Origin of the sequence: Microbacterium enclense (assembly GCA_038182865.1) — a bacterium.
Taxonomy (GTDB): Bacteria; Actinomycetota; Actinomycetes; order Actinomycetales; family Microbacteriaceae; genus Microbacterium; species Microbacterium enclense_B.
In genome coordinates this window covers 3536404-3651746 of the sequence record CP116226.1, presented here as the reverse complement: position 1 = coordinate 3651746, position 115343 = coordinate 3536404, and the positions used below count along the sequence as shown (strand labels likewise).

The following is a 115343-nucleotide window of genomic DNA, read 5'->3' as shown; positions in this document are numbered from 1 at the left end:
ACCGAGATCGCCGCCCCGTGGCGCCAGCGGTAGCGCTCGGCGTGCTCGATCGCGTGTCCGAGGGTGTGGCCGTAGTTGAGCACCTCGCGCAGGCCCGCCTCGCGGAGGTCTTCGCCCACGACCCGCGCCTTCATGTCGATCGCGAGCTCGATGCACCGACGGAACGCGTCGCCGCGGGGGTCCACGATCCCGGACGGGTCGGCCTCGATGAGATCGAGGATCTCCGGATGCCAGATGAAGCCGGCCTTGACCACTTCGGCGAAGCCGGCGGTCGCTTCGTTCTTCGACAGGGTGTCGAGCAGGTCGAGATCGCAGACCACGGCGACGGGCGGCCAGAAGGCGCCGACGAGGTTCTTCCCCTCGGCGGTGTTGATGCCGGTCTTTCCGCCCACGGCCGCGTCGACCATGCCGAGCACCGTGGTCGGCACCTGAACGAGCGCGACACCGCGCAGCCAGGTGGCGGCGACGAAGCCCGCCAGGTCGGTCACCGCTCCCCCGCCGAAGCCGACGACGACGTCGGTCCGCGTGAAGTCGGCCTGCCCCATCACCTGCCAGCAGAATGCGGCCACCTCGACGCGCTTGCCGGCCTCGGCGTCCGGGATCTCGGCGAGAAGCACCTGACGGTCGCCCATCAGCTGCGCGCGCAAGGCCTCGGCCTGCGCCGCGAGGGTCGGCGGGTGGACCACGAGCACCTTCTGCGCCCCGGCCGGCAGCACGTCGCTCAGCGAGGCGAGCAGGCCGCGGCCGATCGTGATGTCGTAGCCGGAGTCGCCGGCGACGCTGATGGTGGTGGTGTCGGTCATGCCGTCTCTCCGGCCGGCACACGGCGTGCCCAGGCCACGATGTCGTCGACGACCCGCACGAGGGGGCCCGACGAGGTGTCGAATGCGATGTCGGCGGTCTGCTCGTAGACGGGCCGCCGCTCTTCGAAGATGCGCTGCCACCGGGCCACGGGGTCTTCGCCGCCGAGGAGGGGCCGGTCGTTCCCATGGATCCGGGATGCCACCACGTGCGGTGCCACGGTCAGCAGCACGACGTGGTGCGCCCGGAGCCGGTCGCGCGTCACGGGGTCGAGTACCGCTCCCCCGCCGAGCGCGACGACACCCCCGCGTGCCAATGCCTCCGCGACGGCGTCTCGCTCCAGGGCACGGAAATGCGCCTCGCCGTGGGCGACGAACAGTGCCGGAATCGGGCCGTGATCGCGCACGACGAGCTTGTCGGTGTCGGTGAACGGCGTTCCGAGTGCGCGCGCCACACGACGGCCGACGCTGGTCTTCCCGGCCCCCATCGGTCCGATGAGAACGACGGCGGAGCCGACGGGATCGCCGGACGCGGGCGTTCCGGCATCCGGAGCCGACGCGTCTGCGGCCACCAGCTCAGGCGAGGTCATGCGCGAGCAGCGCGGCGTCGGAGGCGTCGGTCGTCCGCAGCGTCTCGGGCAGGTGCGCCACGTACGCCTCCAGGTTGCGACGCGTCTCGACGATGTTGTCGCCGCCGAACTTCTCCAGCAACGCGTCAGCGAGCGTCACGGCGACCATCGCCTCGGCGACCACCCCGGCGGCGGGCACGGCGCAGACGTCGGAGCGCTGGTGGTGAGCCGCGGCGGTGTCACCGGTGGCCACGTCGACCGTGCGCAGCGCCTTGGGGATCGTGGCGATCGGCTTCATGCCGGCGCGCACGCGCAGCACGGTTCCGGTCGACATGCCGCCCTCGGTGCCGCCCGCGCGATCGGAGGAGCGCGTGATGCCGTCGCCGGTGGCGAACAACTCGTCGTGCGCCTGGGAACCACGGCGGGTCGTGGTGAGGAACCCGTCGCCGACTTCCACGCCCTTGATCGCCTGGATGCTCATGAGCGCCTGAGCGAGCCTCGCGTCGAGTCGACGATCCCACTGCACGTGCGAACCGAGCCCCGGCGGCAGACCGTACGCGAGCACCTCGACGACGCCGCCGAGCGTGTCGCCGGTCTTCTTGGCGTCGTCGACCTCGGCGACCATCGCGGCGCTCGTCTCGGCGTGGAAACAGCGCAGCGGATCGGCGTCGAGACGATCGACATCGTCGGGGGTCGGGAGGCCGGCGTCGTCGGGAACGCGAACGGGGCCGATGGACAGGGTGTGGCTCACAAGACGGATGCCGAGTTCGCTGAGGAAGGAGCGCGCGATCGCGCCGAGGGCGACGCGGGCAGCCGTCTCGCGCGCGGAGGCGCGCTCGAGGATCGGACGGGCCTCGTCGAAGCCGTACTTCTGCATACCCACGAGATCCGCGTGGCCCGGACGCGGACGCGTGAGCGCGGCACCGCGACCGCGAGACTTGTCGGACAGCTCAACGGGCTCGGGACTCATGACCTCGGTCCACTTGGGCCACTCGGTGTTGCCGATGCGCAGGGCGATCGGGCTGCCGATCGTGAAACCGTGCACGATGCCTGTCGACAGCGTGAGTTCGTCTTCCTCGAACTTCATGCGCGAGCCGCGGCCGTACCCCAGGCGACGGCGCGCGAGCTCGGCGCGGATCTGCGCGGACGAGACGGGCACACCGGCCGGCATCCCCTCCATGAGGGCGATCAGTTCGGGGCCGTGGGACTCGCCGGCCGTGAGAACGCGAAGCATTCCTCTAGTCTCCCACGAGCGCGGTGCGCATTGCGGACAGCACCTCGTCCTCCCGATCCACGGCACGGTCCGGGTCGCCGTTCACGAAGACGCGCACCTGGAGCAGTGCCTGGTGCAGAAGCATCGGGAGGCCGCTGATCGCCGCGTTTCCGGCCGCGTCCCAGTGCGCAGCCAGGGCCGTCGGCCAGTTGCCGTAGACCACGTCGACGAGCAGACCACCGTTCTCGGCGAAGGGACGGATGCCGGGACCCGCATCGACCTTGCCCGGCAGGGCCCCGATCGTCACGTCGACCTCCGTCGGCGCACCCGGGTCGTCGAAGGACGACCGCACGACGTCGACCCCGACCGAGGCCCCCAGCTCGCGTAGCGGCGTGACCGCTTCCGGACGCCTGGCCACGACCTCGACACGGTCGGCGCCGAGCTCGGCGAGCGACAGCACCGCCGATGTCGCGGTTGCGCCCGCACCGAGGATCCGCGCCGTATCGGCGCGAACCACACCGGCCTCGCGGAGCGCACGCGCCAGCCCTCCGACGTCGGTGTTGAACCCGTGAGGACCGCCGGGGGTCAGCAGGTACGTGTTCACCGCCCCCGTGCGCCTCGCCGCGTCATCGAGCGACACCGCCGCCCGCGCAGCGGCGTTCTTCAGCGGCATCGTCAGGGACAGGCCGCGCCACGTGGCATCCAGATCCTGGATCCGCGAAATGAACGCGGCCTCGCTGACGCGCTCGCGCCCGTACTTCCAGTCGAGCCCGAGCACGTCGTAGGCCGCGGCGTGCAACCGGGGCGACCGCGAATGCTCGATCGGGTCGCCCCAGACGGCGAGGCGGGTGGTGCCGGTCAGCATCCGCCGTCGGGGTTCTCGCGGCACCATTGCTGGAACTGATCCACGGCCTTCAGCTGATCGGCGTAGGTGGTCGAGAACACGGTCTCGCCCGTCGCCAGGTTCACGGTCGTGAAGTAGTACCAGCTGCCTTCCGCAGGGTGCATCGCCGCGTCGATGGCGAGGTCGCCCGCGTTGGCGATCGGTCCGATCGGCAGTCCGGGATGGATGTAGGTGTTCCACGGATTGTCACTGGTCAGCGCGTTCTCGGACGATGACGACGATCCGGCACCGATCTCCCCGACGCCGTACTGCGCCGTCGAATCCATCTGGAGCAGGCCGTGCGTCTCATCGTTGTCGGGCTGGAGCCGGTTCTCGATGACGCGTGACACCTTGTAGAAGTCGTCGGACTCGCGCGCCTCGCGTTCGATGATCGACGCGATGATGAGGATTCGCTCGCGGTCGGCCTCAGGCACACCCGCCTGATCGAGCGACTGCACCGTGCGCTGCACCATCCGCGTGATGACGTCCTTCGCGGTCACCCCCTCGTCGAAGTCGTAGGTCGCGGGGAAGATCCAGCCCTCGAGGGAGGAAGCCGAGACGCCGTACTGCGAGGGGTCGGCGACCGCGGCGTCCAGGTCGGCGCGCGCGATGCCGGCCTGCTCCGAGATCGCGTCCAGAGACTGGGTGAGGGTCAGGCCCTCGCGCAGCTGCACCGAGTTGTCGAGGCGGTTCGCAGGGTCGCGGAGCGCCGCGATCACGGCTTCAGAGGTCATCTGCTTCTGCAGCTTGTACACCCCGGGCTGGAAGGTGAAGCCGACGGAGTTGTCGACCATGTACTTGTAGAGCGAGTTCGAGGCCTTCGTGACGCCCGCGTCGAACAGCTTCGGCGACACCGATTCACCCGTGTCGCCCGAGACGATCGTCACCCGCACTTCACCCGTGGCCATCCCGGCTTCGTAGTCGGTCGGCTCGCCGGTGCCCAAGAACGCCTGGACGCGTTCGCCGTAGGTGTTCCACAGGGCGAATCCTCCGCCCACGAGACCTCCGATGATCGCGAGCACGATGGCGAGAGCGATCCACCCGCCGACCCGGCGGCGTTTCTTCGGCGGACGGGGGGCGGGGGCACCGATCTGGTCGGTGTGTGCGCGTCCGGCGAAGAGGTCTTCGAGCGATCCCCCGGCGGCGGAACCCGACGACGGAACAGAGGATGCCGCGCCGCCGGCCGCACCGACGAGGGCGGGCTCGCGCTCAGGCGCGGTGGCGGGCATCGGGGCAGTGGGCGGCTGCGCGGCTGCCCGCGGTGCGTCGAGTGATCGCGAGGTCTGCCCGGGCTGGGACGGCTGCGCGGCGGACGGCCGCGCGGCCGTCGGCTGTGCCGCAGCCGGGCGTGTGACGGGCTGATCGGGCTGCTCTGCCGCCGGTCGCGCGTCGCCGAGGGCGGTCGGCCGGTCGGCGGCGGGCTCTGCGGCTGCCGCCGTCGGCATCTGCGAGCCGGGCGGCGCGGCGGTCGGACCTGTCTGCGCGCGTGCCGCACGGGCGGCACGGCGTGACGGCGGGACGTCGGTCGTCGCCGTGCTCGCTTCCTCAGCCGATGCGGGGCGGCGCGTCGGGCCGTTCGCGGCGGAACGGGGGTCGGGCAGACGTCCGTACAGCTCGGCGAAAGGATCGTCGGCGGTCGGGTCGTTGGTGTCGGGCATGTCAGGCGGGCTCCTGTCCCGGTGTGACGGCGGGTCCGGCCGGCTCGCCGGACTGTCGCTCCACGTCGAGCGCCTGCTGCAGCAGCACCACAGCGGCGACTTGGTCCACAATGCTACGAGAGTCACGCTGAGAACGTCCTGCCTGCCGCAGGACACCGTGCGCCGAGACCGTGCTGAGACGCTCGTCGACGAGGCGCACGGTGACGCTCAGCGCCGCCGCCACCTCCGCCGCGAACACCCGCGCATCGGTCGTCGAGGGGGTGTCCTCCCCGCGGAGGTTCAGCGGCAGACCGACGAGCACTTCGAACGCCTCGTACTCCTGCGCGAGGGCGACGATGCGGCGCACGGGCTCGCCCTTGCGCGGCACCGTCTCGACGGGGACCGCGAGGAGACCGTCCGGGTCCGAGCGGGCCACGCCCACGCGGGCGCGCCCGACATCGATCCCCAGACGGATGCCGCGCCGGAAATCCGTCACGCGGTGGTCGCCCGGACGTCAGCGACGATGCCCTCCAGCGCCTTCGGCAGGGCAGCGGCATCCGTTCCGCCGCCCTGAGCGACGTCCGGACGACCACCGCCGCCACCGCCGAGGATCCCCGCGGCGGCCTTCGCGAGCGCACCGGCAGTGAGACCCCGCTCGCGTGCGGCGTCGTTGGTGACGACGACCACCGTGGCACGGCCGCCGGCGACCGACGCGAGGGCGACGACCGCGGGGTCGGACCCGAGACGATCGCGCACCTGCAGCGCGAGCGAGCGCACGTCGTCGGCCGAGGCGCCCTCTCCGAGGCTTTCGGCGACGACGCGGACGGTGCCGACCGAGACAGCCGATTCCGCGAGCTGCGGAAGGCGACCGCTCAGCGCCTGCGCCTCGAACGCGGCGATCTTCTTCTCGGCGGCCTTCAGGCTCGCGGCGAGCTCGGCGATGCGGGTCGTGAGCTGCTCACGCGGTGTCTTGAGCGAGGTCGACAGCTGCGAGACGATCGCGCGCTCGGCGGCGAGGTCACGGAACGCGTCCAGACCCACCAGCGCCTCGACGCGGCGGTTCGAGGCGCCGACCGACTGCTCGCCGACGAGGTTGACCAGTCCGATCTCTGCGCTGCGGGCGACGTGCGTGCCACCGCAGAGTTCGCGCGACCAGGGACCGCCGATGTCGACCATGCGCACGGTGTCGCCGTACTTCTCGCCGAACAGTGCCATCGCGCCGGCGGCCTTCGCCTCATCGAGCGACATCACGCGAGTGGTGACCTCGAGGTTGTCGCGCACGGCGTTGTTGGCGATGTCTTCGATCTCGGTGCGGGTCTCGGGAGAGAGCGCCGAGCTCCAGCTGAAGTCGAACCGCATGTAGCCGGCGCGGTTCAGCGAGCCGGTCTGCGTCGCCGTCTTTCCGAGGGTGTCGCGGATCGCGGCGTGCACGAGGTGCGTGGCGGAGTGCGCCTGCTGCGCCGAATGACGGTTGAGGGCGTCGACGACGGTGGTCGCGGGGGCACCCACCGACACCTCGCCGGTGGTGACCTCGACGGTGTGGCTGATGAGACCGGGTACGGGGCGCTGGACGTCGAGCACCTCGAGCTCGTAGCCCGGACCGGCGATCGTCCCCTTGTCGGCGACCTGACCGCCCGACTCGGCGTACAGAGCCGTCTCGGCGGTGATGATCTCGGCGATCTGCCCCTCGGAGGCGCGGTCGGTTCCCTGACCACCGACCAGGATGCCGAGGACCCGGGACTCCGTCTGCAGCTCGGTGTAGCCGGTGAACACCGTCTCACCCAGCGCGCGGAACTCGCGGTACGCGCTCTGATCTGCGATGGCACCCTTTCGGGCGCGGGCATCGGCCTTCGCGCGCGAACGCTGCTCCTGCATGAGCTGGTCGAACGCGCCGCGGTCGACCGAGAGCCCCGCCTCTTCGGCGATCTCGAGGGTGAGGTCGATCGGGAAGCCGTACGTGTCGTGCAGCAGGAACGCCTCGGACCCTGACAGGGTTGTGCCGCCGCCGTTCTTGGCCTCGGCGACGGACTGGTCGAGGATGGCCGAGCCCGCCGCGAGCGTGCGCAGGAAGGTCTGCTCTTCCGCGATGGCGTACGCCGACAGGCGGGCGTAGTCGGTCTCGACCTCGGGGTAAGACTCCTTCATCGCGTCGCGCGAGGCGGCGAAGAGCTCGGGGAACGTGGCGCCCTCGACGCCCAGCAGGCGCATGGAGCGGATCGCGCGACGCATGATGCGGCGGAGGATGTAGCCGCGTCCCTCGTTCGACGGCGTCACGCCGTCGGCGAGCAGCATGAGCGACGACCGTACGTGGTCGGCGACGATGCGCAGGCGGACGTCGTCCTCGTGCGACTCGTTGCCGTACTGCTTGCCGGCGAGGGATGCCGCGAGGTCGAGCACCGGGCGGACCTGGTCGGTCTCGTACATGTTGTCGACGCCCTGCTTGATGAACGCGATACGCTCCAGGCCCATGCCGGTGTCGATGTTCTTGGCCGGGAGTTCGCCGACGATGTCGAAGTCGTACTTCGAGCGCACGTTCGTGATCTCGTACTGCATGAACACGAGGTTCCAGATCTCGACGTACCGGTCGTCGTCGGTCGCGGGACCGCCGTCGATGCCGTAGGCCGGGCCGCGGTCGAAGAAGATCTCCGAACACGGACCCGCGGGGCCGGGAAGCCCGGTCGACCAGTAGTTCGTGTCCTTGCCCAGGCGCTGGATGCGATCCTCGGGCAGGCTGCTGAGCTTCAGCCAGAGGTCGTGCGCCTCGTCGTCTTCTTCGTAGACGGTGACCCACAGGTCCTTCGGATCGAAGGCCAGACCGCCCTCCGACTCGGGGGCGGTGAGCAGCTCCCACGCGAAGCGGATCGCGTCTTCCTTGAAGTAGTCGCCGAACGACCAGTTGCCGAGCATCTGGAAGAACGTGCCGTGGCGGGGCGTCTTGCCCACTTCCTCGATGTCGTTGGTACGTATGCACTTCTGCACGTCGGCGGCACGAGGGTACGGGGGCGGGACGACGCCGCTCAGGTACGGGATGAAGGGCACCATGCCCGCCACGGTGAACAGCAGGGCCGGGTCGTCGGTGACGAGCGAGGCCGACGGGACGATCGTGTGGTTCTTCTTCTCGAAGAAGTCGAGGAAGCGCTGGGCGATCTCGGCGGTTTTCATGGCGGGTCTTTCCGTGCGCAGGCGGCAACCGCCCCGGGCGTCGGGGCAGCTGCCTGAGGAGGTCAGTCTGAGGAGGGTGCGGCGTTCTTGGCCGCGGCGGCGGCATCGTCGACGGCATCGGACGCGCGTTCGACCGCGGAAGCCGCGACGCCCTTCACGTCGTCGACGATCTCGGAGAGGCGGGTCTCCTGCGCGTGGTAGGCGTCGCTCATGCGGTCGGTGAACTCACCGATTCGGGAATCGAGCTGTGCGAACAGCTCCTGACCCCGCGGGTCCTTGTTGACCAGGTGGGCGGCGACGAATCCGCCGGCGATACCCAACGCGAACCAGACGAGGCTTCTCACGATCACCACTTCTTCCTCGATACGACGCCGCGGTCGCGGCATCCTTCATCGTAGGCGACGGCTCCTGCGGGCCGCATGCCGAGTCGGCATCCATCCGATCGATGACCGCCGGGAACGCCGAAGGGCGCCGGGAGAACCCGACGCCCTTCGGTGCTCGCTGGGATCAGCGGGCGGCGTAGTACTCGACGACGAGCTGCACGTCACACGTGACGGGCACCTCGGCGCGCTTGGGGCGACGGACGAGCTTCGCCTGCAGCGTCGAGAGGTCGACCTCGAGGTAGCCCGGAACGGGGGGCAGCACTTCGGCGTGTCCACCGGCGGCGGCGACCTGGAAGGGCTCGAGACCCTCGCTCTTGGGCTTGACGTGGATCTGCTGGCCCGGCTTCACACGGAACGACGGGCGGTCCACGAGCTGGCCGTCGACCAGGATGTGGCGGTGCACGACGAGCTGGCGAGCCTGCGCGGTGGTGCGGGCGAAGCCCGAACGCACGACGAGGGCGTCCAGACGCATCTCGAGCAGCTCGACCAGGTTCTCACCGGTCAGGCCGTCGGTGCGGCGGGCCTCGTTGAACGCGATACGCAGCTGCTTCTCGCGGATGCCGTACTGCTCGCGCAGACGCTGCTTCTCGCGGAGACGGACGGCGTAGTCGCTGTCGGCCTTGCGCTTGGTGCGGCCGTGCTCACCGGGAGCGTAGGGACGCTTCTCGAGGTAGCGGGCGGCCTTGGGGGTGAGTGCGACGCCGAGGGCGCGCGACAGACGCACCTTGCGGCGGTCCTGAGACTTCGTGGTCACGAAGTTCTCCTTCCGATGACGTGGCCGCGCCTTTCACGGCTCACGGACGTATCGCCCCCTTCCGCCCGAACCGATGTGCACGCCGGGGCACACCGAAAGGTGATCACAAGAAGGAGGGGATGCCCGAAAACCCTGTTTCGAGCCGATTCATGCTACCAGAGCTGCCTGCGCGTCCCGGTTGCCGGTCTCACGAGCCGTCGAGGATGCGTCGGATCTTCTCCAGACGCGCGGACACGTCGCGCTCGGCCCCGTGATTGGTGGGCTCGTAGTAGCGGCGTCCGCGGAGCTCGTCGGGCAGGTACTGCTGCGTCACGATGCCGATTTCGCTGTCGTGGGCGTACTTGTATCCCTTGCCGTGGCCTAGGCGCTTCGCCCCGGGGTAGTGCGCGTCCCGCAGGTGCATCGGAACGCGCCCCAACCCGCCGGCGCGGACGTCCGCGATCGCGGCGTTGATGGCGTTGTAGGCCGCGTTCGACTTCGCTGTCGTGGCGAGGTACACCGTGGCCTCGGCGAGAGGGATACGGCCCTCGGGCATACCGATGAACGCGACGGCGTCGGCGGCGGCGACGGCGATCTGCAGTGCCTGCGGGTCGGCCATGCCGATGTCTTCGGCCGCGGAGATCACGAGGCGTCGGGCGATGAACCGCGGGTCCTCCCCCGCCTCGATCATCCGTGCGAGGTAGTGGATGGCGGCATCCGGATCGGAGCCTCGCACCGACTTGATGAAGGCGCTGATGACGTCGTAGTGCTCGTCTCCCTGGCGGTCGTAGCGCAGCAGGGCGCGGTCGACGGCCTGGGCGATGTGGTCGGCCGTGATGACGGGCAGCTCGCGGGGCGCGTCGGCATCCGCCTCCTCCCCCGCATCGTCATGGTCATCGCCATCGTCGTCGTCGTCACCGGTGGATACGGCAGCACCGGCATCGTCGCCCGCTACCGACGCGGCCGCTTCCAAGGCCGTCAGCGCACGACGGGCGTCGCCCGAGGCCAGGCGCACGAGAGCGGCCCGCGCGTCGGCGTCGAGGACGACACGGCCAGCCAGTCCGCGCGGATCGCTGACTGCGCGATCGACGAGGGCGCCCAGGTCGTCGTCGCCGAGCGGCCGGAGGGTCAGCAGGAGAGACCGGGAGAGGAGCGGCGAGATGACCGAGAACGAGGGGTTCTCCGTCGTCGCCGCGATGAGCACGACCCATCCGTTCTCGACTCCCGGAAGCAACGCATCCTGCTGGGCCTTGGTGAAACGGTGGATCTCGTCGAGGAACAGAATGGTCGACTGCCCGTAGAGATCGCGCTGCGTCAGTGCCTCTTGCATCACCTCGCGGACGTCTTTGACTCCGGCGGTGATCGCCGACAACTCGACGAAGCGTCGTCCCGACGAGCGGGCGATCGCCTGGGCGAGGGTGGTCTTGCCGGTTCCGGGCGGTCCCCAGAGGATGACGGACACCGCGGATCCGGATGCCGACGAGTCGGTGGTGGCGAGAGTGACAAGCGGTGACCCCGGGCGCAGGAGGTGGCCCTGGCCCGCGACCTCGTCGAGACTCGCGGGCCGCATGCGCACGGCGAGCGGCGTCTGACCCTGGAAGAGAGCGGAGGAGGCGGACACCGAACCAGGCTAGCCGCGCCCACCGACACCGTCGTCGCTCTTTTGGGCGGCTCCCCCGCTGCTGCGTAGGATCGGGGACGGCCGGGATCGGCCGGAGGAGGTCGATGTGGCGACGGGCGGAAAAGACCGGCAGAGCCGCGAGCAGCGCGAACGCGCCCGGGTCTACCAGGCGCGGCAGGAACTGCACCGCCGTCAGGGGCAGCGCCGAACTCGCGACAACGTGCTCGGCGTCGTCATCGGACTCATCGTCATCGCCGGCGCCATCGGCGCGCAGACCCTGTACTTCGTGGCGGGCCCGGGTGCGCCTGCGCCGTCGCCGACCGTGACCGACACCCCCACGCCATCGCTCTCTCCCGACGCGCCGGTGCCCGAGCCGGAGTCGTCGGTCGCACCCACGCCCTGATCCCGTCACGCCGTCGCCGGTCGTACTAGGCTCGGAAGCGTCCTTCTCCCCCAGGCGGCGCTGCCGCGATGAGGTGCTACTTCCGTGACTTCCGCTTCCTCCCCCGACACCGACGGCCCGCGCGACTCCTCGAGCGACGCGGCCGACGAGCTGGTCCCCGCCACCGACGAGACGACGCTCTCGCATGACGAGTCCGCCGCGGCGACCGACCCGGCCGACGTGCCCGCTGAAGTCGACACCGCCGTGCCCGAGTCCGAGAACACTGTGGCCGAGGGCGAGCCTTCGGAACCGGATGCCGCCGAGCCCGCGCCGGCCGCCGCTCCCGCCCCGGCCGCTGCTCCCGCGCCGTCGCCGACGCTCGCCGCCCGGCCCGGACCCCGTCCGGGTGCGCGCGTCGCCGCCCCCACCGAGCCGTGGGGTCGTGTCGACGAGGAGGGCACCGTGTCGGTGCGCGAGGCCGATGGCTGGCGCGTCGTGGGTCAGTACCCCGACGGCACTCCCGACGAGGCGCTGGCCTACTTCCAGCGCAAGTTCGCCGATCTTGCCAGCGAGGTGACCCTCCTCGAAGTTCGTCACCGCCGCGGAGGCGCCTCCGCCTCCGACCTGCGCTCCACCGCGCTCACCGTGCGCGCGAAGCTCGAGGGTGCTGCCGCGGTCGGCGACCTCGCAGCCCTCGTCGCGCGCATCGACGCCCTCACCGCGGAGCTGGCGGAGGCGAGTGAGACCGAGGCCGCCGCGGCGAAAGAGGCCGTGGCCGACGCCGTGCGGGAGCGCACGGTCATCGTCGAGCAGGCCGAGGCGCTGGCCGCCCGCGACCCGCAGACCGTGCAGTGGAAGCAGAGCACGGCGGAGATGTCCGCGCTGTTCGACCGGTGGCAGGCCCACCAGCAGAACGGCCCCCGACTGCCGAAGTCCACGGCGCAGCAGCTGTGGCGTCGCTTCCGCGACGCCCGTGCGAGCTTCGACCGCCACCGCCGCGAGTTCTTCTCGTCGCTGGATGAGACCCACAAGGCCGCCCGCGACGTGAAGACGCGCCTCGTCGAGCGCGCCGAGGCGTTGGCCCCCCGCGGTGAAGACGGCATCGGCGCGTACCGCGACCTCCTCGGCGAGTGGAAGGCCTCTGGCCGAGCCGGTCGCAAGGTCGACGACGCGCTCTGGGCTCGGTTCAAGGCCGCGGGTGACGCGTTGTACGGTGCTCGCGTCGAGCGCGAGGCCGCCGACATCGAGGCCTCCCGCGAGAAGATCGAGCAGAAGCGCGCTCTCCTCGAGAAGGCGGCCCCGATCGTCGACGAGAAGAACCTCGCCACCGCCCGTCAGCGCCTCACGGCCATCCAGCGCGAGTGGGACGAGATCGGCCGGGTGTTCCCGCGCGACGTCGAGCGCGGTCTCGACGACGACCTGCGCAAGATCGAGCAGAGCGTGCGCACGCGTGAAGACGCCGACTGGAAGCGCAACGATCCCGAGCAGAAGGCGCGTGCGAACGATATGACGCGCCAGATCACCGACGCGATCGCCAAGCTCGAAAGCGAGCTCGCCGATGCCGAGGCCCGCGGCGATAAGCGTGCCGCCGCGCAGGCGGCCGAAGCGCTCGAGGCGCGCCGCGGCTGGCTGCGTGCGCTCGGCGGCTGACCCCCGTTTCTCCACAGATCCCCGCCTCGGCGGGAGAGGGCGACACCCTCACGTCAGACTGACGGGATGGTGTCGCCCTTCCTCTTCTTCCCCGGCGAGCGACTCTCCCTCGCCGAACTGACAGCAGCCTGCCTCGACGGCGTCCTCGTCGGCATCGGCGGAGGCTACATGCCGGCTGACGCGGCGGAGACGAGGTGGATGCGCGCGCGCAGTCTCGCTCCCCTGGTGGGCACGCGCTGGGCCGCGGTGCGTCTCAGCGCGGCGTGGATCCACGGTGGAGTCCTCCTCGAGCCGTCCACACATCACCTGCAGCGCGCCGACGCGCGGCGCGCGCGTATGTCGTACGACGGCCGGGTCGTCTACCATGACACCCGGCTCGCCCCCGCAGACGTCGTCGAGATCGCGGGGGTGTCGGTAGCCGCTCCAGACAGGACGCTCGCCGACCTCGCACGCCTCGGCCACGACACCGCTGCGCGCGACTGGGCGCGGAGCGATCCCGAGCTCGCGGAGCACGCGCGCGCGTGGGTCGGCCTCCATCCGCGCGTCCCGTACGGGCGTCGCGCGCTCGACGTGCTCGAGGCGGTGTCGCCTACGACGAGGTGACGCGATAGACGTCGTAGACCGCGTCGATGCGCCGGACGGCGTTGAGGACGCGGTCCAGATGCACCGTGTCGCCCATCTCGAAGACGAACTTGCTCAGGGCGAGACGGTCGTTCGACGTCGAGACCGTTGCCGAGAGGATGTTGACGTGATGTTCGCTCAGCACGCGCGTGACGTCGCTGAGCAGCCCCGACCGATCCAGCGCCTCGACCTGGATCTGGACGAGGAACAGGCTCTTCGTGGTGGGGGCCCACTCGACGTCGATGAGACGGTCGGGGTCTTCTTTGAGCGCTTTCACGTTCGTGCAGTCGCCGCGGTGCACCGAGACACCGCTCCCGCGCGTCACGAAGCCGACGATCTCATCGCCCGGCACCGGCGTGCAGCACTTCGCGAGCTTGACGAGGATGTCCGGCGCCCCGCGCACGAGCACACCCGAATCGCTGTTGCGGGGGGTGCGCCGGCGACCCACCTGCGGCAGATCGATCGGTCCGGTCGAGGTGTCCTCGGCGCTGACGAGGGCGGTGACCTTCTCGATGACCGACTGCGTCGAGACGTGTCCTTCGCCGACTGCGGCGTACAGGGCGGAGACGTCTTCGTAGTGGAACTGGCGGGCGACCTCGGTGAAGGAGTCCTGGCTCATCAACCGCTGCAACGGCAGGTTCTGGCGCCGCATCGCTCGCGCGATCGAGTCCTTCCCCTGTTCGATCGCCTCTTCGCGGCGTTCCTTCGTGAACCACCCGCGGATCTTGTTGCGGGCGCGGGTGCTCTTGACGAAGCCGAGCCAGTCCTGGCTGGGGCCGGCGTCGGGGTTCTTGGAGGTGAAGACCTCGACGACGTCACCGCTCTGCAGGGCCGTCTCGAGGGGAACGAGGCGTCCGTTGACCTTGGCGCCCATCGTGCGGTGACCGATCTCGGTGTGCACGGCGTACGCGAAGTCCACGGGCGTGGCGCCCGCCGGCAGGCCGATGACCCGCCCCTTCGGCGTGAAGACGTAGACCTCTTTCGCGCCGATCTCGAACCGCAACGAGTCCAGGAACTCACCGGGATCGGCGGTCTCGGCCTGCCAGTCCGAGATGTGCGCGATCCACGCCATGTCGGCGTCGACGGCCTTGGCATCCGCCTTCCCGCCCGCCATGCGCTCCTTGTACTTCCAGTGCGCGGCCACGCCGAACTCTGCCTGCTGGTGCATCTCGTGCGTGCGGATCTGGATCTCGACCGTCCGCCCGCCCGGTCCGATGACCGTGGTGTGCAGCGACTGGTAGAGGTTGAACTTCGGTGTGGCGATGTAGTCCTTGAATCGGCCGGGAAGCGGGGTCCATCGCGCGTGGATGGCACCCAGGACGGCGTAGCAGTCGCGCACGGTCCCCACGAGGATCCGGATGCCGATGAGGTCGTAGATGTCGTCGAACTCACGGCCGCGCACGACCATCTTCTGGTACACGGAGTACAGCTGCTTGGGGCGGCCCATGACGCGACCGCGGACGCGGAGCTCACGGAGATCGGCGTCGACCGCGTCGATGACGTTCTGCACGTACTGCTCGCGTTGCGGTGTGCGCTGTTTGACCAGGCTCTCGATCTCGGCGTACAGCTTGGGATGCATCACGGCGAACGAGAGGTCTTCGAGCTCGCTCTTGATGGCCTGGATGCCGAGACGGTGTGCGAGCGGCGCGTAGATCTCGAGGGTCTCGGTCGCCTTCTTGGCCGCCTTGTGCGGGGGCACGAACCCCCACGTGCGGGCGTTGTGCAAGCGGTCGGCGAGCTTGATGAGGAGCACCCGGATGTCTTTCGACATCGCGACGATCATCTTGCGGACGGTCTCCGCCTGCGCGCTGTCGCCGTACTTGACCTTGTCGAGTTTCGTGACCCCGTCGACGAGCATGGCGACCTCGTCGCCGAAGTCGGCGGCCAGTTCGTCGAGGGGGTATCCGGTGTCTTCGACCGTGTCATGCAGCAGGGCTGCGGCGATCGCCTTGGGCCCGAGACCGAGCTCCGCCAGGATCTGCGCCACCGCGAGCGGGTGCGTGATGTACGGCTCGCCACTCTGGCGTTTCTGGCCGTCGTGCGCCTTGTCGGCCACGGCGTACGCGCGCTCGATGATGCCGAGGTCGCCTTTGGGGTGATGCGTGCGGACGGTGCGCAGCAGCTTGTCGACGTCGTCGCGGCGAGCCGCGCGCGAGAAGATGCGTGGCACGAGCCGACGCAACGACGACGGTGCGGGTGCGGATGCCGCGGTCTCGGTCATCGGTGCCCTCCCCCGTCGTGACGTCCGTCGATCAATCCTACGCCCGGCGGGGCGGGCCCCCGCCGTCAGGCGGGGACACCCGCCTTCTCGCGCGCGGAGCGCACGCGGGCGTCGCGCTGGGCGACGGCCGGTTCCCGCTCACGCAGCAGCGCATAGAGCGGCACCGCGACGAACAGGGTCGAGTACGCCGCGACGAGCGTTCCGACGAAGATCGAGAGGGAGATGTCACTCAGCGTCCGGGCACCGAGCGGCACACCGATGAAGAGGATCGCCCCGATGGGCAGCACCGCGACGACGGTCGTGTTGATCGAGCGGATCAGCGTCTGGTTCGCGGCGAGGTTCACCGATTCGGCGAACGTGCGTCCGGAGATCTCCCCGTCTTCCCTCGTGTTCTCCCTCACCTTGTCGAAGACGACCGTGGTGTCGTACAAGGCGTAGGAGAGGATCGTCAGGAACCCGATCACCGCCGCCGGCGAGATCTCGAACCCGAAGAGCGCGTAGATGCCGACCGTGATGACGAGCACGTCGACGAGCCCGATGATCGCGGCGACCGACATCTTCCACGTGCGGAAGTACAGCGCGAGGATGATGAACGTCAGCGCCAGGAAGATCGCCAGCCCCCAGAGCGACTGACGTGTGACGTCTGCACCCCACGTCGCACCGATGAACGAGTTGGTGACCTCGGAGCTCGGCACCTGGTACGAACTGGCGAGAGCGGCGGAAACGGCCTGCGTCTCGTCGTTGCTCATCTGGTCGGTCTGCACGCGAACGGCCTGATCGCTGATCACGGTCACGCGCGTCGTGGCGCCGGGAACGACCGACGTCACCGCTTGCGTGGCGAGCGATTGGTCGAAGGTCGCCGGGTTGGAGACCGTGAACTGGGAGCCACCGGTGAACTCAATGGAGAACTGAATCGGGCGTACGAGCGGGACGAGGGCCGCACCGATCACGAGCAGGGCGGCGATCAGGAACCACACACGCCGACGCTGCACGAACGGGAACGAGGTCTTCCCCGAGTAGAGGTCGTTACCGAGCTGCGTCATGGAGCGCATCAGTCGTCTCCCCCCTTCGTGGAGCTGCTATCCCCGCGTGAGGCGGCGAGCTCGGCCTGTTTGCGTTCGGCGATCGTCTGGCGCCGCTGCGCCTCGGCGCGTGAGCGCTTCGTGCGCCCGGTGTCGGCGATCGGAGCCCGGAACTGCGCGCGCCCGCGATAGACGGCGCCGAGCGCCTCAGGGTCCATTCCCGACAGCGGGTGCCCCGATCCGAAGAATCGGGTGCGTGCCAGCAGCTGCATCACCGGGTGGGTGAAGAGGATGAAGATGAGGATGTCGATCGCTGTCGTCAGGCCCAGCGTGAAGGCGAAGCCCTTCACCGTGGCATCCGCAAGGATGTACAGCACGACGGCGGCCAGGATGTTGATCGACTTGGAGATGTAGATCGTGCGCTTGGCGCGGGACCAGCCGTCCTCGACGGCCGCGGTGATCGACTTACCGTCGCGCAACTCGTCGCGGATGCGCTCGAAATAGACGATGAACGAGTCGGCCGTGAACCCGATCGTGATGATGAGGCCCGCGACACCGGCGAGCGAGAGGCGGAAGCCCATGCGCCAGGCCAAGATGCACAGCATCACGTAGGTCAACACCGCCATCACGCCGAGCGAGGCGATGATCACCGTGCCCAGTGCGCGATAGACCACGAGCGAGTACACCGCCACCAGCGCGAGACCGATGAGGCCGGCGATGAAGCCGACTTGCAGCTGCTGGGAGCCGAGGGTGGCGGACACCGTGTCGGAGCTCACGACGTCGAAGCTGAGCGGCAGCGCGCCGTACTTCAGCTGGTCGGCGAGGGCCTTCGAGCTCTCCTGCGTGTAGTTGCCGGTGATGCTGGGGCGCCCGTCCAGGATGATCGCGTTCATCTGCGGCGCCGAAAGGACGCTTCCGTCGAGGACGAAGGCGAACTGATTCAGCGGCGCCTGAGCGCCGTAGAGGCGCTGACTGATCTTGCCGAAAACCTGCGTTCCCTCGTCGTTGAAGACGAGGTTCACGGCCCAGCGGCCCGTGTTCTGCTCCTGGCCGTTGGTGGCGTCGGTGATCGAGGTGCCGTCGAGTTCGACCGGGCCGAGGATGTACTTCACGCCGTCGTCGATGCCGCAGGTGATCAGGGGCTCGTTCGCCGGGGCCTTCGCCGCGTCGTTCGCCGGATTGGAGCAGTCGTAGGCGAGGAACTGCGCCTGCAGGGCAGGGGTGATCCACGCGGGGTCGCTCGCGTTGGTCGGCGAGGCGGTGGGCGTCGACGGAAGGCTCGGGTCCGGCGTCGGGTACGGCGTCGAGTTCCCGTCCTCTCCGACGAAGGTCGTCGCGGGCGAGCCGGTGAACAGCACCGGACGCAGCTGGAGCTGAGCGGAGCTCTGGATCCGCTCGCGCGTCGCTTCGTCGGCCTCTCCCGGGATCTGGACCACGATCTTGTCGCTGCCCTCGGTCGCGATGTCGGTCTCACCGACGCCCGAGGCGTCGACGCGCTGTCGGATGATCGAGACCGCCTGCTGAAGCTGCTCGGAGTCGGGCGCGGCGCCGTCCGTCGTCTGCGCCTGCAGGATGATCTGCGTCCCGCCCTGGAGGTCGAGAGCGAGATCGGGGGTCCAGGAGCTGGCCTGGAAGGCGTACACGCCCAGGGCGTTGATGCCGAACAGCACGGCCGTGAGGGCGAGCAGACCGGTCAGAACACGCCAGGCATGGCGCACAGGAGGAGAGGACGCCACGGAGTCGGCTTTCTATGCGGCGGAACGAGAGAAACGAACGGTCGAGGCGTCAGGCCTGCGGACGGTCCTTGTCGGTGCGGTCGGCCTCGGCCTCGGCGGCCTGACGGGCGCGGTGGTCGTCGCTGATGGAGGTGATGTCGCCGTCGGCGACGCCCGCGACGTACTCGGCCTCGGTCTCTTCGGCCTCGATGAACTCGTCTTCGGTGACGGTGCCGGAGGTCGGGTCGACGATGCGCAGCACGGCCTGGCTGTGGACCTTGATCACGACGCCGGGAGCGATCTCGACGTGCGCGGGCTTGTCGAGGTCTTCACCGTCGTACTCGACGATGGTGCCGTATAGGCCGCCCTGGAGGAGGACCTCGGCGCCGGGCACCGTCTGGCGGGCCTTCTCTTCGAGCTCGAGCTTCTGCTTCTGCATGCGGCGGCGCGAGCTCCAGAACATGAAGATCAGCAGGCCGATCAGCAGGATGATGAGGCCGTAGTTGGCGAAGAAGCTCGCGAAATCCATGGAGGCGGTGCACCTTTCAGGTCAGGCGCGCCATGCGGCACTGCCTAGCGGGGGTCGGGGAATCCCTCGCCGAGTATAGGTCATGACCCCTGGCTGAATCGGAGCAGGCCGTCGGGGTGGGGAGCGCCGAGGTGGTCGTAGGCCTCGGGGGTGGCGACCCGGCCGCGCGGCGTGCGGCCCATGAAGCCGATGCGCACGAGGTAGGGCTCGACCACCGACTCGATGGTCTCGGGTTCCTCCCCCACCGCCACGGCGAGCGTGCTGAGGCCCACGGGGCCGCCGCGGAAGCGGCGCACGAGTGCATCGAGAACGGCCCTGTCGAGGCGGTCGAGTCCGATGGCATCCACGTCGTAGAGGTCGAGGGCGGCGCCCACGGTGCGGACGTCGGCGTGACCGTCATCGGTGCCGGCGGACGGGCCGTGTACGACGAGGTAATCGCGCACCCGGCGCAGCAGGCGGTTCGCGATGCGGGGTGTGCCGCGCGAGCGGCGCGCGATCTCCGACCGCGCGGTGCCGGGCAGTCCGACATCGAGCATGGATGCCGACCGCGACACGACCCGCTCGAGTTCTTCGGGCTCGTAGTACTCGAGGTGCGCCGTGAAGCCGAACCGGTCGCGCAGCGGGTTGGGGAGCAGGCCCGCGCGCGTCGTCGCGCCCACGAGCGTGAACGGAGAAAGGTCGAGGGGGATGCTCGTCGCCCCCGCACCCTTGCCGACCATGATGTCGATGCGGAAATCTTCCATCGCGAGGTACAGCATCTCTTCCGCCGAGCGCGCCATGCGGTGGATCTCATCGATGAATAGGACCTCGCCCGGGGTGAGCGATGACAGCAGCGCGGCGAGGTCTCCCGCGTGCTGGATGGCCGGCCCGCTCGATAGGCGCAGGGGCCGACCGCTCTCGTGGGCCACGATCATGGCGAGCGTCGTCTTGCCGAGACCGGGAGGCCCCGAGAGCAGGATGTGATCGGGCGAGCGCTGTTGGATCCGCGCGGCATCGAGGAGCAGCTGGAGCTGCCCCCGGACCTTCTGCTGTCCGACGAACTCCGCAAGAGACGTGGGGCGGAGCGCCCCCTCGATCGCGAGCTCGGTCTCGTCGTCGGGGGCGCCGGCGTCGCGGACGTCAGCCACCCACGGTCTCCTTGCGCGCGGGCCCGAGGAGCGCGAGCGTGAGGCGCAGCAGCGCCTGGACCGAGGCGCGGTCGCTCTCGGAGGCGTTTTCGGCCACGGATGCCACCGCCTCGGCGGCGGTGCGTTCGGTCCAGCCCAGTCCGACCAGCGCTTGCGTGACCTGGAGGGGTACCTGACCGTGCGCTGCCACGGCCGCGGGCGCTGCGACCGGAACCACGGCGAGCTTGCCTGCGAGCTGCACGACGATGAGCTTCGCGGTCTTGGGGCCGATGCCCGAGACGCGGCGGAAGGGGGCGTCGTCGTCGTCTGCCACGGCCTGCGCGATCTGCGGCACCGTGAGCGAGGAGAGCACCCCGAGGGCGGACTTCGGGCCGACGCCCGTGACGCTGATGAGCTGCGTGAACACCGTGAGTTCTTCGCGGCTCTCGAAGCCGTAGAGCGAGAGGGCGTCTTCTCGCACGATGAGATTCGTGTGCAGGTGGATGTCGTCGCCGACGTGCACCGTCCGTGCGAACTGCGCGGTCACGGCGACGGAGAAACCGACACCGCCCACCACGATGACCAGCGAGTCGTCGGCGACGTGGGCCGCCGCCCCGTGCAGCGAAGAGATCATGCCCTCAGCTTACGCGTCGGTTCGTACATGTGTTCGAGCGACACGTGCCTGGGGAGAACGACGCTTCTCGGCGTCGCGCCACGCGCGTTGAGCCGGGGTGAGCGTCGCCTCGCCGGAGACGGCGGCCGCTCCCCCGCGCCAGGCGTGGCACAGCGCGATGGCCAGCGCGTCAGCGGCGTCCGCCGGTTGCGGCAGAGCATCGAGCCGGAGCACCCGCGCGACCATCGTCTGGACTTGGAGCTTGTCGGCCGACCCGTACCCGGTGATGGCAGCCTTGACCTCGCTCGGGGTGTGCGTGGCGGCGGGGATTCCGTGTTCGGCCGCCAACAGCAGGGCGATGCCGCTGGCCTGGGCGGTTCCCATCACGGAGTGGCGGTTGTTCTGCGCGAAGACCCGCTCGACCGCGACGACCTGCGGATCGTGCGCGGCCAGGACGGCGCGGATCCCGGCGGCGATCGCCGCCAGACGCTTCTCGATCGGGTCGGTGGTTGCCGACCGGACGACACCGACGTGCACGAGCGACGCCGTGCGGTTCGGTGAGACGTCGACGATTCCGACGCCGCAGCGCGTGAGGCCGGGGTCGATACCGAGGACGCGGAGGGAACGAGACACGGCCCCCACGCTAAGCGCAGGGGCCGTGGTCGAGTCGAGGGCGCGCCCTTACTCGTCGTTCTCGAGCTCGGCCTGCACCTCGGGGCTCAGGTCGAAGTTCGTGTAGACGTTCTGCACGTCGTCGCTGTCTTCGAGGGCGTCGATGAGGCGGAACACCTTGCGCGCGGTGTCGGCGTCGACCTCGATCTTCAGCGACGGGACGAACTCGACGTCGGCGGAGTCGTACTCGATCCCCGCCTCCTGCAGGGCCGAGCGGACGGTCACCAGATCGCTCGCGTCGGTGATGATGCCGAACCCGTCGCCGTGAGGCTCGATCTCCTCGGCGCCGGCCTCGAGGGTCGCGAGCATGACGTCGTCTTCCGTGGTGCCTTCGCTCGGCACGACGATGACGCCCTTACGGCTGAAGTTGTAGGCGACGCTGCCCGGGTCGGCGAGAGTACCGCCGTTGCGGCTGAGGGCGGTGCGCACCTCGGCCGCAGCGCGGTTCTTGTTGTCGGTCAGACACTCGATGAGGAATGCGACACCGTTGGGGCCGTAGCCCTCGTACATGATCGAGAGGTACTCGACCGCTTCGCCGCCGATGCCGGCACCGCGCTTGATCGCGCGATCGATGTTGTCTTTGGGGACCGAGGTCTTCTTGGCCTTGAGGACGGCGTCGAAGAGGGTCGGGTTGCCCTGGAGGTCGGCGCCGCCGAGCTTGGCCGCGACCTCGATGTTCTTGATGAGCTTGGCCCACGACTTCGCGCGGCGGGCGTCGACGACCGCCTTCTTGTGCTTGGTCGTGGCCCATTTGGAGTGTCCGGACATGGGTCAACGATATCGTGGGCACGAATGGCCTGCGGATACCAAGCCGCGGGCCTCTTGTGTTTTTGGGGCTGAGGCCCCGGGTTCGGCGTCGTCCTCTTACGCCGGGATGATCGTTCAGCGCGGGATCTGGCGCTGCCCGGCGGGTCGCTTCGGATCGACGATCACGCGGGCGATCAGCGGCGGGAGCGGCCGCACCGCGACGGCATGGACGTGACGGATCGGCCGAACCTATGGACGGCGTACCAACGCGAGCGTCGGATGGGATTTCAGGAGCGCGTCGAGAATCTTCGCGCCGAGGGTCTGATCTAGCTTCGCTGATTCGGCATCGCGCAGGCAGGTGTTCCTCCCGGAAGGCGATGCCGGTAGCGAGCAATGAAGAAGTACCCAACTCTGGCGAACCACGAGAACGGTGGAGTCACGAGAAGGTTCCCGAGGAATCTCAAGCCGAGCGAATCCTGCATGCGCAGGATTGCACCGAATGCGGCATGTCCCCGGAGTACCTCACCACCCCGGAAGAACCAGGCGGCGCTTCTCGCATCGCTGTCTGTGAGGCCGAACTGTTCCAGATCAAGCCATTGCCAGGGCTGCGCCTCGGGGAACACACCAAGGGTGTTCTTGAGCCGGGTCACCCATGTCGTGCAGAAGGCGCAGTCGCCGTCGTACACGAGCATCGCTTGGTGCTGCGTCACGCCGCTGATTGTAGCGGCGGCCCCAGTTTCGCGCTCAGGAACGATCATTCGAACGCAACTGCGCGGATTCGAGAGGTGCTGCGCCCTCAACTGTCAGACGAGCGGCTCGCGACCGCCAACGCGATAGTGCTCGCTGAGATTTTGGGCTACTCAGAGGAGGCCCGGTTCGAGGGGGCGAACTCGCGCCCCGGCCGTTGGTACGCAGAAGCGTGTGCGTTCGGCAACCGCCATAGCCGCTCGAAGAATGCTCTCCCCGGCCGCTGCGTCGGGTGATCCGTATCCCCCTTTATGCGGCGAATATGGACATGGGTTCCATGTCGAGAGCGCGGGCGCGTCGTCACGTGATTCCGTCGTGTCGGCGCCGGTGTGCCGGCTCACGGATCGTTGTTGCCCCGCCTCCCGAATGCGATCGTCGTGTCCCCCGAAGAGGGGACGCGATCTTGGTCGCGCGTTACGTAGATTCGACGCCGTGAAGCGAACGCGCTTCGCTTCATATCCCCTCGAGTCACAGGCGATTGGAGAGAGAGATGAAGAGAACACGGATGGCATCGGTCCTCGCCGTTCCCCTTGTCGTCAGCGGTCTGGTGCTGACGTCATCGGCGGCAGCGAACGCGTCTTCCGAGGCCGATTCGGATGCCGCGGTCGAGCAGACGCTCATCGCGAAAGCAAAGGAGGCAGACGCCAAGGGCTACGTGCTCCTGGACCGCTCCGAGGGAGAGAGGGTAGGTGACGCGGTCTTCTACCCGACGGGCCCCGTAAGCGACGAGACCGTCGTCGTTGTCAAAGACGCCGACGGATCTCTTCCGAACGGGTTGACGGAGGAGACTCTTGCCCGCGAAGTCGCGGCGATACGCGCGGGGGTCGGCTCGGCGTCGGTTCCCGCGGACGATCGCGGCGCGGCGTCCCCGCTGGCGGCGGACTCCTACGCGTGGGGGGCGACGAGTGCGGGTTACTCCGACCCGTTCCGTGGCGGGTCGGCGATCGGCTGGGACGACAGCGCAACCGTCAGCTATTCCTTCTTCACCAACCCCGGCTACAACCAGCGAGCGTCCGGCGAAGGCCTTGGCTTCTACCGCGGCTACAACGGAAGCGAATTCGGCACGTGGCAGAAGTACTACTACGTCGGCACGGGCGGCTCGACCGGTGCGGGAGGAAGCGTCCCGTGGGGGAACACCGCGGCGACGAAGTACTTCCGAGCCATCTGCACCCAGACCGTTGCGTGCGGCGGGTACTTCCAATGACGCGGACGCCCTGATCCGAACGCGCCCCGTGTGCTCGCCTCCGCGGAGCGCGCGGGGCGCGTTCATCGGGTGCGCGCTCCGACGGGCGGATCATCAGGGGCGGATGAGGAACGCAACACGCTCCGCCGTCCATGCCGCGGTCATCTGCGCAGGCGATCCTCCACACGTGAGAGGAAGCGCTCGTGGAAGCGCGTCTCCCCCGTCGATTCGGGGTGGAACGCCGTTCCGAGCAGCACCCCCTGTTCGATCGCGACCACCCGCCCATCGGGGAGGGATGCCAGGGGCTCGGCATCCGGACCCCACTCGACCACCGCGGGGGCGCGGATGAACACCGCGTGTATCGGCGGTGCGCCGAAAGCCGGGACGTCGAGGTCGGTCTCGAAGGACGCGGTCTGACTGCCGAAGACATTGCGCGCGACGCGGGCGTCGATCCCGCCGAACGTCTGCTGGTTGGCGATGGCACCGTCGATGCGGTCGGCGAGGAGGATCAGACCCGCGCAGGTGCCGTACATCGGCATCCCGCCGGCGATGGCGGCGCGGATCGGATCGAACAGGCCGAAGGCGCGAGCGAGTTTGTCGATGACACTCGATTCGCCGCCGGGGAGAACGAGCCCGTCCACGGCGGCGAGCTCCTCGGGCCGACGCACGGGACGAGCGTCGGCGCCGAGGACGGTCAGCGCCGCCAGGTGCTCGCGCACATCGCCCTGAAGGGCGAGGACGCCGACGCGGGGCGCGTTACCAGCCACGCTCGGCGAGGCGGTGCGGGGCGGGGAGGTCGGCGACATTGATGCCCACCATCGCCTCCCCGAGACCGCGCGAGGCTTCGGCGACGATCTTCGGGTCGTCGTGGAAGGTCGTCGCCTTCACGATCGCGGCGGCGCGCTGCGCGGGGTTGCCCGACTTGAAGATGCCCGAGCCCACGAAGACGCCGTCGGCGCCGAGCTGCATTATCATCGCGGCGTCGGCGGGCGTGGCCACTCCCCCGGCGGTGAAGAGGACGACGGGGAGCGTTCCGGTCTCGGCGATCTCGGCGACGAGGTCGTAGGGTGCCTGCAGGTCCTTGGCCGCGACGTACAGCTCGTCCTTCGTCTTGGCGCGCAGGGCGTTGATCTCGCCGCGGATCGTGCGGATGTGCTTGGTCGCCTCCGACACGTCGCCGGTGCCGGCCTCGCCCTTGGAGCGGATCATCGCCGCGCCCTCGGTGATGCGGCGCAGGGCCTCGCCGAGATTCGTGGCTCCGCAGACGAACGGGACGGTGAAGTTCCACTTGTCGATGTGGTTGACGTAGTCGGCGGGCGAGAGCACCTCCGACTCGTCGATGTAGTCGACGCCGAGCTCCTGCAGGATCTGCGCCTCGACGAAGTGCCCGATGCGGGCCTTCGCCATGACGGGGATCGACACCGACGCGATGATGTCATCGATCAGGTCGGGGTCGCTCATGCGGGCCACGCCGCCCTGGGCGCGGATGTCGGCGGGAACGCGCTCGAGTGCCATGACGGCGACGGCGCCGGCGTCCTCGGCGATGCGCGCCTGCTCGGCGGTGACGACGTCCATGATGACGCCGCCCTTGAGCATCTCGGCAAGACCGCGCTTGACGCGGGAGGTTCCGGTGTCGGTCATGGCTTCTCCGTTCCGCGCGGAAGGCGCGTGGTGGCGCGCTTCGGGGCGCGATGTATTGGCTTAGGCCAAACCGTAGCATGGCTCAGGACATATGCTGATCGGAACTCAGGGGGGCGTATGACCATCGACATCACCGGGCGATCGGCATCCGGAATCGCCGCAGACCTCCGCGAGCGCATCGAGCGTGGCGAGCTCGCCCCGGGCACGCTGTTACCACCCGTGCGCACCGTGGCCGCCGACCTCGGTGTCAACCGCAACACCGTCGTCGCCGCATACCGCCAGCTCGCCCAAGCGGGGCTCGTCGAGGCGCGAGGACGCGGTGGCACGCGTGTGGCAGACCGGACCGCGGTCGCACAGGAGGGCTATGCCCCCGACACCGTGCTGCGTGACGTCGGCACGGGCAACCCCGACCCGTCGCTGATCCCCGATCCCACCGCCGCCCTCGTCCGCTCCACGCGGCCGGTGCTCTACGGAGAACCGGTCATCGATCCCGGCCTCGAGGCTTGGGCCCGAGAGTGGATGGCCGATCAGCTCCCGCACGACGACCTGCGCATCACGGTGACCAGTGGCGCGAGCGACGCGATCGAGAGACTGCTGGCACAGGCGCTTCAGCGCGACGACGCGGTGGCGCTGGAAGATCCGTGCTTCCTCTCCGCGTTGCACACGGTGCGCACCGGCGGATACCGGGCGGTTCCCGTCGAGGTGGATGCCGAGGGGATGACGGTCGACGGGCTCCGTGCCGCGCTCGAGGCCGGCGTCCGCGCGGTCATCTGCACGCCGCGCGCCCACAACCCCACCGGGGCGAGCCTGAGCCCCGATCGGGCTGCGGGACTGCGGGCTCTTCTCGCCGAGTACCCGTACGTCCTCGTCATCGAGGACGACCACTTCTCTCTCCTGTCGCGGGTGCCGTTGCACTCGGTCATCGGCTCCGGGCAGCGCCGGTGGGTGCGGATCCGTTCGATGTCGAAGTTCCTCGGTCCCGACACGTGCCTGGCTGTCACGGCATCCGATCCCGACACCGCCGACGGTCTCGCCGTGCGGCTCACGCCCGGGACGACGTGGGTCAGCCACATTCTCCAGCGGATGACGCTCGCGCTCGTCACCGACGACGCGGTGCGCGCCGATATCGAGCGTGCCGCGACCCATTACGCCGAGCGGAACGCGGCGTTCGCCCGCGCGCTGACCGAGCGCGGACTCCCCGTCGCACCGGGGGACGGCCTCAATCTCTGGGTGCCCCTTCCGGTGCCCGCTGCGAGCGTCCGCGAGGACCTGATGCGGCGCGGCTGGCTCGTCCGCGAGGGGGACCCCTTCTTCCTCTCCACCGCTACCGGATCGTTCCTGCGCCTGACGGTGCACGATCTCGACGAGACGTCGGCGGCGACGCTTGCTGACGACCTCGCCGCGGCCGTGGGCACGCGGCGGGTCGCCCCGCGAGGTGGGAGGATCGAAGAATGAAGGTGCTCTCGATCCAGTCCGCCGTCGCGTACGGGCACGTCGGCAACTCCGCCGCTGTCTTCCCCCTCCAGCGCATCGGCGTCGAGGTTCTCCCCGTCTACACGGTCAACTTCTCCAACCACACCGGCTACGGCGCGTGGCGCGGACCGCTCATCTCCCCCGACGATGTCGCCGCGGTGATCACCGGGATCGAGGAACGCGGGATCTTTCCCGAGATCGACGTCGTGCTCTCGGGATACCAGGGCGGCGAGGGCATCGCCGACGTCATCATCGACACCGTCGCGCGGGTCAAGAAGGCGAATCCGGATGCCGTCTACGCCTGCGATCCCGTCATGGGCAACGCGAAGTCGGGCTGCTTCGTCGCTCCCGCGATCCCCGAGCTCCTGCGTGAGCGCGTGGTGCCGGTCGCCGACATCCTCACCCCGAACCAGTTCGAGCTCGGCTTCCTCACCGGCACGGAGCCCGGCAGTATCGATTCGACCCTGGAATCGGCCGACGCGCTGCGAGCTCGCGGTCCGCGGACCATTCTCGTCACCAGTGTCGAGCGGCCGGACCGCGAGGCCGACACGATCGAGATGATGGTCATCGACGACAACGGCGCGTGGATCGTGCAGACGCCGCTCATCCCGATGAAGGCGAACGGCTCCGGCGACGTGACCGCGGCCCTCTTCACCGCTCACTACCGCCGCAGCGGCGGGGACGCGGCGGACGCTCTGGCGCGCACCGCTTCGAGCGTGTTCGACCTGTTGACGAACACCTACGAGTCGGGTTCGCGCGAGCTGCGCCTCATCGAGTCGCAGGAGGCGTACGCGCACCCGCGCCTCCAATTCTCGGTACGCCAGGTGCGCTGAGACGCGGGTCACCCGGACAGGCGTACGCGGGCGCCGTGTGACGGACGCCGAGCGTCGTGGGCTGCTGGGGTGCGGAGACGCGGAGCGTTCCGCTGCGGTGCAAGGGCCGGCCTTGTGCGTCCAGCCACGAGCACGTGTCGCGTCAGAGATGCGTTTGCCGAACGTTGTCGGTGTGGCCCGGAGCTGGCGACCTTCTGAGGCAACCGAACGAGCGGGGCGTCATTTCGTTTGACCCAGATGGACGATGCGAGCTTTGAGACGCGACCATCCGGGGCAAGCGAATCCAGCGGGTGGCCGCCGCCATCCCGAACTCGTGCGTGTGGCGCAGGGTGAGGACGCGCTCAGCCGTCCCACGCGTCCGCGACCGCGCGCCGCACGTCACCCAGCAGCTGCGGGAGTGCCTTCGTCTTGGCGATGATGGGGAAGAAGTTCGCGTCGGAGGCCCAGCGCGGCACGATGTGCTGGTGCAGGTGCGCGTCGACACCGGCGCCGGCTATCGCCCCCTGGTTCATACCGAGGTTGAAGCCGTCGCAGTTCGACACCGCCCTCAGTACGCGCATCCCGCGCTGGGTGAGCGCACCGATCTCGGCGACTTCCTCGTCGGTCGCCTGATCGTAGGTGGCGATGTGACGGTACGGGCACACGAGCAGGTGCCCCGAGTTGTAGGGGAAGAGGTTCAGCAGCACGTACGCGGTCTTCCCGCGGGCGACGATCAGTCCGTCCTCGTCACTCTTGTCGGGCGCCGCGCAGAACGGGCAGTTCTTCTCCATCGGCTCGCGGCCCGCCGAGATGTAGGCCATGCGATGCGGTGTCCACAGGCGTTGGAATTCGTCGGGCACGCCCGGAAGTGTCGCGGCGTCGATGAGGGATGCCTCCCCCGCCGCGACGGCATCCGGATCCATCGTCACGCCAAGTCCTCGGCGGTGTTCACGAGCGTGCGGCCGGCGATCGCGCCGGTGATGCGAGCGATCGCCTCGTCGACCGGGATGCCGTTGAGCTGCGTGCCGTCGCGGAACCGGAACGAGACCGTGCCGTTCGAGCGGTCCTGCTCGCCGGCGATCAGCATAAGCGGCACCTTCTGCGTGGTGTGCGTGCGGATCTTCTTCTGCATGCGGTCGTCGCTGTGGTCGGCCTCGGCGCGGACGCCCTTGGTCTTGAGGTCGGCGACGATGCCCTGGAGGTAGTCGCCGTATTCCGCCGCGACGGGCACGGCCACGACCTGCACCGGCGCGAGCCACACCGGGAAGGCCCCGGCGTAGTGCTCGAGCAGGATCGCGAAGAAGCGCTCGACCGAGCCGAAGAGGGCGCGGTGGATCATGACGGGGCGATGCTTCTCGCCGTCGGGGCCGGTGTACTCGAGCTCGAAGCGCTCCGGCTGATTGAAGTCGAGCTGGATCGTCGACATCTGCCAGGTGCGGCCGATCGCGTCGCGTGCCTGCACCGAGATCTTCGGGCCGTAGAAGGCCGCGCCGCCCGGGTCGGGCACGAGCTCGAGTCCGGAAGCCTCGGCGACCTCGCGCAGCGTCTCGGTCGCCTCGGCCCAGAGGGCGTCGTCGCCGATGAACTTCGGGTTGCCGTCTTCCTTCGTCGACAGCTCGAGGTAGAAGTCGTTCAGGCCGTAGTCGCGCAGGGTCTGCAGCACGAAGTCGAGGCTGTGGGTCAGCTCGGCCTTGACCTGGTCGGCGGTGACGTAGATGTGCGTGTCGTCCTGGGTCATGCCGCGCACGCGCGTGAGGCCCGACAGCGTCCCGCTCTTCTCGTAGCGGTATACCGACCCGAACTCGCTCAGGCGCAGGGGCAGCTCGCGGTAGCTGCGTCCGCGCGAGCGGAAGATCAGGTTGTGGAACGGGCAGTTCATGGGCTTCAGGTAGTACTCCTGGCCCTCGCGCGACACGTGCCCGTCGGCATCCACCACCTCGTCGAGCACCATCGGGGGGTACATGCCGTCGGCGTACCACTGCAGGTGGCCGCTGGTCATGAACAGGTCGCCCTTGGTGATGTGCGGGGTGTTGACGACCTCGTAGCCGCTGGCGAGCAGGCGCTCGCGCATGTACCGCTCGATCTCGTAGCGGATGATGCCGCCCTTGGGGTGGAACACCGACAGGCCGGGACCGATCTCGTCGGGGAACGAGAACAGGTCGAGCTCTTTGCCGAGCTTGCGGTGGTCGCGCTTCGCGGCCTCTTCGAGGCGGTGCTGGTACGCGCGCAGCTCGTCCTTCGTGGGCCACGCGGTGCCGTAGATGCGCTGGAGCTGCGGGTTCTTCTCGCTACCGCGCCAGTAGGCACCGGCGATGCGGGTGAGATCCCACCCGTTGCCGATCAGACGGGTGCCCGGCACGTGCGGGCCGCGGCACAGGTCTTTCCAGGCGGTCTCGCCGTCACGGGTGATGTTGTCGTAGATCGTGAGCTCGCCGGCACCGACCTCGACGGAGGCGCCCTCGGCGGCCTCGGCCGATCCGCCCTTCAGCCCGATGAGCTCGAGCTTGAACGGCTCATCGGCGAGTTCGGCGCGTGCCTCGTCGTCCGTGACGACGCGACGCACGAACCGCTGGTTCTCGCGGACGATTCGCTCCATCTCCTTCTTGATGACCTTGAGGTCGTCGGGGGTGAAGGGTTCGTCGACCTGGAAGTCGTAGTAGAAGCCATCCGTGACGGGCGGTCCGATGCCGAGGTTCGCCTGGGGCTTGACACGCTGGACCGCCTGCGCGAGCACGTGCGCCGTCGAGTGGCGGAGGATCGACAGACCGTCCGCGCTGTCGATGGTGACCGGCTCGACCTGGTCGTCGGCCGTCACGGTCGTGGCCAGGTCTTTCAGCTCCCCGTTCACGCGCAAGGCGACGACCGAGCGGTCGGGGAAAAGAGCGAAGCCATCGGCGGGAAAATCAGTCACAGCACATCTCCTGAAAGGGTCGCTTCCAGGCTACCCGGCGGGCGTGGCCTCGACCGCACCGGACGTGCCCCATAGTGGAGCGGTGACTCTGGCCATCATCGGCGGCGTGCTCTGGATCCTCGGGATCATCGCGTTGCTCACCGGCGCCCTTCCCGCGAGCGACGCCCTCGCCGTCGCCGACCGCGTCTGGCCCATCCTGCTGTTCGTGGTCGCCGTCACGGTCGTGGCGGAGCTGGCGTCGAAGGCGGGGCTCTTCGACGTGGTCGCCGCGCGCTTGGCGCGTATCGCCCGAGGGCGCACGGTGTGGTTGTGGGTTCTCGTCGTGGCGTTGGCGACGGTGGCGACGGCGTTCCTCTCCCTCGACACCACCGCCGTGCTCCTCACGCCCGTGGTCATCTCCATGGCGGTCGCGCGCAAGCTCGATCCCCTGCCCTTCGCCTTCGTCACGGTCGTCTTGGCGAACACCGCGTCGCTCGTGCTGCCGGTGTCGAACCTCACCAACCTGTTGGCATCCGAGGCGCTCGGCGGCGGCCATGACCCCGTCGCGTTCCTGTCGCTGCTGGGGCCGTCGGCTCTCATCGCAATTGCGGTATCGGTCGTCGTGCTGACGCTGGTGTTCCTCCGACGCCTGCCGAGAACGTATCCGGACGCCGCTTCCCCCACCGTCTCCGACCCGGTGCTGCTGCGCGTCTCCGGGGTGGTCACGGTGGCGCTGCTCCCCCTCCTGGTGATCGGGCTCGAACCGTGGATGCCGGCTCTGGGTGCCGCCGTCGTCCTCGTGGCTGCATTCGCGTGGCGCGCACCGAGAGCTCTCGGTGTCCGTCTCGTGCCCTGGTCTCTGCTGGTGTTCGCGGGGGGACTCTTCCTGGCCGTGGGCGCGCTCGAAGCGCTGGGAATCGGACGCCTCACGTCGGTGCTCGCCGGGACCGGCGACGATCTCGTGTCGCTCTGGCAGCTCGCCGGCGTGGGTGCCCTCGCGGCGAACGGCATCAACAACCTGCCGGCCTACCTCGCCCTCGAATCGGTGGCGGGCTCGCCCGCCCGTCTCGCAGCGCTTCTCATCGGTGTGAACGCGGGACCGATCGTGACCCCCTGGGCATCGCTCGCGACCCTCCTGTGGCATGACCGCTTGGTGGCGGCAGGCGTCGAGGTGAAGTGGAGCCGCTTCATCGTGCTCGGGGCGGTGATCGCGCCGCTCATTCTGTTCCTCGGAGTGCTGCCGCTGGCGCTCTGAGCCTCAGTCCTCGTAGGTGCGGCCCCACGCCTTGCGCGGCTCGATGAACCACACCGCGAGGCCCTCGCGCATGCCGTACGGGCGACCCTCGTACAGGTGCGAGATGCGATCGACGTACGGCAGCGCGGCATCCCCCTCCATCCTTTCGACGGCTTCGCCGCGCACGAATGCCATCGCGTAGGGGTTGTCGGCTCCCGTGACCGAGATGGCCACGCGAGGGTCACGCCGGAGGTTCCGGTCCTTCAACGCGTCGACCTCGGTGAAGAACATCAGCCGTTCGCCGTCGACGCCGACCCACAGCGGAGTCGAATGCGGAGATCCATCTCGCATGAGAGTCGCGAGGTGCGCGACGGCGGTCGTTTCGAAGAAGGGCTTGGCCTCGGTCCAGTCGCTCATGAGGGCGACAACCTCGGCCGTCGGTGATGCTATTCCCGTTCAGGAACGCGAACCGACGGGCATCTGGTTGTTCGGAACCTCGCGGAACACCATCTCTGCGCGCTGTGCGCTCTCGCGCGGGGTGAACTCCTCGGGTTCGGGGATGACATAGAGTCCGCGCCCGGAATTGGCGTTGTAGGTCAGCGCGTGCAGCCACGGCGCGCTCAACTGGGGGGTCCGCCCGCCGTGATACTTGAACACCATCGACACGTGGGGGTGGATGTAGACCGTGGTGCGACCGCCCCCGGTGCTGATGTCGTCCTTCCACGTGAAGGGAAAACTCTCCCCGCGACGCACTTTCGCCATGATGACCGCCTGCAGGTGCGCGAGGAGTCGATCCTCGAACTCCATTTTCGTGTTGCCGTCGTAGATGAACCTGCCCATGCGATACCTCCGCGCCGGCGCCTCGTCACGCCGCGCATCTTCCGGCGAGGAGGAAGAAGGGGGACGCGGGTGCCGGGGGTGCCAGCCGCTCTCCTGCAACCCTTCGCGAAACAGGCCCGCGCGCCAACCCCCTTGCGCTCGATTGCGGTTCGGGTACACCCTGTCGCGCCTTCGGGCTACCGCGATATCGACCGGTCGGAGCCGCTTCTGCTCCCCGGGCGTGGGGCGGCTCAGGACGTTCGCGAGATGCGGAGGATGACGCGATCGCCGGGGCGCCGCTGGATTCTCCGAACGATCGCCTCGAAGCCGAGGATGGCGCGGCACTGCAGGCCGTACTTGCGACGGAGGGCCGCGTCCGCGCGCGGATCGTCGGTGGCGGGGCCTGCTACGCGTCCGTGTGTCTGGACGGTGATGGCATCCGGAGCGACGGCACCCATGCGGCTGCAAGGCCGCAGTGTCACGCGCGAATCGTTGCGCAGTCGCTTGACCTTTCCGGTGTTCCGCTCGCTCGTCACGACGAGTTCGTCACCGTCACGCGCGATCCAGACGGGGACGGAGACCTCGACGCCGTTGCGTCGAAAGGTGCCGAGGGAGACGAACGGAGACGCGGCGATCTCACGCCACTGCGTGTCGGGAACGGTCATGGGTCAACGGTAGGCGCCACGACAGCGGCGGACAGGGGGCTTGCGCAGAGAATCCGCCGCTCGATGTTCACATGATCGGAACACGGTGCGAACACGAGGAGCCCTCGGACTTGCCAGCCTTGTTCTCGGGAGGTTCGCATGTCACAGCATCACCTCGTCACGCACGCGTACGACTCGCATACCGGGTGGGTGCGTATCGCCCGTACGGAGATGACCCACGAGAGCGCCGAGGACCTGCGCGACCAGGGGTACACCATGGTTCGACTCCGGCGGGGGGTGTTCGGTTCGCGGGATGTCTCGCTCAGTCGATACACCGCCGAGGATGCGGCCCTCGACGTCGAGCACGCGGCGGTCGAGCCGGCGGAGATCACGCTGAGAACCGGCGACGATCAGAAGCGACCGGACGACGCCATGTCGGCGGAGGGTGCCCCCGTCGCGGCGATCCGCATCGCCGACCCGGGCCCGACGCCGCTCATTCCCGCGTCCCCGTCCTCGCGCTCGTCCTCGCCGTCCGCCGCCTGAGGGCGAGAAGCACCGGGGCGTTGAACACCGCCTCTACGTATGGGTCCCGCTCTGACGGTCCCACTCGAGCGACTTCCACTGCAGGAACGAGCAGAGGTTGCCGGCGACGACGAGCTCCGCGGCGAGCGACGCGATGTCGTGGATCGAGAGGGTCAGATCTTCGGGTCGACCCGTGAGGGTCGCCTCCCAGACGGGCTCGTCGTAGCCCCGCGGCTGCATGTAGATCGACGCCTCCGCGTTATGCAGGTTCATGACGACCAGCCCGGTGTCTTGCTGGTCGGCGTCTTCCTGCTGGGCGACCCGAATGGAGCCGCCGATGACGTGCCCCTGATTCTGGAATTCCTGCACCCACGCCTCGAGTTGCTCGCGTGATCGACGCGGGGGCGAATCCTGCAACTCATCCATAGAAACAAGGATGCCACGACCCACCGACATCGCCGCCGCACGGCCCGTGTGACGACGTGCACCCCGCTCGCACGCGCTTCGTGATCCGGCCTCCAACGGAAAAAACCCCCGGCAAGCCGGGGGTTTCCTTCGGTGCGCGATACTGGGATCGAACCAGTGACCTCTTCCGTGTCAGGGAAGCGCGCTACCGCTGCGCCAATCGCGCCTATACAGGCTGTTCAGTTGTGAAGCGAGGTGGCGACGGGATTCGAACCCGTGTAAACGGCTTTGCAGGCCGGTGCCTAGCCGCTCGGCCACGCCACCGTGTGTGGTTCGACCCACGTGTCGTGATCTCCCGTCGGTTTCCCAGACGGAGATCCCTTCACTCGAGCGGATGACGAGATTCGAACTCGCGACCCTCACCTTGGCAAGGTGATGCGCTACCACTGCGCTACATCCGCATTTCGTTCCCGGGGCTTGCCCCGAGCACTTGTAAGACATTACCCGATCCGCGCACGGGTGCAAAACCGGGCGCGACCCGGGAGTGTCCCACGCCGTGGTTCGAAGCACGGCGTCGCATCCGGTACGATCGTTGAGTCCCGTTCGGGATGCGGGCGATTGGCGCAGTTGGTAGCGCGCTTCCTTCACACGGAAGAGGTCATCAGTTCGAGTCTGGTATCGCCCACCGCAAGGCCCCCGGTTCGCCGGGGGCTTTCTCCGTTCGTGCGTCAGTCGGCGTGCTCGGGCGGCCAGACCACGTGAAAGCGCTCGAAGACGATCTCGTCGCCTTCCGACCACTCCCGCCCGAGGGCGGTCGAGATGCGCGTCCAGTACCGCCGGTGCTCCGTGCGCCAGCTGTCGAGGGAGCGGTCGTCCTCCCCCTCGTCATAGGCGAAACGCGCGTCTGCGCTCGCGAAGCCCCCGAGGCGCATCTCGATCGTGCGCAGAATCGCTCGGGGCGCCCCGCGTCCGTCGCAGGCGATCCAGTGCGATCCGATCCGCGGGAGGGGCTGGTGCTCGGCGATGTATTCGGCGACGAGGCCCGACGTTGCGCGCTTCTCGCCCTCGAGCACGCAAGTGAGGAGTTCGTCGGCCAGCCGCTCGGAATCGCCGAAGTGCTCGACGGTGTACTCGGGGCAGGCGGCGACGGCGTCGGGGTGTGCGGTGGTGTAGTCATGCCACATACGTTCGGCTGCGGCGGTATCGATCACGATGGGCGAGATGGTGCTCATCCCTTCATCCTCACGGTCGTCACCCCCGCTGCCAGCCGTAGCGCGCGGTCAACGCCGCCGCCACCGCGTCGAAGCGTCGACGGTCGAGGGCCGCGGCCTCCCGGCGCATGCCGGCATCGTGGACGAGATATAGCTGCTCGATGTCGACCCACGACGGCCGTCCCTGTGGGTCCCACTCTCCTGAACCCAGCGCAAGGTACTGGCGGTCACCGTCGTGCGGCTTGCTGGTCAGACGCACGACGTAGGAGTGGGTGGCATCCGCTCGCCCGATGACGAGGACCGGGCGGTCCTTCCCGCGTCCGTCGCGCTCCTCGTAGGGCACCCACGTCCAGACGATCTCTCCGGCGTCGGGCGCATTGTCGCGCTGAGGGGCATAGGACAGCGTCAGACGCCGTGGCGGGTCGATCTCGACCGTGCGGGCGTCGGCAGCGGCCGCGGAGGGCTGGGCCGGCCCTGAGCCGCGGCGAGGAGGTGCGGCGGGCGTCGACGACCGGAACATCCCGAGGAAGGCCGACACGAGACGAGAGGTGGTTCCCATTCCCCCACCCTAGGCACCCTGCCACCTGACCCCGCGCGCCGTGACCTCCGCCGAATGCCCGTGTGTTCGGCGCCCGCCACGGGCCAACGAGAGACGGGGCGCCACCGACGAATCGGTGACGCCCCGTCCGGGGTTGGAGCTGATCAGGCGCGGGCGTCGCTCAGGACGTAGCCCTCTTCGCCGTGCACGACGGTGTCGATACCGGCGATCTCGTCCTCGTTCTTGACGCGGAAGCCGATCGTCTTCTCGATCGCGAAGCCGATGACGAAGGCCAGCACGAAGGAGTAGATCAGGACCGCGAAGGCCGCGATCGCCTGAACCAGCAGCTGCGTCAGCGAGCCGCTGTAGATGAGGCCCGTGCCGTTGGCGAAGATGCCGAGGTACAGGGTTCCGAGCAGACCACCGACGAGGTGGATGCCGACCACGTCGAGCGAGTCGTCGAAGCCGAGCTTGAACTTCAGCTCGATCGCCAGGGCGCAGACCGCACCGGCGACGAGGCCGAGCACGATGGCCCAGATCGGCGTCAGCGACGCGCAGGCCGGGGTGATTGCGACGAGACCGGCGACGGCACCCGAGGCGGCACCGACCGACGTGGGCTTGCCGTCCTTGATCTTCTCGACGATCAGCCACGAGAGCAGAGCGGCAGCGGGGGCAGCGATCGTGTTGACGAAAGCGAGAGCGGCAGTGCCGTCAGCCGCGAGCTCCGAGCCTGCGTTGAAGCCGAACCAGCCGAACCACAGCAGGCCCGCGCCGAGGAGGACGAACGGCGGGTTGTGAGGGACGTGGGCGCCCTTCTGGAAGCCGACACGCTTGCCGAGCACCAGGGCCAGGGCGAGGGCGGCGGCACCGGCGTTGATGTGGACCGCGGTACCACCGGCGAAGTCGATCGCGCCGACGCCGAAGACGTCCTGCATACCGTGCGTGATCCAGCCGCCGTACGAGAACGAGCCGTCATCGGCGAGGCCGAAGTTGAAGACCCAGCTCGCAACGGGGAAGTAGACGACGGTCGCCCAGATGAACGCGAAGATCATCCAGGAGCCGAACTTGGCGCGGTCGGCGATGGCGCCCGAGACCAGGGCGACGGTGATGATGGCGAACGTGGCCTGGAAGGCGACGAAGGCGAGCGGCGGGTAGGCGGCGCCCTCGGGCGTCTCGAGAACGCCGGTGAGGCCGAGCTCGTTCCAGTCGATCATCCAGGGCAGCTGCGTGACCCCGGCGTCGGTCGCGGGGAAAGCGATCGCGTAGCCGTAGACGACCCAAAGGACCCCGATGAGGCCCATCGCGCCGAAGCTCATCATCATCATGCTGATGACGCTCTTGGCCTTGACGAGGCCGCCGTAGAAGAACGCGAGTCCTGGCGTCATGAGCAGCACGAGGGCGGCTGCTATCAGGATGAATGCGGTGTTGCCTTGATCCATCTCGGAGGAAACCTCTCTGCAGGGACGCAGGTGTAGCGTCGGGTCCCCCCAGTGTTCACAGCCTCGGTTTCCATCGGCGTTCGACTGGTGTTACGGGCGCGTTACAGCGCACGGCTCCAGGTAAACATCGCGTTTCGCGCGGCCGAGAGCCGCGGATGAAGTGGCTGGATCAGGAGTGTGTGAGAGCCACGAGGCGAGAGGTCGCCCGCAGGTACTTCTTCCGGTACCCGCCACCGAGCATCTCGTCGCTGAAGACGGTGTTCAGCGGCACCCCCGTCGCCCGGATCGGGATCTGCGCGTCGTACGCACGGTCGATGAAGGCGACCAGACGCAGAGCCGCCGACTGGTCGTGCAGCACGGTCACGTCCCTCAGTCCGATGACGTCGACGCCGTCGATCAGACGGATGAATCGCGAGGGGTGCACACGGGCCAGGTGAGCGACCAGGTCCGCGAACGCGTCATCGGATGCCACGGCGCCGGAGGCTGCGGCATCCATCGTCCGTCGATACTCGTCGTCGGTCAGGACCTTGGCCTCGCCGTCGATCGCGCGTTGGCGGAAGTCGGTGCCGTCGATGCGGATGGTGCGGAAGCTGTCCGACATCGACTGGATCTCCCGGAGGAAGTCCTGCGCGGCGAACCGCCCCTCGCCGAGGGCGTTGGGCGGGGTGTTCGAAGTCGCCGCCAGCCGGGTCCCGGATGCCACGAGCTCGCCCAGCAGGCGCGTCATCACCATCGTGTCGCCCGGGTCGTCGAGCTCGAACTCGTCGATGCAGAGGAGGTCGCTGCCGCGGAACAGCTCCACGGCCTTGGCGTAGCCGAGGACGCCGACCAGGGCGGTGTACTCGATGAACGACCCGAAGTACTTCCGGCGGGCGGGCATCGCGTGATAGATCGACGCCAACAGGTGGGTCTTGCCGACGCCGAACCCGCCGTCGAGGTAGACGCCCGGCTTGACCGGCGCCGCCTTCTCCGCGCGCCGGAAGAAGCCGCCCTTCTTCGCCGGCGCCGACTGCTTGCCGGCGAACGACTGGAGGAGCTCCTTCGCCTCCTGCTGGGAGGGATAGGCATCGTCCGCCCGGTACGACTCGAACGTCGCCCCGTCGAACTGCGGGGGCGGGACGAGGGCGTTCACCATCTCCGCGCCCGTGACGGCCGGATCGCGCTCGGTGAGGTGAATGAGGCCGGTCGTGGCGGGCGTCGAGGTCATGGCCGTCCTGTGTCCAAGTCTTACGGGAAGGGTGCGTGCCCCATGCCGCGGATCTAGGGTCGATGGTGCGGTGTCCACCCTATGCCGCACCATCCGCCGCCTTGACCGAGGAGTTTCTCGTGACCGTCGAGCTCGACACCACCTCCCCCAAATTCGCCGACTACGCCGAGCCCGGCCGGCTCGTGACGGGCGAGTGGCTCGAGCAGCGCCTCGGGCAGCCCGGTCTCGTCGTCGTCGAGTCCGACGAGGACGTCCTGCTGTACGAGACGGGTCACATCCCGGGGGCGGTGAAGGTCGACTGGCACACCGAGCTCAACGACCCCGTCGTCCGCGACTACGTCGACGGCGCCGGGTTCGCGAAGCTGCTGAGCAGCAAGGGGATCTCGCGCGACGACACCGTCGTCATCTACGGGGACAAGAACAACTGGTGGGCCGCCTACGCCCTGTGGGTGTTCTCTCTCTTCGGTCACGAAGACGTGCGCCTTCTCGACGGTGGCCGTGACAAGTGGATCGCGGAGGGACGCCCGGTGACGACCGACAAGACGGCCGTCGAGCCCACCGACTACCCGGTGGTCGAGCGCGACGACTCGCTGCTGCGCGCGTACAAGGACGACGTGCTCGCGCACCTGGGCAACCCCCTCATCGACGTGCGCTCCCCCGAGGAGTACTCCGGCGAGCGCACCACCGCTCCCGCCTACCCGGAAGAGGGTGCGCTGCGCGCCGGCCACATCCCGAGTGCCCAGAGCGTGCCGTGGGCCAAGGCCGTGGCCGAGGACGGCGGCTTCAAGTCGCGCGAGGAACTCGACGCGATCTACCGCGAGGGCGCGGGTCTGAAGGACGGCGACAAGATCGTGGCGTACTGCCGCATCGGTGAGCGCTCCAGCCACACGTGGTTCGTCCTGAAGCACCTTCTCGGCTTCGATGACGTTCGCAACTACGACGGGTCGTGGACCGAGTGGGGCAGCGCGGTGCGCGTGCCGATCGTCTCGGGGTCCGAGCCCGGCGAGGTTCCCTCCCGCTGAGCCCGGTCGACGCGGGCGTGGGAGGATGACGGAGATGTCCGAGAACACCCTCCCCGCCCGCCTGGCCGAGATCCGCGACGAGTTCCTCGAACTCGATGAGCCCGACCGGTTGCAGCTTCTCCTGGAGTTCTCGCAGGAGCTCCCCGCGGTCCCCGCGGAGTATGCGGACCACCCCGAGCTGCAGGAGCGCGTCGCGGAGTGCCAGTCGCCGGTCTACATCATCGTGACGGTCGACGCAGACGATCGTGTCGCGATGCACGCCACTGCCCCTGCGGAAGCGCCGACCACTCGTGGTTTCGCCAGCATCCTCGCCCAGGGACTGACGGGACTGACCGCGGATGAGGTGCTCGCCGTGCCCGACGATTTCCCGCAGAGCATCGGTCTCACGCGCGCTGTCAGTCCCCTGCGCATCGCGGGGATGACGGGGATGCTGATGCGGGCCAAGCGTCAAGTGCGGTCCAAGCGCGGCGCGTGAGTCGCGGCATCCGTCAGCTCCCGACGGCGAGGCCCCGCTCGCGCACCCAGTCCTCGATCGCTCGGGTGAAGCGAGCCTCGTCGTAGTTCCACAGCTTGGTGTGGCGCGCGACCTCGAACGTCTCCATGGTGACGAGGTCGGGCCGGGCAGCCGCGAGAGCGTGGGAGGCGTCGCTCGGCACGAAACCGTCGTCGTCGCTGTGCAGGATGAGCGTGGGATGCTGCAGCTCGCCCGCGTGAGCAACACGGTCGAGGCGGTCGAGAGGGATGGCCTCCGCGCCGCTCACGAGGCGGGCCCCCCATCGGGAGCCGAGAAGGCGCTCCGTGACGGCGAGCACGGGAGAAGGCAGGTGGAGCAGCCGGCTCTGGTAGCGCAGCACCGTGCGCCAGTCGACGACCGGAGACTCCAAGATCAGGGCGGCGATGACGTCGCGGTGCGCTGACAGCGCCTCCGCCTGCAGACACATCGCCCCACCCATCGACCAGCCCATCAGGATGACGCGCCGTGCTCCCTGGCCGATGGCGTAGGTGATCGCGGCATCGACGTCTTGCCACTCGGTCGCGCCGAGGGCGTAGGTGCCGCTCGTGCTCTGCGGAGCCTCTCCGTCGTTGCGGTACGACACCACGAGAGCGTTGATGCCGAGCGCATGGAAGAGGGGGACGGCCCTCAGCGTCTCGGCCCGTGTGGTCCCCCGGCCGTGCACCTGGATCACCCAGACGTCCGAGTCGATCGCGGCGGGGAACTCCCATGCCGGGCAGGCGCCGACGGGTGTCTCGATCTCTGCTGACCGCACCGACAGGCGCAGGTCTTCGGGTCGGTCGTAGTACCAGCCGCTGAAAGCAGCTTCGGCGGCCAGGCGCCCCTCGGCGGGAACGTGGGTGAGGAGCTTCCGGGTCACGGAGGTGCCGTCGTCCTGTACCACGGAACCCAGCCTCAGGTAGTCGAAGGTGCCCGTGGTGAAGAGCCCGTACCGACCGGGAAGCGCCGTGTCGGGAGTTCGCTGAAGGGTCACGGTCTGCGCCGAGGTGTCCAGAGACAGGATCCGCACATTCGGGACCCGCCCTGCGGGAGTGACGACGGTGCGCGCCATCCGGACGGAGACTGCGCTCAACGCTGTCAGGCTCGCGCCCAGCGCGAGGGAGAGGGCGCCGATTCCGACGCGGGCGATCGCGGAGGTCCGACTCGAGGGCCTGGGCCTCGCGGCGCGCCTGGGAGCGTTCATCGAGGCCTCACTCTAGTCTGTGGCCGTGACTGACCTGGGCTCACCCGAGGCGTCGACCCCTTTCGCCCGGGCGATGGAGGAGGTGCGCGCCGCCACGTTCCGTGAGGATTTCGTGGTGCGCGAGATCCCCTCCCCCGCCGGCCTCGCGCCGCACAGCCTGGCGCTGGCGGGCGATGTCCGTCCCGAGGAGCACGCCACCGACTCACCGTTCGGTACCGGCCGCTTCATCCTCCTCCACGATCCGGAGGAGCCCGACGCGTGGGAGGGAGCCTGGCGAATCGTGTGCTTCGCGCAGGCGCCCCTGGAGCCCGAGATCGGCATCGATCCCCTGCTCGCCCAGGTGGCGTGGTCGTGGCTCATCGACGCGCTGGATTCGCGCGGGGCCGAGCGCCACTCCGAATCGGGGACGGCCACCAAGACGCTCTCCACCGGGTTCGGGGCGCTCGCCTCGCAGGGTGAGGGGTCTCAGATCGAACTTCGCGCGTCATGGTCGCCGCGTGGTCCCATCCGCCCCCATCTCGACGCGTGGGCGGAACTCGTGTGCATGCTCGCCGGCCTCCCCCCGGGGTCGGAGGGCGTCGCCGTCTTCGGAGCCCGGAGGCCCACCCGTGGTTGAGTACATCGTCATCGAGAACGCCGACGGCTTGGCCTCGGCGTCCGACCGTCTGGCAGCGGGCACCGGGCCCGTCGCGGTCGACGTGGAGCGCGCGTCGGGTTTCCGCTACTCCCAGCGCGCCTACCTCATCCAGGTCTTCCGCCGTGAGGCGGGTGTCTTCCTCTTCGACCCCTCGACGATCGAAGACTTCTCCCCGCTGCAGGCCGCACTCGCCGATGCCGAGTGGGTGTTCCACGCCGCCAGCCAAGATCTCCCCTCGTTGCGCGAGCGGGGCCTCGAACCTCCCCGCATCTTCGACACCGAGCTGGGAGCGCGTCTGCTCGGGCACGAGCGTGTGGGCCTCGGCGCTGTCGTGGAGCAGACTCTCGGCATCACCCTGGCGAAGGCGCACTCGGCGGCGGATTGGTCGACTCGGCCTCTCCCCGCGTCGTGGCTGGAGTACGCCGCCCTCGACGTCGAGCACCTCATCGATGTGCGCGACGTGCTGGTCGCCGAACTCGACGAGCAGGGCAAGACCGAGTTCGCGCGCCAGGAGTTCCAGGCGGTCCTGGATCGTCTGCCCAAGCCGCCGCGCGAAGACCCGTGGCGGCGTATGAGCGGGCTGCACACCGTGCGCGGGCGCCGCGCACTCGCCATCGCACGTTCGCTCTGGCGTGCCCGCGAGGAGTACGCCCAGGAGCAGGACGTCGCCCCGGGCCGACTGCTGCCCGACCGGGCGCTCATCGCCGCGGTGCTCGCCGACCCGTCGAGCAAGCAGGCGCTGGCCGGGGTCAAGGAGTTCAACGGTCGGGCGAGCCGCACGCAGCTGGACCGTTGGTGGAACGCGATCGTCGCGGGCCGTGAGGACACCGAGCTTCCCCCCGACCGCGTTCCGAGCGACACCCTCCCCCCTCCTCGGGCGTGGGTCGATCGCAACCCCGAAGCGGATCGTCGACTCAAGGCGGCGCGCCCCGCCGTCGAGGCGCGAGCCGCAGAACTCCGGATGCCGACGGAAAATCTCCTCACTCCCGAGACGCTCCGCCGTGTGGCGTGGACTCCCCCTGCGGAGATCAGCGTCGAGACCATCGGTGCGGCCCTGTCCGAGCTCGGCGCCCGCCCGTGGCAGATTGACCAGACCGCACAGGTGATTGCGGATAGCTTTGTAGCTTCCGTCAATGCGGCCGACGAGGCTCCCGGCGCGGATTCGTAGGTTCGGACAACCGATTCCGTTCCGGGAATGGGCCTTCCTAGGCTGGGGTCATCCCAAACTTTGGAGGCAGAGTGGCCGAGATGACGGACGTCTTCTTCGTCGACGGAATGCGCACCCCTTTCGGGCGCGCCGGCGAGAAGGGTATGTACTGGAACACCCGCGCTGATGACCTGGTGGTCAAGGCGATCATCGGGTTGATGGAGCGTAACGGCGACGTACCGAAGGACCGGATCGACGACGTGGCGATCGCCGCGACGTCGCAGACCGGCGATCAGGGTCTGACCCTCGGGCGCACGGCGGCGATTTTGGCGGGTCTGCCGATGACCGTGCCGGGCCTCGCGATCGAGCGCATGTGCGCGGGCGCCATGACGAGCGTGACCACGATGGGCGCGTCGATCGGCGTCGGCATGTACGACCTCGCCCTCGCGGGCGGAGTCGAGCACATGGGACGCCACCCCATCGGAGGCAATGTCGACCCGAACCCCCGCTTCGTCGCCGAGAAGCTCGTCGACCCGGGCGCGCTCAACATGGGTGTGACGGCCGAGCGCATCCACGACCGCTTCCCGCACTTGACCAAGGAGCGGGCCGACCGCTTCGGCGCGGCTAGCCAGCACAAGGTGCAGGCTGCGTACGAGGCGGGGAAGATCCAGCCGGATCTCGTGCCCGTCGCCGTCAAGGACGCCGACGGCGCCTGGGGTCTTGCGACGGAAGACGAGGGGCGCCGCCCCGAGACGACTGTCGAGGGTCTCGCGACGCTGAAGACTCCGTTCCGCCCTCACGGCCGCGTCACGGCCGGAACCTCGTCGCCCCTCACCGACGGAGCGACGATCAGCCTGCTCGCCGGAGCTGACGCGGTGAAGGAACTCGGCCTGGCACCCAAGATGCGCATGGTCTCGTTCGCGTTCGCCGGGGTCGAGCCCGAGATCATGGGCATCGGGCCCATCCCCTCGACCGAGAAGGCCCTGAAGAAGGCCGGTCTCACGATCGACGACATCGGTCTGTTCGAGCTGAACGAGGCGTTCGCGATCCAGGTCATCTCGCTCCTCGACCACTTCGGCATCGCCGACGACGACCCGCGCGTGAACCCGTGGGGCGGCGCGATCGCCGTCGGTCACCCGCTCGCGGCATCCGGAGTCCGTCTCATGATCCAGCTGGCCGCGCAGTTCGCCGAGCGCCCGGACGTGCGCTACGGCCTCACCGCGATGTGCGTGGGCCTGGGCCAGGGCGGCTCGGTTATCTGGGAGAACCCGTTCTTCGACGGAAAGAAGAAGCGCAAGTGACCGACTACTCCGCGATCGACTTCAGCCCCCTCGACGCCCTGACCGGCGACGAGGTGGTCACCCACTCCCCCGTCCGCGACGTGCGCTTGCCCTCGGGCAATGTGCTCGCGCTGATCACGCTCGACAACGGTCGCGACCACACGCGGCCCAACACGCTCGGGCCCGCCACACTCGCCGAGCTGGGCGAGACGCTCGCGACGCTGAAGCGCCGCGCGGCGTCGGGCGAGATCCACGCCGTCGCGATCACCGGCAAGCAGTACATCCTCGCGGCCGGCGCCGATCTCTCCGACGTGGCGAAGCTGCCGTCGAAAGACGTGGCGCGGCTCATCGCTCAGCGTGGTCACCAGGTGATCGGCTCGCTGTCAGACCTGGGCGTGCCCTCGTTCGCGTTCGTCAACGGTCTCGCCCTCGGCGGCGGCCTCGAGATCGCCCTGAACTCGACCTACCGCACGGTCGACGCCTCGGCCGCGGCCATCGCGCTGCCGGAGGTGTTCCTCGGCATCATCCCCGGCTGGGGCGGCGCCTACCTGCTGCCGAACCTCATCGGTATCGAGAACACGCTCGAGGTCGTCATCTCGAACCCGCTCAAGCAGAACCGCATGCTCAAGCCGCAGCAGGCGTTCGACCTCGGGATCATGGATGCCATCTTCCCGGCGGCCAGCTACCTGGAGGACTCGCTGCGCTGGGCTGACGGCGTGCTCACCGGTCGGGTCCGCGTCGAGCGCAAGAACGAGCCCGGCAAACTCGAGCGTCTGACGAAGTGGCCCATCGCCATCAAGATGGCCCGCGGCATGCTCGAGTCGAAGATCGGCACTGTCCCCCGCTCCCCCTACGTCGCGCTCGACCTGCTCGACAAGGCGAAGAGCGGCACCAAGGCCGAGGGGTTCGCGCGTGAGGATGAGGCGCTGGCCGACCTCATCACGGGCGACCAGTTCGCGGCATCCATGTATGCGTTCGACCTCGTTCAGAAGCGCGCCAAGCGCCCCGTCGGGGCCCCCGACAAGGCGCTCGCGAAGAAGGTGACGAAAGTCGGCGTCATCGGTGCCGGCCTCATGGCCTCGCAGTTCGCGCTGCTGTTCGTGCGCAAGCTCCGGGTGCCCGTGATCATCACGGACCTCGATCAGGGCCGCGTCGACAAGGGCGTGGCATCCATTCGTGAGGAGATCGGCAAGCTCGAGGCGAAGGGGCGCCTGGACGGCGACACGGCGAACCAGCTGCGGGCCCTCGTGCACGGCACCACCGACCGCACGGAGTTCGCGGACTGCGACTTCGTGATCGAGGCCGTGTTCGAGGAGGTCGGCGTCAAGCAGGAGGTGTTCAGCGCGATCGAGAGAATCGTGGCCGACGACGCGATCCTCGCGACGAACACGTCGTCGCTCTCGGTTGCCGAGATCGGCTCGGTGCTGCAGAACCCCGAGCGACTCGTGGGCTTCCACTTCTTCAACCCCGTCGCGGTCATGCCGCTCATCGAGGTCGTCAAGACGCATGCCACCTCCGACGCCGCTCTGTCGACGGCGTTCGTCGTCGCCAAGGGGCTTGGCAAGAACGCGGTGCTCACCGCCGACGCGCCGGGCTTCGTCGTGAACCGCCTGCTGGCGAAGGTCATGGGCGAAGCCGCGCGTGCTGTGTACGAGGGCACTCCGATCACGGTGGTGGAGAAGGCGTTCGCGCCGCTGGGACTGCCCATGGGGCCGTTCCAGCTCATCGATCTCGTCGGCTGGAAGGTCGCGGCTCACGTGCAGGACACCATGGCATCCGCGTTCCCCGACCGGTTCTTCGCGTCGGAGAACTTCCACGAGCTCGCAGCTCTCCCCGAGGTCGTCGAGAAGGACAAGGGCGGTCGCGTGACCGGGTGGACCAAGGCCGCACAGAAGGTGCTCGTCACCGGCAAGACGCCCGTCGCGCCCGAGACCATCCTCGCCCGCGTGCAGGACGGCCTCGCGCAGGAGATCAAGATCATGCTCGATGAGGGCGTCGTGCCAGAGGTGCAGGACATCGACCTGTGCCTCATCCTCGGCGCCGGCTGGCCCTTCATCGACGGTGGGGCCTCGCCCTACCTCGATCGCGAGGGAGCATCGGAGCGCGCCTTCGGCGACACGTTCCACCACCCGCCCATCCGCGGCATCGGCGGCTGATCTCCCCACGAGCGACAGCGGCGCCGTCCCCACGTCGGGGCGGCGCCGCTGTCGTTCGTGCGGGTTCTGTTGTCTAGCAGTCAGGGACGCGAGTTCTCCCACTCGATGGTCGGGATCGAACCCGTCGGCGTCTGACGCGCCACCGGAATGCGGGTCCCGAGCACCTGGGCCACCACGTCATGGGCGATCTTGGATGCGGTGAGTCCGGCATCCTCGAGGATCTGCTCACGCGTGGCATGGTCGATGAACTCATCCGGGATGCCGAGCTCGTCGACGGCCGTGTCGACGCCGGCCTCACGCAGCACCTGGCGCACGCGCGTGCCGACACCGCCGACGCGGATACCGTCTTCGATGGTGATCACGAGGCGGTGCTCGCGCGCCAGCTCGATGACCGAGGGCTGCACGGGGATCGCCCAGCGCGGGTCGATGACCGTTGCGCCGATGCCCTGCGCCTTGAGCCGATCCGCGACCTCGAGGGCCAGGTGCACCATCGGACCGATGCCGACCAGGAGGACGTCTTCGCTCGTGCCACGGCTCAGCACATCGACGCCGTCGTGGAGGCGCTCGATCGCCTCGACGTCGGCGTTCACCTTGCCCTTGGGGTAGCGGACCACGGTGGGCGCGTCCTCGATGGACGTGGCCTCGCGGAACTCCTCGCGCAGGCGCGCGGCATCGCGTGGGGCGGCGATCCGGATGCCGGGGACGAGTTGCAGCATCGCCAGATCCCAGATCCCGTGGTGGCTCGGACCGTCGGGGCCCGTGACACCCGCACGGTCGAGGACGAAAGTGACGCCCGCCTTGTGGAGCGCGACGTCCATCATCACCTGGTCGAACGCGCGGTTCATGAAGGTGGCGTAGATCGCGACGACGGGATGCAGTCCGCCGAACGCGAGGCCGGCCGCCGAGGCGACGGCGTGCTGCTCGGCGATGCCGACGTCGTACACGCGCTCGGGGAACCGCTCGGCGAACTTCTGCAGGCCCGTCGGGCGCAGCATCGCGGCGGTCATGGCGATGACGTCGCTACGCTCAGTGCCGACGTCGACGAGCTCGTCTGCGAAGACATCGGTCCACTGCAGACCACCGCCCGCCCCGAGGGCCTCACCCGTGATCGGGTCGATCTTGCCGACGGCGTGGAACTGGTCAGCCTCGTCGCTCATCGCAGGGGCATACCCGCTGCCCTTGTCGGTGATGGCGTGGACGATCACCGGGGCGCCGTACGACTTGGCGAGTTCGAGAGTCTCGATGAGCGACTCGAAGTCGTGCCCGTCGATCGGGCCGAGGTATTTGATGTCGAGATTGCTGTACAGGGCCTCGTTGTTCGTGAAGCGCGACAGGAAGCCGTGTGTCCCGCCGCGCACGCCGCGGTACACCGCGCGGGCGGCGGGACCGAGGCGGCGGAAGAGCGTGTCCGAGCCGCGATGCAATGTGCGATACGCGTCATTCGTGCGGACACGGTTGAGGTAGCGCGCCATGCCACCGATCGTCGGGGCGTATGAGCGACCGTTGTCGTTCACGACGATGACGAGGTTGCGGTCGTTGTCGTCGCTGATGTTGTTCAGCGCCTCCCACGTCATTCCGCCGGTGAGCGCACCGTCTCCGACGACGGCGACGACGTGGCGATCGCGACGCCCGGTGCGCGAGAACGCCCGTGAGACGCCGTCCGCCCAGCTCAACGAGCTGGAAGCGTGCGACGACTCGACGATGTCGTGCTCGCTCTCAGAGCGCTGCGGGTAGCCGGCCAGCCCGCCGCGAGAGCGAAGGCCCGCGAAGTCCTGTCGGCCGGTGAGCATCTTGTGCACGTACGACTGGTGCCCGGTGTCGAAGATGATCGGGTCGGCTGGTGAGTCGAAGACCTTGTGCAGCGCGATGGTCAGCTCGACGACGCCGAGGTTCGGACCGAGGTGGCCGCCGGTGCGCGCGACGTTCTCGACGAGGAACGCGCGGACTTCGCCGGCCAGCTGCCGCAGCTGGTCGGGGGTCAGATCGTCGAGGTCACGGGGGCCGTGAATGCCGGGTAGGAGAGCCATAAGACTCCTCTCGTGCGGTGCGCGCGGGAACGCGCGTACGTGTCGATTCTAGTCTCGGGGGCTGCGCAGGGCCCGGCAACGGCTTGCGCGGGAACCCCGCGATGCTCTCTCGCCTCGCCCGACGCGCGCCGCGATGGCGGCAACGGACGAGCGCCCGTCCCGACGGATCGGGACGGGCGCTCGCACTGCGCGGTGCGTCAGACCAGCGAACGCAGCACGTACTGCAGGATGCCGCCGTTGCGGTAGTAGTCGGCCTCACCGGGGGTGTCGATGCGGACCACGGCGTCGAACGTGATGGTCTGCTTGCCCTCGGGCGAGAACTCGCTCGGCTCGGCGGTGACCTTCACGGTCTTGGGCGTGACGCCCTCGTTGAGCTGCTCGAGGCCCTCGATCGAGACGATCTCGGTGCCGTCGAGACCCAGCGACTTCCAGCTCTCGCCGGCGGGGAACTGCAGCGGGACGACACCCATACCGATGAGGTTCGAGCGGTGGATGCGCTCGAAGCTCTCGGTGATGACGGCCTTCACGCCGAGGAGGTTGGTGCCCTTCGCGGCCCAGTCGCGCGACGAGCCCGAGCCGTACTCCTTACCGCCGAAGATGACCAGCGGGGTGCCCTGCTCCTGGTAGTTCCGGCTCGCGTCGTAGATGTACGACTGCGGGCCGCCCTCCTTGGTGAAGTCACGGGTGTATCCGCCCTCGATGATCTGACCGTCGTTGACGGCCGCGACCATCTCGTTCTTCAGGCGGATGTTGGCGAACGTGCCGCGGATCATGACCTCGTGGTTGCCACGGCGCGAGCCGTAGGAGTTGAAGTCCTTCTGCGCGACGCCGTGCTCCATGAGGTACTGCGCGGCGGGGGTGCCGGCCTTGATGTTGCCGGCCGGGCTGATGTGATCGGTCGTGACCGAGTCGCCGAGCGTCGCCATCACGCGCGCACCGGTGATGTCGGTGACCGGCGAGGGCTCCATCGACATGCCGTCGAAGTAGGGCGCCTTGCGCACGTAGGTGGAGTCGGCATCCCATTCGAAGACCGGACCGGTCGGCGTGGGCAGGTTCTTCCAGCGCTCGTCACCCTCGAAGACGGTGGCGTACTGCTGGATGAACTGCTCGCGCGAGATCGACGCGTCGATGATCGTCTGCACCTGGTCAGGCGCCGGCCAGATGTCCTTCAGGAAGACGTCGTCGCCGTTCTGGTCCTTGCCGAGGGCGTCGGTCTCGAAGTCGAAGTTCATCGAGCCCGCGAGAGCGTAGGCGACGACCAGCGGCGGGGATGCCAGGTAGTTCATCTTCACGTCGGGGCTGATGCGACCCTCGAAGTTGCGGTTACCCGAGAGGACGGCCGTGACGGCGAGGTCGTTCTCGTTGATGGCTTCGGAGACCTCTTCGATGAGCGGGCCCGAGTTGCCGATGCAGATCGTGCAGCCGTAGCCGACGGTGTAGAAGTCGAGGCCCTCGAGCGCCTTGTCGAGACCGGACTTCTCGTAGTAGTCGGTCACGACCTTCGAGCCGGGTCCGAGCGTCGTCTTGACCCACGGCTTGCGCTTGAGGCCCTTGTCGACGGCGTTCTTGGCGAGCAGGCCCGCCGCGATCATGACCGAGGGGTTCGAGGTGTTCGTGCACGAGGTGATGGCCGCAAGGGTGACCGCCCCGTTGTCGAGCAGGTAGGACTGGCCCTCGGGCGTGGTGACCTTGACCGGCTTGGAGGCGTTGACCGGGTGACCGGAGGAGATGAGCACCTCGCTGTCGGTCACGTCTTCTTCTTCCTCGCCGGGAACCGAACCCGGGTCGGATGCCGGGAAGGTGCCGTCGACTTCGAGGTCGACGATCGAGTCGGAGACCGAAGCATCCGCGTAGTTCAGGATGTCCTTCTCGAACTGCGACTTCGCCTCGGAGAGGAGGATACGGTCCTGCGGGCGCTTGGGGCCGGCGATCGAGGGGACGACCGTCGACAGGTCGAGCTCCATGTACTCGCTGAAGACGAGCTCGCGCGACGGGTCGTGCCAGAGCTTCTGCTCCTTGGCGTACGCCTCGACGAGGGCCACGGTCTGCTCGTCGCGACCGGTGAGACGCAGGTAGTCGAGCGTGACGTCGTCGATGGGGAACATCGCGGCGGTCGAGCCGAACTCGGGGCTCATGTTGCCGATGGTCGCGCGGTTTGCCAGCGGCACCGAGGCGACGCCCTCGCCGTAGAACTCGACGAACTTGCCGACCACGCCGTGCTTGCGCAGCATGTCGGTGATGGTGAGCACGACGTCGGTCGCGGTGACGCCGGCGGGGATCTCGCCCGAGAGCTTGAAGCCGACGACGCGCGGGATCAGCATCGACACGGGCTGGCCGAGCATGGCCGCCTCGGCCTCGATGCCGCCGACGCCCCAGCCGAGCACGCCGAGGCCGTTGACCATCGTGGTGTGCGAGTCGGTGCCGACGCAGGTGTCGGGGTAGGCGCGCAGGACGCCGTCGACCGAGCGGTCGTAGACGACCTTGGCGAGGTGCTCGATGTTGACCTGGTGCACGATGCCGGTGCCCGGGGGCACGACCTTGAAGTCGTCGAATGCCGTCTGGCCCCAGCGGAGGAACTGGTACCGCTCGCCGTTGCGCTCGTACTCGATCTCGACGTTGCGCTCGAGGGCGTTCTCGCTGCCGAAGAGGTCGGCGATGACCGAGTGGTCGATGACCATCTCGGCGGGCGAGAGGGGGTTGATCTTGTTCGGGTCGCCGCCGAGGGCGGTCACGGCCTCGCGCATGGTGGCGAGGTCGACGATGCAGGGCACACCGGTGAAGTCCTGCATGACCACGCGAGCCGGCGTGAACTGGATCTCGGTGTCGGGGTCGGCCGTGGGCACCCACGAGCCGAGGGCCTCGATCTGCTCCTTGGTGACGTTGGCACCATCCTCGGTGCGGAGCAGGTTCTCGAGCAGCACCTTCAGGCTGAACGGGAGCTTCTCGTGACCGGCGACCGTGTCGATGCGGAAGATCTCGTAGTCGGTGCTGCCGACCGTCAGGGTGCTCTTGGCACCGAAGCTGTCAACCGTGGACACGATCGTCTCCTTCGTCGGCGAATGCGCAGGCGTCGGCCCGCGGATCCATCTTCCCCGGGCCGCTCGGTCCCTGCCAGGAAGGCCGACCTAACCGCGTGGAAGACGGGGATTTATCTTGATATCAAGATAAATGTATCAGTCTTCGCGCGCAACGGAGCGAGCGGAGCCGAGGGCACGGACGGTGAGCCAGGTCACCGCGAGCATCGGAGCGAACAGCGGAAGCCCCATCACGATCTTGAGCGTGCCGAGCGCCACCACGTCGCCGGCGAAGTACAACGGCAGCTGCACAGCCAGGCGCGCAGCGAACAGCGCCGCCCAGGCGATCGACAGCCACACGTACGCGCGACGCTTGCGCCGGTCCGCGCGCCAGCGCGTGCCCTCCCCGGTCAGATACCCCGCGGCGAGACCGATGAGCGGCCACCCCACGAGGGCAGACACGAGGAACGCCGTCCCATAGGCGCCGTTGGTGAAGAAGCCGAAGACGAAGTTGTCTTGTCCGCGTCCCGTGACGAGCGCCAGCACCGCGGCCGCGACGGTGGCCAGGAGCCCGCCGATCGCGGCGCTCGGGGGCGACTTCGCAACGAGGCGGGCGATGGTGAACGCGGCCGCGAGTCCGACCGAGACCCCCAGGCTGAGCCAGAGGTTTCCCTGACGCGTCTCGGGGTCGATCGTGACGGTGAACAGGACGACGAACGCGAGTGAGGGGAGAACGGACTCGAGGATGCCGCGCCATCCGCCCATGGCCGACCACACCGCGGAGCCGGTCGTCGCGTGCGCAGCCGGATCGAGTCCGGCGCGCCGCGCCGCGTTCCCCAGCGCCGCACCGAAGGTGTCCGCGGGAGCGGGGGGCTCCAGAGGGACGCTCTCGCCGTGACGGTCCGAGCGGGCCGCGTCGTCGCTCATGCCGTGCCGGGGGTCGCCGGCATCCGGAGCGGGATGAGATCGCGCGGGGGCATGGGTGAGCCGCCGCGGACGACGACGATCGAGCGATAGAGGTCTTCGACGGCGGCTGCCGCCTCGACATCGGTCGTCGCCGCTCCGCCGATGACGCCGCGGAGGAACCATCGCGGACCGTCGACGCCGACGAAGCGCGCGAGCCGCTTTCCTGCCCCGTCCGCGCCGGCCATCACGGGGACCTCTGCGAGGAGCTCAGGGCCGAGAGGGCCTTCGCGCTCTTCGACGCGTCCGCCCTGCTGCTTCACCTGCTGGCGGATCTGCTCGCGCGTCTCTCCCCACAGTCCGCTGGTGCGCGGGGCCGCGAACGGCTGCACCTGCAGGGTGGAGTCGGCATAGTCGAGGCCGACGGCCACGATCCGCTTGGTCTGCTCTTCGACCTCGAGGCGGAGGTTGAGGCCCTCGCGCGGGAGGATCTTGATGCCGCCCAGGTCGATGTACGGACGGACCGGGTTCGCTTCGGACTCGTCGAACGGTCCGCTGCTGTCGCGATCGGCCGGGGCGCTCTTGGCCGCGAGGGCCAGTTCGAGACCGGGCTCCTCGATTTCGGGGGTGGACGGCGCGTCGTCGGTCATCGGGTGCTCCCTTGCAGGTTCTGGTATCCGCTCGATCCGAAGCCGCCCTCGCCGCGCACGCTGTCGGGGAGTCCGTCGACAGGGAGGAATCGCACCGGCGGGATGGGCAGGACGATGAGCTGGGCGATGCGGTCTCCGACCGCGATGTCGTAGGCCTCGTCGAGGTCGGTGTTCAACAGGGCGACTTTGATCTCCCCGCGGTAGCCGGCGTCGATCGTCCCCGGGGAGTTCACGATGGTGATGCCGTGTTTCGCGGCGAGGCCGCTCCGGGGCACGACGAAGGCTGCGTATCCCTCCGGGAGCGCGATGCGCACACCCGTCGAGACGAGCGCGCGTCGGCCGGGTTCGAGTCGCACGGCCTCCGCGGAGGTCAGGTCGGCTCCGGCGTCGCCCGGGTGGGCGAAGACCGGGGGCTCGGATGCGACAATGAGGACATCCACCGTTTCGGTCACCCCACGAGGGTAATGCAGAAGAGGGGGTGCGGTATCCGCACCGGAGTCGAGTATCGAGAGCGCCTCAGCCCATCGCTGTGGGCGCTGGTGGCGGCAGCGGTCTGTGGGCCGATGGCCGCACTTGTCTTCTCCCCCATCGACACCACCTTCGCCCTCGTCATCGGGCTGATCGTGGCCGTGGCGATCGTCGCCGCGCTGGTCGCACTGTCGCCCGTCGTCGAGATCCGCGACGGCGAACTGCGAGCCGGTCGAGCGCGGATCCCGGTCGCCCTGCTCGGAGAGCCTCACGCAGTGGAGGGCGATGCCGCGCGCACTGCCCGTGGGAGTGGTCTCGACCGCCGGGCGTGGCATGTCCTTCGGGGCGGTATCGACGGGGTGGTCACGGTTCCCGTGACCGACCCCGAGGATCCGACTCCCTCGTGGGTGGTGTCCACCCGGACGCCGGATCGCCTGGTGGCGGCGATCCAGCGTGCTCAGCTCAGGCTGCGCACTCCACGCAGATGAAGCCGTTGCCGCTTTCGTGGTCGATCTGCGAGCGGTGCTTCACGAGGAAGCAGTTCATGCACGTGAACTCGTCTTCCTGTGGGGGGAGGACGACGACGTCGAGTTCGATGTCGGACAGGTCTGCCCCGGGCAGCTCGAAGCCCGAGGGGTTGTCGGCATCCTCGTTGTCGATCGACCCCGACGTCTTGTCGGGCACGCGCTCCTTGAGGGCCTCGATCGACTCACTGTCGTCCTCGGTCTTGCGCGGTGCGTCGTAATCGGTCGCCATGCGTGCTGGTCTCTACTTCCGGTGATTGTGGTGCTGTGCGCCGTCGGATACCCGATCGGGCGGCCATAGTTTGCATGACCCGACCTCGATAAGCAAATGCGTTCGGGGGCGGTTGCGTTTCCGGCGACGCGTGAAACTCGCGGCGCGCCCGCGATATTCCCGGAACCACGTGACGCCCGTGACAGCATGGGCGTCGACCGCAGATCGGAGGGGTGTTTCGCATGGAGCAGCTCAAAGTCATCGGAACTGAGGATGACGTCCTCGTCGTCGCGACCGAGTCGGGCGAACGTTTCGCTCTGGCCCTCGACGAGGTGATGCGCGTGCAAGCACGCCGGGCCCGTCGCGACCGCCAGGACGACGATCGTGGACCCCGCCCCAGCCCGCGAGAGATCCAGGCACACATCCGTTCCGGTCTCACCGCGCGCGAGGTGGCGACGCTTCTGAACGCCCGCGTCGAAGACGTCGAGAGATTCGAGGGCCCCGTTCTGGCCGAGCGGGAGCATGTCGTGGCGCAAGCCTTGGCCGTTCCCGTGCTGCTTGGCGGCACACTCGAGCACGACTCCCCCATCACCTTCGGCACCGCTGTGCGGGCGAAGCTCACTGAGGCCGGCGCGTCGGCCGAGCGATGGACGAGCTGGAAAGAGTCGTCCGGCTGGATGGTCAAACTGGAGTTCACCGCGAACGGAATCGACCACGACGCGCGATGGAGCTTCGATCCTCGCCGTAGCACCCTGTCGCCCCAGAACTCCGACGCGATCCAGCTGTCTCGCCAGGGATCGCTTCCCGAGGGGCTGATCCCCCGGCTTCGCGCCCTGGACAGCCCGCTGCCCAAGGACGATTCCCGGTTCGACAGCGGTTCGTTCGGACCTCGCAAGATCGACATCGAAGATGAACCGGGCGTGGAAGCGACCGGGCCGGTCGCCGCGGCCGTTCAGGCGGCCGCCATCAAGCGCGCGCCCGATGCTCCCGTCACGTCGTCCGAGACAGCCGACCTGCTCGAGGCGTTGCGTCGTCGACGAGGTCAACGCGAGCCTCTGCCCGGGGCGGCCGCGACCGAGACGTCGACGCGTCCGGTGGGTGCCCCCGTCGCGCTCTTCGACGCGCTCGAGCCCGGATACGCGGAGCCGGCGGGAGAGTCGACGACCGAGCCCGAGAGCCCGACCCCGTCACCGACCTCGACCGCACCGGCGAACGACTCCGGGCGGCGGACCAAGGGGCGTCCCTCGATGCCCTCGTGGGACGAGATCGTCTTCGGTGCCCGCACCGACGAGAGCTGAGGACCTCAGGCGAACGCGCCGAGGCGGAGAAGCGGGACCGTCCGCTCCTCGTCGGTCAGTGAGCCGTGCTGCCCGACCATGCTCTGGGGCCGCTTGTCGGTCTCGCGATCGTCGTAGTAGGCGTATCGTCCGCGCGCCGCGACGATGACATCGCCGAGACGGTCACGAACCTCGTCCGCGACGACGCCGAACAGGCCCGCCTCGATCGCTTCGTGCCGGGTCATGACCCATGCCCGAGAAGCCTCGCGCTCTCGCCACGTCGAGGCGACGGCATCCGCTTGGCCGGCCTCGGTGTACAGGTGCAGCATGCGCGGCTCGCCGCCGATGAGGGTGACGCCGTCGAGCAGGGCATCTCCGTGGTCCAGGAGAACATGACGGTGGGCGGGTACGTCGACCATCCCGTGATCGGCGGTGACGAGGATCCCCGTCGTCGGATCGGCCTCGTCCGCCAGCAGGCGTGCGGCGGTGTCGAGGCGTTCCAGGGCGTCGGTCCACCGGTCCGACTCCCAGCCGTCGCGATGCCCGGCGGTGTCCAGTTCGGGGGAATAGAGGTACACCACGGCACCGGGATGCCGTGAGGCCAGGCCGGCGGCGATCGCGGCGCGCTCGGTCAGGTCCGCCGAGGGGACGAACTCCGCTCCGCGCAGCGTGGCCTCGGTGAAGCCCGTGCGCGTGTACTCGGGGCGAGAGACGACGAAGCACGGGCGACCCTCGGCGCTCTCCCGCTCCAGCAGGGGACGGCTGCGCTGCCATGAGCGCGGGTCGAGGCCGTCGGTCTCCCACCCGTGCAACTGATTCGGCGCGACGTTCGTGCCGGGGATGCGGGCGCGATAGCCCACGATGCCGTGGGTGCCGGGATCGGTGCCGGTGAGCAGGCTGGTGAGGGCCGCGGCGGTCGTCGAGGGGAAGACCGTCCGCGCGACATCGCGGCGTCCTCCCGTCGAACCGAGGAATCGCGCGTGACCCCGCCGGGCGGCGAGGTTGTGCGCCCCCAGACCGTCGACCACGAAGACGATGGCGCTGCGCGCGGGGGCGAACCACTCCGATCGGCCCTGGAGAGCAGCGATCGACTGCTCCACCACACCGGTGAGGCTCCGGGAACGCGGCGGGTCCGCCGGTAGGCTGAGAGACATCGGAGCAAGTCTTCCACACGGCTCCCGATCCCCGTCCTGACGTGACGCCCGCCCGACCCGAGGCCGCATCCATGCCCGATTCCCGTTCCTCCTCCCCCGTGTCCGAGCGCATCGAAGATGTCGATGTCTCCACCGAGATGCAGGGGTCGTTCCTCGAGTACGCCTACTCGGTCATCTATTCGCGCGCTCTTCCCGACGCGCGCGACGGCCTGAAGCCGGTACAACGACGCATCCTCTACCAGATGGCGGAGATGGGCCTGCGTCCCGACCGCGGACACGTCAAGAGCGCCCGCGTCGTCGGCGAGGTGATGGGAAAGCTCCACCCGCACGGTGATGCGCCGATCTACGACGCGCTCGTGCGCCTCGCGCAGCACTTCACGCTACGGGTACCGCTGGTCGACGGTCACGGCAACTTCGGCTCGCTGGACGACGGCCCCGCCGCCTCCCGCTACACCGAAGCGCGCCTGGCTCCCCCGGCGCTCGCCCTCACCGAGAACCTCGACGAGGACGTCGTCGACTTCATCCCCAACTACGACGGGCAGTTCCAGCAGCCCGAGGTGCTGCCGGCGGCGTTCCCCAACCTGCTCGTGAACGGCGCGACGGGCATCGCGGTCGGCATGGCGACCAACATGGCCCCGCACAACCTCGTCGAGGTCGTCGCGGCCGCGACGCACCTGCTCCAGCACCCGGATGCCACGGTGGAAGAGCTCATGGAGTTCGTGCCGGGTCCCGATCTGCCCACGGGCGGCATCATCGTCGGGCTCGACGGCATCAAAGACGCGTACACGAACGGCCGCGGAACCTTTCGCACGCGCGCGAAGGCGTCGATCGAGTCACTCGGACCGCGCCGGACCGGCATCGTCATCACCGAGCTTCCCTATCTCGTCGGCGCCGAACGCGTGATCGAGAAGATCAAGGACGCCGTTCAAGCGAAGAAGCTCGCGGGCATCGCCGATGTCACCGACCTGTCGGACCGTCATCACGGCCTGCGGCTCGTCATCGGCATCAAGACCGGATTCGACCCGAAGGCTGTCCTCGAGCACCTGTACCGGCTCACCCCGCTTGAGGACTCGTTCGGCATCAACAACGTCGCCCTCGTCGACGGGCAGCCTCAGACCCTCGGCCTGAAAGACCTGCTGCGCGTCTACCTCGACCACCGCATCCGTGTCGTCATCCGACGAAGCGAGTACCGCCTGGCGCGCAAGCGCGAGCGCCTGCACCTCGTCGAGGGTCTGCTCATCGCGATCCTCGACATCGACGAGGTCATCCAGGTCATCCGGTCGTCCGACGACGGCGAGGCCGCGCGCACCCGACTGCAGGAGGTGTTCGACCTGTCGCACGCGCAGGCCGAATACATCCTCGAGCTGCGCCTGCGACGCCTGACGAAGTTCTCCCGTATCGAACTCGAGGCCGAGCGCGATCAATTGAACGCCGAGATCGCTCAGCTCGTCGAGTTGCTGGGCAGTGAGACGCTGCTGCGTCAGCAGGTGGCGAGAGAACTGGATGCCGCTGCCGAGGCGTACGGCACCCCGCGGCGCACGCTGCTGCTCAACGGCGGCCCGGTGCAGCCGCGTTCGGCGAAGGCCGCAGCCGCCGCCGACCTGCAGATCGCCGATGCACCGTGTCGGGTGTACCTGTCGGCGACGGGGCGCATGGTGCGCGCCGAGCTCGTGGCCGACGCGCCGAACGGCGGTGTCGTCGCGCCGACACGACGGTCGAAGCACGACGCCATCCGCTCCTCCGTCGACACCACCACGCGCGGAGACATCGGCGCCGTGACATCGGCCGGTCGCCTCGTGCGCTTCTCCCCCGTCGATCTTCCGTCTGTTCCCGCGAACTCGGTGCAGGTCGCCGCGGGCACCAAGGTGGAGCAGTACCTCGCCCTCGGGAAGGGCGAGCAGGTCGTCGGTCTCGTACCGCTGGCCGGTGGACCCACCATCGCGCTCGGCACCGAACAAGGTGTGGTCAAGCGCGTGGCGGCAAGCGAGCTCGGCACCAAGGATGAGATCGAGATCATCGCGCTCCGCGACGGCGACCGCGTCGTGGGCGCGGCGCCCGCGGGCGACAACGCCGAGCTGGTCTTCGTCGCGAGCGATGCGCAGTTGCTGCGCTTCGACGCGTCGTCGGTGCGGCCGCAGGGGCGTTCGGCGGGCGGTATGGCGGGTATCCGGCTGTCCGATGGCGCCCGGGTGATCTCGTTCGCGGTCGTGGGGGCATCGGCTTTCGATGCTGTCGTGGTGACGGTGGCCGGCTCGTCGACGGCACTGCCTGGAACCGACGCCGGCAGCGCGAAGGTGTCAGCCTTCAGCGAGTTTCCCGCGAAGGGACGAGGCACCGGCGGTGTCCGTGCGCAGCGTCTGCTCCGCGGCGAGGACGCCCTCCTCCTGGCCTGGGTGGGCACCGACCCCCGGGCCGTCGGGACCGACGGCTCCGTGCGGGCTCTTCCTGAGTCGGGCGCCAAGCGCGACGCATCGGGTCAGCCACTCGATGCCGCGGTCGGCGCGGTCGGCACCGCCGTCCGCTGACCCCGTCCGCTCACCCCTGCCGCGTCATGGCACGGACGGGCCGTGCCGTCGTGCGGAGACGCCGGCGCCGCGGGCGCGGGCGGCGCCGGCGTGAGGAGTTTCGGTTCGACATGCCGAGTCCGGGCGTGGCGTGCGGCGTGTCGGGCCCGGACTCCGCGTGAGGGTCGGCGTCGGAGGGCCCGGACAGCCGCCTCCGGGCAGCGAGCTGCGACGTCAGACGTCGATGCTCTCTCGCGCGAGGCGGTCGCTGGAATCGATGATGAACTCGCGGCGAGGGGCCACCTCGCTGCCCATCAGCAGATCGAACACCTCGGCCGCCTGCTCGATGTGCTCGACCTGCACGCGGCGCAGAGTGCGGCCGGCACGGTCCATCGTGGTGGTCGCGAGCTGGTCGGCATCCATCTCGCCCAGACCCTTGTATCGCTGGATCGGCTCCTGCCACCGCTTGTTCGACTTCTTCAGACGCGCGAGGAGGGCGTGCAGTTCCTGCTCGCTGTAGGTGTAGATCGTCTCGTTCGGCTTCGACCCCGGGTTCATCACGATCACCCGGTGCAGCGGCGGCACGGCGGCGAACACGCGGCCGGCCTCCACGAGAGGGCGCATGTACCGGAAGAACAGCGTGAGCAGGAGCGTGCGGATGTGCGCGCCGTCGACGTCGGCGTCGCTCATCAGGATGATCTTGCCGTAGCGGGCTGCGCTCAGGTCGAACGAGCGTCCGGATCCGGCGCCGATCACCTGGATGATCGAGGCGCACTCGGCGTTCGACAGCATGTCGCTGATCGATGCCTTCTGCGTGTTGAGGATCTTGCCGCGGATGGGCAGGAGTGCCTGGTACTCGCTGTTGCGCGCGTCGCGGGCGGTACCGAGCGCGGAGTTTCCCTCGACGATGAACAATTCGGAGTTGTCGACGTCGTTTGAACGGCAGTCGACGAGCTTCGAGGGCAGTGATGACGACTCGAGGGCGTTCTTGCGGCGTTGCGTCTCTTTGTGGGTGCGCGCCGAGATGCGGGCCTTCATCTCCGAGACGATCTTCTCGAGCAGCTGCGCCGTCTGCGCCTTGTCGTCGCGCTTCGGTGAGGCGAAGCGGGCCGCGAGCTCTTTCTGCACGACGGATGCCACGATCTGGCGCACCGCGGGAGTCCCGAGCACTTCCTTGGTCTGGCCCTCGAACTGAGGCTCGGGCAGACGCACGGTCAACACGGCCGTCAGGCCGGCGAGGAGGTCGTCTTTCTCGATCTTGTCGTTGCCGACCTTGAGCTTGCGGGCGTTCTGCTCGACCTGTCCGCGCAGAACCTTCATCAGACCCTGCTCGAAGCCCTGCTGGTGCGTCCCGCCCTTGGGCGTGGCGATGATGTTGACGAAGGACCGCGAGGTGGTGTCGTAGCCGGTGCCCCACCGCACGGCGATGTCGACCTCGCACTCGCGCTCGACGTCGGTGGGCACCATTGAACCGCCCGGCTGGAGCACGGGGACGGTCTCGGTGAAGGTGCCCGAGCCGGTGAGGCGCCAGGTGTCGGTCACGGCGGCGTCGGGGGCCAGGAACTCCGCGAACTCCGAGATGCCCCCGTCGAAGCGGTAGCTGGTCTCGATCTTCTCCTCGCCGCGCTCGTCGAGGACGACGATCTCGAGTCCGGGCACGAGGAACGCCGTCTGGCGGACGCGCTGGACGAGCTCGTCCACCCCGAAGGCGGCGTCTTTCGTGAAGATCTGGCGGTCCGCCCAATAGCGGATTCGCGTCCCCGTCACGCCGCGCGGCGCCTTGCCCACGACTCTCAGCTCGCTGCTGCGCTCGAACGGGGTGAAGGTGGAGTCAGGGGTGTCGCCCGCGAACAGGCCTGGCTCGCCGCGGTGGAACGACATCGCGTAGGTCTTGCCCGCCCGGTCGACCTCGACGTCGAGGCGCTCGGACAGGGCGTTGACCACGGAGGCGCCGACGCCGTGCAGGCCGCCGGACGCCGCGTACGATCCGCCGCCGAACTTTCCGCCGGCGTGGAGCTTGGTGAAGACGACCTCGACTCCCGTGAGACCGGTGCGGGGCTCGACATCGACGGGGATGCCTCGGGCCCGGTCGCGCACTTCGACACTTCCGTCGGAGTGCAGCACGATGTCGATGCGCGAGCCGTGGCCGGCCAGGGCCTCATCGACGGAGTTGTCGATGATCTCCCACAGGCAGTGCATGAGACCGCGCGAATCGGTCGAGCCGATGTACATGCCCGGGCGCTTGCGCACGGCCTCGAGTCCCTCGAGGACCTGGAGATGATGGGCGGAGTACTCGGACGTCACGATCTCCCAGCGTAATCGGGGCCGCCGACATCCCCTGCCAGACACACAGAGCGGACGGGTCACCGTACGCGCACAGCGAAATGTGATCAAGCCGCGGCATAGGGGAAACATCCGCGTGGTTGTATATGGAGACTCGCCCAACGACCACTTGAGGAGGGCACCCGAGATGACCACCACGACCGCACCCGACGCGTCTGTTCTCGACCACCGCCTGACGGCGGCGGATCGCTGCGACTCCTGCGGCGCGCAGGCCTACATCGCCGCCGAGGTCAATGGCAGCGAGCTGCTGTTCTGCGCGCACCACGGCCGCAAGTACGAAGAGAAGCTTCGCAGCATCGCCACCTCGTGGCATGACGAGACGGCACGGCTCACGGCCGCCGACTGAGATCTTCGCGTCAGAAAGGGCCTCGCACCACTCCTCAGGAGTGGATCGGGGCCCTTTCTGCATTGAGAGACCTGGTCGGCGTCAGCTCGTCCCGCGGTAGTACACCCGGGGGACGACCGGCGACACGCGGAGGGCGATCTCCTCGCCGATCGTGTCGACGAGTTCCGCGAGGTCGGTCGCGCTGGACAGCGCGTTCCGGCCGAAGACCACGACCTCGTCGCCCTCCTCCGCGGTATCCCACGGCGCGACGGTCATCGAGGTCGGCCCGATGGCCTCGACACGACGTGCGCCCGCCGGGGTCCCGATGTCGAACCGTCCCGCGAGGGGGCTCGGAAGGCCGTGCAGGCTCCCCACGCCCAGGCGAACGCCCGAGCGATCGACCGCGATGACGCGGGCCACGAGGCTTGCGATGGGAGAGATGCCGAGTTCCGCTTCGTCGGGGCCGCCGGCGGGGCGGATCCCGTAGGAGAAGGCGCCCACCCGGACCAGGTCTTCGCGGAACTCCCCGCGCGCGAAGCCTGCCGCGCTGGCGGCCAGGTGGGAGAAGACCGGCGCGAGACCCGTGGCGCGTGCCGCGTCGCGCGCGGCGAGGAAGAGGGCGCGGGCGTGGTCGTCGTCGGCATCCGATGCCTCGGAGATGTGCGACCAGATGCCCTCGAAGCTCACGCGACCCTCGTCCACCAGGGCCGCGGTGCGGGCGAGCGCGGCGTCCCACCTCTCAGGGCGGATGCCGTTGCGGTGCAGGCCCGTGTCGATCTTGAGGTGCACCCGGGCCGGAGCATCAGCGTGGACCGCGGCGAGGTCGTCGAGCAAGGCCTCGTCACCGATGCCGAGATCGAGGTCGGCCGCGACGCCCGCCGCGAGGTCGTCGCCGCCACCGATGAGCCAGACGAAGATGCGCGCCTCCGGTCCGACGATCGACCGCACGGCCGTGCCGGTCGCGACATCGAAGGCCCCGAACCAACGCACTCCTTCGTCCCACGCGTGACGGACGAGGACGTCGAGCCCGTGCGCGTAGGCGTCGTCCTTGACGACGAACATGTGCGTCGCGGGCGCCACCGCCTCGCGAACGCGGTGCAGGTTCCGCGCGAAGGCGTTGAGATCGATGCGGTACTCGGCGCTCACGCGACGATCCGCCGTTCCGCGCGGACGCCGACGGCGGCGACGATCTCGGCCGCGGTCCAGCCCGTGGCATCCGTCCACTCCTCAAGCGATGGGTGAGCGTTGGACGGATCGCCGAAGAAGACGACCTCGGTTCCGCGTGGGACCACCGCGTCTTCGACGTCGACGACGCTGACATCCATCGCGACGCGTCCGACGATGCGGTGCCGGCGGCCCTCGATCGATACCGTCGCGGCGTTGCCGAGCGCGCGGACGACGCCCTGGGCGTAGCCGCCGGTGACGAGGGCGACGGTGGTGTCACGAGGCGCGCGATGTGTGTAGCCGTACGAGACTCCCTCGCCGCGCAGCAGCGGCTTCGTGCCCAGGGCGCGGCCGCGCAGCGACATCACCGGGCGCGCGTGCGAGCCCGGGAGGCCGTACAGCATCCCGGCGTCGAGGGCCCCGGCATCCATCCCGAGGTCGGCGAGGACGGATGCCACCCATGCGGCGCCATGACCGTACGCGTCGGCGGCGAGGACGTCGTCGCCACCGGCAGCGAGGCGGGCGTTTTGCCGCAGTGCGGACTCGGAGACGAGGGCGACCGGGGCGACTCCCCCGGCGCCGGGCGCGCGGGCAGGGAGCGTGGAGGTCACGCATCTAGACTAACGGGGTCCGTGATCCTCGACCCCGGAGCGTGCATGCCTACCCAGGGCTTCTCCCCCGTCACCCGTCTGCGTTATCTCGCCGGACGTGCTCGTCGCATCGATGTGGGCTCGGTGATCGAACGAGCCAAGGAAGCCTCGGAGCAGCACGGGAAGGCGCTGCCGCTCGTCGTCGCCGACATGCTCTACCAGGCGGGCGTGAAGAACGTCGGCTTCCAGGACTACATCGACTACGACTTCGCGATCCTCAGCCCCGCCGAGCGCGCGACGTACATGACGCACCCGGTGTCGAACCAGATCTCGCAGAAGTACGACCACCCCGACTACCGCGGGATCTTCCAGGACAAGGTGGCTTTCGACCGTCGGTTCAGCGAGTTCCTGCGCCGCGACTGGATGGTGGTGGATGCCGACAACGCCGACGAACTGCGCGCGTTCACCGAGCGTCTGGGCACCATCGTCACGAAGGAGCCGGTGGGTCAGGCCGGAACCGGCGTGCACCGCTACCACGCGGCCGAGGTCGACGACTGGGGTGCGTTCCACCGCGGTCTGCTCGAGCGTGGCGAGATCCTTGTCGAAGAGGTCATCCGCCAGCACGACGACCTCGCGGCCGTCTGCCCCGGCACCGTGAACACCACGCGGGTGACCGCCTTCTTCGACGGGCAGAAGACGCACATCCTGGCGATCGCGCAGAAGTTCGGCCGCGGAGCGGTCAGTGACCAGATGACCTTCGGTGGCTTCTACACGATGCTGGATGAGAACGGCCACGCCCTCGGCGCGGGGTACGACTCGCACGGCCACGTGCACGAGCTGCATCCTGACTCGGGCGTGCGCATCGCTGACTTCCAACTGCCGCTGATGGACGAGGTCACGGCGTTCGTCGATCAGGTCGCGCGTGTCGTCCCGCAGGTGCAGTACGTCGGCTGGGACATCGTCGTCGGTCCCGACGGGCCTGTGCTCGTCGAGGGCAACTGGGGCGCCGGCGTCTACGAGAACAAGCCGAGCGTCACCGGCATCCGCACCGGTCACAAGCCCCGCTACCGGGCGGCCATCGGGTTCTGATCCTGGATGCCACGAAGGCCCGCTCCCGTGACGGGGCGGGCCTTCGACGTCTTCCGGTGGCTTCGACGGACTCCGCCACCCCTGCACAGAATGACCATGAGCTTGCCTTGGGACCGGGGTGCGGAGGTGTTCGGTGGCCTCCGGAGGCTCGATCACGGGGTGGGAGGACCCTGAGCCTGTCGAGGGGCCGCGCGGAGCCGTGGCATCCGGAAACGCGGAGGCCCGCCCCGGGAACGAGACGGGCCTTCGCGTGTGTTTTGGTCAGCTGCGGCGGACGATACCTAGCGGCGTGGACTCGTGTCCCTGGCCGAGCGGGTTGTCCTTGAGGATCGCAACCAGGCGCTTCTCGCCGGCCTTGTCCATCGTCGAACCGAGGATGTTGCCGCCGAGGTCGTTGATGTCGACCACCGCGACATCCAGATCGATCCCGAGCAGAGCCTTCAGTCGAGCGGCGACCTCGCGAGGACGCTCCGGGCCGAGCACGACGGCCTGGTTGTACGGCGGGATCGTGCCCTTGGTGGGACCGTCGATCGCGCGGGCCTTATCGCCGGCGATGCGGTAGAAGTCGCCCTTGCGTCCGAACGCCTTGGTCACGGCCGACACGGCTGCGGCGAACAGGATGCGCGGCGTTCCGCACTCGCGCAACGCCATCTCCATCGTCTCGGGCATGCCGAGGCCGATCCCGTAGGGCGTCCGCGTGACGTACTTCGACAGGAACAGGGCGAGCTTGCGCGGCTTGATCGTGTCGAGCTTGTACGAGCGGCCCTGCGTGATCGCAACGATCTTCTCGGTGACGAACAGCAGGTCTCCCGGCTGCACGGCATCCTTCGCGTACTCGAGGATGAACGCATCGAGGTCGTCTCCCGGCATGACGACCCGGGTGCGGATCGGGATGCGAGCGTACGAGGTGCCCTCGACCGTACGAGTGAGCGCCTTGCCGGCGTTGGCCTCCCCGCTCATTCGAGGTAGTCCCGCAGCGACTGGGAGCGGCTGGGGTGACGCAGCTTGGCCATCGTCTTCGACTCGATCTGGCGGATGCGCTCGCGCGTGACGCCGAACGTGTCGCCGATCTGGTCGAGGGTCTTGGGCTGACCGTCGCCGAGGCCGAAGCGCATGCGGATCACGCCCGCCTCACGCTCGCTGAGCGAGTCGAGGAGCGACTCGAGCTGACGCTGCAGCATCGTGAAGCCGACCGCGTCGGCCGGGACGACGGCCTCGGTGTCTTCGATGAGGTCACCGAACTCACTGTCGCCGTCCTCACCGAGGGGCGTGTGCAGGGAGATGGGCTCGCGCCCGTACTTCTGCACCTCGATGACCTTCTCGGGGGTCATGTCGAGTTCGCGGCTGAGCTCCTCGGGGGTGGGTTCGCGACCGAGATCCTGGAGCATCTGACGCTGCACACGGGCGAGCTTGTTGATGACCTCGACCATGTGCACCGGGATGCGGATGGTGCGGGCCTGGTCGGCCATGGCGCGAGTGATCGCCTGACGGATCCACCAGGTGGCGTAGGTCGAGAACTTGAAGCCCTTGGTGTAGTCGAACTTCTCGACCGCACGGATCAGGCCCAGGTTGCCCTCCTGAATGAGGTCGAGGAACTGCATGCCGCGGCCGGTGTAGCGCTTGGCGAGCGAGACGACCAGGCGGAGGTTTGCGCCGAGCAGGTGGCTCTTGGCGCGCTGACCGTCGCGGGCGACCCACTGCAGGTCGAGACCGAGCTGGCTCGTCTTCTCGGCCGCCGACATGTTCGACAGCTTCTCCTCGGCGAACAGACCTGCCTCGATGCGCATGGCGAGCTCGACCTCTTCGGCCGCGTTCAGCAGCGGGACTTTGCCGATCTGCTTCAGGTAGTCCTTGACCGGGTCAGCCGTCGCGCCGGTGATCTGCGCCGAGTAGACGGGAACGTCGTCCTCGTCGCTGGAGGAGATGACGATCGCGCCGGTGGGCAGAGCCTCCGCGGGAGCCTTGGGGGCTTCCTCGTCGTCGTCGGAGTCGTCGTCCGACTTCTTGGCGGCGGGCTTGGTCTCGTCGTCGTCGGAGTCGTCGTCGGAGTCGATCTCGACATCGACCTCCTCGTCGACCTCTTCTTCTTCATCGAGGTCGTCGTCATTCTTCGCCTTCGACTTCGCCTTCGCGGGCGCAGCCTTCGACTTGGCGGGGGCCTTCTTCGCGGGCGTCTTCGTCGACGTCGTCACGGCCTCCTCAGAAGTGTCGAGGTCGGTGTCCTTCGCACTCCGGGAGCGGGTCTTGGTGTTCGTGCCTGCCACGTTTCGCCTTTCACCGGGAACGTACGTCGCACGGCCGCCGGTCGTTCTCGGACACTAGTAAGACCCTTGTCAAGTCCGGAGCCGAGGAGCGGGGCTCCTGGACCGGACGACAACGGGTCAGGTTCTTCATTGTCTCACATCCTCGCCGCGGGACTTGACGTGCGCCGGGGATCTATGCGTAGTAACGCCGGGGAGCCGCCCCGCATTCCGGAAGACGAGGTCGCGAACGGTGAGCGGGCCCCGTTGCGGTCAGCCCAGCGGCCCGCGACGGTCGTCGTCGCCCGGGCCCGAAGCGAGGAAACGCTCGAGTTCGGCCGCAAGTTCATCGGCGCTGGGGAGATCACCGGTGTGGATGATCGGTGTCGCCTGTGTCGAGCCGGCCATGTAGGCGTCGTACCGCTCCTCCAGGCCCTGGAGCATGCGCGTCAGCTCCTCGCTGGCCGTGACCTGTTCGGTCACCTTCGTGAGGAATTCCCGGTTCTCTTCGCGGAGGGTCTCTCCGGAGAACACGAGCCCCGTCGCCACCGTCAGGCTGTCGAGTGCGGCGAGAGCGGCGGCGGGGTACTCGGTGTCTCCGAGATAGTGCGGGACGAGCAGAGCGAAGCCGGTGACCTTCGCCCCCGCTTCGGCGAAGCGGTACTCGAGGAGATGGCCGACGGTCGAGGGGACCTGGGTGTGCGGTCGCCACACGGAGTGTGCCTCCGCCAGATCGGAGCGTGTTCCACTGACGGTCGTCCCGATGGGGCGCGTGTGCGGGACGGGAAGCGGGATGGCGTGCACCCACGTGACGGATGAGACCTGGAGACCGGCGCTCAGCTCCAGCACGCTTTCCGCGAACGCCTCCCAGAGGAAATCGGGCTCGTATCCGGCGAGCAAGAGGAACGGGCTACCGAGCGAATCGTGGGCGAGGGAGAGCTCGAGACGGGGCGGACGGTAGTCCGTGAGGTGGTCTTCGACGAATGTGATCGGGGGGCGCCGGGCGCGGTAGTCGAGCAGGGTGTCGTTGTCGAACGCCACGACCGGGTGTGGCTCCAGGTCGTTGCGGAAGTACTCGACGAGGCGGGTGACGGCCCCTCCGGCATCGGTGAACCCGGTGAGAGCGATCACGAGGGGAAGCCCCGAGGGCACCGGTGGCGCGGAGGGTGCGCGGTCGTACAGCGGTGCGGAATACGGCATGCCTCCAGCTTACGAGCCGGGCCCGACGCCCGGCTCCGGAGCGTCCCGCTTCTAGCGAACACGCGCGAACCTAGGATGGAAGGCATGCCCTTTCCTTCTGTGGCGTATACCGACGCCCCCGTCCGCGAGTCCGATGCCGATGCGATCCTCCTGGTGGTCGCCAAACCAGCAGGCGAAGGGGCAGATCCCGACGGGTGGGAGGGGCTCGGCGCTGCGCTGACAGCGGTCGGGTTCACCGGTGCCGCGGGTTCGTTCCAGCGCGTTCACGTTCCGGGCGTCACGACCCCCGTGGCTGTCGTCGGCGCGGGTGTCGAGCCGGATGACGCCGCCCTCCGCGATGCTGCCGGAACGGGGTTGCGCCAGCTCGCCGGCTTCGCCCATGTGGCCGTCGAGGCGCTGACTCCGGCCGCCTGGCGACCGCTTGCGGAGGGTGCGGCCCTCGGCGGCTACCGATTCGCCGGATACAAGAAGGACGCGCCGAAGCCCCGCGCGAGCCGGGTCACCGTCTTCTCGCCTGTTGCTCCGGCCGATGACGACCTCGTCGCCGTCGCCGCGATCTCCGGTGCTGTGGCGCTTGTGAAGGATCTCGTGACCACTCCGGCCGAATGGCTCGGACCTGCCGACTTCGCCGACCAGGCCGTTGACGCCGTCGCCGGTCTGCCCGTCGAGGTCGAGGTGCTCGACGAGGAAGCACTGCGCGAGGGCGGCTACGGCGGCATCCTCGGTGTGGGCCAGGGGTCGGACCGGCCTCCGCGCCTCGTGCGCCTCGAGTACTCCCCGGCTGGAGCAAACCGTCACGTCGCGCTCGTCGGCAAGGGCATCACGTTCGACACCGGTGGTCTTTCGCTCAAACCGGCAGCGTCCATGGTGGGCATGAAGTACGACATGTGCGGTGCGGCCACGGTCCTGGCTGTGCTCAAGGCCGCCGCGGAGATGGCGCTACCCGTGCACGTCAGCGCGTGGTTGTGCATCGCCGACAACATGCCCTCCGGGCGGGCCACGCGCCCCGGAGATGTCCTGCGCACGCTCGACGGCACGACCGTCGAGGTGTTGAACACGGATGCCGAGGGACGCCTGGTGCTCGCCGATGGCCTCGCGGCCGCGAGCCGGGAACGGCCCGACCTGATCGTCGACGTCGCGACTCTGACCGGGGCCATCACGATCGCTCTGGGGAACCGTCACACGGGCGTCATGGGAGAGGACGACGCGGTCGCGGAGTACCTCGGCGCAGCCTCGCGCGTGGCGGAGCTGGCGTGGCAGCTTCCCCTGCCCGCGCACATGGTGGATGACCTCGACTCCCCCATCGCCGACCTCCAGAACGCCAAGATCGGCGACCCGGCGGGTGGCTCGTTGTTCGCGGGTCTCTTCTTGCGTCATTTCGTCGGGCGCGTCTCGGACGAAGCCGATGCCCCGCGCATCCCGTGGGTGCACCTCGACATCGCCGGCGTCGGTATGAACAAGGGCGCCCCGTTCGGGTTCACCGACAAGGGCGTCACGGCCGCGACCGTTCGCTCTCTCGTCGAGCTTCTGGCGAGCTCGCGATGACCGAGCACTCGGCCGACGTCGTCGTCCTCGGGGGTGGGAGCGGCGGGTACGCCGCCGCGCTGCGTCTGGCTGAACTGGGCAAGGATGTCGTCCTCATCGAGAAGGACAAACTGGGCGGCACGTGTCTGCACCGCGGGTGCATCCCGACCAAAGCCCTACTGCACGCGGCGGAGGTCGCCGACGCGGCGCGCGACGCCTCGCGCATCGGGGTGAACGCCAGCCTGTCGGGTATCGACCCGGCGGCACTGCGTTCGTACCGCGAGGGGATCGTCGCCAAGAAGTTCAAGGGCCTCGAGGGGCTGATCTCGACCCGTGGTATCCGTGTCGTCCACGGCGAAGGGTCGTTGGAGGCGGGTCCGGCAGTACGGGTCGGTGACGACCTCTACCGGGGTACCGACGTGATCCTCGCGACGGGATCGTTCAGCCGCGGCCTCCCGGGCCTCGAGATCGGCGGTCGTGTCCTCACCAGCGAGCAGGCCCTCGACCTGGACGTCATCCCGGAACGGGTCATCGTCCTCGGCGGCGGGGTCATCGGCGTCGAGTTCGCCAGCGTCTGGCGCTCGTTCGGTGTCGAGGTGACCATCGTCGAGGCTCTTCCTCACCTGCTTCCGGCGGAAGATCTCGCCTCCAGCAAGGCGCTGGAGAGGGCGTTCCGTAAGCGCGGCATCGAGTTCCGGCTGGGTCGACGCTTCGCCTCGCATACCGTCTCGGCCGATGATGTCACAGTCGTCCTCGACGATGGAGCGGAGCTCACCGCCGACTACGTGTTGGTTGCGGTCGGTCGTGGGCCCGTCACCGCGGGTCTCGGATACGAAGAGGCCGGCGTGGCGCTCGAACGCGGCTTCGTCCAGACCGACGAGCGTCTGCGCACGGCGGTTCCCCACGTCTGGGCGGTCGGCGACATCGTTCCCGGCCTGCAGCTGGCGCACCGAGGCTTCCAGCAGGGCATCTTCGTCGCCGAGGAGATCGCCGGGCTGTCGCCCGTGCTGGTCCCCGACGTCGACGTCCCGCGTGTGGCGTATTCGCACCCCGAGGTGGCTTCGGTGGGCTTGACGGAGGTTCAGGCGCAGGATCGTTATGGATCCGAGGCCATCCGTGCCTACGAGTACAACCTGGCCGGTAACGGTCGGAGCGAGATCATCGGAACATCGGGCATCGTCAAGATCGTCCGGCGCGTGGATGGGCCCGTCGTCGGTGCGCATCTCGTGGGTGACCGCGTAGGTGAGCTGATCACCGAGGCGCAGCTCGCGGTCGGCTGGGAAGCGCACCCGGAAGACATCGCGCCGTTCATCCACGCCCATCCCACCCAGAGCGAGGCGCTCGGCGAAGCCTTCCTGGCGCTCGCCGGGAAGCCCCTGCACGCACTCTGACCGCTCACCGGTCACTAAGCTAGATACCGCATCCGGTACGAAGGAGACATATCCATGAGCACTTCCGTCGTCCTCCCCGCTCTCGGTGAGAGCGTGACCGAGGGAACGGTCACCCGCTGGCTGAAGCAGGTCGGTGACACCGTCCAGGAGGACGAGGGCCTGCTGGAGATCTCGACCGACAAGGTCGACACCGAGATCCCGTCGCCCGTTTCGGGTGTGATCGAAGAGATCCTCGTGCAGGAAGACGAGACCGTCGAGGTCGGCGCCGTGCTGGCGAAGATCGGCGATGGCTCCGGCGCGTCGGCGTCCGACGACGCCCCCGAGGCCGCTCCCGCGGCCCAGGAGGAAGCCCCCGCGCAGGAGGCAGCTCCCGCCGAGGCGGCTCCCGCTGAGGCGGCTCCCGCTGAGGCGCCCGCTGCCGCCCCGGCCCCCGCCGCTTCGGGCGACGCGACCGACGTCAAGCTCCCCGAGCTCGGCGAGAGCGTGACCGAAGGCACGGTGACCCGCTGGCTCAAGGCCGTCGGCGACGACGTGGCCGTTGACGAGCCGCTCCTCGAGATCTCCACCGACAAGGTCGACACCGAAATCCCGTCGCCGGTCGCTGGAACTCTTCAGGAGATCGTCGTCCAGGAGGACGAGACCGTTGCCGTCGGCGCCACCCTCGCCCGCATCGGCAGCGGGGCGGCCGCCCCCGCCCCGGCTGAGGCCCCGGCCCCGGCCGCCGAGGAGAAGCCCGCCGAGCAGCCCGCTCCTCCCGCCGAGCAGCCCGCTCCTCCCGCCGAGCAGCCCGCTCCTCCCGCCGAGAAGCCGGCCGAACAGGCTGCCCCCGCGCCGGAGAAGCCGGCCGAGCAGGCTCCTGCCGCGTCGTCGAACGACGACGTCACGTATGTCACCCCGCTCGTGCGCCGCCTCGCCCAGCAGCAGGGTGTCGACCTGACCACCGTCAAGGGAAGCGGCGTCGGCGGACGTATCCGCAAGGAAGACGTCCTCAAGGCGGCTGAGGCTGCCACGTCGGCTCCCGCCGCGGCCCCGGCCGCCGCAGCCCCCGCGGCACCGACGACCGTCGAGGTCTCGCCCTTGCGCGGAACGACGCAGAAGATGTCGCGGCTGCGCAAGGTCATCGCGGAACGTGCGGTGGCGTCCATGCAGGCGACTGCTCAGCTGACCACCGTCGTCGAGGTCGACGTGACAAAGGTCGCTGCACTCCGCGACCGCGTGAAGGGCGAGTTCCGGCAGAAGACCGGTGACAAGCTCTCGTTCCTGCCGTTCTTCGCGATCTCGGCGATCGAGGCGCTCAAGACGTACCCGATCATCAACTCCACGGTCGAGGGCGACGAGATCGTCTACCCGGCGCAGGAGAACATCGCCATCGCGGTCGACACCGAGCGTGGCCTTCTCACGCCCGTGGTCAAGGAGGCCGGCGACAAGAACATCGCGCAGCTGGCGCGCGAGATCGCCGACCTCGCTGCACGGACGCGTGACAACAAGCTGAAGCCCGACGAGTTGGCCGGGGGGACGTTCACTCTGACCAACACGGGTTCGCGTGGTGCGCTGTTCGACACGCCCATCGTCTTCCTCCCGCAGTCGGCCATCCTCGGTCTCGGTGCTGTCGTGAAGAAGCCGGGTGTCGTATCGGTCGACGGCAAGGATGCGATCTCCGTGCGCTCCTACGTCTACCTGGCGCTCTCCTACGACCACCGCATCATCGACGGTGCCGACGCCGCCCGCTTCCTCGGCGCGGTCAAGGCCCGCCTCGAGGCGGCGCAGTTCGAGGGCGACCTCGGGATCTGATCTCCGCCGCACCCGGCTCATGATGGCTGGTCCGCGACCGTTCTGACGGCGCGGATCAGCCATCGGTCTTTAGCGCGCACGATCGTCACGTACTGCGGGGCAGTGCCGTCGTCGAGGCGTACCACGGCCAATCCGCCGAAGTCATCGACGAGCGAAATGTCCGCCTCGCGTGGGTCTCGAGGCGGTGCCTCACCGGGTTCGGCCCGCCCCTCGCGGAGGGTCTGCTCGCAGGACGTGTCATCGGCACAGGTAGCCCACGCCGTCAGCAGCGACTCCGCGGCAGCGATGACGTCGTCGGCCTGGGGCGCAGGTGAGGTGCCCGCCCCAGGGGTCTCCGCGTCGGGGGCGGGAGCCTCAGGGGCGCGCGACTCAGGGCTGGGCGGCGGCGTCAGATCCCGGGGGTGGGACGCGCTCGGGCTTACCGAGGGAGTCGATAAGGCGGTGTGAGTCGGGGTCGTCGCCCCGCTGTCGTCGGCGGAGGCCGTACCTCGCTCCCCCGACGGAAGCGCCATCGCGAGGACAACAGCGACGCCCGCCGCCACGACGCCGAAGACGAGCGCTCGGCGATGACGCCATGTTCGCCAGCCGTCGACGAACCGGCGTATGGCCTCCGACGCCATCGATGCGAGGTCGTCGTCGACGAGAGCGAGGAACGGCGACGTCTGCGCGACTGAGGTGGTCTCGCGCGAACCGGGGTCGTCCCGTGGCGCGAGCGGTCCAAGGACGAGTGGCACGGGCTCAGCCCACGCGAACAGGCGGCGCTCCCACTGCTCCCAGACGCGTGGAGGCTGCGTCAAGATCGCATCCCGCGCCCGCTCGATGAGATCGCGACCGTCCGATGCCGTCAGTGGTGCCAGCTCCGCCAGGACGGTCGCCGTCGCCCCGACGGCGTCTTCGCCGTCGGGGCCATCGACCAGCACTGGACGGCCCCGCGCCGTCAGACCCCACGCCGCACCGCGGGCGCGGTCGGCGGCGTCGTGGCATCCCCGGAGCACACCGACCGCGATGGTGACGGTTTCGCCCGGCGCCAGAGGCAGGCCGCTGCAGGCTCGACGTCGGAGGTAGTCGTCGAGACGTTCGGTGACCGTCGGGGTGGGGTCGGCGTTCATCCCCCGATCGTCGCCGTTCTCCGCCGCGCTCGTCACCCAGGGGCGTCGTTCGTGGATGTTCTCCGGGATCAGCTCTTTGGGGAGGAGAGGTGGTGTCACGCACGAAGATAGAATCGTTCTCATGGCCGCTCGTACCTCCACCCCTGAGAAGCGTCCGGGATTCTTCTCGCAGCTTCGCACCCTCTACACCTTCACGCAGAAGGAGTACCGCTGGCTGCCTTTCGCGCTGGCCGGCATCGTGCTCGTGGGCATCGGACTGGGCGTGCTCGTCGGCTTCCTCATTCCGCCGGTGGCGGTCTGGAGCGTCATCCTGTGGGGCTTCACCGGTCTCCTCGCCGGCATCCTGGGCGCGATGATCACCATGACGCGACTGTCCACCCACGCGATGTACAAGAAGATCGACGGGATGCCGGGGGCCACCGGCCACGTCTTGTCGTCGTCGCTGGGTCGTAACTGGCAGGCGTCCGAAACGCCGATCGGCGTCAACCCGCGCACGCAGGAGGCTGTGTACCGCGCGATCGGCCGCGGCGGCGTCGTCCTCATCGGCGAAGGGTCGCGCACGCGTCTTTCCCGTCTCATGGGCGAGGAGCGTGCGCGCGTACAGCGTGTCGCCACCGGCGTGCCGATCACCGTCATCTACGTCGGTCACGGCGATGACGAGGTGGCCATCAAGGACCTTGCGTCGACCATCAAGGGCTTGCCCAAGAAGGTCGACCGGGCCACGATGGCGGCCGTCATCAAGCGTGTCTCCTCCGTGTCGCAGGGCCTGGCGTCGTTGCCGATTCCGAAGGGCGTCGACCCGACGAAGATGCGGGCACCGCGTCCGCGCTGATCGATGAGAAAGGCCCCGCTGCGGCGGGGCCTTTCTCGTTTCAGCTGCGGACGAGAACGGTTCCGACGACCTTGTCGTGCAGGCCTCGTTGGTCGGCATCCCAGACGACGGCGGGAATCACGACCGCCAGGAGGATCGTCCGCACGATCGGTCGCCAGACCCCGACCCAGCCCCCGGTTGCCAGTTCCAGACGCATCCCCATCAGCCGATGACCGGGACTTCCCCCGATGAGGGGGATGAAAAGGATCTGCGCGGCGAAGAAGATGAGGTTCGTCGCGATGGGGTTCGCGAAGGGTACCCCGGTGACGGGATCGGGGCTGGAGAAGAACGCGAATCCGATGAGTCCGGCGCTCGCGACGTCGATCAGCAGGGCCGCGATCCGCCGTCCCGGACGGGCGATCGAGCCGCGTCCCTCGCGGGGGAGGCCGAGCCGCTGGCCCGGGTAGTCGTTGTCGGCAGCAGCGGTCACGTGACCAGCGTAATCGTGCCCGCGTAACATGCCGGAAACATGCGAGATATGACCGAGACACCGGTTCTGGGTATGGTCGAGGAGGCTAGCCGCGGCTAACCCATCCCGAATGTTCTACCTCTGGAGTCTTCATGTTCAAAGATTCGTCCGAGGTGCTGAAGTTCATCCAGGACGAGGACGTCAAGTTCCTCGACATCCGTTTCACGGACCTTCCTGGTGTGCAGCAGCACTTCAACATCCCCGCCTCGACTGTCGACGAGGAGTTCTTCACCGTCGGACAACTGTTCGATGGCTCGTCGATCCGCGGGTTCGCGAACATCCACGAGTCGGACATGCAGCTCATTCCCGACGTGACCACCGCGTATGTCGACCAGTTCCGCGAGGCCAAGACCCTCGTGATGATCTTCGACATCTACAACCCGCGCAACGGTGAGATCTACGGCAAGGACCCGCGTCAGGTCGCCAAGAAGGCGGAGAAGTACCTCGCCTCCACCGGCATCGCCGACACCGCGTTCTTCGCCCCCGAAGCCGAGTTCTACATCTTCGACGACGTCCGCTACGAAGTGAAGCAGAACTCGAGCTTCTACTCGGTCGACTCCGAGGAAGGCGCCTGGAACACGGGCCGCGCCGAAGAGGGCGGAAACCTCGCCAACAAGACCCCGTACAAGGGCGGCTACTTCCCCGTCTCGCCGGTCGACAAGACCGCCGATCTGCGCGATGACATCACCCTCAAGCTGATCGAGGCCGGCTTCGTGCTCGAGCGCTCGCACCACGAGGTGGGCACGGGCGGTCAGCAGGAGATCAACTACCGCTTCGACACGATGGTGCATGCGGCCGACGACATCCTGAAGTTCAAGTACATCGTCAAGAACACCGCGGAAGAGTGGGGCAAGGTCGCGACCTTCATGCCCAAGCCGCTGTTCGGTGACAACGGCTCGGGTATGCACACCCACCAGTCGCTCTGGAACGACGGCAAGCCGCTGTTCTACGACGAGACCGGCTACGGCGGCCTCTCCGACATCGCCCGGTGGTACATCGGCGGACTGCTGGCTCACGCTCCCGCCGTTCTCGCTTTCACCAACCCGACGCTCAACAGCTACCACCGGCTGGTGAAGGGCTTCGAGGCGCCGGTGAACCTGGTGTACTCGGCCGGTAACCGCTCGGCAGCCATCCGTATCCCGATCACGGGCTCGAACCCCAAGGCCAAGCGCATCGAGTTCCGTGCGCCCGACGCCTCGGGCAACCCGTACCTCGCCTTCGCGGCACAGCTCATGGCGGGCCTCGACGGCATCAAGAACCGCATCGAGCCGCACGAGCCGGTCGACAAGGACCTCTACGAGCTGCCCGCCGAAGAGGCCAAGAACATCCCGCAGGTTCCCAACTCGCTGCTCGACTCGCTCGAGGCCCTCCGTGCCGACCACGAGTTCCTGCTCGCCGGTGGCGTCTTCACCGAGGAGCTCATCGAGACCTGGATCGAGTACAAGATCGAGAACGAGATTCAGCCGATCGCTCAGCGCCCGCACCCCTTCGAGTACGAGCTGTACTTCGGGGTCTGATCGCCAGGTCATCCACGTCGACGCCCGTCCCCGCCGTTTCGCGGGGGCGGGCGTCGACGTTTGCGGTCGACAATCTGAATCACCCGCAGGAAGGTCCGGTACTCGTCGCGCGCGGGGTGTCAGCCCGCTCGCTCCGCGCGCTTCTGCTCCTGGAACACCCGGATCGCCTCGTAGCGCTCGGCCGATCGGGCCTGACGTTTCGCCGCCTCCTGCTCGCGGACCTTTGGCGGCGCGTTCGTCACCAGGTCGTCGAGAAGATGGCGGACGGATGCCGAGATCTCGGCGACCGCGCGATCGAACACGTCCTGGTTGACGCGCGAAGGCTTGGTCGTCCCCACGATCTTGCGGACGAACTGCAGCGCGGCGTCGTGGCATTCGTCGTCGGTGGCCGGCGGCTCGAAGTTGTGCAGGGGAACGATGTTGCGGCACATGGCGTCAGGCTAGGCCGATCTCCGGCTCAGCGCGAGAGTGTCTCCTTCATCGAACCAGCTCCGGCGCGGAGACGGGCCCGCATGCGTCGCGGTCATCGGCGCGGGTCCGGGCCCGCAGGCCGTTCGAGCCGCCAGGCTCCCGGCATCCCCACAGGTGCCATGCCGGTGTCGTGTCGGCGGTCCAGGGAAGGATGGATGCCATGCCCCTCCCCTACGCCTCGCGACCCTGGCTGAACTCCTATGCCACCGGGGTGCCGCACGAGATCGATGAGCCCACGCAGACTCTGCCCGAGATGATGGCCGCGAGCGTCTCGCGACACGGGAAGAAGCCGGCCCTCGAGTTCTTCGGGGCCACGACGTCGTACCGCGACCTGGGGCGTCTCATCGACCGGGCCGCCGAGGGGCTGCGACGCCTCGGCGTGCGCGCCGGTGACCGGGTCGCTCTCGTGCTGCCGAACTGTCCCCAGCATGTGGCGGCTTTCTACGCGGCGTTGCGTCTCGGTGCGATCGTCATCGAGCACAATCCGCTTTACACGCCACGAGAGTTGCGCCACCAGTTCGAAGACCACGGGGCACGGTTCGCCGTCGTGTGGGACAAGATCGCCGACGTCGTCGCCGACTTCCCCTCCGACCTGGCCCTCGAACACGTCATCAGCGTCGACATCACCACCGCGATGCCCCGCTCGAAGCGTCTGGCGCTCCGGCTCCCCGTACGCAAAGCGCGCGAGGCGCGTGCGCAGCTCACGGCGACGCCGACGTCGAAGCGTCCCCGCGCGTGGGAGTCGCTGCTGTCGCACGGCTCGCTGTCGCGCAAGCACACGGGTCCCCGACTCGACGACATCGCTCTGCTGCAGTACACCAGCGGCACGACCGGCAACCCGAAAGGCGCCGTGCTGACGCACGCGAACCTCCGCGCGAATGCGATGCAGGGGCGCGCCTGGGTGCCGGGGCTGCGCGACGGAGAGGAGACGTTCTACGGCGTTCTCCCCCTGTTCCATGCCTACGGGCTTACCCTGTGCCTGACGTTCGCGATGAGCATCGGTGCGAAACTCGTGCTCTTCCCGAAGTACGACCTCGAGCTCGTGGCATCCGCGATCCGTAAGAGCCCACCGACCTTCTTGCCGGCCGTCCCCCCGATCTACGACCAACTCGCGCGCGCGGCGGCCCGAGGCACGATCGATCTGTCGACCGTGCGCTTCGCGATCTCGGGCGCGATGAGTCTGCCCGTGGCGACCGTCGACCGCTGGGAAGCCGCGACCGGCGGGCTGCTGGTGGAGGGATACGGGATGACGGAGTCCTCGCCCGTCGCGCTCGGAAATCCGATCGGACCATCGCGGCGACCGGGGACGGTCGGAGTGCCCTTCCCCTCCACCGACATCCGCGTCGTCGATCCCGCCGATCCGGAAACCGACCTCGCGCTGGGCGAGACCGGCGAGCTGTTGCTGCGCGGTCCGCAGGTGTTCCAGGGGTATTGGAACCGTCCGGCCGACACCGCCGAGACCTTGCTCGACGGCGGGTGGCTCCGAACGGGCGACATCGCCTCCGTCTCGCCCGACGGATTCGTCACGATCGTCGACCGGCTGAAAGAGATCATCATCACGGGTGGCTTCAACGTGTCGCCGAGCGAGGTGGAAGACGTGCTGGTGTCGCACCCTGACATCGAGGGCGCGGCGGTCGTCGCCCTGCCGAAGCCGCGTGGTGGGGAAGACGTCGCTGCGGCCATCGTCGTCCGCGACGGTGTCGACCTCGACGCTGAGGCCGTTCGCGACTTCTGCAAGACGCGGCTGGCCGCGTACAAGGTGCCGCGCCGCGTGGTCGTCGTCGACGATCTCCCGCGGTCGCTGATCGGCAAGGTGCTGCGTCGAGAGGTGCGCGAGCGTCTCATGTCGTGACGCGCGTCGGAGGGATGGCACGGGCCCGAGACAGTGGCATCCCTCCGCTTGCGGACTCAGCCGTAGAAGAGCTTCTCGAACACACGGCGCGCGCGCCGCGTGGCGGCGAGGTAGTCCTCTTCGACCCTCGTCGCCGAGCGCGGCGGGTACTCGAGGATCCGACCGATGCCGTCGAGGCGAGAGCGATCCGCCGGCAGAACGTCGCTCGTCTGCCCGGAGAGAAGCGTGTTGGCCGAGCGAAGCCGGCTGGCGAGGTGCCAGGATGCCGCGAGCTTCTCGGCTGCGTCCGCGGGGACGAGGCCCGCATCGACCGCTGCGCTCAGCGCTCCGAGCGTCGAGGTGGTGCGAAGGCCGGGGACGGCACGGGCGTGCTGCAGCTGGATGATCTGCACGAGCCATTCGACATCGCTCAACGACCCCGGGCCGAGCTTCAGATGGCGGGCGGGATCGGCGCCCTGGGGCAGGCGCTCGTTCTCGACACGGGCTTTGATGCGCCGGATCTCGCGAAGACCGTTCGGATCCGCCTTCTCGGGATAGCGCACCTCGTCGGCGAGCGCCATGAAGTCGGCGATGAGCTTGACGCTCCCGGCGATGCCGCGGGCTCGGAGGAGAGCTTGCGCCTCCCAGGAGAGCGACCAGCGGCGGTAGTACTCGGCGTACGCGTCGAGCGAGCGGGCCAGCGGACCGCTGCGGCCCTCCGGGCGCAGTTCGGCGTCGAGCTCGAGCGGGAGACGGTGGTCTTCGGAGTGCTCTCTGAGTCCCGCGACGATCTTGAGAGCGAGGGTGCTCGCGCGCTGCGGGTCGAGGCCGTTCGCCCGATAGACGTACATGACGTCAGCATCCGACCCGAAACCGAGCTCGCGACCGCCGAAGCGTCCCATCGCGATGATCGAGAAGTCGAGCTCGTCGTCCTCCGGGGGGACGACCGCGCGGCGGACGGCGCGCAACGTCGCCTGGATGGTCGTCTCGGTGATCGTGGTGAGCGCGTCCGACAGCTCTTCGAGCGAGACCACTTCGAGCACGGCGGCCATCGCGACGCGGAGCATCTCGCGCCGCCGCAGGGCGCGCACCGAGCGCATCGCGTCGTCGATGTTCTGCCACCGGGTCTGGATGGCGCGCGCCTCGTCTTCCAGGGCCTTGCCGGACCGCGGGCGCAGGAGGGCGTCGTCATCGAGCCAGGCGACGGCCTCGGGGATCCACTCCATCAGCTCCCCGATGTAGCGCGAACCAGATAGCACCCGAGTGAGGCTCTCCGCGGCCCCCGCGGAGTCCCGCAGCACCCGGAGGAACCACGGGGTGTTGCCCAGACGTTCGCTGATGCGACGAAAGACGAGCAGCCCGTAGTCGGGATCGACCCCGTCTGCGAACCACCGGATCATCACCGGCATGAGGTGACGCTGGATCGTGGCCTTCCGACTCAGACCGCTCGTGAGCGCCGCGATGTGCCGCAGGGCTCCGGCCGGGTCGCGGAAGCCGATCGCCGCCAAGCGGTCGCGGGCCTGCTCCGTCGACAGCGTCCGCTCCCCCTCGGGCAGGGCCGCCACGGCCGACAGGAGCGGGCGGTAGAACAGGCGGACGTGGATGTCGCGGACCTCGCGCTTGATCCCCTCCCAGGCCGCCTGGACGCCCTCGGCGGAGTCCGACAGCCGTGTCGCCCGCGCGAGGACACGGAGGTCGTCGGGCTTCTCCGGCAGCAGCGCGGTCCGCCGGAGCCCCCGGAGCTGCAGGCGGTGCTCGAGGAGACGGAGCAGGCGGTAGTCGCGCGCGAACGCCTCCGCCTCGGAGCGTCCGATGTACCCTTCGGCGACCAGGGCGTCGAGCGCCTCCAGAGTGCCGCGCTGGCGGATGCGCTCGTCGGTGAGCCCGTGCACGAGCTGCAGCAGCTGCACCGTGAACTCGACGTCGCGAATGCCACCCGGTCCGAGTTTGAGCTGGCGATTCACCTCGCTCGCCGGAATGTGGTCGGTCACGCGCTCCCGCATGCGCTGCACGCCCTCGACGAAGTTCTCGCGCGCGGCGCTATGCCAGACGAGGGGGTGCATCGCCGCGACGTACTCGGCACCCAGCTGCGGGTCGCCCGCGATCGCTCGGGCCTTGAGCAGTGCCTGGAACTCCCAGCTCTTCGCCCAGCGGTCGTAGTACTGGCGGTGGGAGCCGAGGCTGCGCACGAGCGCGCCCTGCTTTCCCTCGGGGCGGAGGTTCGGGTCGACCTCCCAGAGGGGCGGCTCGATCTCCGGCCCCGAGATGCCGCGCATCGTCTGCACGGCGAGCCGCGTGCCGATGTCGATCGCGCGGGCTTCGGAGACAACCTCCTCGTCCGCCGATCCGCCGACGAAGATCACGTCGACGTCACTGACGTAGTTGAGTTCGCGCGCCCCGGTCTTGCCCATCGCGATGATCGCGAACTGCGTCGCCTCGACCTGCGTTCGGGGGTAGGTCGCGGGCCCAGGTCCCGCGACCCGCGCGCGAGCCACGCTCAGCGAGGCCTCCAGCGCCGCTCCCGCCAGATCGGCGAGGGAGGCCGAGACCATGTCGATCGCGCCGGCGGGGTCGTCCTGTCCGAGGTCGTACGCGGCGACCCGCGCGAGCAGCCGCCGGTAGTGCACGCGCAGCGTCACCCAGGCGGCATCCGAGGCATCGGCGGCGAAGCCGTTCTCATCGCCCACGGATGCCAAGAGCTCCGCGCGCATCGACTGCTCGTCGGGGACGGTGAGGCCCGCGCCCGTGAGGTGAGCGAGCTCCTCCGGGTGGCGCAGGTAGAACTCCGCGAAGCCGTCGGAGGCGCCGACGATGTCCCAGAGCGCCCGCCAGGCACCGGCATCCGCGGCGCACGTGCGAACAGCGTCGGTGTTCCGGCGGGCGATCTGCACGATCGCCGAGAGGGCGCGGTCAGGATCGGCGACACGCTGAACGAGCGCCGTGGCATCCTCCCGGGAGACGCCGACGAGGTCGCCGAGCTCGCCCAGGAGCGCATCGGCTTCGGAGAGTCGCGAGAAGCCGATGCGCGCGAGGGCGGTGAGCGCCGTCGATCGATCGCCCGACATCGTGGTGCCTTGTCGGAGCCGGCGTCAGAGCGCCTCGAGGTTGCTGGCGAGCTCGAACGGCGTCACCTGGGCGCGGTATTGCTGCCACTCGCGGCGCTTGTTGAGCAGCACGTACTTGAACACCTGCTCCCCCAGCGTCTCGGCGACGAGCTCGGATTCCTCGAGGTACTCGAGAGCGTGGTCGAGGCTCGCGGGGAGCGGGGCGTAGCCGAGCGCGCGACGCTCGGAGTCGGTCAGCGACCAGACGTTGTCTTCGGCCTCCGCGGGGAGCTCGTACTCCTCCTCGATGCCCTTGAGCCCGGCGGCGAGCATGAGGGCGTACGACAGGTACGGGTTGGCCGCCGAGTCGAGGGCGCGATACTCGACGCGGGTCGACTGGCCCTTGTTCGGCTTGTACAGCGGCACACGGACCAGGGCTGAGCGGTTGTTGTGTCCCCAGCAGATGAAGCTGGGCGCTTCGTCGCCGCCCCACAGGCGCTTGTAGGAGTTGACGAACTGGTTGGTCACCGCCGAGATCTCGTTGGCGTGGCGCAGGAGACCGGCGATGAAGTGACGACCGACCTTCGACAGCTGGTACTGCGCACCCTCTTCGTAGAACGCGTTCATGTCGCCCTCGAAGAGCGACAGGTGCGTGTGCATGCCGCTCCCCGGCTGGCCGCTGATGGGCTTCGGCATGAACGTCGCGTAGACGCCCTGCTCGATCGCGACCTCCTTCACCACGGTGCGGAAGGTCATGATGTTGTCGGCCGTCGTGAGAGCGTCGGCGTAGCGCAGGTCGATCTCGTTCTGCCCGGGGCCGCCCTCGTGGTGGCTGAACTCGACAGAGATGCCGAGGTCTTCGAGCATGCGGACCGAACGGCGGCGGAAGTCGTGCGCCGTGCCCCCGGGCACGTTGTCGAAGTACCCTGCGGAATCCACGGGCACGGGGCGCCCGTCGGCGCCCAGCTGCGACGACTTCAGCAGGTAGAACTCGATCTCGGGATGCGTGTAGAACGTGAACCCGGCGTCGGCGGCCTTCGCGAGGGTGCGCTTGAGCACGTGGCGCGGATCGGCGACGGCGGGCTGCCCGTCGGGCGTGGTGATGTCGCAGAACATGCGCGCGGTCGGGTCGATCTCACCGCGCCAGGGCAGGATCTGGAACGTCGTGGGGTCGGGATGAGCGAGCAGGTCCGACTCGTACGAGCGCGTGAGGCCCTCGATGGCGGAACCGTCGAATCCGAGGCCCTCGGTGAAAGCGCCCTCCACCTCGGCCGGGGCGATCGCCACCGACTTCAGGGTGCCCATCACATCGGTGAACCACAGGCGCACGAACTTCACGCCGCGTTCTTCGATCGTGCGCAGAACGAAATCGCGCTGCTTGTCCATCGTCATCCCTCGTTCTCAGTACGGTGCGGTCAGCGGGTGGCGCTGTCGATCACTCAGCGGTCGTCGCGGGCGTCGTCTTCGGCCCACTGCCTCGAGCGTTCGCGCAGGATCTCGGGAGCGCGTGCGGCCTCTTCGGCGGTGTCGAACGGGCCGGCGCGGTCGATCGCCGGTGACGCGTAGCCCTGCTCCACCTCGTGGGTCTCCAGGTTGTACCAGTACTTCGCGTTCTCGTCGCTCACGATCGCTCCTCGGGATGGGTCACGAGCCTGCGGCAGATGTACGCCGGGCCTCTGACGATCCTACTGATGCGGGCCCCTCGGCTGGATAGGCTGGAGGGCATGGCAACGAATGCGTCGCGTGCGGTCGGAGTGGACATCGGCGGAACCGGCATCAAAGCGGGAATCGTCGATCTGGATGCCGGGGAGTTGATCAGCGACCGAGTGAAGGTCGCGACGCCCGCCGGCGCCGAGCCGGCCGATGTCCTCGCCGCCGTGAAGGAGGTCTTGACGACCCTGGAGGCGCCCGCAGATCTGCCGCTGGGCGTGGCGTTCCCCGCGATCGTGAAGGGGGGACGCACCCTCTCGGCGGCGAACGTGTCGAGCTCGTGGATCGGCTTCGAGGCGGAGGAGTTCTTCGAGCAGGGCCTCTCACGAGACATCCATTTCGCGAACGACGCCGACGTCGCGGGAATCGCCGAGGTGCGTTACGGCGCCGCGAAGGGCATCGACGGTCTCGTCATCCTGACCACGCTCGGCACCGGTATCGGTTCGGCGGTGATCTACGACGGCGTGCTCGTCCCCAACAGCGAGCTCGGACACCTGCAGCGCGCGGGTCACAAGAAGGATGCCGAGGGCTACGCCGCTTACTCCGCGATGGAGCGTGAGGAACTGTCCTGGGAGAAGTGGGCGAAGCGTCTGCAGTGGTACTACGACTACGTCGAGTTCCTCTTCAGCCCCGACCTCATCGTGGTCGGCGGAGGGGTGTCGAAGCACTCGGAGAACTTCCTGCCGCTGCTGAAACTACGGGCGCCGATCGTTCCCGCGAAGCACCGGAACAACGCCGGCATCATCGGGGCGGCGTCGTTGGCCGTGCCGGTGCCCGAGGCGCTGCCCGCGGTGAAGTAGCGCGGAGACTCCCGGACGACGTGTCGGCTCACTAGGGTGAAGCCATGAAGCGTTTCGCTGCCGTCCTCGCCGCCGCTGTCGCCGTCGTGCTTCTTTCGGGATGCACGAGCGAGGTGACCCAGGAGAACATCACGGTCACCCCGGGGCAGAGCGGCACGTTCTCGAACGGCGACACCACGATCGTCGTCGAGCCCGGCGCGACGCAAGGCGCCGACGGTGCGTACCTCACCGAGGTGCGGGCGAATCTCGGTGCCCTCGCGTCGGCGAGCGACGAGCAGCTGGTCGCCGCGGGAGAGAGCGCCTGCGGGCAGCTCGATGAGGGCATCGGAGTCGACCAGGTCGTCGTGACCGTGCCCGGTACCGCGACGGTCTCGAGCGCTGACTCGACAGCGATCGCCGAGGCGGCGAACGCGTTCCTCTGCGACTGAGCCCGGGAGGCGCCCCCGGCACTCTTCGCAGCGCGAGACGACACGATGCCGGCGCACCTGCCCGGCTTACCCAGCGCGGCGTGCGACGTATTCCTCCACGAGGACACCCGAGCTGAACGTGCGCGTGTCGAGGGGATCGAACCTGCGGGGCGCGTACGCCGCGTCGCCGAACAGAGGGATTCCGGAGCCGAACACGAGGGGGTTGCGTTTCAGCACGAGACGATCGATCTCGGGGAGCAGGGTGCCTGCGAGATGCCCTCCCCCGCAAAGCCAGATGTCCCGACCCTCCTCCGCCTTCAGGGTGCGGACCGCGGAGAGCGGGTCGGCAGTGAGCGTGACCGACGGATCCACGTCAGGGTCGTGGCGGCTGGCGACGACCTGGTGCAGGTGCGGATACGGGCTGGTGATGCCGGCCGCGAGAGCCGGGGCGAGCGTGTTCCATCCCATGATCACGGTGTCGAAACGTGTCCGAGGCGGTTCGATACCGAGCGCTGCGTGGACCTGCGCGGGCAGCGCGTCGGCGTACTCCTCGAAGACAACCGACGAATGGTCACCTTCGACGAGGAACGCGTCGAAACCGCCGGTCGGATCGGCGATGAAGCCGTCGATACTGACGGCGACGTAGTACACGAGTTCACGCATTTCTTCTCTCCTGACGATGAATGACGCCCAATGTACGACAGATGTCGTGGTTTGGCTAATATCGATGGCATGGCACGCAATGATGAACGACGTTCCGCTTTGGCTGACGCGGGGATCCGAGTTCTTGCCGAGGAAGGGGCTCGCGGCCTGACGCATCGCGCCGTCGACGCCATCGCGGGGACACCGCGCGGCACGGCCTCGAACTACTTCCCCACTCGTGACGACCTGATCGCCGCGCTCGTGACGCGGATCGAGGAACGCCTGACACCCGACCCCGTCGACTCCCCCGGCGACCGCCCGGCCGACGCGGCCCTGTTCGCCGACTACGTGCGCGACGTCGTCCGCCGACTCAGCGCCGACCCGCACGTCTCGCTCGCGCTCTTCGAACTCCGACTCGAGGCATCGCGCAAACCCTCCGTGGCGACGACCCTCGGCGCCTGGCGTCAGCGTGCGTTCCGAGACGACGTCGCGTTCAACGCCGCTGCGGGCCTGCCTGGCGGGCCCACCGAGATCGCCTTGTTGCACTACGCGATCGACGGGGTCATGCTCGACCGCCTCACCGTGCCCCTCGAGACCGGCCTGACCCTCGATGAGGTGGTCGACGAGTTGGTGGCGCGCATCCTCCCGGTGGAAGCAGGATCGAGCGGAGATCTCGGGTCGCCCGGCGACGGCTAGGCCGCTCCTCCCGATCTCACCACGGGCGCGGCGCGCGTGATGCGGCTGACGGCGAGCGACGCGCTGCAGAGGTCATAGTGGCGGGTGCTGGTCGCGTAGCGCCTTGGCGCTCCTATCCCACGTCTGCTGATGTAACCTCTCAGCCATGGGTGATTCCCCCCCCCCCCCCCCCCCGTTACTTTTTCCGTGATCCGCTCGGCGGCATGCTGAGTGGTGGCAGCCTGCCGGGCCCGGTATGGCTCTCTGCCCCCTGTCACCCATGATCTGGGGGGTGTTGTCGCCGGGCCTGGTCGGCGGTGTGTGATCGCTGATAGGAGCTCGACCCGCCAGCTGGCGAGGCCGTCCGTAACGTGGATGCCGAGGCATGCCGCCCCTCCGGTTGCCGTTCGCACGACAGAACGGAGGAGCACAATGACCACAGCCATCGCCGGCTACGACACCATCGCGGTGTTCGTCGGGCTGGACGTCGGCAAGAGCGAGCACCATGCCGTCGCCCTCGACCGCGCTGGGAAACACCTGCTGGATCGGGCGCTGCCGCAGGACGAGACCCGGCTGCGGCAGATCATCGCTGACCTCGCGGAGCACGGACCTGTGTTGCTGGTCGTCGACCAGCCAGCCACCGTCGGCGCCCTGCCTGTCGCAGTCGCCCAAGCCGCGGGCGCGACCGTCGGCTACCTGCCGGGGCTGGCGATGCGGCGCATCGCCGACCTGCACCCTGGAGAGGCGAAGACCGACGCGAGGGACGCGGCCATTATCGCCGAGACCGCCCGCACCATGCCCCACACGCTCCGCTCCATCGCCATCGCGGACGAGCAGGTAGCGGAACTGACGATGCTCTGCGGCTTCGACGACGACCTCGCCGGGCAAATCACCCAGGTCAGCAACCGCATCCGCGGGCTGCTCACCCAGATCCATCCCACCCTCGAACGCGTCATCGGGCCACGCCTGGATCACCCCGCGATGCTCGCCCTCCTACGCAAGCACCCCTCTCCAGACGCCCTGCGCACCGCTGGCGTGAAGCGCCTCGGGAACCTGCTCCTGAAGCACGCACCCCGCAAAGGACGGGTTTGGGCGGAGGAGATCGCCGCCGCACTCGCACAGCAGACAGTGACCGTCACCGGCACGAACGCCGCAGCTCTCGTCCTGCCGCGACTGGCAGAGCAACTCCAGACGCTTCGCACCCAGCGCGACCAGATCGCCGCCGAGGTCGAACGCCTGGTCGAGGCGCACCCTCTTCACCCCGTCCTGACGAGCATGCCGGGAGTCGGCGTCAGGACGGCAGCCAGACTCCTCACCGAAGTCGCAGGGAAGACCTTCCCCACCGCCGGGCACCTCGCCGCCTACGCCGGCCTCGCACCCGTCACACGACGATCCGGCACCTCCATCCGCGGCGAACACCCCTCCAGGCGCGGCAACAAAATCCTCAAACGCGCCCTGTTCCTCTCCGCCTTCGCGGCGCTCCGCGACCCCGACTCTCGCGCCTACTACGACCGCAAAATCGCCCAAGGCAAACGACACAACCAAGCCCTCATAGCCCTCGCCCGACGACGCTCCGACGTCCTCTACGCCATGCTCCGCGACGGCACCCTCTACCAACCCCGACTACCCCTCGCAGCTTGACAAAGGACATAGGAGCACCCCGTTACTTTTTCCGTGATCCGCTCGGCGGCATGCTGAGTGGTGGCAGCCTGCCGGGCCCGGTATGGCTCTCTGCCCCCTGTCACCCATGATCTGGGGGGTGTTGTCGCCGGGCCTGGTCGGCGGTGTGTGATCGCTGATAGGAGCTCGACCCGCCAGCTGGCGAGGCCGTCCGTAACGTGGATGCCGAGGCATGCCGCCCCTCCGGTTGCCGTTCGCACGACAGAACGGAGGAGCACAATGACCACAGCCATCGCCGGCTACGACACCATCGCGGTGTTCGTCGGGCTGGACGTCGGCAAGAGCGAGCACCATGCCGTCGCCCTCGACCGCGCTGGGAAACACCTGCTGGATCGGGCGCTGCCGCAGGACGAGACCCGGCTGCGGCAGATCATCGCTGACCTCGCGGAGCACGGACCTGTGTTGCTGGTCGTCGACCAGCCAGCCACCGTCGGCGCCCTGCCTGTCGCAGTCGCCCAAGCCGCGGGCGCGACCGTCGGCTACCTGCCGGGGCTGGCGATGCGGCGCATCGCCGACCTGCACCCTGGAGAGGCGAAGACCGACGCGAGGGACGCGGCCATTATCGCCGAGACCGCCCGCACCATGCCCCACACGCTCCGCTCCATCGCCATCGCGGACGAGCAGGTAGCGGAACTGACGATGCTCTGCGGCTTCGACGACGACCTCGCCGGGCAAATCACCCAGGTCAGCAACCGCATCCGCGGGCTGCTCACCCAGATCCATCCCACCCTCGAACGCGTCATCGGGCCACGCCTGGATCACCCCGCGATGCTCGCCCTCCTACGCAAGCACCCCTCTCCAGACGCCCTGCGCACCGCTGGCGTGAAGCGCCTCGGGAACCTGCTCCTGAAGCACGCACCCCGCAAAGGACGGGTTTGGGCGGAGGAGATCGCCGCCGCACTCGCACAGCAGACAGTGACCGTCACCGGCACGAACGCCGCAGCTCTCGTCCTGCCGCGACTGGCAGAGCAACTCCAGACGCTTCGCACCCAGCGCGACCAGATCGCCGCCGAGGTCGAACGCCTGGTCGAGGCGCACCCTCTTCACCCCGTCCTGACGAGCATGCCGGGAGTCGGCGTCAGGACGGCAGCCAGACTCCTCACCGAAGTCGCAGGGAAGACCTTCCCCACCGCCGGGCACCTCGCCGCCTACGCCGGCCTCGCACCCGTCACACGACGATCCGGCACCTCCATCCGCGGCGAACACCCCTCCAGGCGCGGCAACAAAATCCTCAAACGCGCCCTGTTCCTCTCCGCCTTCGCGGCGCTCCGCGACCCCGACTCTCGCGCCTACTACGACCGCAAAATCGCCCAAGGCAAACGACACAACCAAGCCCTCATAGCCCTCGCCCGACGACGCTCCGACGTCCTCTACGCCATGCTCCGCGACGGCACCCTCTACCAACCCCGACTACCCCTCGCAGCTTGACAAAGGACATAGGAGCACCCCCCCCGAGGCAGGGTGTCCACGTGGATCGTGATGGGCGTCATCGCCGTCGTCGTTGCGGTGGTCCTTCCGTTGACGCTTCTTCTCGTCACCAGTCCTGACCCCCGTCCCTGCCCTTCAGGCGCAACCGCGATCACAGACTCGGCCTGCACGCACTGAGCAACGACGAACTGCTCGGCGCCAGGTTCACAACACGGCGCCGAACCGGGGATGCTTAACAGCCCAAAGCTCATTCAAAGCGGTGGCCTGGCCCCGCGTCTGGCATGTTCCGGACGTAGCCACCGCGAAGACGTCTTGCGAGATGATCGGGCTGGTGAACGCGGCTTGAGCCCGCGACCGACCTCAGGCGCGAATGGGCCGGCCTGTACGCCGGGTTCTGTCCGGGGGCATCAGCCCCGTGGACGGTCATCTCTCTCGGCGACACGTTGCCGTGCCGCTCCAGCGGCCTACCCGGGGACTCGGCGAGCCGCGTCGTCATCCCCTGTCTGGCCTTGCTCCGGACGAGGTTTACCTCGCGGGTCGTGTCACCACGACCCCGGTGGTCTCTTACACCACCCTTTCACCCTTACCTCGACCCTGACGGGCCGCGGCGGTCTACTCTCTGTGGCACTGTCTCGCGGATTGCTCCGGGTGGGCGTTACCCACCGTCCTGCCCTGTGGAGCCCGGACGTTCCTCGGCACGGGCGAACCCGTGACGCGACCGTCCAGCCGACCCATTCGCGTCCCTGAGTCTACCGGCGGGCGGGGTGGGGCTCCGCCCGCTCAGCCCTTCTCCGCCGTCTCGCCGATCTTGAGGTCCAGCGGGAAATCGAGGGGGAACGACCCGAACAGCAGGCGCCCGGCGGCCTCCGCCGACTCCCTGACGGCGGCCGCGACTGCTTCCGCGTGCACGACCGGGGTGTGCACGATGATCTCGTCGTGCAGGTAGAACGCCAGGTGCGGACGTCGGTCGAACACCGGTCCTGATCGCGGGGCCGCGTGAGCGGTATCCACCGGCTCGATCGCCGCCAGACGCCCGCGCAGGTCGGCGAGCCAGGCGAGAGCCCACTCGGCGGCCGTGCCCTGCACGACGAAGTTGCGCGTGAAACGTCCGCGGTCCCGAGCCGAGCGTCGAGCCCGGGTTTCGTCGATCCCGGATGCCTCGGCGTCGCCGGCGCGGGATTGCACCGCACGCCAGGCCTCCCCCGGGCCTGGCGAGGTCCGGCCCAGCCAGGTCGACACGACGCCCCCCTCCTCACCGATGCGCGCGGCGTCGTCGACCAGGGCCATGGCGCGAGGGAACGTGCGCCGGAGGCGAGGAAGAAGTCGTCCGCTCTCCCCCGTCGTCGCGCCGTACATCGCGCCGAGCATGGCGATCTTGGCCTCGGCGCGCGTGGCCACGGCGCCCGCGTCGACGACGCCGGAGTAGAGGTCGCGGCCGCGCGCCGCATCGGCGAGAGCCGTGTCGCGCGCCATCGCGGCGAGCACGCGGGGCTCGAGCTGCGCGACGTCCGCGGTGACGAGGGTCCATCCCGGGTCGGCGCGCACCGCGACCCGCAGCTGGCGCGGGATCTGCAACGCGCCCCCGCCGGATGAGGCCCAGCGTCCGGTGACGACGCCGGCGGGCACGTACACGGGACGGAAGCGCCCGTCGCGCACCCACTCCGACATCCACGCCCAGCCGTTCGCCGTGTGCAGGCGCATGAGCTTCTTGTAGGCGAGCAGCGGGGCGACCACGGGGTGATCGTGCTCGGTCAGCTCCCACTTGCTCGTCGACTCGACGAACAGGCCGGCTCGGTGCAGGGACCGCAGGAGTCGTGGTTGCGAGTCGAGAGACGCTGCCGGGTCGCCGAGGGCCGCCCGGACGCTGCTCGCCGCCTGTTCGAGGCGCACCGGTAGCGCGCTCCCCCGACGCTCCCCGAGCTCGCGTTCGAGCAGTCGCTCGTGCGCGTCGACGCTCCAGGGCAGCCCCGCGGCCTGCAACTCGACGGCGATGAGCGCACCCGCGGACTCGGCTGCCGCCAACAGACGCAGCGCGTCCGGAGCCGTCGACGACTCGAGGGTTGCGCGTTGGCGTCGGTATTCCTCGACAGCGGCATCAGCGGAGTCGGGAGGTCCGGAGGCCGTGTCGGTGAGGTCGAAGAGCGTGTCGGTCACCCCGGTGTCGGCAAGAGCGGCGTCCCACGCCCGTGCCGCGCGGAGACCGTGATCGTCGCCGACCGCCGCCGCGTCGCGCAAGAGGGAATGGACGAGTCGGAGATCCCACGCCCGAGCGACGCGGACCCCCGCCGAGAGGAGCCCGGTGTACCAGGCCCGCGTGTCATGCCAGATCCACCGCACGAGCCCCGTGCTCTCGCGAAACCGGATCGTTTCGGGCAGGTCGCGTGGCGAGACGACGATGGTGTCGGATGCCGCGCCCGTGGCATCCAGAACGATCAGCGCGACATCGCCGGAGGGCGTGCGCCCGACGACGACCGCGTCAGAGACCGCGGACGTCAGGGTGTCTCACCGCGACTCTTCGGTGCGGACGAGAATCGCCCCGCACTCGGGGCAGAACACGACCTCGTCGGTCTGGGCCCGCCGGACGGCGGCGAGGTCGCTCGGAGGAAGGACCATGCGACACGCCTCGCACGCTCCCGCACGCAGAAGCCCCGCGCCGTTGCCGCGCGCCGCGAGTCGCTCGTACAGGGCGAGCAGCTCGGCGGGAAGCGAGCCCGACACGGCCTCGCGGTCACGGCGCGCCCCCTCGAGGCGGTCGGTGGCCTCGGAGACGACGCGCTTCGCCTCGGCGCTGAGCTCGGCACCGCGCGCGTTCGTCTCGGCGATGAGCGCCTCCTGCTCGGCGACGGCCGCGTCGGCGGCTTCGAGGCGCTCCATCAGCGCGATCTCGACGTCTTCCAGGTCGCTCTTGCGACGAGCGAGGGCGGCGAGCTCGCTCTCGAAGCCCTGCGCCTGCTTGGGGTTCGACGACGCCGCGAGCCGCTCGGTGTCGCGTGCGATTCGCGCGTCGACCACGGTGACGTCGGATTCGAGCCGTGCGATCTCGGCGGTGAGATCGTCCCGGGTGTTGGCCCGGATCGACAGCTCCTGGCTGAGCGCGGAGCGCTGCGCGAGGAGGTCGCGCACCTGCGCCGCCTGTGGCGGGTTTGCGGCGACGCGTTCGTCGTGCCGGATACGGCCATCGAGGTCGGCGAGATCGAGCAGTTTGCGCTGGTCGGCGGGGTCGGCGTTCACGACTCCACGCTACCCCGGGGGTGGGACACGCGGAGAGCGTGGGTAGCCTGGAACATACGGACCCCCGGATGAAGGGATGCCATCACCGTGACGTGGAGCATCGACCCCGTGCAGGCGCGCGCCGTCTGCCGCACCACCGACGAACACGCCGAGGCGATCGACGGCGTCGTCGTCGCGACCGCGAACGCCTTCGCCTCGGCACAACAGGCCGTGGGCGCCGGCGAGACCTCGGCCGCGCTCGCCGAGGTCGCCGCCGATCCGTTCCTGATCCGTCTCGCCGGTGTGCGTCGGCACGTCAGGACCGTCACCGAGACGACGGAGAGTGTCGTCGCGCTGTACGAGCAGGCCGATTACGACATGGCGGCGCAGACGCAGTCGACGATGAACGGGCTGCAGCCGTGAGTACCCCGTCGAGTTCGACGCTGGTCGCGGTGCCCAGCTCGACGGCGGTGTCGGCCGCCGCCGACACGCTCGAGAGCGCGCTCAACGGGCTCGATGATGCCGTGACCAACGTCACCACCAGCTGGGGCGGGCTCAGCGCGGTGTACGAGGCTCCCGAAGCGCAGACCGCGTACGGTGCCATGGCGACGCTCCCGCTCGCCGTCGATGACCTCACCACCGCGCTCGCGTCCGCCGTCTCGGCGCTACGGACGTACGCCGAGACGCTGACGTCTCTCGAGACGCGTCGAGCCGCCCTGGTGACCGATCTCGACACCGTCGACGCGCAGGGCGACCTCCCCGCGGCCGACCGCGACCCGGATGCGCCGACCGTCTTCGAAGTCGGCCGCACGCGCGCGCTGTTCGAGACCGACGTCGCCGCGGCCGACCAGGAGTGCGCTCGGGCACTGCGGGCGCTGCGGACCTCCTGGTCCTGGGCGATGGGCGACGGCCTGGAGTTCGTGAACGGCAACATCGGCTCCGGCGTGCAGGGTCTGGCGGCCGAGCTCCTCGAGCGCTACCGCGGCACCCTCATGGTGCCGGGACCGGGCGCCTTCATCCCGGAGGAGATTCGGCTGACGGCCGGACAGATCAACCCGACCTGGCCGCGCTCGTTGATCGACGGGCAGGTGTGGGTCCAGCGCCCGTCCGGCGTCTGGGTGCTCGAGAGCACCCTGTTGCCCGACACCCCGCCGCGCATTTCAGGTCTTCCCGGGTGGAACGGTCACCCGCAGTTCGCCCCGGAACGGATCGGTACGCCCCCGGCCTGGGCCGGTCACGCGGGGAAGGGCCTGTCGATCCTCGGCGCGGGACTGACCTACTGGAGTGTGTACGGCGAGAGCTACAACGACACCCTCACCCGTCATCCGGACTGGACCGAAGAACAGCGCCAGCAGGAGGCGTGGGTCGACACCGCGGTCGTCGGCAGCTCATCGGTCGCCGGTGGTGCGGGTGGAGCGTGGGGTGGTGCGCTCATCGGAGCCGGCATCGGATCGATCTTCCCGGGGCCGGGGACGGTCATCGGCGGAATCATCGGGGGCGTCATCGGCGGTGTCCTCGGCGGGTGGGGCGGTCAGGAGATCGGTCAGGACGTCATGGACGGCATCCGTCAAGAGAACGTCACGATCGAGGCGCCGGGACCCCTCGGTGTCGAGCCCCAGCCGCAGGGCGAACTGCTGTGAGCGCCGGGTTCCTGGTCGGTGTCCTGTTCCTCGTGCTCGGGGTCATCGCGTACACCGGCATCTGGAAGGGATGGATCCGCGTGCGCCGTGGCTTCGGCAGCACGATCGGGTTCGCCTGGCTGTGGCTGGGTGCGGCTTTCACGACCGCGGCCGTTGCGGTCCTCGTGCAGGCGTACTCGCGGGCGGCCTTCTTCGCTCTGCTCGGGGTCGCCGCTGTGCTACTGATCATCGCGGTGGTCGGCGCGTTCTGGCTTCCTCGCTTCCTCCTGCCCGCGTGGTATCGCACGCTGCGCGGCGACGACCTGACGACGAAGGGCGGTCGCGCGTGAAGCTCTTCGCTGCGGGCCAGCACATTCCCGCTCCCGAGGTCCTCGAGGAGCGCACACCGCACGCCGTCGTGCGCTATCCCGACAGTTTCGCCGCGTCCGCGTACGACGGGGCAGAACTCGTCCTGACGCTGCGAGGGGAGCAGGCGGGCTTTCGCCCGAATCTCGTGCTCACGGCGGTCGAGAGCTCGGCACCGCTGACCGATGCGACCGCGGTCGCCCTCCTGGCCGCGGGTACTCAGCATCCGGGCGCCCGCCTGGTGGGTGTCGACCTGTGGGATGAAGATCCGGATGCCACCCTCGCCCGCGCGCGCCGGATCACGTTCGTCTACCCCGCGGGGGCGACGGACGTCGTCGTCACCAAGACGGTCTGGGCGACCGGAACGCATCACGTGCACTTGTCGGCCAGTGCCACGCCCGCGCAGCTCGGGACGCTGACACCGACCTTCCTGTGGATCGCGGCGCAGCTGCGTCTGACCGCCGATCCGGCCGACGTCGAGGCCGCCGCACGCGGAACCGGAGCAGCCTCGCTCGACGCCGCGGCATCCGGACGTGTCGGATTCCCGCTCGAGGATCTGGCGCCGTTCGCTCCCGCGCCTTTCGACACCACCGCTCCGGCGGTGTCGGTCGAAGCTCTCACCGAACTGCGCGCCGGGGCGTCACGCTCTCGGCTGGGGGCACCCCTCGGTGCGCTCGTGCGACGAGTGCGCGGGACGGATGCCGCCGCCGAACTCGCCGCGGCCGGCCTCGTCGACGACACGGCGAGGCTCACGCCGACGGGAGTCGCGGTCTCTCGCGCCCTCGGGGCGACGGCACCCGTCCTGGTTGTGAGGGTGCGCCGCGGTGGACACGCCGCGGTGCTGGTCGCGTTCGCCGGGCCGCAGGGGATCGTCGTGTCGCACGATCCGTCGATCGCCGAGTTGCAGACGGGGGCGGCCGGCGCCGACCCGGAGCGGCGACACCTCGCGCTCGTCGTGCCCGAGCATCTACCGGCCCTCGTCGCAGCGTGGGTCGGTCTCGAGCCGTTCTGGCCGGTCGACGATGACACGACGACCGTGGCGGCAGAGGAACTCGACAGCCGCGTCTCTGCTGACGGGGGAACGTGGACCGACGTCCTCGTGCAGGGGGCGGGGGTCGAGCGCTACGACGTCATCGCGCCCGGGAACGGGTGGCGGCGCGTCGGTCCCGCGGTCGACGGCGTCCACGAGCTGACCACCGATCCGAGCCTCGCGGTGTTCTCGTTCCTGGTCGAGACATGCGCGCGATCGCTCGAGGAGGTCCCGATCTCGCCGTCCCGCTAGACTCGTGGCATCCCGGGCCTTTAGCTCAGCTGGTAGAGCGCCACGTTTACACCGTGGATGTCGTCGGTTCGATCCCGGCAGGGCCCACCATAGAACACGCGCGGGAGTTCCGCGGGTCGTGACGCGTCAGAGCTTCAAGATCGCCAGGGCGACGTCGATGGCTTCCGTGTCGTCGGGAGCGTAGGACGTGTCGCCGTCCGGGCCGTCTTCGCCCCGGTGCATCTCGACGGAGACGCCCGGTACGTAGACAGTTGTGTACCCGACCGTGTCGGGGGAACCGTCGGCCGTCCACCGTGTCGCCACACCCCCGAGAGCGCTCAGTTGCGGATTCGTGAAGTACGTGGACTCGAGGTTGATCATCTTGGCCGCGGCCGCCGATTCCTCTTCCGTGGGCATGGTGTTCTGGGCGACGAGGATGGAGGCGGACGGGCCGCCTTCCGGGGCCGCCCACAGGCACATGATGCCGCTGTCATCGACCGCTTCGCCCACCAGGTCCATGTCGACTGCGAAAGCGGGAATGGCTGCGGTGACCTCGTCGCAGCTGGTCACGCGCGGGAAGGGGACGGTCGCGCCGACCTGATCGTCGACCGCGTCGTCAGCGGGATCTTCCTCGGGCGTCTGGGCACCGATCGCGCTGCACCCGGAAAGGAGCGCAAGACTGAGGAGCGATGCGATGAGGATCTCGGAACGACGACCTTTCATGCCCGACAACCTAGCAAGGCCCGGGAGAGCGGGCGGGTATCGTCACTGAAGAGGCGGGGCGTCGGGCACCGGCGCCGACTGAGGCAGCACCACCTCCGACGCCCGGGGTGCGCGAGGATCTGCGGCGCCGTCGCTTCGCCGCGAGGCGTTCCCGGAGGCGGCCTTGTCGTCGTCGGTCTTGTCCTGCTCGACCTGGATCGGGTGGGCCTGGGCGTAGGCATCCTGTCGGATTCCGGTGACCTGCCATGAGACTTCGATGTTGCCGCGATCGGTGCGGATGTCGAACGAATTCTCAGCGACCTTGCGTGACACGATCGCCTGAGCGAACTCTCCGATCACGGTGAGCTGATAGCGCGGGTCCCGGTTCAAGGCGTCGAAGTAGTCGGGCAGCGCCACGGTCGCGTTGCCGTCGGCGTCGGTGGTGACGATGCCGTTGTACACGTTCATCATGTCGGGCGACTCGACGAACGAGTGCGAGAGCCACTTGTTCTCGGGGTCGAGGGGGTGGTCGATCAAGAACGAGCCGGCGCTTTTGCTCAGTGTGCCGTTCACATGCACGCGCCCTTGCGCGTAGACGGCGTAGCCGTCACCGCTCAGCGTCGTCGCATACAGACCGTAGTTGGTGCCCGAGGTGCCGCGCGCCTGGGCGAACATCCCGTATGAACCACCGGTCCCCCACGCGCCGACGTAGTCGCAATCCACGCGCACGCCGGCGGTTGCGGCGTTGTTGCCGTACAGGCTGTACTCCCCCGCGATCCCGAGAACGGCGATGCCCTGCCCCGATGTGGTCGCCGCTGCGCTGAGACCGGTCGGTCCTTCGGCGCGCACGCCGATCGGACCTCGTCCCAGCACGCCGGAGTCGCTGGTGGAGATGCCGTAGGCGCCGATCGCGCCGGTGAACTGGCCCCCGACGTCGTCGCCCGAGGAGATGACGCCGTACGATTTCGACGTCGCGAACACCCCGTAGGAGTCGCCCTCGCCGGACACCCCGATGTACTTCGAGGTCCCTCGCACGGCGATGCCGCCGGTCGAGGTGGAGTCCACGCCGTTTCCGGTGGTGGCCGTTGCGCGGACGGCGACGCCGTTCTTCGCGCTCGCCTTCACCGCGGTGGAGGAGACACTGGTGCTGGTGGTGGTGCCGGCGAATGCGACCCCCGCGGTCACCACCTCGAGTTTCGCGGCGGGGGTGGCGGTACCGATGCCCACCGACCCGGTCGCGGTGATCCGCAGCCGCTCGCTGGCCGCGGCCTGACCGCTTTGGCGCGTCTTGAAGATGAGCGGTGCGCCCGCATTCGTCGGGCCGAGAAAGTTCGAGCCGTCGGTGGAAACCCCCGTATTGCCGCCGAGCAACCAGGAGGTGGTGCCGGGTGCGGCAGCGGCAGGAGACGCGGCCGCGACCCCGACGACGGTCGCGACCCCCGCAGCGGCGGTGGTGAACAGCAGCCGGCGGGGAACGGCTCCCGCCGTGTCGTCGATGGACGGATCGGGCGTGCGCGACATGGGTGCTCCTTGGTCAGACGATGGACGGGAAGACGCCACGGCAAGCAGCAGGCTCGGAGGGCACGGATGCTGCACGGGGCCCGGCGTACGCCATCGGATCTGACGTGGATCTGGCGCCGAACATAGGGCACCGCAGGATGCCGCACAAGGAACGGATCGAGGTCAGGCCAGGACGTTCACGCTGCGCGCGATGACGAGCGCCAGGAGGATGAACCCCGAGATGGCCTGGGCCATCATGAACAGCTTCGCGCGGGTGCTCAGCGGCATCACGTCCGTGGGGCTGAAGGCCATCGCGTTGGATGCCGAGAAGTACAGGTAATCGACATAGCCGGGCGCCCAGTCTTCGACGTCGGACGAGCGCCGCGCGCGACCTCGCTCACCGCATCGCGGTCGGAGTCCTGCGGGAACTGGAAATCGGCGGCCGGCAGCGCATCGCGCGGGTCGCGACGCCGTGCGATGGGACCTCCCCGATCCATCTCCCAGTACACGACGGCGTAGCCGATGACGTTGATGGCCCACACCTGGGCCGCACCGAGCAGGGTGGCCGCGCCGCTCCCCTCGCCCTGCAGCAACTGATGGACGAGCAGGAACAGTGCCACCTGATTGGCCGCGAGGAGCAGCGCGGTGAAGGCCAGAGCGAAGCCCCTTCCGACACGCGATTCCCGTGTCAACCGCGAAGGGTTGGTGACGACCATCGGGATCGCACAGAGCACGCCCGCCGCGACCACGATGTACCGCAGAACGCCCGAGGCGTCGCTCGGCAGGACCGCGTACAGCCCCGTCCCCACAGCCAGGGCGATGAGAACCGGCCAGCGATGCTCGGGGCGCGTGCGGAACGCTGCGGATTCTCGGTCACTCACGCGCTCAGGGTAGACCCCGCGCCCGGGTCTCCCTGCGATCGCCAGGGGGTGGCATCCGTCTCCCGTCGACGATGTCGTGGAATGGTTCGATGTCGAAGCGTCCTGCATGCGCGAGGCCGGCGCGAGCCCCACGCGCATCCGTCGTCGGTGTTTCTCGCTAGGCTGGACGATGGTTGATTGTGCGGAGCGAACAAGGGTTGCCGCACTCGTATGGCGATTCTCTGGCATGACCTGCCAGACGACGAAAGGTCTTCCGTGACTGTTCACGACCAGGATCCGTATTCGCAAGGGCCGCAGGACAGCGACCCCGAAGAGACCGGGGAGTGGCAGGAATCCCTGCGACAGCTCGTTCAGGCGAAGGGTCCGGCTCGCGCTCGCGAGATCATGCTGAGCCTTCTCAAGGGCTCTAAGGAACTGCACCTCAACGTGCCGATGGTTCCGACCACCGACTACATCAACACCATCTCGCAGCAGAACGAACCGGAGTTCCCCGGCGACGAAGAGCTCGAGCGCCGCTACCGCAAGTGGATCCGCTGGAACGCGGCCGTCACAGTGCACCGCGCCCAGCGCCCCGGCATCGGCGTCGGTGGCCACATCTCGACCTACGCCTCGTCGGCGGCGCTGTACGAGGTCGGCTTCAACCACTTCTTCCGCGGTCTCGACGACCCGTCCGGCGGCGACCAGATCTTCATCCAGGGTCACGCCTCCCCCGGCGCCTATGCCCGCGCCTACCTCGAGGGTCGTCTCACCGAGGCGCAGCTCGACGGCTTCCGTCAGGAGAAGTCGCAGGCGCCGAACGGCATCCCGTCGTACCCCCACCCGCGTCTCATGCCGGAGTTCTGGCAGTTCCCGACGGTGTCGATGGGTCTCGGTCCGATCAACGCCATCTACCAGGCGATGTCGAACAAGTACCTCTCGAACCGCGGCATCAAGGATGTCTCCGACTCGCACGTCTGGGCCTACCTCGGCGACGGCGAGATGGACGAGGTCGAAAGCCGTGGTCAGCTCCAGGTCGCAGCCAACGAGGGCCTCGACAACCTGACCTTCATCGTCAACTGCAACCTCCAGCGCCTCGACGGCCCGGTACGCGGCAACGGCAAGATCATCCAGGAGCTCGAGAGCTTCTTCCGCGGCGCCGGATGGAACGTCATCAAGGTCGTCTGGGGCCGCGAGTGGGACGACCTGCTCGCCCGCGACACCGAGGGCGCGCTTCTCAACCTGATGAACAGCACCCCCGACGGCGACTACCAGACCTATAAGGCCGAGAACGGCGCGTACGTGCGCGAGAACTTCTTCGGCCGTGACCCGCGGGCCCTCGAACTCGTCAAGGACTACACCGACGAGCAGGTCTGGGGCCTCAAGCGCGGTGGGCACGACTACCGCAAGGTCTTCGCGGCGTTCAAGGCGGCCAAGGAGCACAAGGGCCAGCCGACCGTCATCCTCGCCAAGACCATCAAGGGCTACGGTCTCGGTCCCCACTTCGAGGGCCGCAACGCCACGCACCAGATGAAGAAGCTCACGCTGGACGACCTCAAGGCGTTCCGCGACGCGATGGACATCCCCGTCACCGACGCGCAGCTCGACGAGAACCCCTACCAGCCGCCGTACTACAACCCCGGCGAGAACGACGAGACCATCAAATACATGCTCGAGCGCCGTCGTGCGCTCGGCGGCTTCCTCCCGGAGCGTCGCTCGACACACGTGGGCCTCGAGCTTCCGGGCGACTCCGCCTACGCGCTGCCGAAGAAGGGCTCCGGCACCCAGGAGATCGCCACCACCATGGCGTTCGTACGTCTGCTGAAGGACCTCCTGCGGGTCAAGGACTTCGGTCACCGCATCGTGCCGATCATCCCCGACGAGGCGCGCACGTTCGGTATGGACGCGTACTTCCCGACGGCGAAGATCTACAACCCCAAGGGCCAGCACTACACCTCCGTCGACCGCGAGCTGCTGCTGGCGTACAAGGAGAGCCCGCAGGGCCAGATCATCCACGTCGGCATCAACGAGGCGGGCGCCCTCGCGGCGTTCACCGCGGCCGGCACGGCGTACGCGACCCACGGCGAGCCGCTCATCCCGGTCTACGTCTTCTACTCGATGTTCGGCTTCCAGCGCACGGGAGACGCCCAGTGGGCCGCCGGCGACCAGATGGCACGTGGCTTCATCATCGGCGCCACCGCCGGCCGCACGACCCTGACCGGTGAGGGCCTCCAGCACGCCGACGGACACTCGCAGCTGCTGGCATCCACGAACCCGGCGACCGTGTCGTACGACCCGGCCTACGGGTACGAGATCTCGCACATCGTCCGATCGGGCATCGAGCGCATGTACGGCGGCAACCACCCCGACCCCAACGTCATGTACTACATGACGGTCTACAACGAGCCGTACGTGCAGCCGGCCGAGCCCGAGAACGTGGACGTCGACGGTATCGTCCGCGGCATCCACCACATCTCCTCGGGCGAGGGCGACGGTCCCCGCACGCAGCTGCTCGCCTCGGGCGTCGGTGTGCCGTGGGCGTTCGAGGCGCAGCGTCTGCTGAAGGACGACTGGGGTGTCGTCGCCGACGTGTGGTCGGTCACCTCGTGGACGGAGCTGCGTCGCGACGGTCTCGCCGCCGACGAGCACAACTTCCTGCACCCCGAGGAAGAGCCCCGCGTGGCCTACCTCACCGACAAGCTGAAGGAAGCCGAAGGCCCCGTCGTCGCGGTCAGCGACTGGATGCACGCGGTTCAGGACCAGATCCGGCAGTGGGTTCCGCAGAACTACTGGACGCTCGGTGCCGACGGTTTCGGCTTCTCCGACACCCGCGCAGCGGCCCGTCGCTTCTTCAAGATCGATGGACCTTCGCTCGCCGTCCGCGCTCTGCAGGCGCTGGCCGAGGAGGGCAAGGTCGACCGCGCCGTCGTCGGACAGGCGATCGAGAAGTACCGCCTGCACGACGTCAACGCCGGCACCAGCGGCAACGCGGGTGGCGAGGCCTGATCGCGTGAGTGACCCCACGGTCGGGACCGGCTCTCCCCTCGCGGGCGGGGCCGGTCCCGACCGCGTTACTCCCGGTGCTGAAGCGGCTGCGCCCTCCTCCGCCGACCTCGACCGGGTCGCCCGCGACAAGGAAGAGACGCTCGTCTGGCTGCGTCGCATCTCGGGCGACCTCGCGACGGCGACGATCCAGCGTCTGGAAGAGACCCTCCCGTGGTACGCGGGGATGCCGCCGGCTCGGCGGTCCGCCGTCGGCCTCGTGGCGCAGGCGGGCATCACCTCGTTCACGCAGTGGGTCGAGGATCCGGCCCAGACACCGGCGATCGCGTCGGACATCTTCGCGGCCGCCCCCCGGGAGCTGCTGCGCAGCGTGAGCCTGACGCAGACGCTGCAACTGGTCCGCGTCACCGTCGAGGTGATGGAGGAGCGTGTCGCCGGTCGCAGCAAGAGCGTGCGCGAGGCCATGCTCCTGTACTCGCGCGAGGTGGCGTTCGCCGCGGCGGACGTCTACGCGCGCGCAGCGGAAGCCCGCGGCCTCTGGGATGCGCGGCTGGAAGCGCTCGTCGTCGACTCGATCCTGACGGGCGAGGCCGACGAGGAGCTGCCGAGCCGTATCGCCGCACTGGGGTGGCACGGCCACGGCGAGGTCGCTGTGCTCGTCGGGACGACTCCCCCGCAGTTCGACGTCGATCAGGTGCGCCGCACGGCGCGCAAGCTCGGCGTGGACGTGCTGATCGGGGTCCAGGGCTCGCGCCTCGTGCTCGTGCTCGGCCGCGCCGAACTCCCGACACGCGCCGGCGACGACACGACGGAGCTTCCTTTCACCGAGATCGCCAAGCGGCTCGAACCCGGCTTCGGGTCGGGGCACCTCGTGCTCGGACCCGCGGTGGCGGCTCTGGTCGACGCCGGCCAAAGCGCCCGCGCGGCGTTGGCGGGCTTCGCTGTGGCGCGCGCATGGCGCAACGCGCCACGACCGGTCGAGGCGGACGACCTGCTCCCCGAGCGCGCCCTCGCGGGTGATGCCGTGGCGAAGCAGACCCTCGTGGACCGCGTCTACCGTCCGCTGCACGCGCACAGCACCGATCTCGTCGCGACCCTGTGGAGTTATCTCGACAACGGGCGCTCCCTCGAGGCGACGGCCCGAGAGCTCTACGTGCATCCCAACACCGTCCGCTACCGCTTGAAGCGCGTGTCCGAGGTCATCGGATGGGATGCCACGGGCCCCCGCGAAGCCCTTATCCTGCAGACGGCCCTCATCCTCGGATCCATCGGAACCGACGCCACACGCCGACGGGGAATCGCCGGTCGCCGCTCTGCCGCAGCTCGTTGATGCACGGCGCGCACAAAGACACGCCGCATATCTGTGTCGATACCTCCATAAGACCCGGCTCGATCCTTGGCAGGATGGGACGGTGATCATCGCCGTCTTCCCCGGGCAGGGGTCGCAGACTCCCGGGTTCCTCTCCCCCTGGCTCGAACTTGATGGGGCGCGAGAGCGCCTCACCGCCTACTCCGAGCAGGCCGGTGTCGACCTCATCGCCGCCGGGACGCAGGGGGATGCCGACCGCATCCGTGACACGAGTGTCGCTCAGCCCCTGATCGTCGCTGCGAGCCTGCTGTCGTGGGCCGCGCTGAGCGAGCGAGCGGACGCGGCCGTCGCGGGGGTCGCGGGGCACTCCGTCGGCGAGATCTCTGCTCTGGCGGCATCCCGTGTCCTGTCGGAGAGCGACGCGCTTCGTCTCGTCGGCATTCGTGGCCGCGCGATGGCGGAAGCCGCGGCGATCACGGAAACCGGCATGAGCGCCGTGGTCGGCGGTGACGAGTCGGCCGTGCTCGAGCGCCTCGCCGCACTCGGCCTCACCCCGGCCAACTACAACGGCGGCGGCCAGATCGTCGCCGCGGGCGAGCTGCCGGCCCTCGCCGAGCTCGCCGCAGAGGCACCGCGCGGAACGCGGGTCGTTCCGCTGCAGGTGGCCGGCGCCTTCCACACGCGCTTCATGGAGCCCGCCGTCGAGACCCTGCGCGCCGCCGCCGCCGACGTCGCGGTGTCCGACCCGGCCCTGACGCTGTGGACGAACTCTGACGGCTCCGTCGTCGCCGACGGACGCCGGGCGCTCGATCTCGTGGTCGCGCAGGTCGCCTCCCCCGTGCGCTGGGACCGCTGCATGGCGTCGTTCGCCGAGCAGGGCGTCACCGGCATCATCGAACTCTCGCCCGCGGGCGCGTTGACCGGGCTCGCCAAGCGGGCTCTGCGTGGAACGCCGACCGTGGCGGTCAAGACCCCCGACGACCTCGACGCGGCCGTCTCACTGCTGAAGGAAGACCAGGCATGAGCACCCCCACCCTCCGCCAGCTGCAGGGACCGGCCCACACGCGGATCTATGCGTACGGCGCCGCCCGCGGTGAGAACTTCATCCCGAACGACGATCTCGTCGGTCCCATCGACTCCAGCGACGAGTGGATCCGCCAGCGCACGGGCATCGTCACGCGTGTTCGCGCCGACAAGGACACGGATGCCATCGACCTGGCATCCGAGGCCGCTCGCGAGGCCGTCGAGAAGTCGGGCGTGAGCCCCGCCGACATCGACGCGGTGATCGTCGCGACCATCAGCAACCCGAAGCAGACCCCGTCGGCGTCGGCGATCGTGGCGGACCGCATCGGGGCGAACCCGGCCGCGGCCTACGACGTCAACGCCGCATGTGCAGGTTTCGCCTACGGCGTGGGCCAGGCGGACGCCCTCATCCGCGGGGGGCTCGCGAAGCACGTCGTCGTCGTGGGAGCGGAGAAGCTCAGCGACATCGTCGACCCGACCGACCGCAGTATTTCGTTCCTGCTCGGTGACGGCGCGGGGGCCGTGGTCGTCGGCCCCAGCGACACGCCCGGCATCGGCCCCACGATCTGGGGCTCGGACGGGTCGAAGGCGGATGCCGTGGGCATGAACGCCACCCTCACCGAGTTCCGCGACGGGGCGGCCCCGTGGCCGACGCTTCGCCAGGAAGGTCCCACGGTGTTCCGCTGGGCCGTCTGGGAGATGGTCAAGGTCGCGCGTCAGGCGATCGAGGCCGCGGGTATCGAGCCCGGCGACCTCGCGGCCTTCGTCCCCCACCAGGCGAACATGCGCATCATCGACGAGTTCGCCAAGCAGCTCGGACTGCCCGAGACGGTGATCATCGGTCGCGACATCGAGACCACGGGCAACACCTCGGCGGCATCCATCCCCCTCGCCACCCACCGACTGCTCGAGGAGCACCCCGAGCTCAGCGGCGGGCTCGCGCTGCAGATCGGCTTCGGTGCCGGTCTGGTCTTCGGCGCGCAGGTCGTCGTCCTTCCCTGACGCAGCGTCGTCGAACTCTAGACTGATCCAGGCCCACGGGTAACCGCACGGGCCGACCCACGAACAGGAGAAATCATGGCATTCACCAACGACGAGGTTCTCGCAGGCCTGGCCGAGCTCATCACCGACGAGACCGGCATCTCGGCCGACGAGGTCGCCCTCGAGAAGTCGTTCACGGACGACCTCGACATCGACTCCATCTCGATGATGACGATCGTCGTCAACGCCGAGGAGAAGTTCGGCGTCACCATCCCCGACGACGAGGTCAAGAACCTCAAGACCGTCGGCGACGCCGTCACCTTCATCACCTCGAACCAGGCCTGATTCTCCCGGTGGGGGCTTCGGCCCCCACCGGTCAGGCATTCTCGGTCCGGACCCAAGGATTTCGCACCCCATGAGCACACCCCGCATCGTCGTCACCGGCATCGGAGCCACCTCGCCCATCGGCGGGACGGCACCCGAGAGCTGGTCCGCCCTGCTGGCCGGCACCTCCGGCGCGCGCACCCTCGAGCACGAATGGGTCGAGAAGTACCAGCTTCCCGTCACCTTCGCGGCGGAGGCACTCGTGCGCCCCGAGACCGTCCTCGAGCGTCCCGTCGCCAAACGCCTCGACCCCTCCTCGCAGCTCGCGATGGTCGCCGCGAAAGAGGCGTGGGAAGACGCGGGCGCCCCCGAGATCGACCCCGATCGTCTCGGTGTCGACTTCGCCACCGGCATCGGTGGCGTCTGGACCCTGCTCGACGCCTGGGACGTGCTGCGTGAGAAGGGCCCGCGTCGCGTCATGCCGATGACGGTGCCCATGCTCATGCCCAACGCCGCGGCGGGCAACCTCTCCCTCCACTTCAACGCCCGGGCGTTCGCTCGCACCGTGGCGTCCGCCTGTGCCTCGAGCACCGAGTCGATCGTCAACGCCGTGCAGCACATCCGCGACGGCCTCGCCGATGTGGTGATCGCGGGCGGCACCGAATCGGCCATTCACCCCATCACGATCGCCTCGTTCGCGTCGATGCAGGCGCTGTCCAAGCGCAACGACTCCCCGGAGACGGCCTCGCGCCCCGCGAGCATTGACCGCGACGGCTTCGTGATGGGCGAGGGTGCCGGCGTGCTCATCCTCGAGACCGAGGAGCACGCCAAGGCTCGCGGCGCCAAGATCTACGCGTCGATCGTGGGTGGCGGCGTGACCGCCGACTCTTACCACATCACCGCGAACGACCCCGAGGGTCGCGGAGCGGCCCGCGCTGTGCGTATGGCCCTCGAGATGGCCGGTGCCTCGGCCGACGACGTCACGCACATCAACGCGCACGCCACCTCGACGCCGGTCGGCGACCCCAACGAGTACCAGGCGTTGCGCGCGGTGTTCGGGGAGCGCGTCGACGAGATCCCCGTGTCGGCGACGAAGGCTTCGACCGGGCACCTGCTCGGAGGAACGGGCGCCCTCGAGGCGATCTTCACGGTGCTCGCGCTGCAGAACCGCGTCGCGCCGCCCACCATCAACCTCACCGAGCAGGACCCCGAGGTTCCGTTCGCGCTGTCCGGCTCCCCCGTCGAGTTGGGATCGGGCGACCAGCTCGCGATCAGCAACTCGTTCGGTTTCGGCGGGCACAACGCCGTCGTCGCGATCGCCTCGGTCTGATCACGGCCGAACGCCCCCGGCATCCCCCGACTGCTTCGGGGATGGCGGGGGCGTTCGTCTTTCGATCGGGTGAGGGATACGCGGTCCCGATGCCGGGAACGGTCACCGGCCTCCGGTAGTGGCGCCTCCCCTCCCGACGGTCTCACCCGACCTTGTGCAGCCACACGATCTGCTGGTCGTCCCCGGCGTGGCGGAAGGGTTCGAGCTCTTCGTCCCACGCAGACCCCAGAGCGACGTCGAGCTCGCGCTGCAGCTCGAACGCGTCTCCCGCGGCGACTTCCATCGCATAGCGGACGCGGTCCTCGCCGATCACGACGTTGCCGGCTGCGTCGGTCTGGGCATAGTGGATGCCGAGTCCCGGCGTGTGCATCCACCGACCACCATCGCTGCGAGGCGTGGGGTCTTCGCTCACCTCGAAACGCAGGTGCTCCCACCCGCGAATCGCGCTGGCGAGGGCAGCGCCGGTTCCGACTGGTCCCTCCCAGTAGAACTCCGCACGCCGGCTGCCCGTGAGCACCGGCTGGTCGGTCCAGTCGAAGTTCACGGCACGGCCGAGAGCGCGTCCCACCGCCCACTCCAGGTGGGGGCACAACGCGCGGGGCGCGGAGTGGATGAGGATCACTCCGCGCGAAGACGTGGTCGCCATGGTCTCTCCTTCGTCAGGTACGTCTTCCCCTACGACCTGTGATGGAGTCACGGCGATGTTCTGTTGTCTCGGTCATTATCGCCCGGACATAACGAAATCACAACACTGTGATTCGCCCGTGAGAGCGTCAGCCGAACCAGAGCTTCCAGTACAGGGCGAAGTTCCGGTTGCCGTACGACGAGCACGCGTCGCCGGTGCCCCAGGTGGCTGCCAGCGCGGCGACGTTCGGCTGGTACGGCGTGTAGTTGTACAGGGCGGCGGTCGCCTCGTTCTCGATCACCACGTCGGATCCTCCGCAGTCGGGATCCGGTGAGTAGGCGATCCAGTGGGTCCCCGGCTGCCGCATGAAGCCGGAGGCGCTGTACGACTTCAGATCGGCGGCACCCTGGGCGATCTGCGTCGCAAAACCCGACAGCCCCGGGTCGCACGGCGCGTCGTCGGGGCACCGCGCGCCCATCGCGGCGCTGAGAGCCATCTGGTCGGGACCTCGCGCCGTTCGGCCCGAGACGAGGCTCTGCTCCTTCTGGAGCGTGACGAGAAGCACCTTCGCGGAGATCCCGCAGGCCCGCTGCACGCGGTCGATGATCTCGGCCGCACGAAGGTCTCCCCCGTCGTACGCCTCGCAGATGGTCTCGCCGGTGGCATCCGAAACGATCGCATCGCGGCCCGGCAGGGTCGTTCGCAGCACGTTGAGGCAGGTGTCGGTGCGGCACGGCCCGATCTTGTCGTCGAGGAATCGCTGGATCTCGTCGGCGGTCATCGCGTCGCCGTCGTAGAACGTCGCATCGTCGATGAGGCGACCCGGGTCGAAGTCGGAGAGCGAGATGCTCTCGCGGCGCGTCTCCGTGTTCCAGGCCGACGCGAGACCGGCCAGCGGCACGATCGCAGAGACGAGAAGTCCGAGGATCGCGAGGGAGCCCACCGCCACGAGCACACCGACGGTGATACGGCGGCGCCGGAGCACGGCCGCGGTGACGCGCCGCGACGGGCGACGACGCGGTGGTCGTCGGTGACGAGAGGGACGGCGGGCCGGGGGTCGCCGTGTACTCATGCATCGATCGTGCCGCACCGCGCTGACCACACGCTGCACGCGGGGCGCGTGGCGCGGTGGTCGGCGCGGTGCGGTTCTCAGCTGCCCGGGGTGGGCGCGGTGGGTGCGTCGGTCGGCGGGGTGGGCGCCTGGCCGTCGGCGGGCGGAGTGGGTCCACCCTCGGGCGGGGTGGGTGCACCCTCGGGCGGGGTGGGTGCCTGCCCGTCGGCGGGCGGGGTGGCGCCGCCCGGCCCCGGTCCCTTGGCTTCAGGGCCCGTGGCATCCGGTCCCGCGCCGCCCGGGCCGCACGCACCCGGCGTCGGTGCGCCTTCCGGGGCCGCAGGAGCGGTGCCGTCTGCCGGGGCGGTGGGCGTCGTCCCCGGCGTGGGCTGCGTCCCGGGGGTCGGCGCGTCGGTCGTGGCTCCGCTCGGGAGGGGCATGGTCCCCGGCCCGGAGCCGCCGTCGGCGCTCGGAGCCGAGGTCGTCGATGCGGCCGCGAGGGACGGGGACCCGCCCCCCTGTGTCGCGAGCGCGGCGGAACCCCCCGCAAGGCCCACGGCCACGACCACGGCACCAACGATGAGGGCGGGACGCGCCCACCGGGAGCGGACGGGTTCGGGCTGCGCCTCCTGGCGTGGCAGCGGGAGGGTGGGGTTGTCGTCGTCGGTCATGATGATCCTTCCTGGCCGGAGGGTTCTCCGGCGTCGATGTCCAGCCTTCGAGCCGGGACTGAAGCGAACCTGAAGCTCGTGACGGCGACGGGATGCCATAGCTTTCGCATACGAAGCGCACAGCACCCGCCCCTACCGTGGGCGGGATGTCCACCCCCGCCCGCATCCTCGTCGTGGATGACGACGACACGATCCGCCTCAGCGTCGTCACCGCGTTACGGTCCGAGGGCTTCACCGCCGAGGGAGCGTCGGACGGCACCGATCTGTCGAGCCGGATGGCGGCGTTCCGTCCGGATTTGATCGTGCTGGACTGGATGATGCCCGGACCCTCCGGCATCCGGTTGCTGCCCGTCATCCGGGCGGCGGGTGACACCGCCGTGATCATGCTCACGGCGCGCGACGAGGTCGACGATCGCCTACGGGGGTTCGCCGAGGGCGCCGACGACTACGTGGTCAAGCCGTTCACGGTGGCCGAGCTCGTCGCGCGCGTCGGCGCGGTCCTCCGACGCCGCGGACGTCTCCCCCAGACGGTCACGGTGGGTGACCTGGTCGTGGATCCCGATGCGGCCGTCGCCCGTCGTGCGGGTGGCGCACTCGATCTCACGGCCACGGAGTTCCGTCTCCTACAGCTGTTCGCGGAGAGTCGCGGACGCACCCTCTCGAAAGCGCAGATCCTCACGCAGGTGTGGGGTTATGACGACTACGACCCCAACCTCGTCGAGGTGCATCTCAGCGCCCTCCGGCGCAAGATGGAGGCGCACGGGCCCCGGTTGATCCACACGGTGCGCGGTCTCGGGTACCGCATGAGCGAGACGTCGTGACGAGCTCATCGGCCCTCCGGTCCGGGTCACTGCGCCGCCGCACGATCATCGCCGTGGTCGCGCTCGTCGCGCTCCTGTTGATCGTGTTGTCGGTGGTGGTCGACCTGGCCCTCGGTGCGCGGTTGCGCGGACAGATCGAAGAGCGCCTGCGCGATCGCGCAGCCGCCGCGGCGTCGCTCGTCGGCACGGTCGACGACGCCGACCTCGCCGAGCGTCTTTCCGATCAGGGTCTCGCGGTACGCATCGACAGCGCGGCGGGCGGATCGATCGTCGCGGGTCCCAGTCCCGACCAGCTCCGCGACGGTCCTCCCGGACCAGGCGGCCCGGGGCCCGGAGAACGGGACTCACCGCAGTCCTCTCCGGGCGGATCGGACGTGACGGTCGTCGCCTCCGACGTCAGTGGCGACGACGATCTCGTCACGCTGCGATCGACGCTGAGCGACGGATCGACGCTCACCCTCACGGCGTCGGCGGTGGGCGTGAGCGAGACGCTCGTCCAAGTGCGATGGATCATGACGATCGCGTCGGCGGGCGTCCTGGCCCTCGCGGCCGGCGCCGTCACGCTCGTCGTGCGCGCCTCACTGCGCCCGCTCGACCAGGTGTCGGAGGTGGCGCGGTCGATCGGCGCGGGCGAACGTGCACGGCGGCTTCGTCCCACGCGGTCAGATACCGAGATCGGACGCGTGGCCACGGCGCTCGACGACATGCTCGATGACGTGGTGGGTGCCGAGGAGACCGCTCGGGAGGCGGAATCCCGGCTGCGCGCGTTCCTCTCGGATGCCGCACACGAACTGCGTACCCCGGTCGCGGGCATTCGTGCCGCCGCCGATACGCTGGTGCGCGCCGACCTGGACGGGCCCGAGCGTGAGGTGCTCGCCGCTCAGGTCGCGCGTGAGGCGGCCCGGGCCTCTCGTCTTGTCGACGACCTTCTCATGATGGCGAGGGTCGACGGCGGTCTCGAACTGAGCATGTCCGACGTCGATCTCCGCGCGCTCGTGGACGGCGAGGTGCAACGTGCTCAGCTCGTGCATCCGCATCTGCAGGTGCGATCCGCGGTTCCGGATGCCGCGGTCATGGCGTCCGTGGACGTGGACCGCCTCGCGCAGGTCCTCTCCAACCTCGTCGAGAACGCTGCACGCGCCACCGACGGGCGCGGATCGGTCCGGCTGTCGGTGGGTGAGGGGGGCGCGGACGCCACCCTCACCGTCGCGGACGATGGCCCCGGAATCCCGGATGCCGATCGCGAGCGGATCTTCGACCGTCTCGTGCGGCTGGATCCCGCGCGCGCGGCATCGGGGGTCGGCCTCGGTCTGCCGATCGCGCGCGGGATCGCCCGTGCCCACGGTGGAGACGTGCGGTGTGTGCCGTCCCCGCAGGGTGCTGTGTTCGTCGTCACCGTTCCGCGCGTAGGACACGCGCACGACGACTGACGGACTCCCCGCGGCGGCTGCGCTGGCTCGGACTCAGCGCGCGGCGCGCGCCGGGGTGGCCGAGGCGATGACCGGACCCGTCGACAGCAACGTGAGGCCGTCGGCGCTGCTGGCGTCGTGCATCATCTGATCCACGAGCTCGCGGTCGATCGACGGCTCACGACCGCCGTAGAACTGCAGGACGAGGGCGTTGGACGCGTGCACCCAGATGCTGGCTTGACGAACCCCCTCGTTGACGGGGAGCTGCAGCATGAACCCTTCGTTGCGGCGCAACTTGTTCATGATCACGATGCGGAGGTGGGCGAGGATGCGGTCGTCGATGTCGAACGATGCGCGATCGCGGTAGATGAGGCGTCCCACGGCTTGTCCTTTTCTGGCGCACTAAAGCGACCTGTGATGCAAAGGGCGGGACCGCGCCGGGAAGCGCAGCAATGCGGGGTGCCTCCATTATCTCACGCCGCGAGATATCTCAGTCCTTGACAGCGAGCTCGTGCTCGTTAGATGGTTAGTTAGTCAAGTAATGAACCAACGGACGGAGATCGCATGATCGACGACGGCAGAGCGCTCTTCCTCCAGATCGCCGAGAGCGTCGAAGAATCGATCGTCGACGGCTCCCTCGCCGAGGAGACTCGTGCGCCGTCGACGAATGAGCTCGCCGCGTTCCACCGCATCAACCCCGCCACCGCCGCGAAAGGAATCAGCATGTTGGTCGACAAGGGTGTGCTCTACAAGCGCCGAGGGATCGGCATGTTCGTCGCCGCCGGCGCACGGGAGAACCTCTTGAAAGAACGACGGACCGCTTTCGCCGACCGCTTCGTCGAACCACTCCTCGCCGAGGCCCGGACCCTCGGACTCGGTCCCGACGACCTCGCCGACCTCATCCGCGAACGCGCCGATGTCGTTTCCTCCACCCCCTCCCCCCGCATTGAAGAAGGAGCCACACGATGACCGCCGTGATCGAGGCATCTGGCCTCACGAAGCATTACCGGGGCGGACTCGCCCTCGATGGCGTGTCTTTCCGGATCGAGAAGGATGCCATCTACGGTCTGCTCGGCCGCAACGGCGCGGGGAAGACCACCCTCATGTCGATCCTGACCGCCCAGAACCTCGCCTCGAGCGGAGAGGCGCGCGTCTTCGGTGAGGATCCCTACGAGAACCCGCGCGTCCTGTCCCGCATGTGCTTCGTCCGGGAGAGCCAGAAGTACCCCGACGACGCGAAAGCCAGCCACGCGTTCCGCGCTGCTCGGCTGTTCTTCCCGAACTGGGATCAGGCCTTCGCCGACCGTCTGGTGCGCGACTTCCAGCTGCCGCTCACCCGCCCCATCAAGAAGCTCTCACGGGGCCAGCTGTCGGCGGTGGGCGTCATCATCGGTCTCGCCTCGCGGTCGGAGATCACGTTCTTCGACGAGCCGTACTTGGGCCTCGACGCCGTCGCTCGCCAGATCTTCTACGACCGCCTGCTCGAGGACTACGGCGACCACCCGCGCACGATCATCCTCTCGAGCCACCTGATCGATGAGGTGTCCAACCTCCTCGAGAAGGTGATCGTGCTGGATGGCGGACGCATCGTCATGGACGATGACACGGATGCCGTGCGCCACGGCGCGGCGACGATCATCGGTGACGCGACCGCGGTCGACGCCTTCTGCTCGGGGCGCGAGATCATCCATCGCGAGAGCCTCGGGGGCGTGGCATCCGTCACCGTCATCGGCGAGCTCACGCCGATCGACCGCCGTGCCCTCGTCGAGGCGCGACTCGAGGTCGCTCCCGTCTCTTTGCAACAACTCATCGTGCGGCGCGCCCAGAGTGCGGGCCCGCGCGCCGCGGCGACAGCCGGCGCCGCTGTCCCGGAAGGAGCGCTGCGATGAACCGCACGCTGAACGTCGTTCGCCTGCAACTGATCAACCGCCAGACATTCCTGTGGCTTCCGTTGATCATCCTCTTCGGGGCGTTGGGTCTCAGTCTCCTCGTCTACGGGATCATCGCGGCAGCGGGTGTCGACGGAGTCAAGATCAGCGGCGGCGCGCAGGCGCCCCTGTGGTACTTCGGCGTCATCGGGGCGCAGGCGCTGACGCGCACGTTCCCGTTCTCGCAGGCCATGAGCGTGACGCGCCGCGAGTTCTTCGCCGGAACCCTAGTGACCGCGGGGATGACCGCTGTCGTGCTCTCGACCGTCTTCGTCATCGGTGGTCAGGTCGAGCAGGCCACCGACGGGTACGGCATGAACGGATACTTCTTCTACATGCCGTGGTTGTGGGAGGCCGGTCCCCTCGCGGCCGGCGTCACCTTCTTCGCCGTGGCGATGTTTTTCTTCGTCATGGGATTCTGGGCCGCGACCATCTTCAAGCGTTTCGGCACCCTCGTGCTCACGGTGACCCTGATCGCCGTCTCGCTCGTCGTGGTCGCTCTCATCGGCGTCGTGACCCTCACCCGCTCGTGGCCCACGGTCATCGAGGGCGGCGCGGCGCTCGGGGCCTTCGGCATGGCGTTGTGGGGGCTGTTGCTGGTCGCGGTGCTCGCCTCGTCGTCGTTCCTCACCCTGCGGCGCGCGACTCCCTGACCGCACGACGGACGGGGTCGGGCCGCGCGCGGTCCGGCCCCGTTTTTACGCGGTCAATGCTCAGCCCGGGGGTTCTGCCGGTCGATACAGTTGAGGACGATCTCCGATCAACCGACCCACGAGAGAGAAAACCCGTGAGCCATCACCGAACCTCCCCCGACCAGGAGGGCCGATCTTCGAGCCCCCTCGTTTCGAGAGGGGGTGAAATCTGATGCTGGCTGCGGCTCTGACACTCTTGGTGGGTGTCATCGTGACTCTGGCGATCATCGTCGCCTGCGGCTTCTTCGTCGCTCAAGAGTTCGCGTACATGTCCGTCGATCGATCGCGCCTCGCAGCTCTTGCCGAAAAGGGTGACGCCCAGGCGAAGCGCGTCCTGGCGATCACCAAGCGCACCTCGTTCATGCTGTCCGGCGCTCAGCTGGGTATCACCGTGACGGGACTGCTCATCGGTTACGTCGCCGAGCCGCTGATCGGCGAGTCCATCGGGACCCTGCTGGGCGGAGTGGGCATCGATCCCGCGGTCTCTGTGCTCGTCGGAACCACCGGCGCACTGCTGCTGGCCACCGTCGTGACGATGATCTTCGGTGAGCTGTATCCGAAGAACCTCGCGATCGCGAGCCCCGAGCCGCTCGCCAGAGCCCTCGCCGTTCCGACCCGCATCTACCTCATGCTTT

General features: G+C 68.9%; 107 protein-coding genes, 5 tRNA genes and 1 other RNA gene (2 of these 113 only partly in view). 48 read left to right on the top strand and 65 right to left on the bottom strand.

Annotation, left to right across the window (positions count from 1 at the left end; translation table 11 throughout):
* From aroB to PIR02_17320, 10 genes are all read right to left on the bottom strand, one after another.
* Positions 1–803: the 5' portion of a 3-dehydroquinate synthase gene (gene aroB / locus PIR02_17365; GenBank protein WZH36500.1), read on the bottom strand. It extends 274 nt beyond the left edge of the window; the window shows 803 of its 1077 coding nt (coding positions 1–803); its start codon is at positions 801–803; the stop codon falls past the left edge of the window.
* Positions 800–1390, bottom strand: a complete 591-nt coding sequence (locus PIR02_17360; GenBank protein WZH36499.1) for a shikimate kinase — start codon at positions 1388–1390, stop codon at positions 800–802. Before PIR02_17360 ends, aroB begins: the two co-directional genes overlap by 4 nt.
* A complete protein-coding gene (aroC, locus tag PIR02_17355) occupies positions 1377–2603 on the bottom strand; it encodes a chorismate synthase (GenBank protein WZH36498.1) in 1227 nt (408 codons plus the stop codon). Before aroC ends, PIR02_17360 begins: the two co-directional genes overlap by 14 nt.
* Before the next feature lie 4 nt (positions 2604–2607).
* On the bottom strand, positions 2608–3447 hold the full coding sequence (locus tag PIR02_17350) for a shikimate dehydrogenase (protein WZH36497.1): 840 nt from the start codon (positions 3445–3447) through the stop codon (positions 2608–2610).
* Positions 3441–5123: an endolytic transglycosylase MltG gene (gene mltG, locus PIR02_17345; GenBank protein WZH36496.1), complete on the bottom strand. Its 1683-nt coding sequence runs from the start codon at positions 5121–5123 to the stop codon at positions 3441–3443. The genes PIR02_17350 and mltG overlap by 7 nt, the downstream gene beginning before the upstream one ends.
* A 1-nt stretch (position 5124) precedes the next feature.
* Complete coding sequence (gene ruvX / locus PIR02_17340) at positions 5125–5598, bottom strand: Holliday junction resolvase RuvX (protein ID WZH36495.1); 474 nt, start codon at positions 5596–5598, stop codon at positions 5125–5127.
* Positions 5595–8264, bottom strand: a complete 2670-nt coding sequence (gene alaS, locus PIR02_17335) for an alanine--tRNA ligase (GenBank protein ID WZH36494.1) — start codon at positions 8262–8264, stop codon at positions 5595–5597. Before alaS ends, ruvX begins: the two co-directional genes overlap by 4 nt.
* Before the next feature lie 62 nt (positions 8265–8326).
* Entirely contained in the window at positions 8327–8608 is a 282-nt protein-coding gene (locus PIR02_17330; GenBank protein ID WZH36493.1) for an ATPase, read from the bottom strand.
* Positions 8609–8771: 163 nt separating this feature from the next.
* Entirely contained in the window at positions 8772–9401 is a 630-nt protein-coding gene (gene rpsD / locus PIR02_17325; protein ID WZH36492.1) for a 30S ribosomal protein S4, read from the bottom strand.
* A gap of 187 nt (positions 9402–9588) precedes the next feature.
* Complete coding sequence (locus tag PIR02_17320) at positions 9589–11001, bottom strand: replication-associated recombination protein A (protein WZH36491.1); 1413 nt, start codon at positions 10999–11001, stop codon at positions 9589–9591.
* A 106-nt stretch (positions 11002–11107) separates the two neighbouring features.
* On the opposite strand from PIR02_17320, the gene PIR02_17315 reads away from it, so the two are divergent.
* The 3 genes from PIR02_17315 to PIR02_17305 all read left to right on the top strand — a co-directional run bounded on the left by PIR02_17315 (position 11108) and on the right by PIR02_17305 (position 13636).
* On the top strand, positions 11108–11404 hold the full coding sequence (locus PIR02_17315; GenBank protein ID WZH36490.1) for a dioxygenase: 297 nt from the start codon (positions 11108–11110) through the stop codon (positions 11402–11404).
* Positions 11405–11488: 84 nt separating this feature from the next.
* Entirely contained in the window at positions 11489–13033 is a 1545-nt protein-coding gene (locus tag PIR02_17310; protein WZH36489.1) for a DUF349 domain-containing protein, read from the top strand.
* A 66-nt stretch (positions 13034–13099) separates the two neighbouring features.
* Positions 13100–13636: a hypothetical protein gene (locus tag PIR02_17305; GenBank protein ID WZH36488.1), complete on the top strand. Its 537-nt coding sequence runs from the start codon at positions 13100–13102 to the stop codon at positions 13634–13636.
* On the opposite strand, the gene PIR02_17300 is transcribed toward PIR02_17305, so the two are convergent.
* The 9 genes from PIR02_17300 to PIR02_17260 all read right to left on the bottom strand — a co-directional run bounded on the left by PIR02_17300 (position 13623) and on the right by PIR02_17260 (position 22989).
* A complete protein-coding gene (locus tag PIR02_17300) occupies positions 13623–15875 on the bottom strand; it encodes a bifunctional (p)ppGpp synthetase/guanosine-3',5'-bis(diphosphate) 3'-pyrophosphohydrolase (GenBank protein WZH36487.1) in 2253 nt (750 codons plus the stop codon). The two genes, PIR02_17305 and PIR02_17300, sit on opposite strands and share 14 nt — an antisense overlap.
* Before the next feature lie 65 nt (positions 15876–15940).
* Positions 15941–16927, bottom strand: a complete 987-nt coding sequence (secF, locus tag PIR02_17295; GenBank protein ID WZH36486.1) for a protein translocase subunit SecF — start codon at positions 16925–16927, stop codon at positions 15941–15943.
* Positions 16927–18633 (bottom strand): protein translocase subunit SecD, encoded by a 1707-nt coding sequence (gene secD / locus PIR02_17290; protein WZH36485.1) that lies wholly within the window; start codon positions 18631–18633, stop codon positions 16927–16929. The genes secF and secD overlap by 1 nt, the downstream gene beginning before the upstream one ends.
* A 49-nt stretch (positions 18634–18682) precedes the next feature.
* Positions 18683–19141: a preprotein translocase subunit YajC gene (locus PIR02_17285; GenBank protein WZH36484.1), complete on the bottom strand. Its 459-nt coding sequence runs from the start codon at positions 19139–19141 to the stop codon at positions 18683–18685.
* A gap of 80 nt (positions 19142–19221) precedes the next feature.
* Complete coding sequence (ruvB, locus tag PIR02_17280; GenBank protein WZH36483.1) at positions 19222–20268, bottom strand: Holliday junction branch migration DNA helicase RuvB; 1047 nt, start codon at positions 20266–20268, stop codon at positions 19222–19224.
* A complete protein-coding gene (gene ruvA, locus PIR02_17275; GenBank protein WZH36482.1) occupies positions 20261–20881 on the bottom strand; it encodes a Holliday junction branch migration protein RuvA in 621 nt (206 codons plus the stop codon). Before ruvA ends, ruvB begins: the two co-directional genes overlap by 8 nt.
* Before the next feature lie 9 nt (positions 20882–20890).
* On the bottom strand, positions 20891–21493 hold the full coding sequence (gene ruvC / locus PIR02_17270; protein WZH36481.1) for a crossover junction endodeoxyribonuclease RuvC: 603 nt from the start codon (positions 21491–21493) through the stop codon (positions 20891–20893).
* A gap of 48 nt (positions 21494–21541) precedes the next feature.
* A complete protein-coding gene (locus PIR02_17265; GenBank protein WZH36480.1) occupies positions 21542–22300 on the bottom strand; it encodes a YebC/PmpR family DNA-binding transcriptional regulator in 759 nt (252 codons plus the stop codon).
* Between the two features lie 305 nt (positions 22301–22605).
* The gene (locus PIR02_17260; GenBank protein WZH36479.1) at positions 22606–22989 is read right to left on the bottom strand and encodes a DCC1-like thiol-disulfide oxidoreductase family protein; all 384 of its coding nucleotides are present in this window, start codon (positions 22987–22989) and stop codon (positions 22606–22608) included.
* Between the two features lie 542 nt (positions 22990–23531).
* On the opposite strand from PIR02_17260, the gene PIR02_17255 reads away from it, so the two are divergent.
* Positions 23532–24230: a hypothetical protein gene (locus PIR02_17255; GenBank protein WZH36478.1), complete on the top strand. Its 699-nt coding sequence runs from the start codon at positions 23532–23534 to the stop codon at positions 24228–24230.
* Between the two features lie 140 nt (positions 24231–24370).
* On the opposite strand, the gene pdxT is transcribed toward PIR02_17255, so the two are convergent.
* Both pdxT and pdxS read right to left on the bottom strand, forming a co-directional pair.
* On the bottom strand, positions 24371–25015 hold the full coding sequence (gene pdxT, locus PIR02_17250) for a pyridoxal 5'-phosphate synthase glutaminase subunit PdxT (protein WZH36477.1): 645 nt from the start codon (positions 25013–25015) through the stop codon (positions 24371–24373).
* Complete coding sequence (gene pdxS / locus PIR02_17245) at positions 24966–25850, bottom strand: pyridoxal 5'-phosphate synthase lyase subunit PdxS (protein WZH36476.1); 885 nt, start codon at positions 25848–25850, stop codon at positions 24966–24968. Before pdxS ends, pdxT begins: the two co-directional genes overlap by 50 nt.
* A 117-nt stretch (positions 25851–25967) precedes the next feature.
* Here pdxS and PIR02_17240 point away from each other — a divergent pair, with 117 nt between their 5' ends.
* Together PIR02_17240 and pdxY are read left to right on the top strand one after the other, a co-directional pair.
* Positions 25968–27305 carry an aminotransferase class I/II-fold pyridoxal phosphate-dependent enzyme gene (locus tag PIR02_17240; protein WZH36475.1) on the top strand — a complete coding sequence of 446 codons (1338 nt, stop codon included), beginning with the start codon at positions 25968–25970 and terminating at the stop codon, positions 27303–27305.
* Positions 27302–28156, top strand: coding sequence for a pyridoxal kinase PdxY (gene pdxY, locus PIR02_17235; GenBank protein WZH36474.1), 855 nt, complete (start codon positions 27302–27304; stop codon positions 28154–28156). Before PIR02_17240 ends, pdxY begins: the two co-directional genes overlap by 4 nt.
* A gap of 341 nt (positions 28157–28497) precedes the next feature.
* Here the strand turns inward: pdxY and PIR02_17230 are convergent, their stop codons facing one another.
* Both PIR02_17230 and thrS read right to left on the bottom strand, forming a co-directional pair.
* Positions 28498–29058 carry an HIT domain-containing protein gene (locus tag PIR02_17230; protein WZH39037.1) on the bottom strand — a complete coding sequence of 187 codons (561 nt, stop codon included), beginning with the start codon at positions 29056–29058 and terminating at the stop codon, positions 28498–28500.
* Between the two features lie 2 nt (positions 29059–29060).
* Positions 29061–31046, bottom strand: coding sequence for a threonine--tRNA ligase (gene thrS / locus PIR02_17225; GenBank protein WZH36473.1), 1986 nt, complete (start codon positions 31044–31046; stop codon positions 29061–29063).
* Positions 31047–31128: 82 nt separating this feature from the next.
* Here thrS and PIR02_17220 point away from each other — a divergent pair, with 82 nt between their 5' ends.
* Positions 31129–32280: an ArsB/NhaD family transporter gene (locus PIR02_17220; protein ID WZH36472.1), complete on the top strand. Its 1152-nt coding sequence runs from the start codon at positions 31129–31131 to the stop codon at positions 32278–32280.
* Between the two features lie 3 nt (positions 32281–32283).
* On the opposite strand, the gene PIR02_17215 is transcribed toward PIR02_17220, so the two are convergent.
* From PIR02_17215 to PIR02_17205, 3 genes are all read right to left on the bottom strand, one after another.
* Entirely contained in the window at positions 32284–32676 is a 393-nt protein-coding gene (locus tag PIR02_17215; protein WZH36471.1) for a TIGR03618 family F420-dependent PPOX class oxidoreductase, read from the bottom strand.
* A 39-nt stretch (positions 32677–32715) separates the two neighbouring features.
* Positions 32716–33099, bottom strand: coding sequence for an ATP-dependent DNA ligase (locus tag PIR02_17210; GenBank protein ID WZH36470.1), 384 nt, complete (start codon positions 33097–33099; stop codon positions 32716–32718).
* Between the two features lie 230 nt (positions 33100–33329).
* The gene (locus PIR02_17205) at positions 33330–33743 is read right to left on the bottom strand and encodes a PPOX class F420-dependent oxidoreductase (GenBank protein WZH36469.1); all 414 of its coding nucleotides are present in this window, start codon (positions 33741–33743) and stop codon (positions 33330–33332) included.
* Positions 33744–33881: 138 nt separating this feature from the next.
* On the opposite strand from PIR02_17205, the gene PIR02_17200 reads away from it, so the two are divergent.
* Entirely contained in the window at positions 33882–34265 is a 384-nt protein-coding gene (locus PIR02_17200) for a hypothetical protein (GenBank protein ID WZH36468.1), read from the top strand.
* Positions 34266–34298: 33 nt separating this feature from the next.
* Here PIR02_17200 and PIR02_17195 read toward each other — a convergent pair whose 3' ends face one another.
* The 4 genes from PIR02_17195 to PIR02_17180 form a co-directional block, all read right to left on the bottom strand.
* A complete protein-coding gene (locus tag PIR02_17195; protein WZH36467.1) occupies positions 34299–34670 on the bottom strand; it encodes a hypothetical protein in 372 nt (123 codons plus the stop codon).
* Between the two features lie 133 nt (positions 34671–34803).
* A tRNA-Val gene (locus PIR02_17190) sits at positions 34804–34875 on the bottom strand.
* 27 nt (positions 34876–34902) lie between these two features.
* Positions 34903–34973: transfer RNA gene (locus PIR02_17185), tRNA-Cys, on the bottom strand.
* Positions 34974–35038: 65 nt separating this feature from the next.
* A tRNA-Gly gene (locus PIR02_17180) sits at positions 35039–35110 on the bottom strand.
* 151 nt (positions 35111–35261) lie between these two features.
* Between PIR02_17180 and PIR02_17175 the strand changes: the two genes are divergently transcribed.
* A tRNA-Val gene (locus tag PIR02_17175) sits at positions 35262–35334 on the top strand.
* A 43-nt stretch (positions 35335–35377) separates the two neighbouring features.
* On the opposite strand, the gene PIR02_17170 is transcribed toward PIR02_17175, so the two are convergent.
* The 4 genes from PIR02_17170 to zapE form a co-directional block, all read right to left on the bottom strand.
* Positions 35378–35881, bottom strand: coding sequence for an ASCH domain-containing protein (locus PIR02_17170; GenBank protein ID WZH36466.1), 504 nt, complete (start codon positions 35879–35881; stop codon positions 35378–35380).
* 19 nt (positions 35882–35900) lie between these two features.
* A complete protein-coding gene (locus PIR02_17165) occupies positions 35901–36419 on the bottom strand; it encodes a type II toxin-antitoxin system PemK/MazF family toxin (GenBank protein WZH36465.1) in 519 nt (172 codons plus the stop codon).
* A 143-nt stretch (positions 36420–36562) separates the two neighbouring features.
* Positions 36563–37837: an ammonium transporter gene (locus PIR02_17160; GenBank protein WZH36464.1), complete on the bottom strand. Its 1275-nt coding sequence runs from the start codon at positions 37835–37837 to the stop codon at positions 36563–36565.
* A 169-nt stretch (positions 37838–38006) separates the two neighbouring features.
* Entirely contained in the window at positions 38007–39044 is a 1038-nt protein-coding gene (gene zapE, locus PIR02_17155) for a cell division protein ZapE (GenBank protein WZH36463.1), read from the bottom strand.
* Between the two features lie 119 nt (positions 39045–39163).
* On the opposite strand from zapE, the gene PIR02_17150 reads away from it, so the two are divergent.
* Together PIR02_17150 and PIR02_17145 are read left to right on the top strand one after the other, a co-directional pair.
* Positions 39164–40066 (top strand): sulfurtransferase, encoded by a 903-nt coding sequence (locus tag PIR02_17150; GenBank protein WZH39036.1) that lies wholly within the window; start codon positions 39164–39166, stop codon positions 40064–40066.
* Positions 40067–40100: 34 nt separating this feature from the next.
* Positions 40101–40541 (top strand): SufE family protein, encoded by a 441-nt coding sequence (locus tag PIR02_17145; protein WZH36462.1) that lies wholly within the window; start codon positions 40101–40103, stop codon positions 40539–40541.
* A gap of 13 nt (positions 40542–40554) precedes the next feature.
* On the opposite strand, the gene PIR02_17140 is transcribed toward PIR02_17145, so the two are convergent.
* Positions 40555–41652, bottom strand: a complete 1098-nt coding sequence (locus tag PIR02_17140) for an alpha/beta fold hydrolase (protein ID WZH36461.1) — start codon at positions 41650–41652, stop codon at positions 40555–40557.
* 130 nt (positions 41653–41782) lie between these two features.
* On the opposite strand from PIR02_17140, the gene PIR02_17135 reads away from it, so the two are divergent.
* The 4 genes from PIR02_17135 to PIR02_17120 all read left to right on the top strand — a co-directional run bounded on the left by PIR02_17135 (position 41783) and on the right by PIR02_17120 (position 46983).
* The gene (locus PIR02_17135; protein WZH36460.1) at positions 41783–42379 is read left to right on the top strand and encodes a DUF3000 domain-containing protein; all 597 of its coding nucleotides are present in this window, start codon (positions 41783–41785) and stop codon (positions 42377–42379) included.
* Complete coding sequence (locus PIR02_17130) at positions 42372–43568, top strand: ribonuclease D (GenBank protein ID WZH36459.1); 1197 nt, start codon at positions 42372–42374, stop codon at positions 43566–43568. The genes PIR02_17135 and PIR02_17130 overlap by 8 nt, the downstream gene beginning before the upstream one ends.
* Before the next feature lie 71 nt (positions 43569–43639).
* Positions 43640–44848: a thiolase family protein gene (locus PIR02_17125; GenBank protein WZH36458.1), complete on the top strand. Its 1209-nt coding sequence runs from the start codon at positions 43640–43642 to the stop codon at positions 44846–44848.
* Positions 44845–46983 carry a 3-hydroxyacyl-CoA dehydrogenase NAD-binding domain-containing protein gene (locus tag PIR02_17120; protein WZH36457.1) on the top strand — a complete coding sequence of 713 codons (2139 nt, stop codon included), beginning with the start codon at positions 44845–44847 and terminating at the stop codon, positions 46981–46983. Before PIR02_17125 ends, PIR02_17120 begins: the two co-directional genes overlap by 4 nt.
* A gap of 80 nt (positions 46984–47063) precedes the next feature.
* Here PIR02_17120 and dxs read toward each other — a convergent pair whose 3' ends face one another.
* The 5 genes from dxs to dut all read right to left on the bottom strand — a co-directional run bounded on the left by dxs (position 47064) and on the right by dut (position 54029).
* Positions 47064–49010, bottom strand: a complete 1947-nt coding sequence (dxs, locus tag PIR02_17115; protein ID WZH36456.1) for a 1-deoxy-D-xylulose-5-phosphate synthase — start codon at positions 49008–49010, stop codon at positions 47064–47066.
* 197 nt (positions 49011–49207) lie between these two features.
* On the bottom strand, positions 49208–52048 hold the full coding sequence (gene acnA / locus PIR02_17110) for an aconitate hydratase AcnA (protein ID WZH36455.1): 2841 nt from the start codon (positions 52046–52048) through the stop codon (positions 49208–49210).
* 135 nt (positions 52049–52183) lie between these two features.
* Positions 52184–52951 (bottom strand): DUF3159 domain-containing protein, encoded by a 768-nt coding sequence (locus PIR02_17105; GenBank protein ID WZH36454.1) that lies wholly within the window; start codon positions 52949–52951, stop codon positions 52184–52186.
* Positions 52948–53577: a DUF3710 domain-containing protein gene (locus tag PIR02_17100; protein WZH36453.1), complete on the bottom strand. Its 630-nt coding sequence runs from the start codon at positions 53575–53577 to the stop codon at positions 52948–52950. Before PIR02_17100 ends, PIR02_17105 begins: the two co-directional genes overlap by 4 nt.
* Positions 53574–54029: a dUTP diphosphatase gene (dut, locus tag PIR02_17095; GenBank protein ID WZH36452.1), complete on the bottom strand. Its 456-nt coding sequence runs from the start codon at positions 54027–54029 to the stop codon at positions 53574–53576. Before dut ends, PIR02_17100 begins: the two co-directional genes overlap by 4 nt.
* 12 nt (positions 54030–54041) lie before the next feature.
* On the opposite strand from dut, the gene PIR02_17090 reads away from it, so the two are divergent.
* Positions 54042–54533, top strand: a complete 492-nt coding sequence (locus PIR02_17090) for a DUF3093 domain-containing protein (GenBank protein ID WZH36451.1) — start codon at positions 54042–54044, stop codon at positions 54531–54533.
* Here PIR02_17090 and PIR02_17085 read toward each other — a convergent pair.
* Complete coding sequence (locus PIR02_17085) at positions 54508–54801, bottom strand: DUF4193 domain-containing protein (GenBank protein WZH36450.1); 294 nt, start codon at positions 54799–54801, stop codon at positions 54508–54510. The genes PIR02_17090 and PIR02_17085 overlap by 26 nt on opposite strands.
* A gap of 221 nt (positions 54802–55022) precedes the next feature.
* Here PIR02_17085 and sepH point away from each other — a divergent pair, with 221 nt between their 5' ends.
* On the top strand, positions 55023–56078 hold the full coding sequence (sepH, locus tag PIR02_17080) for a septation protein SepH (GenBank protein ID WZH36449.1): 1056 nt from the start codon (positions 55023–55025) through the stop codon (positions 56076–56078).
* Positions 56079–56083: 5 nt separating this feature from the next.
* Here the strand turns inward: sepH and PIR02_17075 are convergent, their stop codons facing one another.
* The gene (locus tag PIR02_17075; GenBank protein ID WZH36448.1) at positions 56084–57211 is read right to left on the bottom strand and encodes an alkaline phosphatase family protein; all 1128 of its coding nucleotides are present in this window, start codon (positions 57209–57211) and stop codon (positions 56084–56086) included.
* 71 nt (positions 57212–57282) lie between these two features.
* Here PIR02_17075 and PIR02_17070 point away from each other — a divergent pair, with 71 nt between their 5' ends.
* A complete protein-coding gene (locus PIR02_17070; protein ID WZH36447.1) occupies positions 57283–59736 on the top strand; it encodes a DNA topoisomerase IV subunit A in 2454 nt (817 codons plus the stop codon).
* Positions 59737–59949: 213 nt separating this feature from the next.
* Here the strand turns inward: PIR02_17070 and PIR02_17065 are convergent, their stop codons facing one another.
* Positions 59950–62022: a DNA topoisomerase IV subunit B gene (locus PIR02_17065; GenBank protein ID WZH39035.1), complete on the bottom strand. Its 2073-nt coding sequence runs from the start codon at positions 62020–62022 to the stop codon at positions 59950–59952.
* A 163-nt stretch (positions 62023–62185) separates the two neighbouring features.
* Here PIR02_17065 and PIR02_17060 point away from each other — a divergent pair, with 163 nt between their 5' ends.
* Positions 62186–62404 (top strand): hypothetical protein, encoded by a 219-nt coding sequence (locus PIR02_17060; protein ID WZH36446.1) that lies wholly within the window; start codon positions 62186–62188, stop codon positions 62402–62404.
* An 81-nt stretch (positions 62405–62485) separates the two neighbouring features.
* Here PIR02_17060 and PIR02_17055 read toward each other — a convergent pair whose 3' ends face one another.
* Entirely contained in the window at positions 62486–63529 is a 1044-nt protein-coding gene (locus tag PIR02_17055; protein ID WZH36445.1) for an alanine racemase, read from the bottom strand.
* Positions 63526–64158: an alanine racemase C-terminal domain-containing protein gene (locus PIR02_17050; GenBank protein ID WZH36444.1), complete on the bottom strand. Its 633-nt coding sequence runs from the start codon at positions 64156–64158 to the stop codon at positions 63526–63528. The genes PIR02_17055 and PIR02_17050 overlap by 4 nt, the downstream gene beginning before the upstream one ends.
* Before the next feature lie 45 nt (positions 64159–64203).
* On the opposite strand from PIR02_17050, the gene PIR02_17045 reads away from it, so the two are divergent.
* Complete coding sequence (locus PIR02_17045) at positions 64204–65226, top strand: sugar-transfer associated ATP-grasp domain-containing protein (GenBank protein WZH39034.1); 1023 nt, start codon at positions 64204–64206, stop codon at positions 65224–65226.
* Positions 65227–65487: 261 nt separating this feature from the next.
* Here PIR02_17045 and PIR02_17040 read toward each other — a convergent pair whose 3' ends face one another.
* The 3 genes from PIR02_17040 to PIR02_17030 form a co-directional block, all read right to left on the bottom strand.
* Positions 65488–66186: a coenzyme F420-0:L-glutamate ligase gene (locus tag PIR02_17040; GenBank protein WZH36443.1), complete on the bottom strand. Its 699-nt coding sequence runs from the start codon at positions 66184–66186 to the stop codon at positions 65488–65490.
* A complete protein-coding gene (locus tag PIR02_17035) occupies positions 66183–67490 on the bottom strand; it encodes an RNA polymerase sigma factor (GenBank protein WZH36442.1) in 1308 nt (435 codons plus the stop codon). The genes PIR02_17040 and PIR02_17035 overlap by 4 nt, the downstream gene beginning before the upstream one ends.
* A gap of 249 nt (positions 67491–67739) precedes the next feature.
* Complete coding sequence (locus PIR02_17030) at positions 67740–68666, bottom strand: PAC2 family protein (protein WZH36441.1); 927 nt, start codon at positions 68664–68666, stop codon at positions 67740–67742.
* 84 nt (positions 68667–68750) lie between these two features.
* Here PIR02_17030 and PIR02_17025 point away from each other — a divergent pair, with 84 nt between their 5' ends.
* The 3 genes from PIR02_17025 to sucB are packed head-to-tail and all read left to right on the top strand — an operon-like array spanning position 68751 to position 73372.
* Positions 68751–70211: a leucyl aminopeptidase gene (locus PIR02_17025; protein ID WZH36440.1), complete on the top strand. Its 1461-nt coding sequence runs from the start codon at positions 68751–68753 to the stop codon at positions 70209–70211.
* Entirely contained in the window at positions 70208–71581 is a 1374-nt protein-coding gene (gene lpdA / locus PIR02_17020) for a dihydrolipoyl dehydrogenase (protein ID WZH36439.1), read from the top strand. Before PIR02_17025 ends, lpdA begins: the two co-directional genes overlap by 4 nt.
* A gap of 54 nt (positions 71582–71635) precedes the next feature.
* Entirely contained in the window at positions 71636–73372 is a 1737-nt protein-coding gene (gene sucB / locus PIR02_17015) for a 2-oxoglutarate dehydrogenase, E2 component, dihydrolipoamide succinyltransferase (GenBank protein WZH36438.1), read from the top strand.
* 17 nt (positions 73373–73389) lie between these two features.
* On the opposite strand, the gene PIR02_17010 is transcribed toward sucB, so the two are convergent.
* On the bottom strand, positions 73390–74580 hold the full coding sequence (locus PIR02_17010) for a hypothetical protein (protein WZH36437.1): 1191 nt from the start codon (positions 74578–74580) through the stop codon (positions 73390–73392).
* A 22-nt stretch (positions 74581–74602) separates the two neighbouring features.
* Here PIR02_17010 and PIR02_17005 point away from each other — a divergent pair, with 22 nt between their 5' ends.
* Complete coding sequence (locus tag PIR02_17005) at positions 74603–75313, top strand: DUF4191 domain-containing protein (protein WZH36436.1); 711 nt, start codon at positions 74603–74605, stop codon at positions 75311–75313.
* A gap of 40 nt (positions 75314–75353) precedes the next feature.
* On the opposite strand, the gene PIR02_17000 is transcribed toward PIR02_17005, so the two are convergent.
* A complete protein-coding gene (locus tag PIR02_17000) occupies positions 75354–75812 on the bottom strand; it encodes an RDD family protein (protein WZH36435.1) in 459 nt (152 codons plus the stop codon).
* Positions 75813–75913: 101 nt separating this feature from the next.
* Here PIR02_17000 and glnA point away from each other — a divergent pair, with 101 nt between their 5' ends.
* Entirely contained in the window at positions 75914–77338 is a 1425-nt protein-coding gene (gene glnA / locus PIR02_16995; GenBank protein WZH36434.1) for a type I glutamate--ammonia ligase, read from the top strand.
* A 119-nt stretch (positions 77339–77457) separates the two neighbouring features.
* Here the strand turns inward: glnA and PIR02_16990 are convergent, their stop codons facing one another.
* On the bottom strand, positions 77458–77769 hold the full coding sequence (locus PIR02_16990; GenBank protein WZH36433.1) for a DUF2277 domain-containing protein: 312 nt from the start codon (positions 77767–77769) through the stop codon (positions 77458–77460).
* Between the two features lie 200 nt (positions 77770–77969).
* Between PIR02_16990 and PIR02_16985 the strand changes: the two genes are divergently transcribed.
* Positions 77970–79661, top strand: a complete 1692-nt coding sequence (locus tag PIR02_16985) for a long-chain-fatty-acid--CoA ligase (GenBank protein WZH36432.1) — start codon at positions 77970–77972, stop codon at positions 79659–79661.
* A gap of 56 nt (positions 79662–79717) precedes the next feature.
* Here the strand turns inward: PIR02_16985 and PIR02_16980 are convergent, their stop codons facing one another.
* From PIR02_16980 to PIR02_16970, 3 genes are read right to left on the bottom strand one after another with little or no spacing between them, the layout of a single operon-like run.
* Positions 79718–82705, bottom strand: a complete 2988-nt coding sequence (locus PIR02_16980; protein WZH36431.1) for a bifunctional [glutamine synthetase] adenylyltransferase/[glutamine synthetase]-adenylyl-L-tyrosine phosphorylase — start codon at positions 82703–82705, stop codon at positions 79718–79720.
* 24 nt (positions 82706–82729) lie between these two features.
* Positions 82730–84070 (bottom strand): glutamine synthetase family protein, encoded by a 1341-nt coding sequence (locus PIR02_16975; protein ID WZH39033.1) that lies wholly within the window; start codon positions 84068–84070, stop codon positions 82730–82732.
* A gap of 53 nt (positions 84071–84123) precedes the next feature.
* Positions 84124–84309, bottom strand: a complete 186-nt coding sequence (locus PIR02_16970) for an SPOR domain-containing protein (GenBank protein ID WZH36430.1) — start codon at positions 84307–84309, stop codon at positions 84124–84126.
* Positions 84310–84408: 99 nt separating this feature from the next.
* Here PIR02_16970 and PIR02_16965 point away from each other — a divergent pair, with 99 nt between their 5' ends.
* Positions 84409–85194 carry an ROK family protein gene (locus PIR02_16965; protein WZH36429.1) on the top strand — a complete coding sequence of 262 codons (786 nt, stop codon included), beginning with the start codon at positions 84409–84411 and terminating at the stop codon, positions 85192–85194.
* Positions 85195–85238: 44 nt separating this feature from the next.
* Positions 85239–85622: a DUF732 domain-containing protein gene (locus PIR02_16960; GenBank protein ID WZH36428.1), complete on the top strand. Its 384-nt coding sequence runs from the start codon at positions 85239–85241 to the stop codon at positions 85620–85622.
* 66 nt (positions 85623–85688) lie between these two features.
* Here the strand turns inward: PIR02_16960 and PIR02_16955 are convergent, their stop codons facing one another.
* Entirely contained in the window at positions 85689–86264 is a 576-nt protein-coding gene (locus PIR02_16955) for a dihydrofolate reductase family protein (GenBank protein ID WZH36427.1), read from the bottom strand.
* Between the two features lie 69 nt (positions 86265–86333).
* Here PIR02_16955 and PIR02_16950 point away from each other — a divergent pair, with 69 nt between their 5' ends.
* From PIR02_16950 to PIR02_16940, 3 genes are all read left to right on the top strand, one after another.
* The gene (locus PIR02_16950) at positions 86334–86939 is read left to right on the top strand and encodes a TetR family transcriptional regulator (protein WZH36426.1); all 606 of its coding nucleotides are present in this window, start codon (positions 86334–86336) and stop codon (positions 86937–86939) included.
* Between the two features lie 411 nt (positions 86940–87350).
* Positions 87351–88559: an IS110 family transposase gene (locus PIR02_16945; protein ID WZH36425.1), complete on the top strand. Its 1209-nt coding sequence runs from the start codon at positions 87351–87353 to the stop codon at positions 88557–88559.
* A gap of 258 nt (positions 88560–88817) precedes the next feature.
* Positions 88818–90026, top strand: coding sequence for an IS110 family transposase (locus tag PIR02_16940; protein ID WZH36424.1), 1209 nt, complete (start codon positions 88818–88820; stop codon positions 90024–90026).
* Positions 90027–90393: 367 nt separating this feature from the next.
* On the opposite strand, the gene rnpB is transcribed toward PIR02_16940, so the two are convergent.
* The 3 genes from rnpB to PIR02_16925 all read right to left on the bottom strand — a co-directional run bounded on the left by rnpB (position 90394) and on the right by PIR02_16925 (position 93257).
* Positions 90394–90760: RNase P RNA component class A (gene rnpB, locus PIR02_16935), an RNA gene on the bottom strand.
* A gap of 46 nt (positions 90761–90806) precedes the next feature.
* Positions 90807–92522 carry a bifunctional 3'-5' exonuclease/DNA polymerase gene (locus PIR02_16930; GenBank protein ID WZH39032.1) on the bottom strand — a complete coding sequence of 572 codons (1716 nt, stop codon included), beginning with the start codon at positions 92520–92522 and terminating at the stop codon, positions 90807–90809.
* Positions 92523–92528: 6 nt separating this feature from the next.
* Positions 92529–93257 (bottom strand): C4-type zinc ribbon domain-containing protein, encoded by a 729-nt coding sequence (locus PIR02_16925; GenBank protein ID WZH36423.1) that lies wholly within the window; start codon positions 93255–93257, stop codon positions 92529–92531.
* A gap of 87 nt (positions 93258–93344) precedes the next feature.
* Here PIR02_16925 and PIR02_16920 point away from each other — a divergent pair, with 87 nt between their 5' ends.
* From PIR02_16920 to PIR02_16900, 5 genes are all read left to right on the top strand, one after another.
* Positions 93345–93659, top strand: a complete 315-nt coding sequence (locus tag PIR02_16920) for a DUF6507 family protein (GenBank protein WZH36422.1) — start codon at positions 93345–93347, stop codon at positions 93657–93659.
* Complete coding sequence (locus tag PIR02_16915) at positions 93656–94876, top strand: hypothetical protein (GenBank protein ID WZH36421.1); 1221 nt, start codon at positions 93656–93658, stop codon at positions 94874–94876. Before PIR02_16920 ends, PIR02_16915 begins: the two co-directional genes overlap by 4 nt.
* Positions 94873–95205: a hypothetical protein gene (locus tag PIR02_16910; protein ID WZH36420.1), complete on the top strand. Its 333-nt coding sequence runs from the start codon at positions 94873–94875 to the stop codon at positions 95203–95205. The genes PIR02_16915 and PIR02_16910 overlap by 4 nt, the downstream gene beginning before the upstream one ends.
* Positions 95202–96503 carry a hypothetical protein gene (locus PIR02_16905; GenBank protein ID WZH36419.1) on the top strand — a complete coding sequence of 434 codons (1302 nt, stop codon included), beginning with the start codon at positions 95202–95204 and terminating at the stop codon, positions 96501–96503. The genes PIR02_16910 and PIR02_16905 overlap by 4 nt, the downstream gene beginning before the upstream one ends.
* A 14-nt stretch (positions 96504–96517) precedes the next feature.
* Positions 96518–96593, top strand: a tRNA-Val gene (locus PIR02_16900).
* A gap of 36 nt (positions 96594–96629) precedes the next feature.
* Here PIR02_16900 and PIR02_16895 read toward each other — a convergent pair.
* The 3 genes from PIR02_16895 to PIR02_16885 form a co-directional block, all read right to left on the bottom strand.
* A complete protein-coding gene (locus PIR02_16895; GenBank protein WZH36418.1) occupies positions 96630–97205 on the bottom strand; it encodes a hypothetical protein in 576 nt (191 codons plus the stop codon).
* 42 nt (positions 97206–97247) lie between these two features.
* Positions 97248–98705 carry a hypothetical protein gene (locus tag PIR02_16890; protein WZH36417.1) on the bottom strand — a complete coding sequence of 486 codons (1458 nt, stop codon included), beginning with the start codon at positions 98703–98705 and terminating at the stop codon, positions 97248–97250.
* A gap of 266 nt (positions 98706–98971) precedes the next feature.
* Positions 98972–99565 carry a hypothetical protein gene (locus PIR02_16885; protein WZH36416.1) on the bottom strand — a complete coding sequence of 198 codons (594 nt, stop codon included), beginning with the start codon at positions 99563–99565 and terminating at the stop codon, positions 98972–98974.
* 255 nt (positions 99566–99820) lie between these two features.
* Here PIR02_16885 and aceE point away from each other — a divergent pair, with 255 nt between their 5' ends.
* The 6 genes from aceE to PIR02_16855 all read left to right on the top strand — a co-directional run bounded on the left by aceE (position 99821) and on the right by PIR02_16855 (position 107511).
* Positions 99821–102547 (top strand): pyruvate dehydrogenase (acetyl-transferring), homodimeric type, encoded by a 2727-nt coding sequence (aceE, locus tag PIR02_16880; GenBank protein ID WZH36415.1) that lies wholly within the window; start codon positions 99821–99823, stop codon positions 102545–102547.
* 148 nt (positions 102548–102695) lie between these two features.
* On the top strand, positions 102696–103874 hold the full coding sequence (locus PIR02_16875; GenBank protein WZH39031.1) for a helix-turn-helix domain-containing protein: 1179 nt from the start codon (positions 102696–102698) through the stop codon (positions 103872–103874).
* 82 nt (positions 103875–103956) lie between these two features.
* Complete coding sequence (locus tag PIR02_16870) at positions 103957–104877, top strand: ACP S-malonyltransferase (GenBank protein ID WZH36414.1); 921 nt, start codon at positions 103957–103959, stop codon at positions 104875–104877.
* On the top strand, positions 104874–105878 hold the full coding sequence (locus PIR02_16865) for a ketoacyl-ACP synthase III (protein ID WZH36413.1): 1005 nt from the start codon (positions 104874–104876) through the stop codon (positions 105876–105878). Before PIR02_16870 ends, PIR02_16865 begins: the two co-directional genes overlap by 4 nt.
* A gap of 75 nt (positions 105879–105953) precedes the next feature.
* Positions 105954–106202, top strand: a complete 249-nt coding sequence (locus PIR02_16860; GenBank protein ID WZH36412.1) for an acyl carrier protein — start codon at positions 105954–105956, stop codon at positions 106200–106202.
* Between the two features lie 70 nt (positions 106203–106272).
* The gene (locus PIR02_16855) at positions 106273–107511 is read left to right on the top strand and encodes a beta-ketoacyl-[acyl-carrier-protein] synthase family protein (GenBank protein WZH36411.1); all 1239 of its coding nucleotides are present in this window, start codon (positions 106273–106275) and stop codon (positions 107509–107511) included.
* A gap of 142 nt (positions 107512–107653) precedes the next feature.
* Here PIR02_16855 and PIR02_16850 read toward each other — a convergent pair whose 3' ends face one another.
* From PIR02_16850 to PIR02_16840, 3 genes are all read right to left on the bottom strand, one after another.
* Positions 107654–108157 carry a DUF3145 domain-containing protein gene (locus PIR02_16850; protein WZH36410.1) on the bottom strand — a complete coding sequence of 168 codons (504 nt, stop codon included), beginning with the start codon at positions 108155–108157 and terminating at the stop codon, positions 107654–107656.
* 127 nt (positions 108158–108284) lie between these two features.
* On the bottom strand, positions 108285–109208 hold the full coding sequence (locus tag PIR02_16845; GenBank protein ID WZH36409.1) for a hypothetical protein: 924 nt from the start codon (positions 109206–109208) through the stop codon (positions 108285–108287).
* Between the two features lie 77 nt (positions 109209–109285).
* Positions 109286–109858: a hypothetical protein gene (locus PIR02_16840; protein WZH36408.1), complete on the bottom strand. Its 573-nt coding sequence runs from the start codon at positions 109856–109858 to the stop codon at positions 109286–109288.
* Between the two features lie 146 nt (positions 109859–110004).
* Here PIR02_16840 and PIR02_16835 point away from each other — a divergent pair, with 146 nt between their 5' ends.
* Positions 110005–110679 (top strand): response regulator transcription factor, encoded by a 675-nt coding sequence (locus PIR02_16835; GenBank protein WZH36407.1) that lies wholly within the window; start codon positions 110005–110007, stop codon positions 110677–110679.
* A complete protein-coding gene (locus PIR02_16830) occupies positions 110676–112109 on the top strand; it encodes a HAMP domain-containing sensor histidine kinase (GenBank protein WZH36406.1) in 1434 nt (477 codons plus the stop codon). Before PIR02_16835 ends, PIR02_16830 begins: the two co-directional genes overlap by 4 nt.
* Before the next feature lie 33 nt (positions 112110–112142).
* Here the strand turns inward: PIR02_16830 and PIR02_16825 are convergent, their stop codons facing one another.
* Positions 112143–112469, bottom strand: a complete 327-nt coding sequence (locus PIR02_16825; GenBank protein ID WZH36405.1) for an ATP-dependent DNA ligase — start codon at positions 112467–112469, stop codon at positions 112143–112145.
* 183 nt (positions 112470–112652) lie between these two features.
* Here PIR02_16825 and PIR02_16820 point away from each other — a divergent pair, with 183 nt between their 5' ends.
* From PIR02_16820 to PIR02_16805, 4 genes are all read left to right on the top strand, one after another.
* Complete coding sequence (locus PIR02_16820; protein ID WZH36404.1) at positions 112653–113057, top strand: GntR family transcriptional regulator; 405 nt, start codon at positions 112653–112655, stop codon at positions 113055–113057.
* Entirely contained in the window at positions 113054–113977 is a 924-nt protein-coding gene (locus PIR02_16815; protein ID WZH36403.1) for an ABC transporter ATP-binding protein, read from the top strand. Before PIR02_16820 ends, PIR02_16815 begins: the two co-directional genes overlap by 4 nt.
* The gene (locus PIR02_16810) at positions 113974–114669 is read left to right on the top strand and encodes a hypothetical protein (GenBank protein WZH36402.1); all 696 of its coding nucleotides are present in this window, start codon (positions 113974–113976) and stop codon (positions 114667–114669) included. Before PIR02_16815 ends, PIR02_16810 begins: the two co-directional genes overlap by 4 nt.
* A 211-nt stretch (positions 114670–114880) precedes the next feature.
* A protein-coding gene (locus PIR02_16805; GenBank protein ID WZH36401.1) for a hemolysin family protein crosses the window boundary here: on the top strand, positions 114881–115343 show its beginning. It continues 941 nt past the right edge of the window; the window shows 463 of its 1404 coding nt (coding positions 1–463); its start codon is at positions 114881–114883; its stop codon lies off the right edge, out of view.

Excerpts from the sequence above, each read along its gene's own strand:
- PIR02_17305 (WZH36488.1), top strand. The coding sequence starts at position 13,100 with ATGGTGTCGCCCTTCCTCTTCTTCCCCGGCGAGCGACTCTCCCTCGCC.
- PIR02_16810 (WZH36402.1), top strand. The coding sequence starts at position 113,974 with ATGAACCGCACGCTGAACGTCGTTCGCCTGCAACTGATCAACCGCCAG.
- PIR02_16840 (WZH36408.1), bottom strand. The coding sequence starts at position 109,858 with ATGACCGACGACGACAACCCCACCCTCCCGCTGCCACGCCAGGAGGCG.
- PIR02_17075 (WZH36448.1), bottom strand. The coding sequence starts at position 57,211 with ATGTCTCTCAGCCTACCGGCGGACCCGCCGCGTTCCCGGAGCCTCACC.
- PIR02_16990 (WZH36433.1), bottom strand. The coding sequence starts at position 77,769 with ATGTGCCGCAACATCGTTCCCCTGCACAACTTCGAGCCGCCGGCCACC.
- sucB (WZH36438.1), top strand. The coding sequence starts at position 71,636 with ATGAGCACTTCCGTCGTCCTCCCCGCTCTCGGTGAGAGCGTGACCGAG.
- PIR02_16815 (WZH36403.1), top strand. The coding sequence starts at position 113,054 with ATGACCGCCGTGATCGAGGCATCTGGCCTCACGAAGCATTACCGGGGC.
- PIR02_16945 (WZH36425.1), top strand. The coding sequence starts at position 87,351 with ATGACCACAGCCATCGCCGGCTACGACACCATCGCGGTGTTCGTCGGG.
- PIR02_17060 (WZH36446.1), top strand. The coding sequence starts at position 62,186 with ATGACCACCACGACCGCACCCGACGCGTCTGTTCTCGACCACCGCCTG.
- PIR02_17350 (WZH36497.1), bottom strand. The coding sequence starts at position 3,447 with ATGCTGACCGGCACCACCCGCCTCGCCGTCTGGGGCGACCCGATCGAG.
- PIR02_17070 (WZH36447.1), top strand. The coding sequence starts at position 57,283 with ATGCCCGATTCCCGTTCCTCCTCCCCCGTGTCCGAGCGCATCGAAGAT.
- PIR02_17145 (WZH36462.1), top strand. The coding sequence starts at position 40,101 with ATGTCCGAGAACACCCTCCCCGCCCGCCTGGCCGAGATCCGCGACGAG.
- PIR02_16835 (WZH36407.1), top strand. The coding sequence starts at position 110,005 with ATGTCCACCCCCGCCCGCATCCTCGTCGTGGATGACGACGACACGATC.
- PIR02_17030 (WZH36441.1), bottom strand. The coding sequence starts at position 68,666 with ATGCCGTATTCCGCACCGCTGTACGACCGCGCACCCTCCGCGCCACCG.
- ruvA (WZH36482.1), bottom strand. The coding sequence starts at position 20,881 with ATGATCTCTTCGCTGCACGGGGCGGCGGCCCACGTCGCCGACGACTCG.
- PIR02_17285 (WZH36484.1), bottom strand. The coding sequence starts at position 19,141 with ATGGATTTCGCGAGCTTCTTCGCCAACTACGGCCTCATCATCCTGCTG.
- PIR02_17170 (WZH36466.1), bottom strand. The coding sequence starts at position 35,881 with ATGAGCACCATCTCGCCCATCGTGATCGATACCGCCGCAGCCGAACGT.
- PIR02_17360 (WZH36499.1), bottom strand. The coding sequence starts at position 1,390 with ATGACCTCGCCTGAGCTGGTGGCCGCAGACGCGTCGGCTCCGGATGCC.
- PIR02_17165 (WZH36465.1), bottom strand. The coding sequence starts at position 36,419 with ATGGGAACCACCTCTCGTCTCGTGTCGGCCTTCCTCGGGATGTTCCGG.
- PIR02_16820 (WZH36404.1), top strand. The coding sequence starts at position 112,653 with ATGATCGACGACGGCAGAGCGCTCTTCCTCCAGATCGCCGAGAGCGTC.
- sepH (WZH36449.1), top strand. The coding sequence starts at position 55,023 with ATGGAGCAGCTCAAAGTCATCGGAACTGAGGATGACGTCCTCGTCGTC.
- PIR02_17210 (WZH36470.1), bottom strand. The coding sequence starts at position 33,099 with ATGGGCAGGTTCATCTACGACGGCAACACGAAAATGGAGTTCGAGGAT.
- PIR02_17160 (WZH36464.1), bottom strand. The coding sequence starts at position 37,837 with ATGGATCAAGGCAACACCGCATTCATCCTGATAGCAGCCGCCCTCGTG.
- PIR02_17100 (WZH36453.1), bottom strand. The coding sequence starts at position 53,577 with ATGACCGACGACGCGCCGTCCACCCCCGAAATCGAGGAGCCCGGTCTC.
- PIR02_16960 (WZH36428.1), top strand. The coding sequence starts at position 85,239 with ATGAAGCGTTTCGCTGCCGTCCTCGCCGCCGCTGTCGCCGTCGTGCTT.
- PIR02_16850 (WZH36410.1), bottom strand. The coding sequence starts at position 108,157 with ATGGCGACCACGTCTTCGCGCGGAGTGATCCTCATCCACTCCGCGCCC.
- PIR02_17230 (WZH39037.1), bottom strand. The coding sequence starts at position 29,058 with ATGGATCCGGATGCCGTCGCGGCGGGGGAGGCATCCCTCATCGACGCC.
- PIR02_16860 (WZH36412.1), top strand. The coding sequence starts at position 105,954 with ATGGCATTCACCAACGACGAGGTTCTCGCAGGCCTGGCCGAGCTCATC.
- PIR02_17195 (WZH36467.1), bottom strand. The coding sequence starts at position 34,670 with ATGGATGAGTTGCAGGATTCGCCCCCGCGTCGATCACGCGAGCAACTC.
- PIR02_16865 (WZH36413.1), top strand. The coding sequence starts at position 104,874 with ATGAGCACCCCCACCCTCCGCCAGCTGCAGGGACCGGCCCACACGCGG.
- PIR02_16940 (WZH36424.1), top strand. The coding sequence starts at position 88,818 with ATGACCACAGCCATCGCCGGCTACGACACCATCGCGGTGTTCGTCGGG.
- PIR02_17000 (WZH36435.1), bottom strand. The coding sequence starts at position 75,812 with ATGTTACGCGGGCACGATTACGCTGGTCACGTGACCGCTGCTGCCGAC.
- PIR02_17090 (WZH36451.1), top strand. The coding sequence starts at position 54,042 with ATGCAGAAGAGGGGGTGCGGTATCCGCACCGGAGTCGAGTATCGAGAG.
- PIR02_16975 (WZH39033.1), bottom strand. The coding sequence starts at position 84,070 with ATGGACAAGCAGCGCGATTTCGTTCTGCGCACGATCGAAGAACGCGGC.
- PIR02_16895 (WZH36418.1), bottom strand. The coding sequence starts at position 97,205 with ATGAAAGGTCGTCGTTCCGAGATCCTCATCGCATCGCTCCTCAGTCTT.
- PIR02_16985 (WZH36432.1), top strand. The coding sequence starts at position 77,970 with ATGCCCCTCCCCTACGCCTCGCGACCCTGGCTGAACTCCTATGCCACC.
- alaS (WZH36494.1), bottom strand. The coding sequence starts at position 8,264 with ATGAAAACCGCCGAGATCGCCCAGCGCTTCCTCGACTTCTTCGAGAAG.
- PIR02_17105 (WZH36454.1), bottom strand. The coding sequence starts at position 52,951 with ATGAGCGACGACGCGGCCCGCTCGGACCGTCACGGCGAGAGCGTCCCT.
- dxs (WZH36456.1), bottom strand. The coding sequence starts at position 49,010 with ATGGCTCTCCTACCCGGCATTCACGGCCCCCGTGACCTCGACGATCTG.
- pdxS (WZH36476.1), bottom strand. The coding sequence starts at position 25,850 with ATGACCGACACCGGAACCTCCCGCGTCAAGCGCGGTCTTGCCGAGATG.
- zapE (WZH36463.1), bottom strand. The coding sequence starts at position 39,044 with ATGACCTCGACGCCCGCCACGACCGGCCTCATTCACCTCACCGAGCGC.
- PIR02_17005 (WZH36436.1), top strand. The coding sequence starts at position 74,603 with ATGGCCGCTCGTACCTCCACCCCTGAGAAGCGTCCGGGATTCTTCTCG.
- glnA (WZH36434.1), top strand. The coding sequence starts at position 75,914 with ATGTTCAAAGATTCGTCCGAGGTGCTGAAGTTCATCCAGGACGAGGAC.
- PIR02_17265 (WZH36480.1), bottom strand. The coding sequence starts at position 22,300 with ATGTCCGGACACTCCAAATGGGCCACGACCAAGCACAAGAAGGCGGTC.
- PIR02_17240 (WZH36475.1), top strand. The coding sequence starts at position 25,968 with ATGACCATCGACATCACCGGGCGATCGGCATCCGGAATCGCCGCAGAC.
- pdxT (WZH36477.1), bottom strand. The coding sequence starts at position 25,015 with ATGTCGCCGACCTCCCCGCCCCGCACCGCCTCGCCGAGCGTGGCTGGT.
- pdxY (WZH36474.1), top strand. The coding sequence starts at position 27,302 with ATGAAGGTGCTCTCGATCCAGTCCGCCGTCGCGTACGGGCACGTCGGC.
- aroC (WZH36498.1), bottom strand. The coding sequence starts at position 2,603 with ATGCTTCGCGTTCTCACGGCCGGCGAGTCCCACGGCCCCGAACTGATC.
- PIR02_16980 (WZH36431.1), bottom strand. The coding sequence starts at position 82,705 with ATGTCGGGCGATCGATCGACGGCGCTCACCGCCCTCGCGCGCATCGGC.
- lpdA (WZH36439.1), top strand. The coding sequence starts at position 70,208 with ATGACCGAGCACTCGGCCGACGTCGTCGTCCTCGGGGGTGGGAGCGGC.
- PIR02_17025 (WZH36440.1), top strand. The coding sequence starts at position 68,751 with ATGCCCTTTCCTTCTGTGGCGTATACCGACGCCCCCGTCCGCGAGTCC.
- PIR02_17045 (WZH39034.1), top strand. The coding sequence starts at position 64,204 with ATGCCTACCCAGGGCTTCTCCCCCGTCACCCGTCTGCGTTATCTCGCC.
- PIR02_17300 (WZH36487.1), bottom strand. The coding sequence starts at position 15,875 with ATGACCGAGACCGCGGCATCCGCACCCGCACCGTCGTCGTTGCGTCGG.
- mltG (WZH36496.1), bottom strand. The coding sequence starts at position 5,123 with ATGCCCGACACCAACGACCCGACCGCCGACGATCCTTTCGCCGAGCTG.
- PIR02_16955 (WZH36427.1), bottom strand. The coding sequence starts at position 86,264 with ATGCGTGAACTCGTGTACTACGTCGCCGTCAGTATCGACGGCTTCATC.
- PIR02_17205 (WZH36469.1), bottom strand. The coding sequence starts at position 33,743 with ATGACCGTTCCCGACACGCAGTGGCGTGAGATCGCCGCGTCTCCGTTC.
- PIR02_17040 (WZH36443.1), bottom strand. The coding sequence starts at position 66,186 with ATGAGCGGGGAGGCCAACGCCGGCAAGGCGCTCACTCGTACGGTCGAG.
- PIR02_17200 (WZH36468.1), top strand. The coding sequence starts at position 33,882 with ATGTCACAGCATCACCTCGTCACGCACGCGTACGACTCGCATACCGGG.
- PIR02_17215 (WZH36471.1), bottom strand. The coding sequence starts at position 32,676 with ATGAGCGACTGGACCGAGGCCAAGCCCTTCTTCGAAACGACCGCCGTC.
- PIR02_16855 (WZH36411.1), top strand. The coding sequence starts at position 106,273 with ATGAGCACACCCCGCATCGTCGTCACCGGCATCGGAGCCACCTCGCCC.
- PIR02_16965 (WZH36429.1), top strand. The coding sequence starts at position 84,409 with ATGGCAACGAATGCGTCGCGTGCGGTCGGAGTGGACATCGGCGGAACC.
- PIR02_16845 (WZH36409.1), bottom strand. The coding sequence starts at position 109,208 with ATGAGTACACGGCGACCCCCGGCCCGCCGTCCCTCTCGTCACCGACGA.
- PIR02_16890 (WZH36417.1), bottom strand. The coding sequence starts at position 98,705 with ATGTCGCGCACGCCCGATCCGTCCATCGACGACACGGCGGGAGCCGTT.
- PIR02_16950 (WZH36426.1), top strand. The coding sequence starts at position 86,334 with ATGGCACGCAATGATGAACGACGTTCCGCTTTGGCTGACGCGGGGATC.
- PIR02_17255 (WZH36478.1), top strand. The coding sequence starts at position 23,532 with ATGGCATCGGTCCTCGCCGTTCCCCTTGTCGTCAGCGGTCTGGTGCTG.
- secF (WZH36486.1), bottom strand. The coding sequence starts at position 16,927 with ATGCGCTCCATGACGCAGCTCGGTAACGACCTCTACTCGGGGAAGACC.
- PIR02_17085 (WZH36450.1), bottom strand. The coding sequence starts at position 54,801 with ATGGCGACCGATTACGACGCACCGCGCAAGACCGAGGACGACAGTGAG.